Below are 84,897 nucleotides of genomic sequence, written 5' to 3'. Positions count from 1 at the left end.
CCGAAGCCGCCCGACATGATCATCATGCCGTCTTTCAGAACGCCCTCGAGAGCCGACTTGGCGTCGGGATAGACCTTCTTCATGCAAATAACCTTCGAGTGAACCTTCGGCTTGCAGGCGTCGCGCCTTAGTGGCGGCGATTATTAGGCGAAATCGTCCGAAGCCGTCAATGATACGGGGTTCTCCGCTCCGCCCCTGGGTGATAGAAGCTGCCCAGGCCGTGGGCGCAACCGTTCCCGCGGCCTTGAAAGCGACAAGAAAACCCATCAAGTTGCGGCACTTAACACAATAGGTCTTGGGCGTGGGGGCGCGCAGGTTTCCCGGCCCGCCTTCTGGCTCCAGCGACCAACCCGATCAGGACATGCCATTGACCATGGCCCAAGGAATGAAGCGCCTCGGGACGCCGATCGCGGCGCTGCTCGGCGTGGCGCTGATCGCCCTGATCGCGACCTCATGGCTCATCAATCGCGACGCGCTGCGCAAGGCCGTGGAAACGCAGATCCGCGACGTCACCGGGCTCGAGGTCAATGTCGCAGGCGCGATCGACATTTCGGTGCTGCCGGCAAGCTACATCTCCTTCCATGACGTCGGCCTGAAGGGCGGCGGCACCAGCGACCCCGCGCTCCATGTCGACGTGCTCACCGCGAATCTGCGGCTGCTGCCGCTGCTGCTGCAACGGTTCGAGATCGCGGACCTGACGCTGCTGCGGCCGCGCATCCATGTCAGCCTGAAGCCGGACGGCGAGAGCAACTGGACGCCGTTCATCCAGACCATCGCGCGCACCATGAAGCCCGGCGCCGAGAATCAGGTGTCGTTCTCCGAGATCCGGATCCAGGACGGCGTGCTCAATTACGAGGACGCCGCCACGCGCGGCACCGAGAAGCTCGAGGACATCGACCTGTCGCTGGCTTGGCCCTCGATCTCGCGCTCATTCGCTGCGACCGGACAATTCGACTGGCGCGGCGAACGGGTCGACGGCTCGATCAGCTTTTCCGATTTCGTTGCCGCGCTCTCCGGCGAGCGCTCGGGGTTGAAGGCACGGATCGCGAGCGCACCGCTCAAGCTCGCCTTCGACGGCAGCGTCGCCAACCGCACCAGCCCGATGATGGAGGGCACGCTCACCATCGACAGCCCGTCCTTGCGCAACGCGCTGCGCTGGACCGGCCAGCCGCAGCCCGCCAGCGGCGGCTTCGGCCGCTTCGCGCTGAAGGCGCGGGCCAATGTCGTCGGCGCCTCGATCGCGCTCACCAATGTCAATGTCGAGCTCGACGGCAACACCGCCGAGGGCGTAATGACCTACGCCAATAACGGCCGGCAGACGCTGCAGGCGACGCTTGCAGCCGACGCGCTCGACTTCACACCTTATATCTCGACCTTCCGCCTGCTCGCGAGTGGCGCGCGCGACTGGAACAGGCAGCTGTTCGACCTCAACGCCCTCTCGACCACCGACCTCGACATGCGCCTGTCGGCCGCCAAGCTGACGGTCGGGGCGTCGAAACTCGGCCGCACCGCGATCGGCGCGAATCTGCGCAACGGCACGCTGGCGCTCTCGGTCGGCGAGGCCCAGGTCTATGGCGGCATCGCCAAGGGCTCGTTCGGCATCGCGCGCTCCGACACCGTCGCCGACATCAAGGCGCAATTCCAGTTCACCGACGTCGACCTTCAGGCCTGCGCCTCCGAGCTGTTCGGTATCAACAAGCTGTCCGGGCGCGGCAACATCAACGTCTCGCTGCTGGCGTCCGGCTCGAGCCCGTTCGGCCTCGTGCAGTCGCTCGACGGCAGCGCCACCGTGACCGGGCATGACGGCGCGATCGCGGGCTTCAATGCCGAGCAGCTCCTGAAGCGGCTCGAGCGGCGGCCGCTGTCCGGCGGCGGCAATTTCCGCAACGGCTCCACCCCTTACGACAATCTCACCATCGCGGTGAAGTTCTCCGACGGCGTCGCCACCGCCGAGGACATCCGCGTCGAAGGACCTGCGGCGAAGATCACGATGACCGGCACAGCCTCGGTGCCGACGCGCGAATACGACATGAAGGGCGTGGCCAGCCTCAACAGCGCGTCGGGGTTCGAATTGCCCTTCGTGGTGCAGGGCCCCTGGGACGACCCCCTCGTCTTTCCCGATCCGGAAAGCCTGATCCGCCGCTCGCCGGCCTCTGCGCCCCTGCTCGACATGCTGAAAGACCGCAAGCCGGGCGACGCGGTGCGCTCCGCCATCGAGCGCATCACCGGCACCGGGAAACGTCCCGCACCGGCCGAAGCGCCGACGGCGGAAAACGCCAAGGAAGGCGCGAAGTCCAATTAAGGCCGGCGATCATGCGGCACCAGCCGATCGGCGCGAATTGATCAGGGCGCATCGATGCGGCGATTGGATCGATGCGCCCATTAAGCATCTCCTCTCGCCCGACACCCCCACGACCTATGTCTGACAACAAGCCGCTAGATCGGACTACCGCCATGCGCTAGTGTTTTATACGACCGGTTAAAAACACCGGCCGTTTGAGGGAGAAAAACGTGAAATCCAAGGTTATTGGCGCAGTATCACTGGCGGTCGCTGCGGCCGGGCTGTTTGCAGCCGCTGCACCCGCATTTGCGCAGCAGAAGACGATTACGGTCTGGTGGGGCAAGGGCTTCTACCGCTCCGAAGATGACGCGCTGCTCGACACGATCAAGAAGTTCGAAGCCAAGACCGGCATCAAGGTCGAATTGTCGCAGTACGCGATCCAGGACATGATTCCGAAGACGGTGGCCGCACTCGATTCAGGCACCGTGCCCGATGTTGCCTATTCCGACACCTACGACGTGCAGGTGCAGGGCAAGTGGGCCTACGAAGGCAAGCTCGAGGACCTCTCCGAGATCATGGAGCCGATCAAGGATCGGTTCGTGCAGAACACGCTGGATGCGTCGATCCTCTACAACGACGTCACCAAGAAGAAGGCCTATTACGGCTTCCCGCTGAAGCAGCAGAGCATGCATGTCGAGATCTGGAACGACATGTTGGAGAAGGCCGGCTTCAAGCTCGCCGACATCCCGACGGACTGGGCGGGCTACTGGACGTTCTGGTGCGACAAGGTGCAGCCGGGAATCCGCAAGGCCACGGGCCAGCGCATCTATGGCGTCGGCCAACCGATGGGCGTCGAATCCACCGACGCCTTCCAGTCGTTCTACACCTTCATGGACGCCTACCACGTCAAACTGGTCGACGACGACGGCAAGCTCACGGTCGACGATCCCAAGGTGCGCGAGAACCTGATCAGCGCGCTGAAGGACTACACCGACACCTATATCAAGGGCTGCACGCCGCCGTCCTCCACGACCTGGAAGGATCCCGACAACAACGTCGCCTTCCACAACAAGACCATCGTGATGACCCACAACTTCACGATCTCGATCGCGGCGAAATGGTTCGAGGACTCCCAGAACCAGGCGCTCACGCAGGAGCAGCGCGACGCCGGCAAGAAAGCCTATGGCGAGGACATCATCACCGCGTCCTTCCCGAAGGCTCCGGATGGTTCGACGATCCGCTACCGCTCGGACGTCAAGACCGGGCTGGTCTTCTCCGTGGCCAAGAACAAGGCCGAGGCCAAGCAGTTCATCGCCTTCCTGCTCCAGGAAGAGAACGTCCGCCCCTATATCGAGGGTGCGCTCGGCCGCTGGTTCCCGGTGACGAAGGAAAGCCAAGAGAGCCCGTTCTGGCAGGCCGACCGGCATCGCAAGGCGGTCTACGCGCAGTTCAAGGGCGGCACCGCCCCGTTCGACTTCACCAAGAACTGGAAGTTCACCATCCTGAACAACGAGAACGTCTGGGCCAAGGCGATGAACCGCGTGGTCAGCGAGAAGGTGCCGGTGGACAAGGCGGTCGACGAGCTGATCGCCCGCATCAAGGCGGTCGCGGGCTGATCCCAGACTGAAATAAGGTATATGCTAATACCGGTCGCGGCTCTCCGCGACCGGTTGCTTTCGGTGGGTATGCGATATGGCGATCACACTTTCCGGCTCAGACACAATTCCGGCCCCTCCCCTGTCGGCGCGCCTGACCACGCAGCAGGTCTGGGGCATCTTGCTGCTTGTGCCCTATCTACTCGTCTTCCTGGCCTTCGTCCTCTATCCCGTCGGCTACGGCTTGTGGCTGGCGCGCGATCCGGCGAACTATGTCGCGCTGTACAACGACCCGATCTTCGCGCGCGCCGCGGTCAACACGCTGATCTTCCTGGTCATCGGCATCAACGTGAAGATGCTGATCGCGCTGTTCCTGTCCGGCTTCTTCGCCCAGCAGCGCCCCTGGATCAAATGGCTGTCGGTGATCTTCATCCTGCCCTGGGCGGTGCCGTCGATCCCGACCATCCTGTCGGTCCGCTTCATGCTCAATCCCGAATGGGGCATGGTCAACCATTTCATCTTCTCCCTCACCGGCGATGACGGCCCGAACTGGCTGAACGATCCGACGGTCGCGCTGACCATGGCGATCGCCGTGCATATCTGGAAGTCGCTGCCGTTCTGGACGCTGATCCTGCTGACCGGGCGGCTCGCGATCGCGCAGGACCTGTACGAGGCATCCGAGGTCGACGGCGCCAGTCCGTGGCAGAAATTCCGCTTCATCACCTGGCCGTCGATGCAGATGCTCTACGTCACCTGCACGCTGCTCTCGATGATCTGGACGCTCGGCGACTTCAACAGCGTCTATCTGCTTACCGGCGGCGGGCCGGCCGACCTCACGCATGTGCTGTCGACGCTCGGCATCCGCTATCTCCGGCTCGACCAGCTCTCGCTCGCGATGGCCTCCATCGTCTGCGCGATACCGTTCGTGCTGCCGCTGATGTACTTCATGATGAAACGGTTGTCGCGATGAAGCTTCCCACCCTCCGCGAAGTTGGTACCGAAGCCAAGCTCCTGCTGATCGGCATCCCGGTCTTCATCTGGACCATGATTCCGATCTACCACATGTTCCTCTTCGCGATCTCGCCGAAGGAGGACGCGTTCTCGGGCAAGCTGTGGCCGGATCATCCAACGCTGCACAACTTCCACATCGTGTTCTACCAAGAGCACTATTTCCTGCGCGACTTCTGGATCCAGTTCTGGAACTCGACTGTGATCGCACTGGCCGCCGGCGCGCTGACCTTGTTCATCGCGACCGCCGCCGCATTCTCGATCTCGCGGCTTAAGGTGCCGGGCGGCCGCTGGGTGATGAATCTCGCGCTGTTCACCTACTTCATCCCGGCGGCGTTCCTCGCCGTGCCGATGTACCGCACCATGGGCAATTACGGCCTGCTCAACAATCACTGGTCGCTGATCCTGGCCATGGTGACGATCGCCTCGCCTTACGCGATCTGGGTGCTGAAGCAGGCGTCCGACAAGCTGCCGGTCGAGCTCGACGAGGCCGCCGTGATGGACGGCGCGACCACGCTGCAGCTGTTCCGCCTGGTCTATGTGCCGCTGATGATGCCCTCGCTGGTCGCGATCGGTACCTATGCCGTGCTGCTGGCCTGGAACGAATATCTCTACGCGTTCCTGCTCTTGTCCAAGGACACCGACATCACGCTACCGGTCGCGCTCGGCAACTTCCTGGCCGCCGACGACTCGCCGTGGGAGCTGTTGATGACCACCGGCTTCATCTACGCGCTGCCGCCGGCCGCGGTCTATTACGCCTTCAAGCGCTACATGGTTGGCGGGCTCACGGCCGGTGCGGTGAAGTCCTGACGCAGCAGGACGGATCGGGACGCCGCAAGCACGGCGCTTGAGCAGGCCGGCGGACAATTGCAAGTTGTCCGAGCCTGCTCTAACTTGCAGCCCGCAAAGTCAGCGGGGCGCTCATGCGCAGCAACGATGCACTCCATCTCGGCCTGATGCTCGGGGCTCTCGCCGCGTCCTATCTGGTGCCGTTCGAGCTGTTGCTGCTGGCTTATGTCGTGCTCGGTCCAGCGCACTATTTCACCGAGATCTCATGGCTGCACGATCGCAGCTACTATCTGCCTCACCGCGGAATTGCTGCTGTCCTGGCGATTGTCGCCGTGGTCGCGGCCCTGATCGACAACGCATCCTGGTTCGGCTCTGCGATGTGGGGCGCGCTGGTCGTGTGTGCCATGCTGGCGGCCACCACCTCGGCAATCGAAAGCATGCTGCTGTTCATGGCGGCCATCGCGCTGTCCGCGATCATGTATTCGAGCGGGTCGTCACTCGCGGTCATCGGCATCCTGATTCCGACCCTGATCCACGTCTGCCTGTTCACGCTGATCTTCATGGTGCTCGGTGCCTACCGGTCCGGCAGCCGGATACAGGCCGCGCTGGTGGCCGTCTATCTCGTCGCGCTCGCCACGATTTTGCTGCTGCCGCCAACTGGCGAAATCCGGATCGCGAGCTTTGCGCGCGTCGGACAGGATTACTTCGGCAATGTCGGCCCGGCCCTCGGCCGGCTGTTCGGGGTGCCCGGTCTCGTGCTCGACGTCAGGCTGACCAGCCTGCTCGCCTTCGTCTACACCTATCACTATCTCAACTGGTTCATCAAAGCCGACGTGATCCGCTGGACCGCTGTGCCAAAGGCGCGGCTGGCGGCGATGGCCGGCGCCAGCGCCATCTCGACCGCGCTGTATTTCTACGATTACGCCTTCGGCTTCACCTTCCTGCTGGCGCTGAGCCTGATCCATATCCTGCTCGAATTTCCGCTCGACAGCCTTGCGCTGCGGCAGCTTGGATCCGCCGTCCACGGCGCGGTGCGCGCGCGGTACGCGGAGCCTGCCGCGGCCTCCGCGACACGATCGCGTTCTACAGGCACCAAGGCTGTGAAACGCGCATCCCGGTCGCGCTGATCATCCCATCGCGCTCTTGCGACGATACGCCATCAGCAGCGCGATCGTCGAACCGATGAAATAGCCGGCGGTCGCGCCCGAGATGGCGCGGCCGACGATGACGGCCAGCGCACGATCGCCGGCATCGATCGCCGAGATCACGCCAATCGTATACTGCGAGGCGAAGACGACGAGGTTGCGAACCAGACCAATTGGACTGCCCGGCCGGATGATCTGCCCGGTCGCGTGATCCAGTTCGAAAGGGCGCGGCGTCAGCACGCCTAGCGGCAGCAGCGCGAGTGCGGCCAGAAACCATGCGACCAGCGGCCATGCGCTGTCCTGATGCCCGAAGCCGATCCGGGATATCCCCCAGACGATGAACACGACTGGTACGATTAGCGCTCGCCAGATCGGCGTCGTGCGCGGCTGCATCGCCTGCACACCTTGCCAGACGAGATAGGCAAGCAGTGCGAAAACCCAGACCGGCGTATGCACCAGGACTTGATAGGCGAAAATCATCATCGCCTTCCTCTATCAAAGCGGCGCCGCGCTCTCGCCCTGCGAGCTCGACAGTTTCGAGGCGAGCGAGGCGATCACGATGACGACCGCGATCAAGGCGATCACCAGCGTGCAGATCGCGTTGATCTCGGGCTTCACACCGAGCCGCACCTCCGAATAGATCCGGATCGGCAGCGTCGCCGACCCCGGGCCGGTGGTGAAGCTCGCGATGACGAGATCGTCCAGCGACAACGTGAAGGCGAGCATCCAGCCCGCGACGATCGCGGGCGCGATCAGCGGCAGCGTCACGGCCACGAACGCGCGTACGGGATCGCAGCCGAGATCCATCGCGGCCTCTTCCAATGAGCGGTCGAGCGAGCCGAGGCGGGACTGCACGACGACGGCGACGAAGCACATCGTCAGCGTGGTATGGGCGATCGTCACCGTCCAGAAGCCCCGCTCGGCATTCAGCGCCACGAACAGCAGCAATAGCGATAATCCGGTAATCACCTCCGGCATCACCAGCGGCGCATAGAGCATGCCGGAGAACAGGGTGCGGCCGCGGAACCGCTCGCCGCGCGACAGCGCCAATGCGGCAAGCGTGCCGATCAGGGTCGCAATGGTCGCGGAGGAGACAGCAACGCGCAGGCTCATCCAGGCCGCCTCGATCATGGCACGGTCATTGAAGAACTCGTGATACCAGCGCAGCGACCAGCCACCCCACACCGTCACCAGCCGCGAGGCGTTGAAGGAATAGATGACGAGGATCAGGATCGGCAGGTAGAGGAAAGCCAGTCCCAGCGCGAGCGAGGCGACGTTGAAGCGGGACAGGCGGGAGATCTTGCGCATCGTCTCACCGGCCCTGTTCCAGCTGCCGCTTCTGCAGCCGTTCATACAGCAGCAGCGGCACCAGCAGCACCACCAACAGCACGATGGCCGCGGCGGAGGCGACCGGCCAGTCCTTGTTGGTGAAGAATTCGAGCCACAAGGTCTGGCCGATCATCAGAGCATTGGAGCCGGCCAGGAGATCCGGAATGACGAACTCGCCGACGATCGGGATGAAGCACAGCAGCACGCCGGCGCCGACGCCGGGCAGCGACAGCGGGAAGGTGACGAGCCAAAACACCTGCCAGCGCGGTGCGCCGAGATCGGAGGCGGCCTCCTCCAGCACCGGCTCCATCTTGGCCAGCGTGGCATAGAGCGGCAGGATCATGAACGGCAGGTAGGAATAGACGATGCCGATATACATCGCGCTGTCGGTGGAGAGCCACACCACCGGCTGGCTGACCAGATGCAGCGCCAGCAGGATCTGGTTGAGCAGGCCGTCATGCTGGAGGATGTTGATCCAGGCATAGATCCGGATCAGGAACGAGGTCCAGAACGGCACGATCACCAGCACCATCGCGACGGCCTGCCAGCGCGCCGGCAGCCGCGCCATGCCGTAGGCGATGGGATAGCCGATCAGAAGCAACAGCGCGGTCGCGGTGACGGCGACGGTGAGGCTACGCACATAGGCGAACACGTAGATGTCGTCAGAGGCGAGCAGCCTGAAATTGTCGACCGACAGCGCGGCAAAGGCGGCCTTCAGCGCCCCCCATCCCGCCATTAGGTCGAACACCGGCTCGTAAGGCGGCTGCGCGATCGCGGTCTGCGACAGGCTGATCTTCAGCACGAAGCCGAACGGCACCAGGAAGAAAAGCACCATCCAGACATAGGGCGCGATCGCGGCAAAGCGAGCCGGTCGCGCAAAGATGCGGCGCGCGCTCATGAGGGCAGCACCACGCAGTCGTCGGGCGTGAACCAGGCGACGACAGGCTGCTTCAGGCGGTAAGCGTCGACGTCAAGGCGCGCGCTATTGGCGACCGAAGCCTGCACCATCCCGCCGGCGTCGAGCTTCACCTTGTAGGTGGTGGTGCCGCCGAGATAGCAGATGTCGGCAATCACGCCGGCGAGCTGGTTGATTGCCGTTTCATGACCGGCTTCCCTCACCGGACCACGGCGCGAGAGCTTGACCTTTTCGGGGCGGATCGCAATCGATAATCTGCCCTCGCCGAACGGCTCGCGCGGCTCCGCCACCACCAGCGTGCCCGCATCGCGCGTGCCGATGACCAGACGATGACCGTCGCGCAATTTGGACTCGGCGTCGAACAGGTTGACGTCGCCGACAAACTCCGCGATCCAGCGCGAGCGTGGCGCCTCGTAGAGTTCGCGCGGGCTAGCGACCTGCGCGAGCTTGCCGTCCCTCATCACGCCGATCCGGCTCGCCATCGTCATCGCCTCTTCCTGATCGTGGGTGACGATGATGAAGGTCATGCCGAGCCGGCGCTGCAGCTCCATCAGCTCGCCCTGGGTGTTTTCGCGCAGCTTCTTGTCCAGCGCTGCGAGCGGCTCATCGAGCAGAAGGAGCTGCGGCCGCCGCGCCAGTGCACGCGCCAACGCCACGCGTTGGCGCTGCCCCCCGGAGAGCTGGTCGGGCTTGCGCTTCTCGAGCCCGTCGAGCTTCACCAGAGCAACCATCTCCGCCACACGCGTGGCAATGTCGACGCGCGCCATGCCGGCGCGCTTCAGGCCGAAGGCGATGTTGTCGCGCACCGACAGGTGCGGAAACAGCGCGTAGTTCTGGAACATCATGTTGATCGGCCGCTCATGCGGCAGCGCCTGCGCGATGTCCTGGCCGCCGAGCAGGATGCGCCCTTGATCCGGCGCTTCGAAACCGGCGAGCATGCGCAGAAGCGTGGTCTTGCCGCAGCCGCTGGGGCCGAGCAGTGCAAAGAACTCGCCGGTCTTGATGTCGAGCGACACGCCGTCGACGGCCCGGAACGTCCCGAACGTCTTGGCGACGCCCTCGATGCGCAGCAGCGGCTCGCCGGCCGCGAACTGCGTCTCTCCGACCGCAGCCGCGTCTGTTCTGGGCAACTCGTCAGTCATGGTCCCTGCCAACCCAATCCCGCCGCACGCTAGCGGCCGATCGTCCCTCACTCAACCGGTTAGAGGCCGTTCGTTCACATCGGATTCGCCATGAACGCAGCCAGCGCATCGCATTCCTGCGCTGACATCGTCAGACCCAGCTTAGAACGGCGCCACAGGATGTCCTCCGGAAAACGCGCCCATTCGTGGGTCATGAGATAACGCACCTCGGCGCCCGTCAACTCGGGACCGAAGGCGGGGCCGAGATCGTCGCGGGTCTTCGCCCCGGCAAGCACAGCCGGCAGCCGCGAGCCATAGGCCGCGACGAGGCGTTGGGCTTGCGGCTCGGACAGAAAGCGCCAGCGGTCACGCGCAAGATCGACCTCGGTATCGAAACGATCCCAGGCGAAGTCCCCGCCCGGCAGCGCCGCGCCTGCGCTCCAGGGCGGCGACATCGGATAGAACGGCGTCAACTTCGTCACCGCCCGCTCCGCCCGCAGGCGCGAGGTAGTGACGTCACCGCCGAACATCGTGATCAGCGGCGCCTTGCGCCGCCGCGCGTGGAACAGCGTGGTGCCGTCACGCCGGCGCGCGGACGCAAGCGTCAGGTTGACGCCGGAGACCGCGCGCACCACGTCGGTCGGGGCGACGCGCTCGCGGAAATAGCGGCTGGCTGCCTCACAGAGATAGCCGACGTCGGCCCCGCGCATCGCGACGATCGCGGGATCGCCGGTGAAATCGTGCGTGATTGTGCCGATCAGCGTAAAGTCGCGATCGAGGGGACTCGCGAAGATCAGCCGGCCATCGCGGTTCTGGAAGACGTAGACGTTATCGGAATCGAACAGCCGCGGGACGATGATCTGGCTCATCTGCATCGCCGCCATGGCAGGTTGCGGCTGCCGCAGCACGGTCTCGGCGACCATCGACGTCCATCCGCCGGTGGCGTTGGCCAGTGCCCGGGCCGTGATCGCGTGGCGATGGCCACGGTCGACCACCGCGAGCCGCCATGTGTCGGTTCGATCGGCACGCACACAGCGCGCTCCAGTCCGAATCACGGCGCCGCGCTCGGCCGCATCCAGTGCCGTGAGCACCACCAGTCGGGCATCGTCGACGACGCAATCCGAATATTCGAAAGCCGTGCCGAATGGTCGTTTCAGCGCGTTGCCGACCGGATGATGCGTGATGTCGAGGGTCGCCGTTGCTGGCAGGCCGTTCCGGCTGGTGAGGCTGTCGTAGAGCAGCAGGCCGATGCGAAGCAGCCATGGCGGGCGCTCGTCGGAATGCGCCGGGATCACGAAGCGCATCGGCCGAACCAGATGCGGCGCAATCCGGAGCCAGGTCCGGCGCTCGGCGAGCGCCTGGCGCACCCGTCGGAAGCCGCGCCGTTCCAGGACCGAGAGATCGCCGCGCCGCCCAGATCGCCCTGCTCCAACAGGATGACCCGCAGGCTGCGGCCGGCGGCATCGCGCGCGAGGCTGACACCGTTCAGGCCGCCGCCGATGATCGCAAGGTCGTAATCCGCCATGAAGCCGTCGAATGGGAGCGAAAGAAGCGCCCGCCATCACTAGAGCCATTTCCGTTCCGATGAAATCGGAACGGGGCTCTAGATTCTAGTTTGGCGCGTTTTCTTGACGCGAACCGGCATCCACTTCGCTCGAAAACGCACTAGCCGGTCTTGAGCGCAAGCTCCATGACTTCGGCGCGACCGACGAGGCCGGCATATTTCCCGATCGGCAGGGGCTTGCCGAGCAGATAGCCCTGCACGCCGTCGCAGCCTTCTTCGGCGAGGAAGACGAGTTGTTCCAACGTCTCGACGCCCTCGGCGACGATCGACATTTCCAGGCCATGGCCGAGATCGATCACCGCGCGCACGATCGCCGCCGATTGCGGGTTGCGGCCGAGATTGATGATGAAGGCGCGGTCAATCTTGATCTTGTCGAACGGGAACGCCTGGAGATAGCTCAGCGAGGAATAACCGCTGCCGAAATCGTCCATGGAGATGCGCACGCCGAGCGCCTTGAGCCGGCGCAGCAGCGCAAGACCGCGATCGAAGTCCTCGATCAGCACGCCCTCGGTGATCTCAAGCTCGAGTCGGCCGGGTGCGAGACCCGTCTCGAGCAGGATGGAATGGACGAGCCCGACCACGTCGCCGTGCATGAACTGCGCCGGCGACAGGTTGACCGCGACCTGAAGCGGCGTCGGCCAGGAGGCGGCCTCGCGGCAGGCCTCGCGCAGGATCCACTCGCCCATCTCGACGATCAGGCCGCTTTCCTCCGCGATCGGGATGAATTCGGCCGGGGAGACCTGGCCGCGCACCGGGTGCTGCCAGCGCGCCAGCGCCTCAAAGCCGATGATCTCGCTCTCGGCGACGCTGTGGCCCGCAGTCCCCTGCGGCTGGAAGGCGAGCGAGAGCTCGCCATTCTTGATTGCCATCGAGAGGTCCTGGTGCAGCACGCGGCGATCGCGGATCTGCTGGTCCATCTCCGGCTGGAACAGGCTGATTGTGCCGCGCGATTTCTGCTTGGCGCGGAACAGCGCCGCGCCGGCATTGGCGAGCAGCGAGGCGGCGTCGGCGCCGTTGTGCGGGAAGATCGACATGCCGGTGGTGACACCGGCGCGGACCGGGCGGCCGTCGATCTGGAATTCCGCGGCGATGGCATCGCCGATCTGCTGCGCCAGGGCGAGACCTGCCTCCGGCTGCTTGCCGTCGATGATCAGGCCGAACTCATCGCCGGACAGGCGCGCCACCACGCCGCCGCGCGCGGAATCCTGGAGCCGCTGGGCCACCTCGACCAGAAGCTTGTCGCCGTGGGCATGGCCGAAGACGTCGTTGACCTCCTTGAGGCCGTCGAGATCGACGCACAGAACCGCGAACTCCTCGCCGGTGCCCTCGCAGGCCTCGATCATCTGGGTCAACGCCTGCAGGAAAGCGGCACGGTTCGGCAAATCGGTGAGGCCGTCGTGGTAGGCCATGTGCGCCATGCGCGACTCGGTCTGCCGGCGATCGGTGACGTCCTCGTGGGTCTTGATCAGATATTGCGGCTCGCCGGTGTCGCTCAGCACGGTGGCGCGGCGGGTGAGGAACAGCCGCAGCCCGTCCTTGGTGGAGATCGGGTGCTCTTCGGTGATCATTCCACGCTTCTTGATCGCGGCTTCGTCGCGCGCGATGATCAGCTTGGCTTCCTTGGGATTGAAGATGTCGGACGCGGTCAGGCCCGTGGCTTCCTCGCGCCTGCGGTTGAGGATCGTCTCCGCGCTGCGGTTGGCGAGCAGGTAGCGGCCGTCCTTGACCTGCTCGACGATCAGGGCCACCGGGATGTTGTCGACCACGAGCTCCAGGAACTTCTTCGTGCTCTCCAGCTCCTTCGACAGCGAGCGGCGGTCGGTGATGTCCTCGAACACGAGCATCAGGAATTCGGGCTTGTTGCTCTCGTCGCGGACCACGATCCGGATCGAGGCAACCATGCGTCGCTCACCGGCGCGGTCGACCTCGAATTCGTTGCGAAACTGGCCGTCCGGCGAATTGAGCGCCGTGCGGTCGGTCGCCTCGATGCTGGCTGCCGAGATCGGCGCAAACAGCTCGCGCGCGTTCTTGCCGACGACATGGTCGCGTGAGAAGCCCCAGAAGCGCTCATAGGCGCTGTTGGCGAAGATGTAGCGGCCATCCTCGATGTTCTTGGCGGCCACGCAGGCCGGCACGTTGTCCAGCACCGTTTCCAGGAACTGCTTGGTGGAGGCGAGCTGCCGCGACAGCCTGCGCTGCTCGCTGACGTCCAGATGCGTCGTCACCGAGCCGCCGTTGGGCAGCACGAAATATTTCACCAGGATGGCTCGCCCGTCCGGCAGTTCGGTGATCAAGCCGTTGGTGCTTGCCGCCTTCTCGTAGAACTCGTCGTTGGAGGCGGCGCCGAGCACCCCGCGCTTGCGTCGCAGCTCAAGGAGTTCGTAGCCGTTCATGTTGGCCCAGAGATCCGACCGCGCCAGGCCGTAAATCTCGATATAGCGGTCGTTGCAGAAGATGATGCGCCGCTGCGCATCCGTCATGACCACGCCCTGGTTGAGATTGTTCATCGCGGAGGAGACGAAGGCATTGCGCCGCAGTTGCAGACGCCTGGTTCGGCGCAGTGAGGAATGGATCCACAGCGCGATCGCGACGAGGAACGAGCAAATCACGACGCCCGCGATCAGGGCTTCCCAGATCACGTTGGGATCAAGCTCGCCGAGATAGCTCGGAGGGGTGAAGCTGTCGGAGAGGGCAAAGGCGCGCGCAGGCGCTACCGCTGCGGCCAGGCACACGACGGCCTGCACCGCAATCGGAAGCGCGCTGCCCGCGTGCCAGTTCTTCTCAGCCATCAGCCACCCGCGATTTCAACGTCGGATTGTCTGGCCTGGCGGGTTTGGATCGGGTAAACGCCTGTACGCGCAACGGAACAATGTGGCATCAAATACGGCAATTGCCCTGACATGATAAATGCTTCCTTAACGGAAAACGCTCCCGCGCCGCCGTTCCCAGGCGCGAGGCCTTCATCGCTTCGAGCGGACGTCCTGCACAACCATGGATAGGGTCGACTGCGTCGTCATCGGAGCCGGCGTGATCGGGCTCGCGGTGGCTCGAAAGCTGGCGCAAGCCGGGCGCGAGGTGATCGTGCTCGAGCAAGCCGAGGCCATCGGCACCATCACCTCCTCGCGCAACAGCGAGGTGATCCATGCCGGCATCTACTACCGCGCCGGAAGCTGGATGGCGCGCATGTGCGTCGACGGCAAGCACGCGCTCTACCGTTACTGTTCCGAGCGCGGCATCCCGCACAGGAATTGCGGCAAGCTGATCGTCGCGACCAATCCGAAAGAGACCGAGAAGCTGCAATCGATCAAGGCGCATGCCGAGGCCAATGGCGTGCTCGACATGCAGCTCCTCGCGGGCGATGCGGCACGTGCGCTGGAGCCGGCGCTCGCCTGCGACGCCGCGCTGCTGTCGCCGTCGACAGGCATCATCGACAGCCACGCCTACATGCTCTCGCTGCGCGGCGAAGCCGAGGACGCGGGCGCGGCCTTCGCGTTCCACACCCCGCTGATCCGTGCCAAGGCGACCGCTGGCGTGATTGAGATCGAGGCGGGCGGCGAAGCGCCGATGACGCTGCAATGCAGCCTCCTCGTCAATGCCGCCGGGCTCTCGGCGACCAATGTGGCGCGCAACATCGAGGGCATGCCGCTGGAACGGATCCCGACGGCCTACCTCGCCAAGGGAAACTACTTCAGCTGCAATGCCAAGGCGCCGTTCTCGCGCCTGATCTATCCGGTGCCCGAGCCCGGTGGGCTAGGGGTGCATCTGACGCTGGACATGGCAGGGCAGGCCCGTTTCGGCCCCGACGTCGAGTGGATCGAGACGATCAATTATGAGGTCGACCCGTCACGCGCCGAGCGCTTCTACCCGGCCATCCGCAAATACTGGCCGACGCTGCCTGACGGTGCGCTCATGCCGAGCTATTCAGGCATCCGCCCGAAGATCGTGCCGCCGGCGGTGGCCACGCAGGATTTCTTGATGCAGGGCCCGCGCGATCACGGCGTCGACGGCCTGATCAATCTGTTCGGCATCGAGTCGCCCGGACTGACGTCATCGCTCGCGATCGCGGATCACGTCGCGGAGCTCGCAAACATCTAGTGGTTTAGAGCGAATTGGATTCCGGTTGCGCGTAAAGAACCGCGTCCAGACAAGAAGCTAGAGCCGCGCAATCCTTGCACGGCGCGCACCTTACAGCAGGGATGAGCGCAAAGGCTCTCATCCCTGCTTGAAGGGTGCGATCAACTCTACGCTGTTACGGGGGTTACTAGTGGAGCGTGTCGCCGTGCCTTAGACGCTCGATCTGGTCCTTGACCATCAACTTCCGGCGCTTCAACTCAACAATTTGCAGGTCGTCTGTTGAAAGGTGCACGAGAGCTTCGTGCAATTCGTTTTCGAGAGTTTTATGCTTCCGTTCCAATTCAACCAGATGTGCCTGAATTGTCATTCGAAACCTCCTCGGTAGGGGTGAACCTTGGATTCGACCGGACGACGAAGTGTACATCACCGATTCGTTCTGTCGATGGGTATCCGTCGTCGCACTGTCATTTTTGAAAATTCATATGTAACGAAGCGTGAGTAAGGGAACCACGCGGGAAAAATCCGTGATATCAATGCGCTTGCGCAACGTCGGAGCGACCGCAGAAATATCCCGCGGGAGATCGACGCGGGACAGCCCGAGATCGCTTGCGATCACGGCGCGCAAGGACGATAGTTTCCACAGGGCATCCACAGCCTTAATCTCACGCCTATCGGTTTTTCGGCCACCGCAGACATGACCAATGAAGATGCGCGCGAACTCGAATCCGAGCTCGCCCGGTTGCACCAGGAACACCGAGATCTTGATGCGGCGATCGATGCACTGCATCAATCGCCCGCCCCCGACCTGTTGCGGTTACAGCGGCTGAAGAAACGCAAGCTGTTGTTGCGTGACCGTATCGCGTTCATCGAAGACCAGATCACGCCCGATATCATCGCCTGATCCACAGGAGGACAGCTCACGGCGACCCGCCGTATGTGAATCCGCTTGACTCGAAAGGAACAAAATAAGAACATTTGGGCACCAACGCCCCCGGGAAAACCGTCCAAGGAAAACGCAGATGTCGGCAGCCGCCCTTCTCGACAACGGTCATTATGAACAAGCCTGTGATCAGGCGATCGCGATGTGCGACGGCAATCTGCGCAGCACCATCAAGGCGCTGATCATGGCCAATGAATATCTGGAGGCCGAGCTGGAGGAATTGCAGGCGGCGGTTTCCGCAGGTTGCATTCCGGAGACCTCGCGCAGCAAGAGCAGCGCCGCCTGACTGTCAGCTATCGGAGCCGACCATGTCCGATGTCACCTATTACGTTGCATTACCTTTCCTGACCGACGAGGACGGCTCGCCGGTCGCAGGTGCGGCCGAGGAATGCCAGAGCGCGGCGGCCGCGTTACGGCGCGCCGAGATCATGTCGCACGGCGCCGGCCACACCGGCGCCGTCGCGTTCAGCCGCAGCGGCGATCCCATGACCGGCGAATTCGGCGACGCCAAACTGCTCCGCAGCTTCGGCAACGTACCGAAAGACCTCGGCACACTTTAACTAGCTGCTGACGAGCCTGATGCGCGGCTCGTGCCGCCGGTGCGCCTTGCGCACATACATGGCGGCATCGGCCTCCTCCAGGGCCCGCGTGGCGTCGGACTGCACTCCAAGCAGGGCGACGCCGGCGGAAGCGCCCGCGCTCACGTGCTGGCCACGAAAGACAAAGGACAATTCGTCGACGGCCTGCTCGAAAGCCGCGGCCTTCGCCTTGGCGTCGGTCTCGCTGAGATTCCAGAGCAGCAGCGCGAACTCGTCGCCGCCAAGCCGGCCCACCACGTCCGAGGCGCGGATCTGCCGCGTCAGCGTGGTGGCAATCGCCTTCAGCACCTCGTCGCCGGCGCCATGGCCGAAGGAATCGTTGATCGGCTTCAGCCGATCGACGTCGAGCACGATCAGCGCGCCGCTGGCGCGGTAGCGCTTCATGTAGGCGACGGCGCGAGCGAGTTCGCGTTCGAAGCCGCGCCGGTTCGGAATTTCGAGCAGGAAGTCGGTGTCGGCGGCTGCCTCGAGCTCCGCGACCCGCCGCAGCGCCCCCTTCAGCTTGCTCCGGAGGTCGCGGATGGTCGCGTTGACGGCCGGCTTCATAGGCCCCTTGGCGCCGCCTGCGGCCGACGCTCCGCGCCGCGCCGGACTCTTGGCCAGACGCTTGGGAACAACTTTGGAGCGACCGGCGCTGGTTTTCGGGCCCTTTTTGGCCTTCGCAGCGCTCGCCCTTTTTGGTTTCTTCATGGGCATCCTGCTCAATGAAGGCTTGCGGGGATTCACCAAGACAGGATAGTGCATTCCCTTCTCCTTGCCACCGCCTTGCGAGCAACCGGCCGGAACCGCTAATCTGGCCTATCTTCCTGTTTTTCGAGCACAATTGACGTCATGACCGCGCCAATCGCCATCATCATGGGAAGCCAGTCGGACTGGGACACGATGCGGCATACCGCCGACACGCTCGCAGCGCTCGGCGTTGTCGCCGACACCCGCATCGTTTCGGCACACCGCACCCCCGACCGGCTGTTTGCGTTCGCCAAGGGCGCCAAGGGGGCCGGTTACAAGGTCATCATCGCCGGCGCGGGCGGCGCTGCGCACCTGCCCGGCATGGCGGCAGCGCTGACGGAACTGCCCGTGTTCGGCGTTCCCATCGAATCCAGGACGCTCAAGGGTATCGATTCGCTCTATTCGATCGTCCAGATGCCCGCGGGCATCCCGGTCGGCACCCTCGCCATCGGCAAGGCCGGCGCCGTCAATGCGGCGCTGTTGGCGGCCGCCGTGCTGGCCTTGTCCGACCCGGCCTTGTCCGATCGCCTCACTTCCTGGCGCAAGGCGCAGACCGAGGCCGTGGCCGAGCGCCCGGAGGACAAGGCGTGACTGACGCAAAGCAGGTGAAGCTGAAGCCCGGCGACACCATTGGCATTCTCGGCGGCGGACAATTAGGACGGATGCTGGCGATGGCGGCGGCACGGCTCGGCCTGCGCTGCCAGGTGTTCTCGCCCGATCCGGATTCACCGGCCTTCGACGTCGTCCTGAATGCGACCTGCGCCGAATATGCCGATGTCGAAGCACTCGAGCTGTTCGCCAACGACGTCGACGTCATCACCTACGAATTCGAGAACGTGCCGTCCGCGGCCGCGATGGTGCTGGATGCGCGCCGTCCCGTGCTGCCCAACCGCAAGATCCTTGAGACCACCCAGGACCGGCTCGCCGAGAAGGATTTCGTGACGCGGCTGGGCATCGGCACCGCAGCCTATGCCGACGTCACCTCGGTCCCGTCGTTGCGCGAGGCTATCGCCAGGATCGGCCTTCCGGCGGTGCTGAAGACCCGCCGCTTCGGCTATGACGGCAAGGGCCAGGCCATCATCCGCGAGGGCGACGACGTCGCGAAAGTGTGGACCAGTCTCGCCACCAAATCGGCCATCCTGGAAGCCTTCGTGCCGTACGAACGTGAGATTTCCGTGATCGCTGCCCGCTCCGCGACAGGCCAGGTCGAGTGTTTCGACGTCACCGAAAACGAGCACCGCGACCACATCCTGAAGATCTCCCGAGCGCCCGCCCGGATCCCGGACGTGCTCGCCGAGGAAGCACGCAGCATCGCCGGCAAGATCGCGGGCGCGCTCGATTATGTAGGCGTGCTTGCCGTCGAGATGTTCGTGCTCGCCAACGGCACCGGACCCAAGGTGCTGGTCAACGAGATCGCTCCGCGCGTGCACAATTCCGGACACTGGACGCTCGACGGTGCATCCGTCTCGCAGTTCGAGCAGCACATCCGCGCCATTGCCGGCTGGCCCCTCGGCAAGCCCGTGCGCCACGGCGAGGTCGTCACCATGACCAATCTGATCGGCGACGAGATCAACGAATATGACAAGTGGCTGAGCGTGCCGGGCGCGACCGTGCACATCTACGGCAAGGGCGCGCCGCGCCCCGGCCGCAAGATGGGGCACGTCACCGAAGTGCGACCCACGACCGGCGATTGACGGGACCGCGGCGCATGCCGCGATCCCGCTTTGCGATTACGCCGTCTTTGCGCCAGCGACGACGCCGGTGGGTTCGTCGCTGAGCCAGCGATAGATCACCCCGCCCAGCGCGCCGCCGATCAGCGGCGCGACCCAGAACAGCCAGAGCTGCGACAACGCCCAGCCGCCGACGAACAATGCAGGCCCCGTGCTGCGCGCCGGGTTCACCGAGGTGTTGGTGACGGGGATGCTGACGAGATGGATCATCACGAGCGCGAGTCCGATCGCCAGCGGCGCAAAGCCCGCGGGCGCACGGCCGTGGGTGGCGCCCATGATGATGAACAGGAACATCATGGTCATCACGACCTCCGTGAGGAAGCACACGATCATGCTGTACTGGCCGGGAGAATGGGCGTCGTAGCCGTTGGACGCGAATCCTTTGCTGACGTCGAAGCCGGAAGCTCCGCTTGCGATGACGTAGAGCAGCCACGCGGCCACGATCGCGCCGGCGACCTGTGCGATCACATAAGGCAGGATCTGTCCGGCTGGAAAACGTCCGCCGGCGGCAAGACCGACGGTGACGGCCGGATTGAGATGGCAGCCTGAGATGTGGCCGATCGCGTAGGCCATGGTGACCACGCTGAGCCCGAACGCGAGGGAGACACCGACCAGGCCGATGCCAACCTGCGGAAAGCCGGCTGCGATCACCGCGCTCCCGCAACCTGCGAATGTGAGCCAAAAGGTGCCGATAGCCTCGGCCGCGTATTTCTTCATATCCATGTGTGTCGTCCCCTGCTTTCAAAGATTCCGGACCAAAGCTCCGGAAACGGCCCCACCCTTGGCGTCAAATCTCCCAAATCAGGGCCGCACAGAGGTATTTCGCCTCATTTAATGGCTGAACTTGGCCCGAAAACCCGCTTGGCCGGTGGACATCCCAAGTTTTGTCTGATACATCCGCGCCCTCAAGGTTAAGGGCTTGTGCGTTTCGCCATCCCCTTTGACTTACCAGAATTCAAATCCGATCCACTGAAGAGGATGCCGCGTGCAGGTTCTCGTTCGCGATAACAATGTCGACCAAGCCCTCAAGGCGCTGAAGAAGAAGATGCAGCGCGAGGGTATTTTCCGCGAGATGAAGCTCCGCGGTCACTACGAAAAGCCCTCCGAGAAGAAGGCCCGCGAAAAGGCCGAAGCCGTGCGTCGCGCACGCAAGCTGGCCCGCAAGAAGCTGCAGCGCGAAGGCCTGCTGCCGATGAAGCCGAAGCCGGTGTTCGGCGCTGGCCCCGGCGGTGATCGTGGCGGTCGCGGTGGCCCCGGTGCTGGTGCAGGTGCAAGTGCTGGTCCGCGCGGACCGCGCTGATTTACCGAATTTGAGAGACTTCAGTTTTCGATAACGCGGGCCCCTGGCCCGCGTTATTGTTTTGTGAACGGTGCCTTCCTGGGATGGGGCACTACCGATGCGGCACCAGCGCGAGCGAACCGTAGATGGCCTCCCCTTTCCCCAAGCGCGGCTTGGCGCGGTTACGCCAGATCCTGCGGCAGCCGTTTGCGCTGGCCTTGATGGGGATTTCGCTGTGCGGCTGCTCCTTCGACCTGGGATCGCTGACGCCGGAGAAGGAGAAGCCGCAGGAGGCATCCAAGGCAGCCACGACCGCCGAGAACGTGGTCAGCGCCGGCAATGTCAGCGAAGCCCAGGCCCATACGGCAAAGGCCCAGGCCCTGGCAAAGTCCGGCGAGACGGCGGCCGCGCTCGATGAATTCAATCACGCGGTCGGACTCGATCCCTACAATGCGCAGGCGCTCTATGGCCGCGCCCTGATCTACCAGGGCAAGAACCAGCACGATTTCGCGATCGCCGATTTCAGCGCCGCGAGCGGCCTAAACCCGCAGAAGGTCGAGCCGCTGCTCGGCCGCGCCATCAGCTATCTCGCCCTCGGCAAGGTCAAGGAGGCCGCGGCCGACCTGGACGAGGCTTCCGAGGCCGATCCCCACAATGCCCAGGTCTGGACCATACGCGGGCAAGCCTATGAACGGCTGGGCGACAGGACCAAGGCGGCGGCGTCCTACACCAAGGCGGTCTCGCTTCGTCCACGCGACGACGTCGCCCGCAGCGGTCTCGCCCGCGTCGGCGGCTGACGATTCTGGCGCAGCGCAGGCGCCGTCTTAATCCGGGGTGACGCTCTTCGGCAGAACGGAATGGAACATGGACTTGACGCCCGACAGCATGTCGTCGGCGACATTGGTCTTCGGCCGCGGCATGGACGCGCCGGCATCGGCGCGCAGATCGAGCGGGGGCGCGATCATCGGGACCGGAATATCAGCCGGGGGCGTCAGCCGATTCGGGTTCTCGTTGCCGACAGAGGCGGTATAGGGTGGGCTCGCCTGCGACGAGCCGCCATTGCCATAAGCCTCGGCTGCGGGTGTCGAGACCGTGATCGGCGGCGGCAACGGACGCACCGATGACGTATCCACGGGAATGACACGCGGGGCCTCCGGGGTGCGGGCGGCTTCACGCACCGCAGGCTCCTGAGTCTTCTCGGGCGACTTGGTCTCGGAAGACTTGTTGTCGGAAGCCTTTGCGTCGGAAGACTTTGCGTCGGAAGCTTTGGCCTCAGCCGCTTTGCTCTCAGGCGACTTGCGCAGGCGCTCGATCGCGGCGCGCACGAGATCGTTGGCGTCGGGGGTTGCGGCCGGCGCAGCAGCAGCCGGCGCCGAATTGGCCTCCACCACCGGGGTGGCGGGAGCGGGTGCACTGACGGCCGGGCTGGACTTGGCGACTGCCTTCTCGCGTGCGGACGGCTTGCCGCGCGGCGCGGCCTCGGCCGGTGCCACGTCCGCCGTCGAGGTCTTCGACTCCGCGGCGGGCTGATCGGCAGACTTCTCGGTCGCCGGCTTGTCCGTCACCTTCTTCTCGGAAATGCCCTTGGCCTTGACGCCGGGCGCGGGGAGGTTGGCCACATCGGCGGGCTTGCCGTTCTTGCCAGCCTCGGCGGGCGCCGTCACGGCCGCGGGTGCATCCGCCGCCGGCTTGGCGTTGATGTAATGATTAACGATATATGCCCCGATGATCGTTGCGAGCACCGAGGGGAAGATGTCCATCGAGATTTTAGCGATGTATTTCAGCATTCCGGCCACTCCCCGCGCGATCTGATGCGGGAACTTTGAGGCATAGTGAGGGATCAACTGCGACAGATCAATGGCAAAGGGGTACGCCGGAATTACGGCTTCAGCTCGACCTCAAGGAACACGATCTCGGTTGCGGTTTCGTTAAGCACGTCGTGCTGGACGCCGGCCTTGCGAAAATAGGATTTCCCAGCCGCAAGCTGTGCTTTGGACCGCTCGCCATTGGGTGCCACGATGGTCATTTCCCCTGCGACCACGGGAACAATGACCTAATCCATGCCGTGGGTGTGATGCCCGGTGGCGCTGTTTGGCGCGAGCCGCCACTCGGTCACCCGAACCTGCTCATTGTCGACCTGAACCTCGGACCTGGCGGCAAGCATCGGAACTCTCCTGGGGGCAAATCCGGAAAACCGGTTCAGGGCACGAAAACCATGAACACGTAGACGGCAAATACCACCATATGGACCAGCCCGAACAGGACATTGGTCCTGCCTGTACCGAAGGTCAGCATGCTCAAAAAGAAGGTGAGGAGCAAAAGCACGATGCCCTGCTCGCTCAGGCCGAGCGTGAGCTCCTTGTCGAGTGCATAGGTGGCGACACCGACGGCCGGGATGGTCAGCCCGATGGTAGCCAGCGAGGAGCCCAAAGCGAGGTTGATACTCTTCTGGAGGTCGTTCTTGCGGGCCGCCGAGACGGCCGCGACGCCTTCCGGCAGCAGGATCAGGAGCGCCACCAGAAGTCCGGCAAAGGCAGGCGGCGCACCAATTTTGGCCCCGACGGCGTCGACGACCAGCGAGAATTTCTTGGATAGCAGCACGACCGCCAGCAACGCGATCAGCAGCAGCACGATGCTGAGCACCATAGTCCGGCCCGACAGATGCGCCTCGCCGCTGCCGCCGCCCGCCCGGTCGTGAACGAAGTAATCCTTGTGCAGTACGGTCTGGGTGTAGAGAAACACCCCGTACAGCGCGAGCGTGACAACGTCGACGAAGCCGAGTTGAACCGCCGAATAGACCGGGCCCGGCGTGGTCGTGGTGTAGTTCGGCATGATCAGGGTGATGGTCGCGAGCGCGAACAGCACGCTGAGATAAACGTTGGCGCCGGAGAGCTGAAAGCCCTGCTCGCGATAGCGCAGGCCGCCGATGAAGATGCAGAGCCCGACGAGGCCATTGCAGACGATCATGACCACGGCGAACACGGTGTCGCGCGCCAGTTCCGGGGCCGGCTTGTCGCCCAGCATGATCGTGGTGATCAGCGCCACCTCGATGATGGTCACCGCGAGCGTCAGCACCAGCGTGCCGTAGGGTTCGCCGACCCGCTCGGCGATCACTTCGGCATGATGGACCGCGGCAAACACCGTGCCGAACAGGATGACGAGGAGCACGAGGGCGAAGACGAGCCCGCCGAACGACAGCGTGAACACGTACCCCGTCGCGCTGACGGCCGCGAACAACAGCACGGCCAGCGCCGGAAAGATCCAGGCCGACCGAGGCATCGGATTGTGTGCGCTCATCCATCGGCTCCAATTGCTTCGCGCAAATTCATCGCATCTTGGGCGAGCAGTAGCAAATCGGCCGGCAGATTCAATGCCAGCGCAGGATCGGAGCGAACGGCAGCAGCGTCAGCAGCACGAATAGCGGGATCAGCACCGCGCTGGCGCGCACGAAATAACCGAAGAAGCTCGGCATCTCGATGCCGTTCTCGCGAGCGATGCTGCTCACCATGAAATTCGGCGCGTTACCGATATAGGTGAGCGCGCCCATGTAGACGGCGCCCATGGAGATGGAGGCGAGCGTACCCGAGAGCTCGTGCATCATCACCTGCGGGTCGCCACCGGCCAACTCGAAGAACAACAGGTAGGTCGGCGCATTGTCGAGGAACGCCGACATCAGACCGGTAAACCAGAAATAGGCAACCTCGCGCGGCGTGCCGTCCGGCGTCGTCACGGCCGACAGCAGCCAGGCGAACGCGCCGTGATGGCCGGCATTGAGCATGGCGATGACCGGGATGATCGCGATAAAAATGCCGGCGAACAGCTTTGCGACTTCGCGGATCGGCTCCCAGGTGAAGCCGTTGGCCTGCCTGTGCTCGTCCGGCGTCAACCACACCGACAGGCCCGCTATGGCCAGCAGCGCCGCGTTGCGGGCGATATCTTCCAGCTCCAGCCTGGTTCCGAGAATGTCGAAGGCGATGCCGGGCTTCCACATCGCCGAGGCCAGCAGGCTCGCGACGATGGCTGCGATCAGCACCAGGTTGACGAGGCCGCGGATGCGGACCGGCTTCGCGGCGCCGGCAGCGCCAAGCAAGGGTTCGCGACGGAAGCGCCAGACGTCGATGACGACGAAGATCGCGAGCAGCAGTCCGGCAACGATCGCCGTCTGCAGCCAGATGGTCCGCGTGGTCCAGAAGAAGTCGACGCCATGCAGGAAGCCGACGAACAGCGGGGGATCGCCGAGCGGGCTCAGCGCGCCGCCGACATTGGCGACCAGGATGATGAAGAAGATGACGACATGAGCGTTGTAGCGCCGCGGCCGGTTGGCGCGGATCAGAGGGCGGATCAGGATCATGGCCGCCCCCGTGGTGCCGACGACGCTCGCCATCACCGTACCGAGCGCGAGGATGCCGGCGTTGGCCGCCGGCGTCGCCCTGATGTCGCCCGTCACGAGAATGCCCCCCGCCACGACATAGAGCGAGAACAGCAGCACGATGAAGCCGAGATATTCGGCGAGCATGGCGTGAACGAGCGCCGCCAGCGTCGCCATGCTCCCGGCAAGGATGACCAGCGAGGCGAGTGCCAGCAGCGACCAGGCTGCGGCGATCTTGCCGTAATGATGGTGCCAGAATCGTGCAAACAGCAGCGGGCCGAGCGCGATCGACAGCAGGAGGCCGGCAAACGGCAGCGCATAGGGCCAGCCCATCGCCGCACCGTCGAGCCCGGTCGCAGCCCATGCGTGCTGTGGCAACAAAATCACGAGGATCGCGGCAATGAACCCGCTCGCGCGCCGAACGAAAAGCCGTCTAGAAAGCAATGAAGCGCCTCGCCGTTTCAATCGCACCGAATGCATCGAGATTATCGTGTCCACCGCCTGGAAAGCGAACGAACTGCTTCGGTTCGTGCGCAAGCGCGAACAGACGCTCTCCGAACACGATCGAAATGGCAAGGTCATCGGTGCCATGCATCACCAATAGCGGCACAGTGACGCGCGGGATACGCTCGTCGGAATGAAATGGATCGCGCATCAGCAGGCGCACCGGAACGTACCAGAACGATGAAGCTGCAATGTCGGCCGTCGATGTATAGGGCGCTTCCAGGATGAGTTTTCCAACACGATGCTCCGAGGCGATCGCGACAGCGACGCCGGTCCCGAGCGAAAAGCCCCAGGCGGCGATTCGTTCCGCCGCGTAGCGCGCGGTGGTGAAGGCGTAGGCTGCCGCGGCATCGCGCAGCAGGCCCGCCTCGCTCGGCGCGCCGCTCGAGCCGGCATAGCCGCGATAGGACAGCGCGACGAGGCCTGTGCCGTCCGCCGTCATGGCCTTGAAACGGCTGATGCGACCGGCGAGATAATCGCCATTGCCCGGAAAATACAGGATCACGGGACGACCGGGCTTCGCCGGCACGTGCCAGACGATAACCTTCTCGCCATCGGTGGTGGTCAGGACATGCTCTTCGGCCTCAGGGAGGCCTGCGGCGTCCGGCGCGGTGCGACCGGCGGGCGGGATCGGAAACAGCATCTCGCGCTGCCTGACATACAGCACGAGGAGACCGGCGCAATAGACGGTCACGAGCAGGATGGCGATCCACTTGACGATGGTCATGATGACGCGGCTTGGCCCCGGTTCAGGGCTTGCACCGGCTCCGCAGCAATTTCATGACATCGCCGGAGGCGCACCGGCCGCATGCCGCCCAATGAGCGGTCTGCCATGCGACGCGCTGCTCGCGCGTCGCTTTGGCAATGGCCCGTTTGCCTGCGCGCTACATCGCCTTGACGATGTTCTCGGTGACCTTCTTGGCGTCGCCGAGCAGCATCATGGTGTTGTCGCGATAGAACAGCGGATTGTCGATGCCGGCATAGCCCGAAGCGAGCGAGCGCTTGATGAACATCACGGTGCCGGCCTTCCAGACCTGGAGCACCGGCATGCCGTAGATCGGCGAGGTCTTGTCCTCTTCGGCGGCCGGATTGGTGACGTCGTTGGCGCCAATCACGAAAGCAATGTCGGCCTGCGCGAATTCAGAGTTGATGTCCTCGAGCTCGAACACCTCGTCATAGGGCACGTTGGCTTCGGCCAGCAGCACGTTCATGTGGCCGGGCATGCGGCCCGCGACCGGGTGAATGGCGTATTTCACCTCGACGCCTTCCTTCTTCAGGATGTCGCCCATTTCGCGCAGCGCATGCTGGGCCTGCGCCACCGCCATGCCGTAGCCGGGCACGATGATGACTTTCTGCGCATTCTTCATGATGAAGGCCGCATCGTCGGCCGAGCCGAGCTTGGCCGGCTTCTGCTCGCCGCCGCCACCGCCGGCCGCCGCGGTCTCGCCGCCGAAGCCGCCGAGGATGACCGAGATAAAGGAGCGGTTCATCGCGTGGCACATGATGTAGGACAGGATCGCGCCGCTTGATCCCACCAGCGCGCCGGTGATGATCAGCGCGGAATTGCCGAGAGTGAAGCCGATGCCGGCCGCGGCCCAGCCCGAGTACGAGTTCAGCATCGAAATCACGACCGGCATGTCGGCGCCGCCGATCGGGATGATCATGAGCACGCCGAGCGCCAGCGCGATGATGACGATCAGCCAGAAGTCGAGCGCGCTGCCCGACATCACCAGCCCGACGATGAAGACGACGAGGGCGACCGCGAGCGCGATGTTGATGATGTGGCGGAACGGCAGGATGATCGGCGCACCGCTCATCCGCGCGGACAGCTTCAGGAACGCGATCACCGAGCCGGTGAAGGTCAGCGCGCCGATGGCGACGCCGAGCGACATCTCGACGAGGCTCTGCGGATGGATGTTGCCGGGGCTGCCGATGTCGAAGGCCTCCGGCGCGTAGAACGCACCGGCGGCGACCAGCACCGCGGCCATGCCGACCAACGAATGGAACGCGGCGACCAGTTCCGGCATCGAGGTCATCGGCACGCGGCGCGCGATCACCGCGCCGACGCTGCCGCCGATCGCGATGCCAAGGATCACGAGGATCCAGGCGAGGCCGTCCGCCGGCGGATGGCTGGCCAGCGTGGTGGCGACCGCAATCGCCATGCCGATCATGCCGAAGAAATTGCCCTGCCGCGATGAGGCGGGGCTGGACAGCCCGCGCAGTGACAGGATGAACAGCACACCCGCCACGAGATACAGAACTGCAGCCAGATTGGCGTTCATCTCAGGTCCCCTTTGTCTTTGTCACCCCGAGGTGCACGCCGCTCACTTCACCTTCTTCTTGTACATCGCCAGCATGCGCTGGGTGACAAGGAAGCCGCCGAAGATATTCACGCAGGCAAAAATGAGCGCGATGAAGCCGAAGCCGCGCGCCCAGCCTGAGCCGCTCGAAATCATGCCGACGCCGACCGCGAGCAGCGCGCCGACCACGATCACCGAGGAGATCGCATTGGTCACGCTCATCAGCGGTGTATGCAACGCCGGGGTCACCGACCACACCACGAAATAGCCGACGAAGACGGCAAGAACGAAGATCGACAGCCGGAAGACGAAGGGATCGACGACCTGTGCAATATGCTCCATGACGGCTCTCCTTACGCTTTCGGCTGGAAATTCGGGTGGATGACGGCGCCGTCCCTGGTGAGCGCGGTCGCCTTGACGAGCTCGTCGTCCCAGTTCACGGCCAGCGCCTTGCTGGTCTTGTCGACCATCGTTTCGATGAAGTTGAACAAATTGCGCGCGTAGAGGCTGGAGGCCGACGCCGCGACGCGGCCGGCGACGTTGGTGTAGCCGACGATCTTGATGCCACCGACCTCGGCGACCTCGCCCGCCTTGACGCCTTCGACATTGCCGCCGCGCTCAACGGCGAGATCGACCAGCACCGACCCCGGCTTCATCGACTTGACCATGTCGGCCGTGACGAGCCTCGGCGCAGGCCGGCCCGGAATCAGCGCGGTGGTAATCACGATGTCCTGCTTCTTGATGTGCTCGGCGGTGAGCGCGGACTGCTTGGCCTGGTACTCCTTGGACATTTCCTTGGCGTAGCCGCCGGCGGTCTGCGCGTTCTTGAATTCCTCGTCCTCGACGGCGAGGAATTTCGCGCCGAGCGATTCGACCTGCTCCTTGGTGGCGGGCCGGACGTCGGTCGCGGTGACGACGGCGCCGAGACGGCGCGCGGTCGCGATCGCCTGGAGGCCGGCGACGCCGACGCCCATCACGAACACTTTGGCGGCGGGCACCGTGCCGGCCGCGGTCATCATCATCGGGAAGGCGCGTCCGAAGGCTTCCGCGCCCTCGATCACGGCGCGGTAGCCGGCAAGGTTGGCCTGCGAGGACAGCACGTCCATCACCTGCGCGCGCGTGATGCGCGGCATCAATTCCATCGCGAAGGCGGAGACGCCGGCATCGGCGATCGTCTTCAGCGCGGCCTCGTTGCCGTAGGGGTCCATGATGGCGATGACGAGCGCGCCGCGCTTGTACTGCGCCAACTCGGAGGCTTCGGGGCGCTTCACCTTGATGATGATGTCGGCGTCCTTCAGCGCGTCGGCGCTGACGGTGGCACCCACGGCGGTGAATTCGGAGTCCGGCAGACCCGACTTGAGGCCGGCGCCCGGCTCGATGGCGATCTCGGCGCCTAACGCCTTGAACTTCTTCACCGTATCCGGCGAAGCGGCGACCCGCGGCTCCGACGGATCGATTTCCTTGGCAACGGCGATCTTCATAGGCCCTCCGGCGACGCGGGAAGAAGCGCGCACGCGAACTTAGCGTTACTCCCGCAACGTTGGATACCGGTTTTCAATCCGGCTTGATTGCAAATTTTATGGGCACCGACGACGCTGGCGGTGCTGCAGGCGGTGGATCAGGTCAGGAAGATCGCCATCAGGATCACGATAAGCGCGACCGAGACCGTGCCGTACTTCACCAGCTTGATGAAGCCCTCGTAGGTCTGCTCGTGGGCAACGTAGTCGTTGCCGTCGGCGGTGCTGTACGCCACTTCGCTATGGTCAGCCATGAATTGTCCCCAGTCGAAAGTCGAATTTCACGGCTGGGATACCGCAAACTTCCGGGTAGGGCAACGGCGCGGAGGCGCGGTTTCCCGGCAAATCGGGTCATTTGGAATTCCAATTGGCGGGAAAGCTCGGCGCGAGAGCCGCTCAGCCTTGATCGATCATGGTGCCCGTGGCGGTCGCGGCCTGTCGCGGCAACGCCGGAAGGCCGAGCGCCTCGCGGACCGCATCGACCACCGGATCTCCTCCCTTGGCGAAGTTCGCGGTCCGTCGTCCTGTTCCCGAGCCGACGGACACCGGAAGCTCGCCATTGAGGAAACCATGGGTCATGTGGAAACCGAGCGCGCGGTAGACCTCGAACTGTTCCTCCGAGAAGAACTGATCGCCCGTCGCTTCATGCGGGAAGGTGTCGTTGCGTCGGGCAAAGTCGCAGATGTAGTCGTTCTCGTCGCCGGTGAGCGAGGATTTGATGTAGATGAGATAGCCGTTCTGCTCGGCGCCGTAATCGATGACGCCGATGGCGACGTGGACGTGATCCTGCGAAGCGTCGTCCGCCTTGTCCTGCGCCGTCAACTCGGTCTTCCGGTCGGCATTGCGCGCCATCAGCGCGCGCGTGCGATCGCGAATAGGTTGCCATGGCAGGTTGATCCGGACGCCGAGATCGATGCGGGCGTAACGCTGTAATGTCATCAGGGAGCCGAAATTCATCGGCGCATCGGCTTCCGCATCGACCGCGATGATCACCTTGCAGCGCCGGCGCAACAATTCGTAGACACCGAGATTCTCGATATGCCCCCCGTCGGTCAGGTAGACCGCGTCCGCATTCTCGTAGAGCCGGCCCGAGATTTCCGACCATAGATAGAGCGTCGAGCGATGCTGCGGCCGCTCCCGATCATCGACATATTGTGGATTCTTCAGCCAATAGCCGAGCCGTACATTCAAGAGCGCGAGCGTCGGCGTCAGCGGCCTGATCGAGTTCGATCCCATATTGGACGAGGCGGCGGCTCCTGAAATGGCCATCGCGGTCGCAAGATCGAGTCCGCTTTCTTTCTGCTCGAGCTTGGCGGTGTCGCAATAGCCGGTCGCCTCGCTGCCGGACCATACCGGCGAGAACAGAAAGAAATCCGCATTACGGCCGCGCCGGTTGGCATAATCCGAGCCCTGGATGTTGAGCGCGGCATTGATCAGATGGTAGGGCGCCGCCAGCTGATAGGTCCTTGTCCCGTCCTGTGCGGTCTCTCTCGGGCACAAATCGCTCAGCTTGAGGTCGAGTTCGGGGAAATCGCGCCCCTGATCGAGGCTCGGGACGTCCTTGGCCATACGCCGCTTGGACATATCGGGGCGGAAAAGAAAGGCCTTGCTCAGCCGGTCTCGATACAGCCTGTGCAACGAATTGGCATTCGGCCGCATGATGAGCGATACGATCAATAAGACGAGCGCGACGGTAAAATACAATACCCCCATCGGCAGGTTGATGTTGTTGGAAATCCTGTAATAGCCGAGCAGCGTCATCGACCAATGGTCGGGATTGGGATCGCCGAACGGCTTCGCTGCGGCCAGCAGCCAATGCGGGATGTGCGAGGCCACGTCGACCTTCGCCGGAGCCGCAACGATTGCGCCGTCCTTGCCGGCAATCTCGGCTGACAATGTCTTGGCTTGCGAGTTGAACTGAACCTTGCCGGACAGGCTGGCAGGCGCGGCTTCGACCGGCGCGGTCATGGGATCCGCGCTCCATCCGCTGACATCGCACTGCCGGCTATTGGCGCCAACCGCCTTGTCGTTCGCGATGCCCCAGAAGCAAAGATAGAGATAGCCGATCCAGATCAGCAGCGGCAGCGCCAACCCTGCGATCCAGACTGCCGCCTTGGCGACATAGGCAAGGATGCGGGAGGTGAGATCCGACGCACCCGCGCCCTTCAAAAGACCGCCCAGTTGCTGCCGGAACACCGTCACGAGAGCTGCAATCGGCGTGGTGACCGCTGCAAGTGACTTGACCCACCCAACCACAACACCGGCAACCAGTCCCGCCGCCTGATCGGTCCCGCTCCCCTCGGCCACTCCAAACATCTGCGCAATCATGAAGGGCTGGAATTCGAAGAAGGCGATCGCACCGACCAGCACCAGATAAGTCGCACCCATGGTCGGCAGATGGCCACGGAACTCCTGGAGACGATCGTCCGGCAGGAACGAGCGCCGCAGCGCCCACAGCAGGAACAGCAAGAGGCCCAACAGCGTCGCGGAAAGCGTGAGCGCAAAATGCGCGATCGGAAAGTAGTGCGCGGCGTTGCAGATCAGGCCCATGACGAGCGAGATGCCGACGAGATAAGTAAAGAACTCGCGGCGATTGACCGGCCAAATCATGCGATGAATCACACCGACGAACAGAAAGACAACTGCGAGAAAGGCACCGGCCAGAGAGAATCCGAACGTCTTTATGACCGGATAATTGCCGATGAAGGAAAAGACCTGTCCGTCAAGAACGTTGACGCCGAACAGATTGGGCGCATAGAGGCACGACCTTGCCGGATTCGAGATGATTGTCAGCGCGACGAGCAGAAGAACCACCGGCAGCACGAAGCCAACATTAGCGACAAGCCCGCGGACGACGATGGCAATGCCGGTCAGCAGGTCGCGCGCACCGGCCGGAATCAGATAGTTGGAATAGTTCCTGATATGGCCCACGGCCTGCGTGTCGCTGATTTCGCTTGCACGGTCAGTCGAGCCGGGGAGCGGCTGCTCGCCAAAGACGAACCTGTTCGCCGCGGTCATCGTCGCGCTGAGCGAGCTGCCGATATAGCCGCCGCCAGAGACCGTCGACAGATAGTCGATGCGCTTGATCAGTTCGTAATGATTGAGGGCCTGCAATACGCCAAGACATATGGCGGACGAACGGATGCCGCCGCCGGACAGCGCGAGCCCGACGACGTCGTTGACGTCGCGCTTTGCCGGGATGACGGGAAGGAAAGGTTTCCCGGAATCGGGCGAAGAACCCTCGCGAGGGCCTGCGTCGAGCCCCTTGATGCGGTCGGCTTCCAACGCCGCGCGCCGGCTGTTGATGGCCGCGAATTCGGTCTCGATGATCCGGCTGAACTGGGTGGACCACCCCGTTTCATCGTTTGCCGCCGTCAAGTTCGGCTCAAAGACTTCCGTCTGCCGATGATCGCTTTCGCTGGCCACGTCCGCCTCCCCAGCGCCTCGCACAATCAATTAAAAATTGCATACGAAGGAACTAGTACGCAGAAGATTAGTCTACGGACGCAGGCGAACGTTCAACTTCCTCCCGAAGCATTCGAGGCCACCAGCCTGCATGCTGCGGCTGCGAGATGGCCGAATGAGCCGCTACAGTTCCGTCGGAGACCCGCTTCCGTTGACGGACCCTTCGCGAGGTCCCATCCACACCGCTCCGACGTAGGATCGACAGCGCCGCCTTCAGCCCATCGCTTCCAGCTCGTCGATCATGCCGGCGATGACGCTCAGGCCGCCGTCCCAGAACTTTGGATCCTTTGCATCGAGCCCGAACGGGCGCAGCAGTTCGGAATAATGCTTGGTGCCACCGGCGGCGAGCATGTCGAGATAACGCTCGGCAAAGCCTTCGGCCGCGTTCTCGTAGACGGCGTAGAGCGAGTTCACGAGACAATCGCCGAACGCATAAGCGTAGACGTAGAACGGCGAATGGATGAAGTGCGGGATGTACATCCAGTAGTTCTCGTAGCCCGCTTTGATCTCGATTGCCGGCCCGAGGCTCTCGCCCTGAACAGAGAGCCAGATCTCGCCGAGCCGCGTCGCGGTGAGCTCGCCGTTCTTGCGTTCGGTGTGGACCGCGCGCTCGAAGGAATAGAACGCGATCTGCCGCACCACGGTGTTGATCATGTCCTCGACCTTGCCGGCGAGCAGCGCCTGGCGCTGCTTTGCGCTCCTGGTCTGCGCCAGCAGCCGCCGGAAGGTCAGCATCTCGCCGAACACGCTCGCGGTCTCCGCCAGCGTCAGCGGCGTCGGCGCCATCAACGCGCCGTTCCTGGCCGCAAGCACCTGATGCACGCCGTGGCCGAGCTCATGGGCGAGCGTCATCACGTCGCGCGGCTTGCCCTGGTAGTTCATCAGCACGTAGGGGTGCGCGGACGGCGTGGTCGGATGCGAGAAGGCACCCGGCGCCTTGCCCGGGCGCACCGGCGCATCGATCCAGCGGTCGGTGAAGAAGCGCTCGGCGATGTCAGCCATCCTTGGCGAGAAGCCGCGATAGGCGGTGAGCACCATGTTTCGCGCGTCGCCCCAGCCGATCACGTCGGTGGCCGCAAAAGGCAGCGGCGCGTTGCGGTCCCAATAGGCCAGGCGCTTCCTGCCGAACCAGCGTGCCTTCAGCGCGTAGTAGCGATGCGACAATTTTGGATAGGCCGCGCGGACCGAGGCGACCAGCGCATCCACCACCTCGCGCTCGACGCGGTTGTTCAGATGCCGGGAATCCGCGACGTCCTTGAAGCCGCGCCAGCTGTCGGAGATGTCCTTGTCCTTGGCCAGGGTATTCGTGATCAGCGCAAAGGTGCGCTCATTGGCCTTGAAGGTCTTTGCGAGCGCCTCTGCCGCAGCCTTGCGCTTGGCGCCTTCGCGGTCCTGCAACAGATTGAGCGTCGGCTCGATCGCGAGCTCCTTGGGCCCGACCTTGAAGCGCAAGCCCGAGATGGTCTGGTCGAACAGCCGGTTGAAGGCGGAATATCCGGTCTGCGCCTTCTCCAGGAAGAGCTGCTCGAGCTTGTCGTCGAGCTGGTACGGCTTCTCCTTGCGCAGATCCTCGATCCAGGGACGGTAGTGCGCGAGCTCGGTGGCCTGCATCGCGCGGTTCAAAATATCGTCATCGACGCGATTGAGCTCGAGCGCGAAGAACAGCAGATGCGTCGATGCCGCCGTCAGGCGCTCGGAAACGTCGCCGTAAAACTTTGAAATCTTGGGGTCCACGCTGTCGCCGGCATGGACGAGACCGGCATAGGAGCCGAGACGGCCGGCGAGGTCGTCGATCGCCTCATAGCGTCGCACGGCTTCAGCGAGCCATTTTCCGCCATCTTCCTTTGCTGTTCCTGTTGCGAGCTTGCCCTTGTAGTCCGTCTCGAACGCGACGCAATCGGCATCCATCTTTGCGAGATCGCGCGCCACTTCCGGCGCATCGATCCCGGAATAGAGGTCGGCGAGGTTCCACTCCGGAAGCTTGCCGGTCTTGCTCGCAGGCTTTGCGGGTGAAGGCTTGGCAAGCGAAGGCTTGGCGGGTGCACGCTTGGAGGGTTTTGCCTTGGCTGCGGATGTCTTGGTGTTCGGCTTGCGGAGAGCGGGCTTGCTGATGGCGGACTTCTTAACTGCAGGCTTGGAGCGCGAATTCATTGTGTGGGAAACCTGTGTTCAACAATCGCGACGGCGGGCGGGGGCATCAGGATTTAACAGTGCGTTAATCGGCTTCGGCCAGAGTGCCCCGATTCGAGACAGATAGTAGTAGCGTGCGGGGAACACCATGGCTGCCAGTATTTTGATCGCCGACGACGACGCTGTAGCCCGCCGGCTGGTCGAAAACATGGTGCAGAAATGCGGCTATGAGACGATCGTGGTGGACTCCGGCGACGCGGCGATTGCCGCCCTCACCGCCCCTGACGCGGCCATCGACGGCGTCATCCTCGATCTCGTGATGCCCGGCCTCGACGGCATGGGCGTGCTGGCGAAAATCCGCGAAGCGGGTCTCAGCATCCCGGTCATCGTGCAGACGGCCCATGGCGGCATCGACAATGTGATCTCGGCGATGCGCGCGGGCGCGGCCGATTTCGTGGTCAAGCCGGTCGGCCTCGAGCGGCTCCAGGTCTCTCTTCGCAACGCGCTCAATTCGTCCGCGCTCAAGGGTGAATTGCAGCGCATCCGTCACAGCCGCGAGGGCCGGCTGACCTTCTCCGACATCATCACCCGCGCCGAGGCGATGACGGGCGTGATGCGCGCGGCGCAGAAAGCAACAAACTCATCGATCCCGGTGCTGATCGAGGGCGAGTCCGGGGTCGGCAAGGAGATGTTCGCGCGCGCCATCCATGGCAGCGGCGAGCGCAAGGCAAAGCCGTTCGTCGCGGTCAATTGCGGCGCGATCCCCGACAACCTCGTCGAGTCCATCCTGTTCGGTCACGAGAAGGGTGCCTTCACCGGCGCCACCGAACGCCACACCGGCAAGTTCGTCGAAGCCCATGGCGGCACGCTGTTCCTGGACGAGGTCAGCGAGCTGCCGCTGAGCGCGCAGGTCAAGCTGCTTCGCGCGCTCCAGGAAGGTGCGGTCGAAGCGGTCGGCGGCCGCAGACCCGTGAAGGTCGACGTCCGCATCATCTCGGCGACCAACCGCAGGCTGCTTGAGCGGGTCAAGCAGGGCCACTTCCGGGAAGACTTGTTCTATCGCCTGCATGTGCTGCCGCTCACGATCCCATCGCTGCGCGCCCGGCGCGAGGACATTCCGCATCTGCTCAGGCATTTCCTGGCCCGCTTTGCCGCCGAGGAGAACCGCCCCATCACCGGCATCAGCGGCGAGGCCGTTGCGCATCTCGCCCAGCTCGATTGGCCCGGCAACATCCGCCAGCTCGAAAACGCGGTCTACCGGGCCGTGGTGATGAGCGATGGCGACCAGCTTGGCCTCGACGACTTCCCCCTGATCGCCTCGCAGCCGCATCCGGGAACAGACATTCCGACCGCGCCGCTAATGCTGGAGCCAATCGCGGCCCCCTCCGTCGTGTCGGGTAATGACATACCGATCGCACCGCTGCCGCAAGCGGGTGCTCTCTCCATGCTGACCGCGACCGGCGACGTCCGGCCGCTGGAGGACATCGAGAACGAGATCATCCGTTTCGCGATCTCGCATTACCGCGGACAGATGTCCGAGGTCGCCCGCCGCCTCAAAATCGGCCGGTCCACCCTCTACCGCAAACTCGATGAGGCCGGGGTTCCCGGCCATGGCGGCAAAAGCGGTGAGGAGACGCACTGAGCCTGACGCGAACGGAGGTTCGTCCGGGCGGAGCGATACGACTGTAAGCCGTTCGTACGACGACGGAATTCGACTGCGATTTGAACCGTGACTTGGAAGTGACAGACACAGGGAAAAGCGCGTGGCAGAAGCGCACAATCCGTTGCCAAGAGGCTTGCTTGAAGTCAGTTTGTCGTGAGTTGTCCCGGGTAGCGCTGGCTGCGAAATCGGGGCCTGTATATCGTCTGCGTAGGATTCGTTGCGTGCAGGCGTGCAACTTTCGAGAGGCCGGCGCGGTTTAGCCGAAGCTCAATAGGCGATAACGAAGCTGTTCCACGGGGGACAGTTCACCCGAGGGGTGCGACACAATGCGTGACTGTTTGAACCACCGTGCAGGCTTTGACCGTGTCTTGATGACGGTCGCGGCGACCTTCCTCACGGTATCGGCCAGCTCGGCCCTGGCGCAGGATCAGGCACGCAGCAGCGCTGCCGAGCTCGCGATCGAAGCCGCGATCCCGCGCCCCGAACCCGCAAACGTCCCGCCCCCGACCGCATCCGACATCAAGCTCGACACCACCGCCACGGTTCAGGACTCGGCCAAGGAGCCGGTCAAGGAGCCCGTGAAGGCCGAAGCCGCGCCCGCGCCCGACAAGGTCGAGACCAAGCCTTCCGACGTCGCCACCACGCCGGCGACCGAGGCGCCGAAGAGCGAGACGGCGAAGACGGAACCTGCCAAGATCGAACCTGCCAAGGCCGACACGGCGACAACGCCGGCCGCGCCCGCCACCGCTGCGGCTCCGTCCTCGGAGCCGGTGAAGGCCGCGAGCAACGTTCCCGCGGCCGACCAGCCGGTCGCCGACAAGCTCAAGGACATCATCGGCGCCAAGACTTCGCGCTATTTCGACCGCAAGAACGAGCGCGCGGCGATCGAGAAGTTTTACGGTGCACGCGACTTCGCGCCGGTCTGGACCCAGGCCGGCAGCCTGACCGCTGCGGCCAAGGGCGTGATCGCACGGCTGAAGGACGCGGCGTCCGACGGTCTCAATCCCGCCGATTACCCGCTGCCGGACTTCGCAGCAGCCACGACACCCGATACGCTCGCCGATGCCGAGCTCAAGCTCACTGCCAGCATGTTCGACTATGCGCGCCAAGCTCAGAGCGGCCGCATGCACTGGTCGCAGGTCAGCGGCGACATCCTCTATCCCGAGCATCCGGTTGATCCGAACGAGGTGCTCGCCAAGGTCACGACGGCGGCGGACGCCTCCGCGGCGCTCGACAGCTACAATCCGCCGCAGAAGCTCTACAAGGAGCTGAAGGCGAAGCTCGCGGAGCTCCGCGGCCAGGGCAACGGCCCGGTGATCGAGATCGCCGATGGTCCAACGCTGAAATACACCCCGGCCGGCAAGAAGCAGGCTGAAATCGTCGTTGAGGATCCGCGCGTGCCGCAGCTGCGCGCCAAGCTTGGCATCGCGGAGAACGCCAACGATACCCGCTATGACGCGGCGGTCGCAGAAGCCGTGCGCAAGTTCCAGAACAGCGCCGAACTCAAGGCGACCGGCATCCTCGACGACAAGACGGTCAAGGCGATCAACACCCCGAAGCGCGACAAGCAGATCGACGTGGTGCTGGTGAACATGGAGCGCTGGCGCTGGCTGCCGCGCGACCTGGGCGTGCCCTCGCTCGGCGATGCCTACGTCATCCTCAACATTCCCGACTACACGCTGAAGGTGATGCAGCGCGGCCAGCAGGTCTGGACCACCCGCGTCGTCACCGGCAAGCCCGGCACGCACGCGACCCCGCTGCTCACCGAGACGATGAAGTACATCACGGTCAATCCCACGTGGAACGTGCCGCCGTCGATCGTCTACAACGAATATCTGCCGGCGCTCCAGCAGGACCCGACCGTGCTCCAGCGCATGGGCCTCAAGCTCGAGCAGAACCGCGACGGCTCCGTGCACATTTCGCAGCCGCCCGGTGAGGCCAACGCGCTCGGCCGCATCCGCTTCAATTTCCCGAACAAGTTCCTGGTCTATCAGCACGACACGCCGGACAAGAACCTGTTCGCCCGGGACGAACGCGCGTTCAGCCACGGCTGCATGCGCGTGCAGAACCCGGATCAGTACGCGTCGGTCCTGCTCAACATCGCGATGCCGAACGAGAAGTACACGCCGGAGCGCGTGCGCAGCATGTACGGCAAGAGTGAGATCGACCTGAAATTCCCGACCCCGATCCCGGTCAACATCACCTATCAGACCGCATTCGTGGACGATGGCGGCAAGCTGCAATTCCGCAAGGACGTCTATGGCCGCGACGCGACCATGATCAACATCCTGAAGAACGGTCGCGGCAAGGATCTCGAGAACGTCGTGGCGCACTCCCAGCCGAGCTATTCACGCCCGGCAACGACGCTGCCGAACGGCGTCCTGGCGGCCAATGGCGGCTCGTCCGGCCCGAACTTCTTCGAGCGGCTGTTCGGCGCGCCGACCCCGCCGCCGGCCCCGGTCGGTCGCCGGCCGCAGCAGCAGCGGGTGTTCACCCGCTGAGCCAGGCCCGCCCCGGGGTCTGATTTCCTGAATTCCGCAGTAAAATCAGCGACCTCATCCTCTGGATGGGGTCGCTTAACGTTAACCATTCTCCACCTGCCCCCGGGCAGCGGGCGTTTTTTTGCCACACTCACCCGGTTAGGTTCGCGATCTGACTTGGTTTGGGGGCGGGAAGGTCAACCTCGAATTAACCTTCTCGCTTTAACAAAGCGTTCATCCTCTTTCGCGCGCTAACGGGGTTAGCGGGAGAGTCCATTTTGAACGCTCGTCGACTGGGTGGGCTCTAACGTGCTGACTGGTATCGCACGCCAATTTGCTGTGCTGTCGTTGTCCCATGCGGGAGTGAAGGCCGGATCACGGATCGGCCTCGCTGCCGTATTGCTGCTTGCTGCCGCGGGTTCAGTTCATGACGCCGCCGCGCTCAACGAGACCAAGACGCTCTCGTTCCACCACACCCATTCCGGCGAAGACCTCACCGTCACCTTCAAGCGCGACGGGCGCTATGACGAGGCCGCGCTGAAGCAGCTCAACCACTTCCTGCGCGACTGGCGCAGCCAGGACGAGACGGTCATGGACCGTCACCTCTTCGACATCCTCTGGGAAGTCTATCGCGACGTCGACGGCAAGCAGCCGATCCAGATCATCTCCGCCTACCGCTCGCCCGCCACCAACTCCATGCTCCGCCGCCGCTCCTCCGGCGTGGCGCGCTTCAGCCAGCACATGCTGGGGCATGCGATGGACTTCTACATCCCGAACGTGCCGCTGGAGCAGATCCGCTTCGCCGGCCTGCGCCTCCAGCGCGGCGGCGTCGGCTTCTACCCGACCTCCGGCTCGCCGTTCGTGCATCTGGACACCGGCAGCATCCGGCATTGGCCGCGCATGACGCATGACCAGCTTGCCCGGGTCTTCCCGGACGGACGCACCGTCCATGTCCCGACCGACGGCACGCCGTTGAAGGGCTATGAGCTCGCCAAGGCCGAGATCGAGCGCCGCGGCAGCGGCGAGGATTCCGGCAGCAAGTCGAATTTCTTTGCCGCCCTGTTCAAGGGCAAGCCGGCTCCGGCCGCCGCGAGCAACGACGAGGATGACGAGGGCGCGCCCGCTCCGGCCGCGAAACCTGTAGCGCCGACCGTGGTCGCCGCCGCGACCAAGCCGGCCGAGCCGGTGCCGACGCCACGCGCCAAGCCGTCAGTCGCCGCGACGATCCAGCTCGCCTCGGCCGATGCGCAGGTCGTCGCGCTGCCCAAGTCGAAGCCGGCGCCCGTGGCTGACAAGCCGGCCGCCGGCAAATCTGCTGACGCCAAGCCCGAGACGCCCGCCGACATCATCAATGCCCGCGGCTTCTGGGACGCGCCGGCTACGCCGCAGCAGGCGACGCCAGCTCAAGTGGCTGCGCTGAAGGCACGGCAGGCGCTTGCGGCCGCCACCGATCCGCAGCCGACCGCGAGCGTGTCCAGCGCCGCCTATCAGGCCTTGGCCTACGCGCCGGCGTCCGCCTCCCCGGTCGACCGCGCCAATGTCGTCGCCGCCTCCGCGCCGATCCCGCGCTCCGCCCGTCCCACCGCCGCGTCGCGCAACCTTGCGCCCGCGACCGAGATCAACACGGTGGTCGGCAAGCGCGTCGATGGCTTGGTCGCAACCGCGACCCGGCTCTCCGCAGCCAAGGGCGAAAGCATCTGGCTCAAGATCGTGATGCTGTCGCCGAGCGCCAGCCGCGCGATGTCGGTCACGCTGATGGGCGAGCTCGACACGGCCGCAATGCGCGCCTACTTCGTCAAGCCGCAGTCTGTGATCGCCATGGGTTTTGCCGACGATCCGATGCAGGGCCTGTCCTGCGACAGTTTCTCGGGCACCGCCACCGCCAAGCTCGAGACGACGTCCTTCGTCATGCGGACCGCCGCGTTGCGCTGAGGTCTTCGCGCGCCGCTAACGCTTCTTCCTTCGTCGATCCAGATGATACGTCAACGCCAGCGACAGGCAGACCGATAGGTCCTGCTTCGGCAGCTTGCCCGACACCGGCAACAGCAGCGCCCTGGTCTGCCGATATTCGAACTGATCGGGAAAGCGTTCGCGAAAGGTATCGACCAGCGTCGTCTTGCAGTTGAACAGAATCGCTGCGTGCGCGGAGTCCTTCAGGCGGCCGAGCCGGATCGTGCTGCCACTGCCGGTCTCTTCGGTGAGATAAGCGGGCTCGCCCCATTTCAATGTTTCGGTGAGACGGCCGATGCCTTCATGCGCCGCGGCGATCGCGAAGATCAGCTCGCGCACCCAAAGCAGGCGCTTGCCGATCGACGCCGGAAAAGCGTCGTAGGCACGGCTTACCTCGCGCGGCAGCGGCGGCGCAGTCACCGCGGTCTCCTTCGATCGACATGGTGTCGCCCTGGCAAAAGCCAGGACGACACCGATAGCTCAGATCATCCCCAGTGCCTGCATGTAGGTCTCGAGGATCGTCTCGGCCTCGGCGCGCTCGTTCGGGTCCTGCTTGCGCATGCGCACGATGGTGCGCAGCGCCTTGACGTCGTAGCCGTTGCCCTTGGCCTCGGCGAAGACGTCGCGGATGTCGTCGGAGATCGCCTTCTTCTCTTCCTCCAGCCGCTCGATGCGCTCGATGATGGACTTGAGCTGGTCCTTGGCAAATTTCGTCGCGGGCTCGTCGTCGCGGACGGCGGCGGAGGTGGCCATCTTGGTACTCCCAATGGAACTGGCAAAACGAGGTGACGCCGGCATCCTCACCGCGCGTGCTGGTTAGACCCTTAGGGTTCGGGCCTCTCGGGTTCAAGGCAGCATCGCGCTCGTCCACAGCGCGCCCACACCTTCCTACGGCGCGTCGAAGAAAGCTGTTGTGTGATGCGACTCAAGGGTACCGCACATCAGGCTGCCGACGAGGCCGTTCAGTGCCCGGGATGAACCTTCTTCATGGCATCGAGCTGCTCAGGCGTGGCCGCGCCCTGGTATTTCGACTTCCACGCCTCGTAAGGCATGCCATAGACGGCTTCCCGGCTCTCGTCCTTGCTCAAGGCGACGCCTTGGGCGTCGGCGGCGTCCTTGAGCCAGTTGGACAGGCAGTTGCGGCAGAAGCCTGCGAGATTCATCAGGTCGATGTTCTGGACGTCCGTCCGCGTCTTCAAATGATCGACCAGGCGCCGGAAAGCGGCAGCCTCGAGTTCCGTTCTGGTTTTGTCGTCGATTGCCATGGCTGGATCCCTCGGCTTTGCGAAATTGGCTGGACCTGGATGGGTCACCCTTACGAGATCAGGTGGGGCCTGTCACAGATTTTGCCATATCGCGGCGCAAACGGGCGCGAAGCCGGCTTGGGGCAGTTCCCGGGCCCTACGCCAAATCGTCAATGATCTGATATAGCTTCCGCGACAATGATCGCCGAATCTCCCCGCTCCCCCCTTCGCTTGCTCGCCCGGTTGGTCCCGGTGCTGGTGGTTGGCTTGCTATGCTTTTGGGCCAGCCCAGCCTCGGCCGATTTCCGGCTCTGCAACAACACATCGAGTCGGGTCGGCATCGCGCTCGGCTACAAGGATGCCGAGGGCTGGACCACCGAGGGCTGGTGGAACATCTCCTCCCGCTCCTGCGAGACCCTGCTGCGGGGAACGTTGGTGGCCCGCTTCTATTACATCTACGCCATCGACTATGACCGCGGCGGCGAATGGTCGGGCCAGGCCTTCATGTGCTCGCGCGACAAGGAGTTCACCATCCGCGGCACCGAGGATTGCCTCGCGCGCGGCTATGACCGGACCGGCTATTTCGAGGTCGATACCGGCGAGCAGCGGGCCTGGACCGTGCAGCTCACCGATGCCAACGAGCAGCCGTCAAAACAGCAGCGCGTGCCCGGTCTTCCCGGCCCGGTTGGCCCGGGGGTTCCGGGTTTGCCCAATGGCCCGCCCGGTGGTACGCCCCCCGCCGCGCCTGGCCTCCCGCCAGCTCCCTCGCCCCCGTCTGGAAATAAGCCATGAGGCGTCTTCGCCGTATCAAGATTCTCGCGACCCTGGGACCCGCCTCTTCGGACCTCGCGATGATCCGCCGCCTGTTCGAGGCCGGCGCCGACCTGTTCCGCATCAACATGAGCCACACCCCGCACGACAAGATGCGCGAGCTGGTGGCGACGATCCGCAACGTCGAGAGCAGCTATGGCAGGCCGATCGGCATTCTGGTCGATCTCCAGGGGCCAAAGCTCCGGCTCGGTGCCTTCGCCGAAGGCGCGGTCCAGCTCCAGAACGGGCAGACCTTCACGCTGGATTCCGACAAGGCGCCGGGTGACACCACTCGCGTCCAGCTTCCGCATCCGGAGATCCTGGCCGCGCTGCGGCCGGGTCATTCGCTGCTGCTCGACGACGGCAAGGTGAGGCTGATCGCCGAGGAGACCTCGAAAGATCACGCGGTGACGCGCGTCGTGGTCGGCGGCCGGATGTCCGATCGCAAGGGCGTCAGCCTGCCCGACACCGACTTGCCGGTCTCGGCGATGACGCCGAAGGACCGCGCCGACCTCGAGGCGGCGCTGGTCACCGGCGTCGACTGGATCGCGCTGTCCTTCGTGCAGCGCGCCGACGACGTGCTCGAGGCCAAGAAGATGATCCGCGGCCGTGCGGCGGTGATGGCCAAGATCGAGAAGCCGCAGGCGATCGATCGCCTCGCCGACATCATCGACGCCTCCGACGCCCTGATGGTGGCGCGCGGCGACCTCGGCGTCGAGCTGCCGCTGGAACGCGTGCCGAGCCTGCAGAAGCAGATGACGCGCATGGCGCGGCGCGCCGGCAAGCCGGTGGTGATCGCGACCCAGATGCTGGAATCGATGATCCAGTCGCCGGTGCCGACCCGCGCCGAAGTCTCCGACGTCGCCACAGCCGTCTACGAAGGTGCCGACGCCATCATGCTGTCGGCGGAATCGGCGGCCGGCAAATTCCCGGTCGAGGCCGTCTCGACCATGAATCGCATCGGCGAGGAGGTCGAGCGCGACCCGATCTATCGCTCCGTCATCACCGCACAGCGCCCCGCCCCGGAAGCCACCGCCGGCGATGCCATCGCGGACGCCGCGCGGCAGATCGCCGAGACGCTCGACCTGCCGGCCCTGATCTGCTGGACCAGCTCGGGATCGACCGCCGTGCGCGTGGCGCGCGAGCGGCCGAAGCCGCCGATCGTGGCGATCACGCCGAACGTCGCGGCGGGACGCCGGCTGTCGGTCGTCTGGGGCATACATTGCGTGGTGGCGGAAGATGCGCGCGACCAGGACGACATGGTGAGCCGCGCCGGCCAGATCGCGTTCCGCGACGGCTTCGTCCGGGCCGGCCAGCGCGTGATCATCGTCGCCGGCGTGCCGCTCGGCATCCCCGGCACCACCAACATGGTGCGCATCGCCTCGGTCGGCCCCGAGGGCGAAGCGAATATCTAGGCCCGCCAACACGCGGCAAACAAAAAATGTCGAAAACAACCCCATGCACAGTAGCCGGCGGGTCCGGCGAATGTGCTGAGGTTTTTCCCAAAGGCGAGCTCTGGCAATGGCCTGGGCGCGATCAGGTCCGCCGGCCGATCAGACTGACGTTTTAGGCCCCAACCAGCGCTTTCGCCGCCGGCAGCAGCGTCTGCTGCACGACGAGACCCCTGGCGCGGGCGTCCATGACGCCGACCGCGCGGAGTGCCAGCAGCGTCACGGTCTGCACGGCATCGCGCATCCTGGCGGGATCGTCGAGATTGTCCGGCGCGAGCGGTCCGACCAAGGCCTCGTGCAAGGCGCCGAGCAGCGCGGTGGCGGCGAGTGCGGTGTCCTGCGCCGGCAGGTGGCCGGCGCGCACGGCGGCGTCGATCCGCGAGGCCATCTCGCCCGCGATCTCGCGCCGGCTGGCGAGGCGTGAAGCGCTGACATCGACATCGACCGGCTCGGCCAGGATGCCCCAAGCGAGCCTGCGCTGTGACAGGGTATGCACCGCCACGGTGGTCACCGCCGCCGCCAGCGCCGAAGACGGCCCCGGCGCGGCATCGGCGGCTCGCCGGATCGCCGTGAGCTCGTCGCGGGAGACTTCGGCGATCAATTCGGAGATCAAATCGGCCTTGGATGGGAAGTAGCGGTAGACCGTACCCGCAGCGACGCTGGCACGAAGCGCGACCGGCGCAATCTGCACCGCCGCCATCCCGCCTTCCGCCGCCGCCTCCCGCGCCGCCGCCAGTATCGCACTGCGCCGGGCCGCAAGGCGCTTCACCACTTGATGCGTCCGCCGATAGACCATGGCGCGCTTCCTGTCCCCAGCATCCGGTCCGGCGCAAAGCTCGACCGCATGCTTTTTCGCTAATCTTCGCCCAAATCGCCCTCAAGAACTGAACAACTATTCAGGGCGGAATACAAGACGCAAATGAGCATATGCGCGCGACGCAAACTTCGACGCGAGGAGAGCAGGTAAACGCATTCTTGCTTGGCGCGGCCGCGGTATGACGATCCGGTTTACCTCAACTTAAAAGCGATCATGCTCAGGTTGCCGATGCTTGCGCGCTGCTGCGTGCTGTCGTTTCAGCCCCGAGAGTCCGATGTCGATTTCCATGACAAGCAGCGTGCCCGTCCGCGGTGTTGCGCGCTGGCTTCTGCCGTTCTGCATCGCCGCCGGCGTCTACCTGTTCTTCCTGGGCATCGGCGACATCATGCTGCGGGATACCGATACGCTGTGGCAGATCAAGATCGGGCAGTGGATTCTCGAACACCGCGCCCTGCCCTACACCGACATCTATTCCTTCACGCGAGCCGGCGAGCCCTGGATCTCGAGCTCCTGGCTGTCGCAAGTCCTGTTCGCGCTGGCTTACGAGCCGTCGAACTGGTCGGGGGCAGTTATCCTGACGTCGCTCGCGATCGGAGCGACCGCGGCGATTTTCGTCTACCTGCTTGAGCCGTATCTGGAGCCTGTGCGCGCCTTTCTGCTCGTCACCCCGCTCCTCTTCATGTCGATGGGCCACTTTCTCGCCCGCCCGCACATGCTGGCACTGCCTGTCATGCTGGCCTTTGTCGGCGGGCTGCTGGCGGCCGCCGATCGGCGCACCGCGCCGTCGTGGCTGTTGCTTCCCTTGATGGCACTATGGGCCAATCTTCACGGCGGCTTCGTCATGGGGCTGGCGCTGATTGGGCCCATCGGCCTCGATGCGATCGCGTCCACCGATCGCAAGGACCGCTTTGCACTGGCGTCGCGCTGGGCCTTGTTCGGGCTCGCTGCGCTTGCCGCAAGCTGCTGCACGCCCTATGGCTGGAATACGCCGCTCGCATCGGCGAAAATCCTCAGCCTCGGCAAGTTGCTCTCGCAGATCTCGGAGTGGATGCCCGCCGATTTCAGCTCGTTCGACTTGTTTGGTGCCAGCCTGCTCGGATTGATCGCCCTCGGCTACCACAAAGGATTGGTGCTGCCGTGGACCCGCATTCTTCTGCTGCTCGGCCTGGTCTGGGCGGCACTCAACCACGTCAGAAACATCGAGGTCTTTGCGTTGCTGACCCCGCTCGTGCTGGCGAAACCGTTGAGCGAACAATTGGGCGCGGCCAGAGCGGTCGTGCTCGCACGGGCTGAAGCACGGCCGTCCTTTGTAGTGACCGCGATCGCCGCGCTCGTGATCGTTGCGACCAGCTGGGCTATCACGCGGTCCTATGCCACGCCGACGCGGTATGCCTTTATCGGCAATCCGACCCCTCGCGCTGCAGTCGACCTGCTCGAGCGAAGGCACGCGCAGCGTATCTTCAGCACCGCGCCGATCGGGAGCTATCTGATCTCCCGCAATATCAAGACCTTCATTGATGGCCGTGCCGAGCTGTATGGAGAGCAATTCGTGCTTGACTATTTCGACGCCATCGAGGGCAAGAACGCGGAGACTCTGCTGCATCTGCTCGATAGCTACCAGATCGACGCCACACTGCTGAACGGATCGACTCCCGCCGCAAGGATCATGGACCATGTGCCGGGCTGGAAGCGGCTCTACGCGGATGACCTTGCCGTCATTCACGTCCGCGACGACGCACCGGCGAAACCACCCTCAGCACCGTGAACCACGGATCAGGCGTTTAACCGTCGCGGACTCGCATGGACGCGACGGCTTCGGCGAAGAAAGGACTTCGCTAGAACAAGACTTCGCTGGAACAAGTCTTGGCCGGAACAAGACTTGGCACGAAAGGCTTGGCACAAAAGGCTTGGCACAAAAGAAAAGAGCCTTGTCCGGGACAAGGCTCTTTCTACTCTTGGTCCGTTCAGTCTTACTTGAGGCTGGACGAGATCGAGTTGAACTTGGCGTTCAACGTGGAGCCCAGGTTATTGACGACAGTGATGATCGCCAGCGCGATACCGGCGGCGATCAGACCGTATTCAATGGCGGTGGCGCCGGATTCATCTTTCGCGAAATTCGCAACGAGGTTCTTCATAAAGAGCTCCAAATGAGTACACGAGGCTACAACTGATCTGGTCTGTTTGGGCTTCCCAGCGCCGCTCGACCATGAAACCGAACGTAGTGGCAAAGAATTGCGCCGCAGTTAATTCGGCTGCGGAAACACAGAGCGGTTTGCGTGTATTCGCCGATGGTAAACCGAAATCTAAAACGATCCGTTAAATTGTCGAGACATCCGGCCGGCCCGGCGTCCCCGGTTTACCCGGAATTATGACCGACGTGGTCCAATGTCGATCGCTCGGCACCCCGACAAAAACAACAGGACGACGAGGCGGCATGTCCCTTTCCTTTGCCAACAGCATCACGGTGCAGGGTCGTGCGCGAGCCCTGGTGCCGCTGTGCGTCGGTGCGGGCGCCTATCTCTTTTTCATGTATGTCGGCGACACGCTGCTTCAGGACTCCGACTCGTTCTGGCAGATCAAGATCGGACAATGGATTCTCGATCACGGCGCTATGCCGTACACCGACATCTATTCCTTCACGCGGACGGGCGCGTTGTGGATCTCGACGTCGTGGCTGTCGCAGGTGCTGTTCGCTCTCGCTCATGCACAATTGGGCTGGGCAGGTCCCGTCATCCTCACCGCGACGGGAGTCGCGCTCACGGCCGCGATCTTCGTCTATCTGCTCGACGCGCAGATCGAGGCACCGCGCGCAGTGCTGTTTGCGATGCTGGCCCTGCTGCTGTCGCTGCATCACGTCCTGGCGCGTCCGCACATCCTGGCGCTGCCTGTCATGGTGGCATGGGTCGGCCTATTGATGGCGGCTGCCGACCGCAGGAGCGCGCCGTCCTGGTACTGGCTGCCGCTGATGGCGCTGTGGGCGAACTTGCATGGCGGATTCGTGCTCGGTCTGGCGCTGATCGGTCCGATCTCGCTTGAGGCCGTCGAGCACGCCGAGAAGGGGCGTCGGCTTCAGCTGTTCCTGCGCTGGGTGCTGTTCGGCATCGGTGCACTGGTCGCGAGCTGCTGTACGCCGTACGGCTGGAGAACGCTGCTGGGCGCCACCAACATCTTGAGCCTTGGCGAGTTGCTCTCGCTGATCTTCGAATGGATGCCGGCGAACTTTGCCACCTTCTCCTCGTTCGAGGGTGCCCTGCTCGGTCTGATCGCGTTCGGCTATTATCGCGGCCTCGTGCTCTCGGCGCCCAGGATCTTCCTGATCCTGTTCCTGACCTGGAGCGCGCTGACCCACGTCAGGAGCATCGAGGCGTTCGCGTTCCTGGTGCCGCTGGTGCTGGCAAAACCGCTGGGCCAGCTGGCCTCGCGCCCGCAGCCGGACGCAACCGGCGCCGACCGCTGGCCGGCCCGCTATGTCACCGCGCTTGGCGCGCTGATGATCGTCGCCGCGAGCTGGACCTCGACCTCGCTCTACATGGGCCACCACCGCTTCACCTTCACGATGACGCAAACGCCGGTCGCGGCAGTCGACTTTCTCGAGCAACGCAAGGTCCAGCGCGTCTTCAACGCCTATCAGTTCGGCGGCTATCTGATCTCGCGCGACATCCCCGTTTACGTCGACGGCCGCGCCGAGCTCTACGGTGAGAAATTCGTCATGGACTTCTTCAAGTCGACCGAGGGAAAGAAGCCCGAGCTGCTTCCGCGCCTGCTCGACGAATACAAGATCGACGCAACGCTATTGGCCGCCGATGCGCCCGGACCGCAGATCCTGGACATGCTCAAGGGCTGGAAGCGGATCTATACAGACGATATCGCAGTAATCCACGTTCGGGACGATGCGGCTGCGACGCCGCCGAAGTGAAAACGTAGCTCCCGGGCGTGTCCTGTGAATGCGACGTCCGCTTTAAAGCGTGAAGCAGACTTGAACAGGCGCTCGGGCCACTTCGCCGTCTGCTCCTTAGCCGACTTCGTCAGAAAGTGGACCGATCCAGCAAATTTCGCGAACGACGATCGCAAGCCCGGCAGATCGGTAGTAAGCGGCTCTCGCGAGATAGCTTCCTGGTCGTAACGACAGAACCTGATGTTTACTGCGCAAATCGTCTCCTCTATCCGATGCATCTAGCAACCACATTGCACCGGACGCACCTGTGCCGAATTCCAGGCGTTCAGCATTTGAACTTTTCAGAAGGTTCCGTAGTTGTGGACTCTGCAACGCAGGTTCGATGAGTCTTTCGTCATCAACCCCAAGCCATTGAACGAGAAAGCCCCTGTCACGGTGACCACTGGAGCACCACGCGATGTCGCCGGCATCGCCAGATAGCACAACAGCGCTGCCTTGGTAGCAGGCAATTGATCCCAGCCAAGTTCTCACTCTACATGCACGGGCATAGTCGCTTTGGTCGGCCGGATCTTCATGATCGCGCCATCCTTCGATACCCCGCCAATGCGGGAGTTGTTCGTCAGCAATCAGCAGGTGAGGACCGCCGGTTGTCGTGATCCAATTGTGCGTTCGCAACATACGTCGAACGATAGCAGATATTTCCGGTGTTGGCCCGTAGTCGACGCGCCAAGGTGAGTTGCCCCTCCTCGCTTCCGAGGGCGTAGCAGACATAGCAAGCGTTCGCAGGCTGATCGGGTTTTCAGTACCCGTCTCAGCGCTTTGAATTTGGCGTCCAGGAAGTCAAACCTTCCCCAATCGGGAGAGATGATCCGAGTTCCGGACTCGCGCAGTGGATCGACCAAAAAGCCGATCCCTCATCAATCATCAATTGCCCGTCTGCAGGTCGCCGAAGCGCTCCCAGCTTTTGCCGTTGAAGCGCATGAACTGCATCTGGTCGACGGGGACATGATCGGTGGTGCCGGTGTTGACCTTGATGCCGGGCAGCAGCATCGGCAATTCGAGATCGCGGATCGCAAACGCCTGCTTGAGGATGTTCTCGGTCGACAGATCATTGCCGCAGGCTTTCAGCACAGCCTCCAGCGCCATCGCGCTGTTGTAGGCGTTGACGTAGTTGGTGTCGTGCTGGTCGGCCTCCGGCAAATATCTGGTCATGAACTCGCGCCAGCCCCTGACGCCGGAATCGTCCTTCCAGGCGGGATCGTCGGGGTCTTTCACGTAAGCGGTGGAGAGGATGCCGGTGCCGGCTTCCAGTCCCGCCGGCTCCATCACCGTCGAAACCCACACCGCAACGTTGGACAGGAACGTCATGGGACGCCAGCCGATCTCGAAGGATTTGCGGATCGCTTGTGCCGCGAATTTCGGGGTCGCCGCGATCACGAATACATCGGCGCCCGACGCCTTGAGCTTCACGACCTGGGAATCGATGGTCGGGTCCTGGATCTCGTATGTCGCGCCGGTGACGACGGTATCGTATTTCTCGCCGAGCACGTCCTTCAGCCCGGCGAGATAATCGCGGCCGTAATCGTCGTTCTGCGAGATAACGGCGAACTTCGCGTTCGGATTCTTCGCCAGCGCGTAACGCGCATAGAGCCGCGCTTCGTAGCGGAACGGCGCCTGCACGCCCATCGTCGCCTGCGGATATTGCGCGACGTCGGCGAACTTCGAGGCGCCGGAGCCGATGAAGAGCTGCGGCACGTTCCTGGACTGGAGGTATTTCGCGATCGCCGTGTTGTGGGCGGTACCGATCGAGGAGAAGATCAGCGCCACCTCGTCGCTCTCCACCAGCCTGCGGGTCTGCTCGACCGATTTCGGCGGCGCATAGCTGTCGTCGAGCGAGATCAGATTGACCTTGCGGCCGTTGATGCCGCCCTTCTCGTTCAGCATCTTGAAATAGCCGACCTCGCCCTTGCCGAGCGCACCGAAAGCCGACACCGGCCCGCTATAGGGCATGGTCTGGCCGATCTTGATCTCGGTCGCGGTGACGCCGCGCATTTCGGCGGCGGATGGAGCGGACAGGGAAGAGAATGTCACGAACGATACGGCGCCAAGCGCGCCCCATGCCCTCGCAAAGCGCATCGGCTTGCCCTCCCCTTTGTCTGCGCGGTCGAGCCGCACCTTCATTGAGGGGAGCATGCCACGACATCACCGCAGACTCCAATCGCTATGAGTCGCGGGGATCGGAGAGCGAGCAAAGGTAAGGGTGCCAGCACGGCGGCTGCCCCCATAGATGGTCGGCACTGCGCAAGGGCGGCTTTGCGCACCTACCTGTTCGTCGCGAGATGCTCAGTTGCCCACGTTCGAAAAGCACCATCCAACAAAAAAAACGCGGCGTTTCCGCCGCGTTTTTCAATTCCATCTGCCGTTCGCGATTACGCCTGCGGCTGCGGCTCCAGGCCGGGATCCGGATCGGGCCGCGGGCGCGACTTACCGGCCGGAGGCACCGCGGATGCGCGCGGCGTGGTCGGCTCGAGCACGGACTCGCGGTTCGGCTTCTTGCCCTTGAGCAGGTCGATGATCTCGTCGCCGGAGAGCGTCTCGAATTCGAGCAGGCCCTTGGCGAGAGCTTCGAGATCGGCGCGCTTCTCGGTGAGAATACGCGTCGCTTCGTTGTAGCCTTCTTCGACGAAGCGCCGGATCTCGGTGTCGATCTTCTGAACCGTCGCCTCCGATGCGTTCTGGGTGCGCGACACCGACATGCCCAGGAAAACCTCGTCCTGGTTCTCGCCATAGGACACGGTGCCGAGCGCCTCGGACAGGCCCCAGCGCGTCACCATCATGCGCGCCAGACGCGTCGCCTGCTCGATGTCGGACGACGCACCCGAAGTCACCTTCTCGCGGCCGAAGATCAGCTCTTCGGCGACGCGGCCGCCCATCATGATGGCAAGGCGTGAGGTCATCTGCTCCAAGGACATCGACAGCTTGTCGCGTTCGGGCAGCTGCATCACCATGCCGAGCGCGCGTCCGCGCGGAATGATCGTCGCCTTGTGGATCGGATCGGTCGCGACGACGTTGAGGCCGACGATGGCGTGACCGCCCTCGTGATAGGCCGTCAGCAACTTCTCTTCCTCGGTCATGACGAGCGACTTGCGCTCGGCGCCCATCATCACCTTGTCTTTGGCTTCCTCGAACTCGGCCTGCGTCACCATCCGCTTGTTGCGGCGGGCGGCGGTGAGCGCGGCTTCGTTGACGAGGTTCATCAGGTCGGCGCCGGAGAAGCCCGGGGTGCCGCGCGCGATGGTCTTGAGGTTGATATCGGGCGCCAGCGGCACCTTGCGGACGTGGACCTTGAGGATCTGCTCGCGGCCGACGACGTCAGGGTTCGGCACCACGACCTGACGGTCGAAGCGGCCGGGACGCAGCAGCGCGGGATCGAGCACGTCGGGACGGTTGGTCGCGGCGATCAGGATCACGCCCTCATTGGCCTCGAAGCCGTCCATCTCGACCAGCAACTGGTTCAGCGTCTGCTCGCGCTCGTCATTGCCGCCGCCGAGGCCGGCGCCACGGTGACGACCGACTGCATCGATTTCGTCGATGAAGATGATGCAGGGCGCGTTCTTCTTGGCCTGCTCGAACATGTCGCGGACGCGGGAAGCGCCGACGCCGACGAACATCTCGACGAAGTCAGAACCCGAAATGGTGAAGAACGGCACGTTGGCTTCGCCCGCGACCGCACGCGCGATCAGGGTCTTGCCGGTGCCGGGAGGGCCGACCAGCAGCACGCCGCGCGGAATGCGGCCGCCGAGGCGCTGGAATTTGCCGGGGTCGCGCAGGAATTCGACGATCTCCTGCAGGTCCTGCTTGGCCTCGTCGACGCCCGCGACGTCCTCGAAGGTGACGCGGCCATGCGCTTCAGTCAGCATTTTTGCGCGCGACTTGCCGAAGCCCATCGCCTTGCCGGCGCCGCCCTGCATCTGCCGCGACAGGAAGATCCACACGCCGATCAGCGCGATGAAGGGCAGCCAGGAGACCAAGAGCGAGACGAACCACGGCACGTTGTCGCCGGGCGGCTTCGCGGTGATCTGCACCTTGCTGTCATAGAGGCGCTTCACGAGCGTCGGATCGCTCGGCGCATAGGTCTGGAAGCTCGAGCCGTTGGTGAAGGTGCCGTGAATGTCCGGCCCCTGGATCACGACGTCGCGCACATTGCCGCGGTCAACCTCGCTTAGGAGCTGGGAGAAGGCGATGTCCTGCGAGGAGGCGCGCTGACCCGGATTCTGGAAGAGCGTGAACAACGCCAACAGCAGCAGGACAATGATGACCCAGAGGGCGAAATTGCGCAGATTGGCGTTCATCGATCTTCCTTCGTGGTCGCGCGGATCGCGGCCTGAGCCTTGGGCAGTTATTTGGGCAGCGCGAGGAAATCCCCAAGGAATCCTCTCGGTTAGACGGATACAATCTAGGTGTCGCTCCGGTCGCTGCCAAGGGAACGAGATGGGACTATTTAGCCCATCTTAGTCCGATTCCCGCTGAAATAATGGCACCCGGATCCCGCTTTTTCCTGCCTGGTTAAGGTGTCCTCACGGCGCGGTCTCGAAACGGCCGGTGCCATGATCCGCCCCTATCCACCCTCGATCAACCCTTGCGCCGGGCCGGCGCCGGCTCGATGCGGATACGTCCCCCGGCAAGGCTGATCAAGGCTCCCGCAAGCGTCTGCTTCAGGGCCGGCCGGCCATTTGCGGGTGCGCGGGGACTTGCGGCAATGGCCTGATCGAGCACGGCCAGGAGGGATTCGACCTTGCCGAGTTCCGCCGGTCCCTCATGCCCGAACGCGTCAATGGCCCGCAGCAGGATCCGCAGCCGGACCTCCTCCGGCAGGGCGGCAAACACGGGGGCCTCGAAGCTTCGAACGCCGGCCTGCGGCGCATCGCCGCGATCCCGCAAACGGAGGAAGCGCTCGGCTCCATCGGTCAGCACTTCGACGGCCGCATTGGCGCGCGCCAGCCTTGCCGCGAGCCGGGCCAGGCTGCGGGCATCACCGCCCTCCGCCGCGAGCTGCGGCAGCAGCGCACGCAGCCGCGGCCGGGTAAAGGCAGCGTCGTGGTTGGTGGGATCGTCGGCAAAGCCAATCTTCGCCCGCTTCAAGGTCGCGATCAGCTGCGACTTCGGAACATCGAGCAGCGGACGCGCAAGAACGATGCCGTCGCGCTCGGTGAGACGGGCCATCGCCGACAGCCCGGCCAATCCGCTGCCGCGGACAAGACGCATCAACAGGGTCTCGGCCTGGTCGTCGCGGGTGTGGGCGGTCAGCACGTGGGTCGCACCGGCGACGCGCGCGGCCTGCGCAAGCAGGCGGTAGCGGGCATCGCGCGCGGCGGCAGGCAGTCCCGTTTTCGGCTTGGCGCCGCGCCAGCGCAGGGTCCGATGCGGCAAGCCAAGCCCGGTCGCCAGACGCTTGACCTCGCGCGCCTCGCGCGCCGCCTCCGGCCGCAAGCCGTGGTCGATGGTGACGACGGTGAGACGCGGGCCGCGCGCGAGGCTGCGGTGCCAGCGCGCCGCAAGCCACATCAGCGCCACCGAGTCGGGCCCGCCGGAGACCGCGAGCAACAGTCCCTGCGCGCCTTTCAGGCCTGCGAAGAGGCGCTTGGCCTCACGCGCCGTGATCGGGGAATTGTCCTCTGACATGACGCTGCAATCGTCCGCGGATGGACCGACTGTTTAGCGCAGCGCCATCAATCTTGTCAGGATCAATCGCCGCGGCTCAGCACTTCACCCGCTTCTGCTCGCGGTCGACCGCGGCTTTGACGCCGGCGGAAGCGCGCGGATATTTGCGGCCGACTTCGCCGAAGGCGGCGCACGCGGCCTCCTTCTCCTTCAGCGCCGCCAGCGACTGGCCGAGCCGCAGCAGGGCGTCCGGCGCCTTGGCGGATTTGTCGTATTTGGTGGTGACGGCGAGGAAGGCTTCCGCGGAGTCGCGATATTGCTGGCGCTGGAAATAGCTCTCGCCGAGCCAGTATTGCGCGTCGCCGAGCAGCGGGTCGCTCGGATATTTCTGCGAGAAATTCTTCATGGTCTGCTCGGCCAGCGCATAGTCCTTGCGCTGCATGTAGCCGATGCCGAGGTCGAATTCGTCGCGCGGCGTTGCCGAGGGCGGCAGCGTCGTCAGCGCCGGGGCGCCTGCCGGCGCGGGAGAGCCGGTTGGGGCCGGCAGATAGCCGGGCTGCGCAGCTTGGGGTGCGGTCGCCTGCGGATAGCGAGCGCCGCTGTTGCCGAGATCAAGCGGTTCGCCGGCGCCACGGCCGCCGGGCGCGCCGCTCGGGGCACCTGCAGGCATCGGTTGCTGCCCGCCGCCGAGCGCGCGCGGCGCACCCGGCGCATTCGGGCTCTGGTTCGGGTCGAAGGCATCGCCGCGGCGGCGCATGCCCGGGGCGCCGGGCGCAGGCTGCTCCTGAACGATCGGCGCCGGAGAGGCGATCTGCGGCTGCTCGTAATTCGGCTGGGCCGCTTGCTGGTGCGGCGGCTGGCGATAGGCCGGCGCGGCTTGTGCGGGCGGCATGGCCGCGACATTGGGCTGGACCGGCGTCTGGCCGGGCGCAGCTTGCGCGCCGCCCTCGAGCGCCCGCAGCCGCTCTTCGAGCTGGCGGTTGCGATATTGCAGCTCTTCGTTCTGGCCGGTGAGCTGGCGCAACTGGTTCTCCAGCCGCTCGATCCGCATCTCGGGATCTGCATCGTCCGACTGTGCGAGGGCGGGCGAGCACAACGCGAGCAGCGCGGCGATCGCCACGGTGCCGGTGAAGACCTTAAATCTGGATGACATCTTGCCCTGACGACGAAAGCGAAATGGCCTGCGACCGAACATTCGACGCGCCACACATTGAAGGGGAGTACGCCAAAACTGTGACTGAAACAAAGGGGTTTCCGTCACAGATCGCTGAAACGAAACCGGCGCCCGAGAGGGCGCCGGCATAATAGGTTTCTGAAGATGAACGGCGCCTGAGTGTCAGGAGCTCGCGTTCAGCACGGTGACGGCGCGCCGGTTCTGCGACCAGCAGGAGATGTCGTTGCAAACGGCCACCGGCCGCTCCTTGCCGTAGGAGATCGTGCGCATGCGGTTCGGATCGATGCCGCGCGAGGCGAGGAACGAACGCACCGATTGGGCGCGGCGGGCACCGAGCGCGATGTTGTATTCGCGGGTGCCGCGTTCGTCGGCATGACCTTCGACGGTGAAGCTGTAGCGCGGATAGCTCTGGAGCCACTGCGCCTGCTTCTCCAGCGTCACGATCGCCTGCGGGGTCAGATCGGTCTGGTCGCTTTCGAAGAACACGCGGTCGCCGACATTGACGACGAAGTCTTGCTGACTGCCCGGCGTCGCCGCGTTGGCCATCGCATCCGTGGCAGCATTCTTGTTGGCGCAGGCACCCATCGACAACGCGACGGCAAGCACCGCGGCCAGCTTCAATCCCTGGAGGATGCGCATAGGATGTTTCATTCCGGAGCCTCCACGCTCACGTTTCGTCCACTGCTGTCCGGTCTACAGGGGGTTGGTTAAGCGAACGTTCCGTCAACCTTGATGGAACCTTGCCACAGCCGGTCAAATGCCCCCAACCAGCGAAAAGCAACCGTCATGGTTAATGGGTTGTAAATGTGGCGCGATGGTGAAGGCAAGCCGCGCCGAGCGGCAAAAACCGCGGCCTTTGCTGGAATTTTAGGCTCTCACGTGGAGACGCTGGGGCCAGACCTTGGGGCCTAGCGGGCAGAACCCGTCGCCGAGGCGGCTACGTCCGGGGTCCGCTGGGTGGCCAGCGACACCGGCCGCGGAGCTGCCAGACGCGGGCTGCTGCGTTGAAACAACATGCGCCGCTCAAAAGCGCTGGAGCGCATGATCGGAAAACGCGTCAGGACCTTTTCCCGCAGGTTCCGGAAATCGGACGCCATCAGCACGGCCTTCTTGGTGGGCCAGCCCGGAAACCCGCGGGGCTCCGGTGAAATGGTCTCGTGCAGGAAGACGCGACGATAAAACGCCTGATGGTCGGTCCGGATCATGGCCAGCCCGGTGTCGGCGTTGAAATGATCGCAAGCCACAAAAGCCAGCCGCACCGTCAGATAGGGCAGCTCCGGAAAACGCTGGTGCTTTTCGGGATCAGCAACAAACCGGCATGGATCGATGAGAACTTCGCCGCGGTCGAGGCGGGGATGCAGGACGTCGCCAAACACTTCGGTCGTGTAGGACATTCGCCAGTCGGACGTCAGGACGTGAATGCGAACGGAGCTGCAGAGCTCTCCATCGACATAGACCCCGAAATTCCAGGTGTTGGGCGCATCGTCGAAGCGATCGGTCACGCGCCGCGACTCCGACGGCTCGATCAGTCCGGCATGCAGATAGGCCCGGTACCGCATCAGATAGAGGTTGTCTCGGTCCTCGGGAGTTTCGATCAGGCGGTAATCGATGCGGTCAAACAGAGCGGCTCCCCGCGGAAGGAGCACCGTTTGCGGTTCAGCTCCAGACGTCATCCAGTACCCCTACACTCCAAAGCAACTTCTGCGAGTGTGACGAGATTAATGGTTCATTAACGGAATTGCAAAGGCTTAGAAACGTTAGGGTTAACCTTTGCAGCCGCAAAAACACGGGGCGCGCACAAGAGCCAAGACGTTGAAGGAGCAGGCAGTGAAAGATCAGGCGATCGATCGCGAGGACACCATGACGATCTGGTCCTCAGCCCCGCGACGGCCATGCGAGGCATTGAGCAATTGGCGAATCCGGACTGCCGGCACCGGCCGGCTGAACAGATAGCCCTGCCCTTCGGTCACGGTGCCGTCGGCGCTGATCAGCTCGAGCTGATCATTGGTCTCGATGCCCTCGACCACGACCGCCATGCCGAGATCGGCCGACAGCCGCGCCACGCCGCGCAGCAGCGTCAGCGGCCGGTCGGCATCGATGCCTTCGAGGAAAGAGCGGTCGATCTTCACCTTCTGCATCGGGAAATTATGCAGGTAGCTGAGGCTCGAATAGCCGGTGCCGAAATCATCCAGCGAAATGCGCACGCCGATCGCATGCAATTGCGACAGGATGTCGTGCGTGAGCTGGGTATTGCGCAACAGCGAGGATTCGGTGATCTCGATCTCCAGCCGATGCGCCGGGAGCCCCGAAACCTCGAGTGCGTAGCGGATTTCGCTCAAGACGTCGCGCTGGTGGAATTGCTGCGGCGAGAAGTTGACGGCGACGTTGACGCCCTCCGGCCATTTCATGCATTCCATGCAGGCGCGGCGCAGGATCCAGCGGCCGAGATCGACGATCAGCCCCATGTCCTCGGCGACCGGGATGATGTCGACCGGCGAGACCGTGCCGCGCACCGGATGATTCCAGCGCAGCAGCGCCTCGCACGTCGTGATCTTGCCGGACTTCAGATTGACCAGCGGTTGGTAGAACAGCTCGAATTCCTCGTTGGCGAGCGCCTTGCGCAGGTCGAGCTCGAGGATGCGGCGCGCCTCGACGGTCGCCGCCATCTCGTCGCGGAAGAAGCAGAAGGTGCCGCGGCCGTCGGCCTTGGCCCGGTACAGCGCCATGTCGGCGTTCTTGAGCAGCGTGTCCGCGCTGACACCCTCCGGCGAGGTCAACGCGATGCCGACGCTGGCGCCGATCTCGACCAGATGATTGTCGATGCGGTAGCGCTCGCTCAGCCGTTCGACGATCCGGCGCGCCAGCGCGGCGGCGTCCTCCGGCGAGGAGATGTTCTCCTGGAACACGACGAATTCGTCACCGCCGAAGCGGGCGACGAAATCCTCGGGGCGCAGCATCTCGCGCAGACGGTTGGCGACCGCGCACAGCAGCTGGTCGCCGCAGGGATGGCCGAGCGTGTCGTTGACCTGCTTGAACTGGTCGAGATCGACGAACAGCAGCGCGGACAGGCGCTCGGCGTCGTGCGAGATCGCCAGCAGCCTTTCGATCTCATCGCGGAAATGAACGCGGTTGGGGAGCGCGGTGAGGTCGTCGTAGCGCGCCAGATGCGTAATCTTGGCTTCGGCGCTGCGACGGTCGGTAATGTCCTCGAGCAGCACCACTGCGCCGCCGTCAGCCATTGGCTGGACAGTCCAGGACAACGACCGGTTTCGCTGCGTGTCGGGATCGGCGGTGATGATCTCCTTGGCTTGCGAACTCTCGATGTCCGCGACGATCCGCTCGCCGCTGCCAGCCGAGATCGATCCGGCGCTGACGCACGCCGCGACGATGTCACGCGCGTTGATGCCGCGTTGCGCGAGACCTTCCGGCAGGTTCATCATTGCGCCGAAGCGGTGGTTCATGACCGCCAGCTGTCCGTCGACGCGGAACATGCAGAGGCCGTGCGGCATGTTGTTCAACGCCGTATCGAACTGGCCGGCGAGCGCGGCTTCACGTTCCCGAGCCACGACCGCACCCATGAAGATTCGGTGCAGATTCACCGAGAGCTGCATGATCGCCATCAGGAACGCGCCGCTGACCAGCGCCATCGCGATGTAGTAGGGCGTTCCACGCAGCGCCAAGGCAAGCACGGCCGGACCGAAAATCAGCACGGCCTGGAGGTGGAAGATCGCAGGCCGGCCATATGCCCTGCCCGCGCCGCCCGCCGCGATTCCGGTGGTGACCGACAAGGCGATCATGTGGGCCACGGCGTCGTCCGTGGCTAACAGGGCGGTAGCGCACCAGATGCCTATCGCAGCCGCCTGGATCTTTGCCCCGATCTGATAGCGCTTCTGCCAGCGTGCGGCCGCCTCGACGGTCATGACCGCCTGACGTGCCTGATAGAGGCGCAGGTCGATCGCGCGCGCGGACCCGGCCAGCACAAGAAGTGCGACGCACGCCCAGATCAGCGGCTCTCCCGTCCTCAGGGCGGTGAGGGCCGCACCGATCGACACGAAAATGAGTCCGGCCAGCAAGGGGCCCGGCGCTTCGAACAGCGAATCGATTTGCGCCGCCGAAGTTTTCGGCGGCCGCTGTTCCGGCTCTCCGCTCTGACTTGCAAACTGCATCTGGTGTTTACGCGCGTCCTGTCTGGAGCGCAGTTTTACCGATCCGGTATGAAGTCTTTCTGAGGGAACATCGTTAAAGTCGAGTTGTTTTGAGTGACCAATAGTCGAAATACATCAATAGAAACAAACCCATGGGAAAAGTTTGCCGAGTGCAACCTTAAAGAACAATTATCGCGGGGAAACATCTGGCAAAGTTTTCGGAAAAGGCGCGCGGTCAAATCATCGCGCGCCGCGGGCAGCGGCTAGCCCGATGTCGAGGACAATAGCGGCGACCATGCCGGGTCGGAAGCGAAGCCCGGCGTCGGCACCTTCAGCTCGTTGCGCCCAGAGATGTCGACGGAGAACAGCGACGGCCCGCCGCTGCCGCCGGGATCGCGGAAGAACATCAGCACGCGGCCGTTCGGCGAGAAGGTCGGACCTTCGTTGTGGTAGCCGGAGGTGAGGAGCCGCTCGCCGGAGCCGTCCGGCTTCATCACGCCGATCGAGAACTGCCCGCCGCCTTGCCTGGTGAAGGCGATGTAATCGCCGCGCGGCGACCACACCGGCGTCGAATAGGTGGCGTTGTTGTCGTCCTTGGAGAAGGAGATGCGCTGCGCCGCTCCGCCGCCCGCGGCCATGACATAGATCTGCGATCTGCCGCCGCGATCGGACTCGAAGCAGATGCGGGCGCCGTCCGGGGAGTAGGACGGAGAGGTGTCGATCGCGGGCGTGTCGGTGAGGCGCGTCGTCGAGCGCGAGCGCAGATCCATCACGAACAGGTTGGAATTGCCGCCCTGCTGCAGGCTCATGATGACGCGCTGGCCGTCCGGCGAGAACCTCGGGGCAAAGGTCATGCCCGGGAAGTTGCCGACGATCTCGCGCTGGCCGGTCTCGATGTTGAACAGGTAGACCTTCGGATCGCCCTGGCCAAACTCCATATAGGTGATCTCTTGCGAGTTCGGCGAGAAGCGCGGCGTCAGCACGAGGTCGGAGCCGCGGGTCAGATAGCGCACATTGGCGCCGTCCTGGTCCATCATCGCGAGCCGCTTGACGCGGCGCTCCTTCGGCCCGGTCTCGTCGACGAACACCACGCGGCTGTCGAAATAGCCCTTCTCGCCGGTCAGCTTCTCATAGATCTGGTCGGAGATGATGTGGGCGATGCGGCGCCAATATTCCGGCGAGGTGAAATATTGCTGGCCGGCGAGCTGCTGGCCGGTGACCACGTCCCACAAGCGGAATTCGGCCTTGAGGCGTCCGTCCGGCTGCCGCGTCATGCGCCCGGTGACGAGGGCCTGCGCGTTGAGGGTCTTCCAGTTCTCGAATTGCGGCGCGACGTCGATGTTGCTGATGCGCTCGATGAAGGCGGCCTGGTCGACCGGCGCGAACAGGCCCGAGCGCTTCAGATTGTTGGTGATGACCTGGGTGACGCCGTTGCCAACGTCGCCGTCGGCCGGCGAGCCCGGCACAAAATTGGTGATCGCGATCGGAATCGGCCGAAACTCGGTGGGATCGATGCGGAGCCGTCCCTGCGGCTGCTGGGCGAAGACTTGTCCGCCCCCCAGCATCGCGAGTGTCGATCCGGTCAGGGTCATGAAGCGGCGGCGGTTCATCGAGCGAACGTCATTCATCGCAAAATTCTTTTGTTCGGATGTCACAACATGTCTTTCAGGCCGAAAGTCATCGGAATGAGCTTCCAGCTCTCGTATTGCTGCTTCGGCATGAACGAATAGACCTGGCACTGCACGATGGCGCGTCTGGCACTCTCCGCCACCGCCTGTGCGATCGACCGCGACGGCCCCCTCACCGCGACGACGATCGGCTCGGACGCGAGCGATCCGTCGATCTTCATGGGAATGTCGATGTCGGCTTCGTATTGATCGGCATCCTGCCCGTTATAGGTCGGCGTGAAGCAGCGCTTCACCGCCCCCTGGAACGCCCCCCGCCAGGTCGCAATGTTGTTGGCGGCCGTTCCGCTCGTCGATCCCAGCGAGGCCGACGCATTCAGCGTCGAGCCGGCGAGTTCGTGCCGGGTCGCCGCGCGCTTGTCGAGGTCACGGGCAATCTGCGCGGGATCGAACGTGCGCTCCTTGGGCTTCGGCTGCTGCTGTGGCTGCACCGCCGCGACCTTTTGCTCCGGCGGCTTGGGCGGCGGCTTCTTGGTTTCGAGCTTTTTCTGCAGCTCGGCGATCGGATCTTCCTTGGCCGGGTCAGGCTTTTTTTCCGGCGGCTTCGGTTCTTCTTTGGGCTTCGCCTCGGCGACGGGCTTGGGCGGCTCGGGCTTCTTCTCGACCGGCTTCTCGACCGGTTTTGGCGGCGGTTCGGGCGTCGAGTTGGTCTTGATCAGCTCTTTCTTCTCGGTGACCTTGCCGACGGCGTCTTCCTCGGGCTTGGCTTCCGCAATCTTCTCGACCTTCGGCTTCGGCTCTTTCTTGTCGCCGGTCTTCTGCCCCGACATCATCTGCGCGAGCTGGTCGGTGGAGATGATGTCGATCGGCAGCGACTCTTCAGCCGGAACGAAAGCCCTGCTGCTGAAGGTGACGAGCCCCCATCCCAGCACGAGGACGTGGAGGGCAATCGACGCAACGAGTGTCTTGTCGACCTTCACCTTCACCGCTTACCCCTGATCCGCTTCCGTGACGAGGGCCAGCTTCTTGAAGCCTGCGCCGGACAACTGGCCCATCACCTTGGCCACCGTCCCGTAATCCGCCTTCTTGTCGGCACGCAGATAGATCCGTTCCTCGAGCCCGCCGCGCGCGTCCGTGATCGCCTTCAGCTTCGGGATCAGTTCGTTGATCGCGATCTCGGCGTCGTTGATGAACACCTTGCCCTTGATGTCCACCGACATCTGGATCGGCTTCTGGTCATTGTTTTCGAGGCTCTTGGCCTGGGTCTGCGGCAGGTCGAGCGGCACGCCGACCGTCAGCATCGGCGCCGACACCATGAAGATGATGAGCAGCACCAGCATCACGTCGACCATCGGCGTGACGTTGATTTCGGCTACGACCGGCTTGCGCCGGCCACGGCGCCCACCGCCTCCGGACGAACTCGCAACGTTCATGCCCATGGTCTGGTGCCCAAATTGCCCTTCACACTATACATGCCGTCCGTCAGCCCCGCTCGTCGATCTGGCGCGACAGGATGGCTGAAAATTCATCGGCGAAGCCTTCGAGCCGCTGGGCCTGCCGGTTCACCTCGGAGGTGAACTTATTGTAGAAAATAGTGGCAGGAATGGCGGCGATAAGGCCGACGGCGGTCGCAAACAGCGCCTCCGCGATACCGGGGGCCACCACCGCCAGAGAGGTATTTTTCGACGCCGCGATCGACTGGAAGCTCGACATGATGCCCCAGACGGTGCCGAACAGGCCGACGAAGGGGCCTGCGGAGCCGACGGTGGCGAGCACCAGCAGCCGGCGTTCCAGCCGCTCGACCTCGCGGGCGATCGAGACATTCATGACCTTGTCGATGCGCATTTGAAGGCCTGCGACCGAGCGAGCCTGGCTTTCGAACGAACGCTTCCACTCGCGCATAGCGGCGACGAAGCAGGCCGCCATGGAATGCGTCGGCTTGGCCGAGAGCGTGCGGTAGAGGTCTTCGATCGACTCGCCGGACCAGAAAGCTTGCTCGAAACGGTCCATCGAGCGGCGGGTGCGGGCAAACAGGAAGATCTTGTCGATAGCGATCGCCCAGACCCAGACCGAGCAGGCGAGAAGCCCCAGCATCACGGCTTTCACGATCCAGTGAGCCTGCCAGAACAGCGCGATCAGCGACACGTCCGCGGAAGCGGCAACCGGAAGGGCTGACTGAGCCACGTCGGCCGGATTCATAAGCAGTATCCTCTCAAGGCGATCGTTACCTGATGTCCCGACCTAATGTCCCGGCCAGCAAATGGCCGCCGGTTCCCCAATAGCCGCGCTAGAACCGGCGCGGCCGGCAAGCCCGCTCAAAGCCTTGTCTTTCTGGGGTGCAGGGCTCGTCCAAAGCCAGCCGCCTGCATTCCCTGCCAAGATGTCAAAACTATGGGCCCGACCCCAAGGCTCAGACTTCGGGCTCTGGGCGCGATTGTCCGCAAATACCAGAGCCCGGCGATGGTTAATGCTGGGTTACCGCGGGCGGATTTGGCTGCCGGAAAGCGAGCGCGCGCAGGCGGTTGGCAAGCTGCCGGCCCCGGCTGTTGCTGACATCACGTTGGAGGAACCAGCCCTCGCCCGAAAAATTGTCCCGAAAATCACTCCTCGCGAGGTTTTGCCATGAGTATCAACCCCAAATCGACCGCCGCCATCGGCGATCATCCGCTCCACCCCATGATCATCCCGTTTCCCGTCGCCTTCCTAGTCGGCGCGCCCATCGCCGATCTCGCCTTCATCGGAACCGGCGACGGCTTCTGGGCCAGAGCCGCCATATGGCTGATCGGCGCCGGCATCGTTATGGCGCTCGTTGCCGCCGTGGCCGGCTTCACCGACTTCTTCAGCGACGCCCGTATCCGCAGCCTCAACGATGCCTGGTATCACATGGTCGGCAATCTCGTGGCGGTCGTGCTGGCCCTGATCAATTTCTACCTCCGCTACGCGCAAGGCGCAGAGGCTGCGGTCAAGCCGTGGGGCGTGGCGCTCTCGCTGATCGTGGTCGGCATCCTCCTGTTCACGGGATGGAAGGGCTGGGAAATGGTCTACCGGCATCATGTCGCGGTGCTGGATGCGCCGGGCCAGACCAGTTCGGAGCCGGTCACGCCGCATCATGGCGGCGAGCGCCACCGCCGCGCCGCCTGACGAGGAGCACGTCGCCCTAATGACGTAAGGGCGAGTCAGGCCGCAGAAGCGGGTTCGGGGCAATTGGTCAGCCGCGCCGGATTGCCGACTGCGGTGCAGCCCGGGGGCACATCGCTCGTCACGACGGTGTCGGCTCCGATCTTTGCAAAATCGCCGATGCTGACGTTGCCGAGAATCGTCGCGCCGGAGCCGATGAACACGCCGCGACCAATGCGAGGCGAGCGCGCCGGCAGTTCCGTGCCGCGACCGATGCTGACGTTCTGAAGGATGGTGGCCTCGTCGCCGATCGCCACGTCGGCACCGATCACGATGCCGGTGGCATGGTCGAGATACACCGACGATCCCAAGCTCGCCGCCGGATGAATGCTGACCTGCAGGACGTTCGACGCCTCGTTCTGAAACAGCAGCGCCGCGTCGCGATGGTCGTGATGCCAAAGCCAGTTCGAGACGCGCCAGGCCTGCAAGGCGACGTAGCCCTTGAAATGCAGCAGCGGCGCCAACAGTCCGGTGATGGCGGGATCGCGGAGCACGATGGCCTGCAAGTCGCGGCCGGCCGCCTCGATCAGATTCGGCTGGCCATTGAAGGCACTGCGGGAAAATGTCGTGAAGCGCGCGCGTTCGGCCGCGCTGTCGCCAAGCCGCCGTCCGATCAGGTCGGACAATGCGGCGGTAAAATTGTCATGGGCGAAGATGAGACCGCCGAGAGTCCGGCCGAATATGGGGTCGGCTGCCGCTGCGCGCTGCGCCTCGTCTCGGATCTTTTGCCAGAGGGTCTCGCTCGGCGTGATCGCAGCTTCCGTCATCATTGCCCCCTGCGATGTTTTGACGCTTCCTTTTCGCTGTCGGATATAGAGCGTCGGCAGCGCGCGCGCCACGCTCCCCGTGAGGCTACGAGCTTGCATGCCAGGCGGCCGGGATCATATATATGGAGGAAGTCGAGTTCCCGGCCGAAGCTATGGTCTCAGGATCGTGCTGCCGCGCTGGCCCGGGTTGTTCAGGCAAAGTATCTCGTTCGAAGCCCCGCAGCGGTCCGCCACCCCCGGGTTTGTCGTACACAGCGGCCCTCAGTGCTGCCAAAGCGACTCCGGATCCCCGTCATCCAAGGTCACGCCAATCCATGTCGCCCAACGCCTCCGCCGACGACCAACACGACGACATCATGTATCCCTCCGCCCTGCCGTTCCTGCTGGTCCATCTCGGCTGCGTTGCAGCCATCTGGACCGGCGTGACCTGGCAGGCCATCGCGATCTGCGCCTCGCTGTATGTCGTCCGCATGTTTGCAATCGGAGCGGGCTACCACCGCTATTTCTCCCATCGGGCTTTTGCGACCGGCCGGGTATTTCAGTTCATCCTGGCCTGGCTTGCGCAAAGCACCGCGCAGAAAAGCGTTTTGTGGTGGGCGGCCAAGCATCGACATCATCATCTGCATTCCGATACCGAAGACGACGTGCATTCACCGCGTCATCGAGGCTTCCTCTATAGCCATCTCGGCTGGATTTTTTACCGGGAGCACGATGGCACCGACCTCGTGAAGGTCGGCGATTTCGCGGCCTATCCGGAGTTGATGTGGCTGCATCGCCTGGAACTGCTGCCGGCCGTTACGCTGGCTGCGCTCTGCTTCCTGGTTGGCGGGTGGTCCGGCCTCGTCGTCGGCTTTCTGTGGAGCACCGTGCTGGTCTATCACGCGACCTTCTGCATCAACTCCCTCGCCCACGTGCATGGACGCAAGCGGTACGTGACCGGCGATGATTCTCGCAACAATTGGCTGCTGGCCTTGTTCACCCTCGGTGAAGGCTGGCACAACAATCACCACGCCTACCAAAGCAGCGTGCGGCAAGGTTTTCGCTGGTGGGAAATCGACATCACCTATTACATCCTGAAGGTGCTGTCCTGGTTCGGCATCGTCTGGAACATGAAGTCGCCGCCCGAGCAGGTGCTGCGCAACGAGCAGCCGCTTGGCGCACGCGTCATCAACCGGGCGGCCCGTGAGCTTGCCGGACGGTTCGATGCGCAGACACTGGCGCATGCGATCTCGTCGGCGCTCCGCCGAGCCGATTTGGCCCAGCTGCAACTGCCGACGCTGCATGACATCCTCAGTCGCGCGCACGAAGGCGTCGATGCACTGACGCATCTGCATTTGCCGAAAATTCCGACCCGCGAGGAGTTTCTCGCCGAGGCTAAGGCGATGTTCGCGCGAACGCGATCACTCAACGAGATCGTGGACTACGCCTACGAACACTTCCTGGAGTCGGTTCGCGCGCAGCTCGCCACGGCGCGCTGACCAAGTCTCTCTCTGGACCAGACTTCCAGACCAAGACTTTTCCGAACCAAAGCAAATCCGGACGGTCGCGGCAGCCTGACGCGCATTCCCAAAACCAAACCGCCCGCCTGCGGGTTGCGCAGGCGGGCGGCTCGGGGCCATCAGGACTTTGGGGGCATGCGCCTGACGGCTTTGAGAGGCGTCAGTCCCGAGATCAACCTTGAGATCAACCTTGCTGCTGGTCGGTCGGCGGCGGGGTCGGGCGCGTCTTGTGTTGCGCCATGAACTGGTCGAACTCTTCCTTGTCCTTGGCGTGACGCAGACGGTCGAGGAAGTTCTTGAACTCGACCTGCTCTTCCTCCAGCCGCTGCAATGTCTCGGTGCGGTACTCGTCGAAGGCGCGGTTGCCGCTCGAGGGCGGGCCGAAGCCAAAGCCGAAACCGTGGCGCTCCATGCGGCCGCGCATACGGTCCATCTTGTACTGCATCCGCTCCATCTTGTTCTGCCAGCGATCCTGGTTGCTCCAGCACGACATTCTTCTGCTCCCGAGTGTGAAAAAGAGAAGGGCAAGTCCGATCGGCCACCAGATGATGAAGCCGAGGATGGTCACGGCGATCCAGCCGGGATGCCAGGGCGTATTGAGCATGTGGGGGCGCTCGTAGTGTTGGTCCGAAGGGCCGCGCCATCGATTGACATCAGCGGTGTAGGCCATTTCCCTCTCCATGACGGCATCGGCGCCGTTGTGAATGTAAATAACATTTACATAGGTAGATCATCCCGCGATTTTGTCAAGCCGACCGCCTGACAGGGCGGGGGAATATTTGGGTAACTTTATTTCGGCTTGCCCCAGGGACCACCGGGGGGCACGCCCGAACCGGAGGATGCCTCCGGTGGCACCGGCGGCGGCTCGACGCTTTTCGCCGGGGGACGGCGATCGGTCGGGAAGCCGAGACCGCGCAGATAGATCAGCACCTCGGCTTCGAGCAGCTCGTCCGGCGACATCGGCAGCTTTCGACGCGCAGCATCGCCGCGGGAGAACAGCGAGGCCACGCCATGCGCCATCGACCAGATGTGCAGCGCCATCATCATCGCCGGAGGCCGCGGCGTGCCCGGCGGCGCCAGCGCGGCAAGCCGCTCCGCCGCGGCACGAATGATGTTGAAAGCACGCTCGCTGGCGGCCTGGAGCGCCGGATTGGAATCCACCGGCACGCCCGATTCGAACATCGCGTTGTAGAACGCGGGCTCGTCGCGGGCGAAGGCCAGATAGGCCCTGCCGACACGCTCGAACGCCGTGACGGTGTCGGGCCGTCCGTCGTCCCAGGCCGCGGTCAGGCGCGCTTCGAACTGCTCGAAGCCACGCTGCGCGATCGAGGACAGCAGTTCTTCACGGTCGCGAAAATGCCGGTACGGTGCCGCGGCGCTGACGCCGGCCATGCGCGCGGCATCGGCAAAGGTGAAGCCGGCCGCGCCCTTCTCGGCGATCAATCCAAGGGCGGCCTGCAACAGGGCTTCCTTCAGATTGCCGTGGTGATAGCCGCGCTCGGCGCGGCGCGTCTCCTTGCGCCAGCTCATGTGAACGACCTTTACATGAGCTGGGGATGAAGGTCACTAGCGGCGACGGGTTTGATCGGCCGTATTCTTCCGGGTCCGGCGCGGCCGAAGTCCTAGCTACCCGGGATTGGCAGCACCGGCATGATCTCGACGCGTTCGCCGGGGAAGATCGCGAAGTGCGGGTGGTTCTCGAACATCTTCGCCGCGGCTTCATGGGACGCCGCGCGCACCACGGTGAAGGCGCCCATCTCGTTGGCGATGTCGGCGAGGCCCTTGCCGTCGACCTTCTTGGTCTTGCCGAGCGGCCCGCCCATGGCCTGGATCGCGCCCTGGTGCTTTTCAACCCAGCCCTTCCAGGCCGCCATGCCCTCCTGCTCCTTCGCCTTGCGCTCGGCCTCGGGCATCGCATCCCATGCGGCCCATTTGGAGCTGGTCTTGCTGCCGAGGAAAACGGCGAGATAGGTATCAGTGCTCATCGGTTCTCTCCCTTGATGATGGATGGACGAAGCTGCGGCTATTTCTTGAGGTCGCCGAAACCGGCGGCGGCCTCCTGCACGTCAGGCGGAAAGTCGCTCATCTCCTGCACCTGACGGATCTCGATGATTTCGTTCGGTGCGGCCGGACACCGCTTGGCCCAGGCGATCGCCTCGGCACGCGAGGCAACCTCGATCATCCAGTAGCCGCCCAGGACCTCCTTGGCCTCGGCGAACGGACCATCGGTCACGATGGGCTTGCCGGCCGCAAACGAGACGCGCGCGCCCATCGAGGGCGGGTGCAGGCCGTCGAGCGTGATCAGCACGCCGGCGTCCTTCAGCGCCTCGTTGTAGCGCATCATCGCAGCGACCCGCTCGGGATCGAGTTGAACGTCGGGCGCCGCGGTCTCGTAGCCGAGCGGGATCATCAGCATCATGAATCGCATGAGCATTCCTTGCGTGCTTTTGTCGTTCGGGTTGCGCGGCGAGGCGCCACTCCGGTTGGACGGGAGCGACGGCCCGGGCCGCCCGCCCTCACCTCCAAGACGAAGGAACCTTGACGAAACCGACAGGTGACGAAAATTATTCTGGAGATTAATTGGCTGGCGCTAGCGCGCCTGCGGCAGGAACCGCCCGTCCTGCCGGGCAGCGCCGAAATAGACGTCGATGCGGCGGACCTTGCCGCCGGCAAAGGTGAAGAACTCGGTATTGCGAAAGCTCCTGCCATCTGTCGCCAAGCAGAGATAGGTGACGAAGGCCTCGTCGCCTTGGACGAAAATCCGCTCGATGTCGTGCCGCGCAATCCAGCCGGTGTCCCTCCAGCAACGCTCGAAATAGGCCGCCTTGTCGAGGTCATCGTCGAACGGGCTGGTGAAGCGGAAATCGTCGGCTAACGCGTCGGCGACCCGTTGCCGGTCGTTGGCGAGATATGCGGCGAAAAGGTCTCGAATCCGGCGCTCGTGATCGTTGGACATTCCGGGTCTCCCTGGCAATGATCCCCTGGAAGACGATCCATCGAGGACCGTCCCGACATCGTGCCTTCGAGTTAAGACCTTCCTCGTCGGAACGAAAGCGAAGTAAAAGAGGCTCGCGCTCGCGCGACCAATCTTTCATAAGGACGATCAGCCAATGCCCCCTACCCCGCACCGCGTTGCCCTCGTCACCGGAGCCGCGCGTGGCATCGGGCTTGCGACCGCGAAGAAGTTTTTGACCGAGGGCTGGCGGGTGGCATTGCTCGACATCGAGGGCGAGCTGCTCGGCCGCGCGGTCGCCGAGATCGGCCGGGACGAGGCCACGCTGGCGTTGACCTGCGACGTCTCGGACGCTGCCGCGGTTGCCGCCGCGATGACGACGGTCGAACAGCGGTTTGGCCGGCTCGACGCGCTCGTCAATAATGCCGGCATTGCCGTGTTCGCGCCGCTGATGGAGACGTCGGAGACCGATTGGCGACGCGTGCTCGAGGTCAACCTCACCGGCCCGTTCCTCTGCACCAAGGCGGCGGTGCCGCTGATGCGCGACGGCAATGGCGGCGCCATCGTCAACATCACCTCGATCTCGGCGGTGCGCGCCTCGACGCTGCGCTCGGCCTACGGCACCAGCAAGGCCGGCCTCGCGCACCTTACCAAGCAGCTCGCGGTCGAGCTCGCGTCCCTCAACATCCGCGTCAACGCGGTCGCGCCGGGGCCGGTCGATACCGCGATGGCGAAGCAGGTGCACACCAGGGAGATCCGCGCCGACTATCACGACGCCATCCCGCTCAATCGCTACGGCCTGGAAGAGGAACTCGCCGAAGCCATCTACTTCCTGTGCTCGGAACGATCGAGCTACATCACCGGCCAAATTTTGGCCGTCGATGGCGGCTTCGATGCGGCGGGCATAGGCCTGCCGACGCTGCGCGGCGAACGGCGGAACGGATAGACACGGCGTAGGTTGGCCTAGCGAAGCGTTACCTACCTCTTCTCGTCGGCCTATCCTACGGACTCGAATTCGCGGAGGCTTCATGCGACGCGTCACCTTCCTCAAGGCCTTGATGCTCGCATCCGCGCTGCTCGCCGCCACGCCTGCCGTGGCCGAAATCCGCATCATCCAGTCGCCCGGTGGACAGGTCGGGCCGTTCCTGGATTTGTTCGAGAAGGTGCGCGAGAGCGGCGAGCGCGTGGTGATCGACGGTCCCTGCCTGTCCGCCTGCACGCTGGTGCTGAGCATCGTGCCGGGCGAGCGGATTTGTGTGACCAAGCGTGCCGTGCTCGGCTTTCATGCGGCGCGATCGGTCGATCGGCGCGGACGCTTCTACGCCGAGCCGGAAGCATCCGACGCGGTGCTTGCGGCCTATCCCGGCCCGGTGCGCGACTGGATCAGCCGCCGCGGCGGTCTCTCGTCGCGGTTGCTTCTGCTGAAGGGACGCGACCTCGCCGCGATCTATCCGCGCTGCCGGTAATGATCAGCGGACGCAAGCGCCCGCCAAATCGCGCCGGTCACCTGCTTCGTGAGGTCTAGTAAAAACTCTGGATCAGCTGGGTCAATTCCATGCTCGCGCAGATGAGCATACCCCAAAGTGCAAAGTTGATCTGCAGCGCCGCCGCCATCGGTCGCTCCCCTTCCAAGTACGCCCGCCCCAGTTTTTAAAATTTTATGACGAAATAAATAACGATTCTGTCCCGGAGTTCACAGCCTAATATTGCGCCAGTTGTTGTGCGATGCGGTCCGCATCATTTCACGAAGCGGCCTCACTGCTCTCGCAATGTGGTGCGACACCAAAATTCATATTCGGCCGTGTCGGCCAGGCGTTTCCCTTAGGTTCCATTTGAGCGGTGCGACGCAGGCTTCGGCAAGCGGACTTGGCGCGTCGCATACAACACCCAAGGGTCCGGCATGATGCGACACGGCTTTGTCTTGCTCACTTTTTGCGCAACGCTCATGGGATGCGCGGTCGCGCCTGCGCAGGAACGCCGTCCGATCGCATGGGACGGCCTCGGTCAGGATCCGAACCGTCCCTCCGTCATCAAGCGTCGCGTGGCGACCCAAGCTCCCGCGGCGAGCGATCCGAATCAGGAGCGGGAGAGAGTCCTCGGCACCTTGCGCCCGTACTCCGCGGCGTGGTGGGCAATCCACGACGAAATCGAAGCGGAGAATGACAGGCAGCTCGGGACCAAGCTCGTGATCTGTCCGCGCTGCGTTCCCTCCTCCCAACCACCGAGCAATGACGTGACCGGATCGATCCGCTGAGAGCGGCGCACAGTTGATCGGCACATGACGCAACGTCTCATGCGCGCCCCTCTCCGCATCGTCGGGGAGAGGGGATCGCCGCCTGGCGCGTCAAACGATCGCGCCTGTCACATTCCCTCGGCCGGGCAGTTCACCATCCAGGGAATGCCGAACTTGTCGACGCACATGCCAAAACCCTTGGCCCAGAACGTCTTGCTGAAGGGCATGGTGACGGCACCGCCATCGGCGAGCGCGTTGAACTTGCGCTCGCCCTCCGCGGGGTCCGCGACCGTCAGCGAGATCGAGAAGCCCTGCGGCTTGTGAAAATGCTCGCCCGGTACATCGGACCCCATCAGCACGGTGCCGTCGGGCAGCGACATCCGCGCATGCATGATCGTCTTCTCGCGGCCGGCCGCCGCCGCCATGTCCGGCGGTGCGTCCGACGAACGCATCATGGCGTCGATCTTGCCACCGAGCACCTTGGCGTAATAATTGAATGCCGCTTCGCAGGTGTCCTGATAGAACAGATAGGGATTGAGCATCGTTTCTCTCCTTTGCTTTCATTCGGGGTGACGGCGCTACTTCTCGGTGAGCTTCTTCAGGCTGGCCAAGCCGGCCTCGAAATCGTTGCCGATCATGGTGTCCATGTTGATGAACACCTGCATGATCTTGGACAGGAACGGGGCCGGACCGGACATCGCCCACGTGACCAGTGTGGCATCGCCTTGCGGCACAAAGGTGAACTCGGCGGTGTTGTGGCCTTCGAAAGGCCGCTCGAAATCGAGCTTGATGCGGAGTTTTGACGGCGCACTCGCCTCGAGGATCTCCATATGGCCGGCGCCGACATTGTTGTTGCCGTCCCAGGCATAGGTCGCGCCCCTTCCTTCCGTAGTTCCGCCGAAGCTGCGCTTCATGGCGGGATCGCGGCCCTCGTAGGGGACCAGGCCGTCCAGCGATGGAAATCGGCGACCAAGGGATAGACCGCATTGGCCGGCGCTTTGACGGCGAGGCTGCGTTCGACGCGGAATGTGTCGGGCTTCGTCAGGGCGAAGACGAGCACCCCCACGATTCCGACTGCGAACAGGAGGACGATGACGGCAATGGCTCTCAGCATGAATGGCTCCCTGGATACGCTCCTAGGACGAAGGGAGGGGGCCGGGTCCGACAAGCGAAGCGGAAATTTTGCTCTGCCCGAAGCAGGCGCTCCCTACGTCACCTTGGCGCCTTGACCTTGGCGTCTTGCCTGGCGCCGCCATTTGCGCCCTTGGGCTGGCTGTCCCTGATCAGGCGATCGAGATGCATGCGGATGTGGGCGGCTTCTGCGGACGTGTTGGCGAGGGCGATGGCGCGGTCGAAAGCGATGCGGGCTTCGTCGTTGTGGCCGAGCTGCATCAGGAAGGCGCCGCGCACGCCGTAGAAGTGGAAGTAGTTGGCAAGCTTTGGCGCCAGCGGCTCGATCAGGTCGAGCGCGGCTTGCGGTCCGCGCACCTTGGAAACCGCGACCGCGCGGTTGAGCGTCACCACCGGCGAGGGCTGCACCACCTCCAGCGCACCATAGAGCAGGTCGATCTGCGCCCAGTCGGTCTCCTCAGGCGTCGACGCGCGGGCATGCAGCGCGGCGATCGCGGCCTGGATCTGGTAGGGCCCGCTGCGGCGATGACGTATCGCCTTGTCGATCAGTGCGAGGCCTTCCGCGATCATGGTGCCGTTCCACAGCGAACGATCCTGGTCGTCCAGCAGGATCAGCGAGCCATCCGCGGCGAAGCGCGAGGCGCTGCGCGCATGCTGCAATAAGATGAGCGCCGTGAGCCCCATGATCTCCGGCTCGCTCTGGAACAGCCGCAGCAGCAGCCGCGCCAGCCGGATCGCTTCCTCGCACAGCGGCTTTCTGATTTCGGCGGTGTCGCCGCTCGCCGAATAGCCCTCGTTGAAGATCAAATAGATCATCGCGGCGACACCGGCGAGCCGCTCCGAGCGCTCGACCGCGCCCGGCGTTTCGAACGGCGTCCCGGCCTCCGCGACCTTGGCCTTGGCGCGCGTGATGCGCTGCTCCATCGCCGCGTCCGACACCAGGAAGGCGCGCGCGATCTGCTTCACCGTCAGGCCGCAGACGATGCGGAGCGCCAGCGCGATCTGCTGCGTCGCCGGCAGCCCTGGATGGCAGCAGATGAACATCAGCCGCAAAATGTCGTCGCGATAGTGCGAGCCGTCGAGCCGCTCGGCGAGCGCGCCCTCGGCGTCGTCGAGATCGGAGATCGCCTGGTCGTCCTCCGGCAGCGGCTGCTGCTTGCGGGTGCGGCGCACCTCGTCGATGGCAACGTTGCGACCGACCATGATCAGCCAGGCCGCGGGATCGCGCGGCGGCCCGTTCTGCGGCCAGGTTTTCAGCGCGCGCAAGCAGGCGTTCTGAAAAGCCTCCTCGGCGGTGTCGAGATCGCGGAAATAGCGCAGCAGCGCGCCGACCGCCTGGGGGCGCGCCGAGGTCAGCGCGGTCTCGATCCAGGCGGTATCGGCCTCGCTCATTTCAGATTCCCTCCGGGCCTGAACACGCCCACGGGCCGCACTTCATAGGCGCCGCCGGGATTGGCCGATCCGAGGTCGCGCGCAACGTCGAGCGCCTCGTCGAGGTTCTTGCAATCGACGATATAGAAGCCGAGTAACTGCTCCTTGGTCTCCGCGTAAGGGCCGTCGAGCACCAGCGGCGGGTCCTCCTTGCGCAGCGTCGCTGCCGCAGTGGTCGGCAGCAGCCGCGCCACGGGGCCGAGCCTGCCCTGCTTCGCGAGACCTTCCTGCACCACGGCGAGCTTCTTCATCACGGCCTCATCCTGGTCCTTGCTCCAGGAGCCGACGAAGTCCTCGTCGTGATAGCAAAGGATCGCATAAAGCATGGGCAGTACCTTCTCTGAGCGCTTGTTTTGAAGACGATCCAGTATGCCTTGCCCCGACACGGCTGCGGAAAAAAATTGCAAGAAAAATCCGGCAGATCGTGCCAAGGAGGGCCTTCAAAAGCGGAACCTCAAGAGGCACTTCGAATGACCGTGGGCACACTGGCCGTCCTGATCAACAGCACGCAGCAGAACTGGCTGCCGGAGCGCTGGAAGGCCCGGTTCGACGCGGTCAGCGGCGGCCGCCGCGTGGTGCTGCTGCCCGATGCCGGGCTCGATCCGGCCGAGGTGCACTATGCCGCGGTGTGGAAGCCGGTGCCGGGCGACCTCGGCTCTTTCCCCAATCTGCGTGCGATCTTCAATCTGGGCGCCGGCGTCGATGCGCTGATGGCGGACAAGAGCCTTCCGAACGTGCCGCTGGTGCGTGTCGCCGTGCCCGATCTGACCGGCCGCATGACCGAATACGTCGTGCAGCACGTGCTGATGCACCACCGCCAGGAGCTTTATCTGCGCCAGTCGCAGCGCGAAAAGCGCTGGGAGCCGACATATCAATGGCCGGCGAGCGCCGTCACTGTCGGTGTCATGGGACTGGGCACGCTCGGCGCTGATGCGGCCGATGTGCTGCGGCGGCTTGGTTTCCGCGTCGCCGGCTGGAGCCGCAGCCCGCGCAACATCGCGGGTGTCGAATGCTTCCGCGGCGCCGCGCAGATCGACGCATTCCTGCGCACGACCGATATTCTCGTCAGCCTGTTACCGCTGACGCCTGATACGCATGGCATCCTCAACCGCGACGTCTTCACCAAGCTCAACCGCAAAAGCCCACTCGGTGCGCCCGTGCTGATCAACGCCGGCCGCGGCGGCCTGCAGAACGAAGCCGACATCCTTTCTTGCCTCGACGACGGCACGCTGGGCGCCGCCTCGCTCGACGTCTTCGTGCAGGAACCGCAGCCGGCGGATAGCCGGTTCTGGACCCATCCCAAGGTGTTGCTGACGCCCCACAACGCCGCCGACACCGACGCCGATGCGATCTCGGCCTATGTCGCCGAGCAGATCGCGCGGTTCGAGGCGGGTGGTGTGCTGGAGAACGTGGTGGACCGGACGCGGGGGTATTGAGACCTCACGGGCCACCCGGGCCCGTAAAACCACTGATCACCGGCCGGTATCCCGTTCACCCTCTCTTAGCGAGAAGTTGATAGGCGTTATTAATCAACGCTCAACGAACGAGTCGGACATGCGCTTCACGCTCGGCCTCAGGATGCGGATCACGGTTGCGCTGGCGGTGACGGCAGCCGCGACCGCGCTGTTTGCGGTGCTCGGGGCGATGTGGATCATCGCGGGGATCATCGACCGCGCCGACCAGCGCGAGCTGCGCAGCCATTACGATGCCCTGCAATCGCGCATCGCCGAGGAGTCCCGCCGCGCCGCCGCCATGAGCGCCGTCGTCGCCGCAATACCAGCGACGCAGGACGCGATGGCCAAACAGGATCGCAACGTCCTGGTCGGCCTGTTCGGGCCGGTGTTTGCCGCGACCAAATCGGAGTACGGCGTCGAACAGTTCCAGTTCCACGTGGCACCCGCGACCTCGTTCCTGCGCGTGCACCAGCCTGCTAAATTTGGCGACGACCTCTCAGGCTTCCGCAAAACCGTGATCATCGCCAACCAGGAGCACAAGGTCGTGGTCGGGCTCGAGGGCGGATTGGCCGGGCTCGGCATCCGCGGCGTGGTGCCGATCGCGCAAGGCGGCAAGCATCTCGGCTCAGTCGAGTTTGGCCTGACCTTCGGCCAGTCCTTTCTGGACGACTTCAAGAGCAACCGCCATGTCGACATCGCCTTCCATCTCGCGGACGGCGGCGGCTTCAAGCTGTTCGGCGGCACGCTGAAGGGCAAGAGTTTCTTCGACGCGGCCGATTACGGCCGCGCCGCCGGCGGCGACTTCACGATGCGGCAGGCCAAGCTCGACACCACGCCGGTGGCCGCGCTGCTCGGACCGATCAGGGATTTTTCCGGCAAGTCCCTCGGCGCGGTCGAACTGGTGATGGACAATGCCGACTATGTGGCCTCTGCCGACCGTGCCTGGCTGCTGGCATTCGGCATCGCCGCGCTCGGGCTCGTGCTCGCCGCCATCGTCGGCTATCTCATCGCCCGCAGCATCTCGCGTCCGATCATCTCCATCACCACCGTGATGCGCGAGCTGGCAGACGGACACCTCGATGTCACCGTCCCCGTCAGCAAGGCGAACGACGAGGTCGGCGCGATGGTCAAGGCTGTCGCGGTGTTCCGCGACAACGCCCTCAACTTCAACCGGCTCCAGACCGAACAGGCCGACACCAAGGCGCAATCCGAAGCGGAGAAACGGCGCGCGTTCGCCGCGCTCGCCGACAATTTCGAAGCCAGCATCCGCGACGTCGTCACCACGGTGTCCTCGGCCGCGGTCGAGATGGAGAACACGGCGCGCTCGATGTCCGATATCGTCGAGCGGTCGCGCCAGCAGACCGGCACGGTGTCGTCGGCCTCGGCGCTCGCCTCCGAGAATGTGCAGACGGTTGCTGCCGCCGCGGAAGAGCTGTCGTCGTCTATGACCGAGATCAGCCGGCGCCTTGCGCACGCGACCTCGGTGGTCGGCAAAGCTGCGAGCGACGGACGACGGTCGAATGAGCGTGTGCAGAGTCTGGCCGACGCCGCGCAGAAAATCGGCGACGTCGTCTCCTTCATCAGCGGCATTGCCCAGCAAACCAATCTGCTGGCACTCAATGCGACGATCGAGGCGGCGCGCGCGGGGGAAGCCGGCCGCGGCTTTGCTGTGGTCGCCTCCGAGGTGAAGGCGCTGGCAACCCAGACCGCCAAGGCGACCGAGGAGATCGGCGCGCAGGTGACGGCGGTACAAGGCGAGACTACCGGCGCAGTAGACGGCATCCAATCAATCTGCGCCACGATCCAGGAAGTCGACGAGATCTCCGCCGCGATTGCCGCCGCCGTCGGCCAGCAAGGCACCGCGACGCAGGAGATTGCGCAGAACGTCCAGCAGGCAGCCGCCCGCACCGGCGAGGTCTCGCAAAACATCGCGGGCGTCACCGCCGGCATCGCCGCGACGGGAACTGCGGCCGAGGAAGTCCTGGGCTCGGCGATCGAGCTGTCGAAACAATCGCAGCGGCTGCGCGACGAGGTGGACCGTTTTCTGGCGCATATTCGCGCAGCGTAGCGGGCTACAAATTCAGTGTCGTCCTGGCGAAAGCCAGGCCCCGTACCAGGGAGGAGCTGCGTCGCGACGGCGGCAACTCCGAATCTTCGCCAAACCAAATTCGGTGGCTATGGGTCCTGGCTTTCGCCAGGACGACGTTTGGGAGATAGCTCGCGCCACGCAACCGCCTAGCTCTTTCCTCCCACCATCAGGTCGATCGCCCCCTTCACAATCGCCTCGAGCTCCTTCCGCGACACACGCGCGCGGGAGCGGATGGCAATTGAGTGCACGGTTGCGGATGCGAGCTGCGCCAGCACAGCGGGATCGGCGCTGTCGGGCAACTCGCCTTTCTCCTTGGCGCGGCGGAAGCAACTTGCAAATGCCTTGTCGAGCTCGTTGAGGCCATCGAGCACCATGGCCCGGATGTCGGGATCGCCGACCGCTTCGGAGGCCGCCGTGACCACGGTGAAGCAGCCGCGCGGACCGGTCTCGCCGGAGAGATAGATGTTCAGCGCGGAGGCGAAGATGCGCTCCAGCCGCCGGCGCACGGGCATCTCCTGGCGAAAGATCTCCACCATCGATGCGCGCGCTTCCTCGCGGTAGCGCTGATAGCTCTTGATATAGAGCTCGCGCTTGTCGCCGAAGGCGCCATAGAGGCTCGGGCGATTCATGCCCGTGGCTTCGCTGAGATCGTCGAGCGAGGTCGCGGCAAAACCCTGCGTGCGGAACAGGTCGAGCGCCTTGCCGAGCGCGACATCGGGCTCATAGGCGCGCGGACGGCCCCGGCGTTTGGGCTCCGTGGCAGCAGTTGGCGGCTTCGATTTTTGTACCATTTCGCAATTTAATCCTTGACCGCCTCTATAATATGCAAGACAGTACAAAAATCAATCTGGCCGGGTTGAGCGACACTCCAAAGTCACATCGAAGAATTGCCCAAGGAGGCTCAAGATGGATCTTTATTTCTCGCCCCTCGCCTGTTCGATGGCGAGCCGCGTCGCGCTGTATGAAGCGGGCGCCGAAGCGAATTATCTCGAAGTCGATCCGCCGACCAAGACAGTGCTGAGCGACGGCACTGATTTTCGGACCGTGAATCCGATCGGCCTGGTGCCGACGCTGCGCACCGACGAGGGCGTGGTGCTGACCGAGAACGCCGCGATCCTGCAATATATCGCCGACCGCTTCCCGCAATCGGGCCTCGGCGCCGCAGCGGGCATCGATCGCACGCGGCTGCATCAATGGCTCTGCTTCATCGGCACCGAACTGCACAAGGGCCTGTTCATCCCGGTGCTCGACCGCAAGGCGCCGCAGGAGACGAAAGCCTATGCGCTGGAGAAGAACCTGTCGCGGCTGGCCTATCTCGACAATTACCTGAAGGGGCGCGACTTCCTGCTCGACCATTTCAGCGTCGCGGACGCCTACCTCGTCACGGTCATCAACTGGACCATGGCGACGCCGCCGATCGAGCTCGCCAAATGGCCGAACGTGAAGGCCTATTACGAACGCCTGCGTCAACGCCCGTCGGTCGCACGCGCGATCGCGGAAGAGTTCGAGCTGTACAAGGCCGAGCAGGCGCGGAAGAAGGCCGCGGCGTAAGCGACATTCGAAATAACCCGTCGTTCCGGACAATTCGGCCGGCGCGACGGGTTAAACAGCGCGACTGACGCGCCCGGAACAATTGGCTATTTTGGCATCTGCACTACGACCCCGTAGCGGCCGTATATTCGATCGATCGTGCCGTCGTTTCGCAGCCGTTCAACCGCTCCATCGATGGTGTCGCGCAATGCATCATCCGGACGGACCATGCCGACCGCGACATTCCAGTTGAGATCGGCTACGGACTCGTCGCGATCCAGGATACGAAATGCCTTGTCCGGATGCGTCAGATTGAAATAACTCGCCGCAGTGGGTGTGACCGCAGCGGCATCGATCTCATGGTTTGACAAGGCATCGAGGCTGTCGCTCTCGAAGCCGAAAGTCGACGTCGGGACGTGCCTTTGACTGATGATCATGGCAGCGACGGATCCGACCTGCACGCCGACCTTGGTATGCTCGTTGAGGCTCTGGAACGAGGCGAGCGCGCTGGATGAGGGGACGGCGAGCGCGACGCCCGTGCGATAATACGGTTTTGAGATTCTCAGGCGGGTTTCACCCTGCGCTTCGCGGTCGGCGATGACATCCAGAACGATGTCGCATCCGGCGCTCCGCATCTGGTACTGGGTGATGATCCAGTCGAGCCGCAGCGACACCCCGAGCTCGTGTGCCAGCGCCTGGCCCAATTCAATCTGAAAGCCGGGAGGATCGGCGGCCTTGCTTGCGAACGGAAGCGAGTTCGGATGGGCGCATAATCCGAGCACTCCGGACGCGCGGATCGCGTCCAGGGTCCGCCCCTGCGCAGGATTCAGCAATCCGATCACGGCGCCGACCACAAGCGGGAGAACTGTCTTCATTCCGCGTTCTCGTATCGACATCGGCTGGTCCATTCAGCCCTCGCGCGGCTTCAGGGCGCGGATGTATTTGACGATCTGGTCGATCTGCGCGTCGGTGAAGGCCCCGCCGAATGCCGGCATCGCACCAGACTTGCCGTTTTTGATACGGCTGTGCAGATAGTCGTCGTCGCGCGGCGAATTCATCAGCTGCGGTCCTTTGCCGGCAGCCCGGCCGCCAGCGGAGTGACAAAAGCCGCAAGTCCCTGCGAATAACTGCTCGACGTCGAACGTCCCGTTGTCGGGTACGGGAGCGGCAGACTGCGCCTGAACCGGTGCGGCATACAGCGACGAGGCACCCAGCACCGCCGATAGCAGCACGGTGATCTTCTTCAAATGCAAGTTCAAGGTGTCCAGCTCCATATCCTGAAGCACGATGTCCTGAAGCACGCCCGGAAATTCCAATGCGCGGGAAGCAAGCTTACGCCTGCTCCCCGGCAATCTGCGATGATCTATTTCAAGCTGAAGACGACGAGCGCCCCGTCATCACGCGGCATGCTCTTGTAGACGCCGCCGAAGTTTGGCGCGTATTCGTCTGCCAGCATGCCGCCAAAGCCAGCGGCCACGGCAATGTACTGCTTGCCATTGACGGAATAGCTGACGATGCCGCCCTGGTGGCCGGTGCCGTTGTTGTGACTCCACAGCTCGGCCCCGGTTTCGGCATCGTAGGCATGAAGGATCCCGCGGGAGTCGGGCACGAATACGAGATTGCCCGCAGTCGACAGCACACTTCCGAGCGGCGGCTCGGGATAGCGAACCTCCCACTTCTTGGCGCCGGTGATGGGGTCGCGCGCGTCGAGATGTCCATAAATCTCTCCGCCCGGAGGGGGTACCATCTTGAAATCGGCGCCGATGTTGAGCTGGACCTGGGGCGCTGTAACCGGCGTCGTCTTCTGGACGTCGAGCGTCATGCACCATTCCTGGCCGATCTTGTAGTACAGGCCGGTCTTCGGGTTGTAGGAGCCGGCGTTCCAGCTGACGCCGCCGCCAATGAAGGGGCACAGCGGCGGTTCGGTGACCTTCCCGGCGCTGAAGTCGCGACGGCCGATCAAGGCACCGGTCTTGGGATCGATATCCTTGACGAAATTGATGTTCTCAACGAGCCGCCAGACATTCTTCACGGCGAGATTGCGGTCATAGACAAAGACGAAACCGCCTTTGTTCGGGTGAACCACGAACTTCTGACCGTCGCGTTCGAGCATCACAAACTCGCCGACCGCGCTGTCGAAGTCCCAGGCATCGTGCGGCAATTCCTGATGATGGAATTTCAGCCTGCCGGTATCGACGTCGAGACCGATCACCGAACTCGTGTACAGATTGTCGCCGGGACGCGCGCCTTGCGTCTTGTAATCGGCGCCCGACCAATCGTAGAGCGGCGCCGGGTTTGCGGTGCCCCACAGGATCGTGTTGGTCTCGGAATCGTAAGTGCCCGGCATCCAGCCACCGCCACCGCCCGTGCGCCAGGAATCGTTTCCCCACGTCTTCATGGCCTCGTCGGTGCCGGCGACGGTCAAGAACTCCCACTTCTTCTTTCCGGTGGTGGCATCCAGGCCGAAGATCGGGCCGCGGCCCGGCCATTCACCGCCTTGCGCTCCGATGATCACCGTACCCTTCGCGTAAAGCGGTGCACCGGTGAAACCGACCGTGAGCTTCTGGGAGTCGATCAGCCTCGTTTCCCAGAGGACCTTCCCCGACTTCATATCCAGGCCAAGAACCCTGCCGTCCATGGTGCCGACGAAAACCTTGCCCTCGCCGAGCGCTACGCCGCGATTGTAGGGGGAATGGGTCTGACGGGAGATCAGGGCTTCGTCCAGCTCCGGAAAATGGGACCAGATCACCTCGCCTGTCGCGCCGTTGAGCGCAAAAACCCGGCTGTAAGAACCCGAGTAATAGAGCACGCCATCCGCCGCGAGGGGCATCGATTGCAGGCCGCGGGTCGAGCGTCCTGGAATATGGGTCCAGGCAACGTTCAGATTGCCGATATTATTTGCATTGATCTGCGCCAGCGGGCTGTAGTGATAGGACTTGTATGAACCGTGATAGGTCAGCCAATCGTTCTGACCGCCATTCTCGATCCGCGCAGTATCCACAGATTGGGCCAAGGCCGACGACACCATCAGCGTCGCGCCGGCAATAAGAGGTAGACCAGACTTACACCAACGCTTCTTCATCCGTTCCTCCCGCTTTATGTTTGTTTAACTTGCGTCTCACAGACGCCGCCGCGAGGGATGTTGCGGTCCACTATCTGTCGGTTCTTCTCCATCGCATACGAGCCGCCAACGGCTCTCGATCTCTCTCGGCGGACATCGCCAAAAGGTGCTACGTCTTTGGACTGGTTGCAGTTGTGCTTATCCTCGCTCCGGCAGCGTACGCCGGATGACGAGGAGCGCAAAGATGGAACACGCGCACGGCGCGAATTTGACGCGCGGCGCGGATCACAAACGTCAGTTGCGCTGTCCGGTTCGTTTGGCCTCGCAGTCTCAGACTGCTGCGGGCGGACGCGATAGCGCCAAGGCCGGAGGAAGAATTTACCCGTACAGCACGCGCGGGAGGATCGTGACGATGCCGGGCCAGAGCGTCAGCAGCAGCACGAAGCCGACCATGATGAGGAGATAGGGCATCGTGACGCGCGCGATGTAGCCGAGGCCGTCGTCGGTCAAGCCCTGGATCACGAACAGGTTGAAGCCAACCGGCGGCGTGATCTGGGCCATCTCGACGGCGAGCACGAGGAAGATGCCGAACCAGATCTCGTCGAAGCCCGCACCCTTCACGATCGGCAGCACGATCGGCAGCGTCATCACGATCATCGAGAAGCCGTCGAGGAAGCAGCCGAGGATCAGGTAGAAGATAATCAGCACCACGATCAGCATGAAGGGCGATAGCCCCAAGCCCTTCACGAAGGCGGCGACGGCCTGCGGGATGCCGAGGAAGGCCGCGGCGTTGCCGAGGATCGAGGCGCCGAGCACGATCAGCGCGATCATCGAGCAGGTCACGATCGAGCCGATCAGCACGTCGCGCATCACCTGCTGCGACATCGAGCCCTGCGCCCAAGCGACCAGCGCGGCGCCGAACACGCCGACCGCGGCGGCTTCCGACGGCGTCGCCAGCCCGCCATACATCGAGCCGAGCACGCAGGCGATCAGGAACAGCGCCGGCGCGAGGTCCTTCAGCGCCGCAAAACGTTCGCGCCACGGCACCCGCGAGAGCTTTGCCTCGGACTCCGGCACCAGCGTGCGGTTGAACGTCGTGTGCAGCATCACCCATCCCATGAAGGTGGCCGCCAGCAGAAGGCCAGGCAGCACGCCGGCGGTAAAGAGCTTGAGAATAGAGACGTCGCCCAGCACGCCATAGATGATCATGATGTTGGATGGCGGGATCAAAAAGCCGAGCGTGCCGGCGCCGGCGAGCGAGCCGATCGCGATG

General features: G+C 64.0%; 77 protein-coding genes and 4 pseudogenes (1 of these 81 running past the window's edge). 28 read left to right on the top strand and 53 right to left on the bottom strand.

Annotation, left to right across the window (positions count from 1 at the left end):
* A pseudogene (locus AC0L3U_RS28095) lies at positions 1-83 on the bottom strand (succinyl-CoA--3-ketoacid-CoA transferase); the annotation flags it as partial.
* 290 nt (positions 84-373) lie between these two features.
* On the opposite strand from AC0L3U_RS28095, the gene AC0L3U_RS28090 reads away from it, so the two are divergent.
* From AC0L3U_RS28090 to AC0L3U_RS28070, 5 genes are all read left to right on the top strand, one after another.
* A complete protein-coding gene (locus tag AC0L3U_RS28090) occupies positions 374-2,302 on the top strand; it encodes an AsmA family protein (RefSeq protein WP_473364000.1) in 1,929 nt (642 codons plus the stop codon).
* A 209-nt stretch (positions 2,303-2,511) separates the two neighbouring features.
* On the top strand, positions 2,512-3,897 hold the full coding sequence (locus tag AC0L3U_RS28085) for an ABC transporter substrate-binding protein (protein ID WP_456768055.1): 1,386 nt from the start codon (positions 2,512-2,514) through the stop codon (positions 3,895-3,897).
* 76 nt (positions 3,898-3,973) lie between these two features.
* On the top strand, positions 3,974-4,846 hold the full coding sequence (locus tag AC0L3U_RS28080) for a carbohydrate ABC transporter permease (protein ID WP_473264861.1): 873 nt from the start codon (positions 3,974-3,976) through the stop codon (positions 4,844-4,846).
* On the top strand, positions 4,843-5,694 hold the full coding sequence (locus AC0L3U_RS28075) for a carbohydrate ABC transporter permease (RefSeq protein WP_106942006.1): 852 nt from the start codon (positions 4,843-4,845) through the stop codon (positions 5,692-5,694). The genes AC0L3U_RS28080 and AC0L3U_RS28075 overlap by 4 nt, the downstream gene beginning before the upstream one ends.
* 113 nt (positions 5,695-5,807) lie before the next feature.
* A complete protein-coding gene (locus tag AC0L3U_RS28070) occupies positions 5,808-6,800 on the top strand; it encodes a hypothetical protein (protein ID WP_473363994.1) in 993 nt (330 codons plus the stop codon).
* On the opposite strand, the gene AC0L3U_RS28065 is transcribed toward AC0L3U_RS28070, so the two are convergent.
* The 6 genes and pseudogenes from AC0L3U_RS28065 to AC0L3U_RS28040 form a co-directional block, all read right to left on the bottom strand.
* Positions 6,801-7,298, bottom strand: a complete 498-nt coding sequence (locus tag AC0L3U_RS28065) for a DUF6622 family protein (protein WP_473363999.1) — start codon at positions 7,296-7,298, stop codon at positions 6,801-6,803. It lies immediately after the preceding gene.
* A 15-nt stretch (positions 7,299-7,313) separates the two neighbouring features.
* Positions 7,314-8,126, bottom strand: a complete 813-nt coding sequence (locus AC0L3U_RS28060; RefSeq protein WP_473363993.1) for an ABC transporter permease — start codon at positions 8,124-8,126, stop codon at positions 7,314-7,316.
* 4 nt (positions 8,127-8,130) lie between these two features.
* On the bottom strand, positions 8,131-9,045 hold the full coding sequence (locus AC0L3U_RS28055; protein WP_473363992.1) for an ABC transporter permease: 915 nt from the start codon (positions 9,043-9,045) through the stop codon (positions 8,131-8,133).
* Entirely contained in the window at positions 9,042-10,205 is a 1,164-nt protein-coding gene (locus tag AC0L3U_RS28050) for an ABC transporter ATP-binding protein (RefSeq protein ID WP_473363991.1), read from the bottom strand. Before AC0L3U_RS28050 ends, AC0L3U_RS28055 begins: the two co-directional genes overlap by 4 nt.
* Positions 10,206-10,279: 74 nt before the next feature.
* Positions 10,280-11,709, bottom strand: a pseudogene (locus tag AC0L3U_RS28045) (glycerol-3-phosphate dehydrogenase).
* A gap of 140 nt (positions 11,710-11,849) precedes the next feature.
* Positions 11,850-14,537 carry a sensor domain-containing protein gene (locus AC0L3U_RS28040; protein WP_473363990.1) on the bottom strand — a complete coding sequence of 896 codons (2,688 nt, stop codon included), beginning with the start codon at positions 14,535-14,537 and terminating at the stop codon, positions 11,850-11,852.
* A gap of 202 nt (positions 14,538-14,739) precedes the next feature.
* On the opposite strand from AC0L3U_RS28040, the gene AC0L3U_RS28035 reads away from it, so the two are divergent.
* On the top strand, positions 14,740-15,843 hold the full coding sequence (locus AC0L3U_RS28035; RefSeq protein ID WP_473363989.1) for an NAD(P)/FAD-dependent oxidoreductase: 1,104 nt from the start codon (positions 14,740-14,742) through the stop codon (positions 15,841-15,843).
* 166 nt (positions 15,844-16,009) lie between these two features.
* Here the strand turns inward: AC0L3U_RS28035 and AC0L3U_RS28030 are convergent, their stop codons facing one another.
* Complete coding sequence (locus AC0L3U_RS28030) at positions 16,010-16,189, bottom strand: YdcH family protein (protein WP_007596254.1); 180 nt, start codon at positions 16,187-16,189, stop codon at positions 16,010-16,012.
* 327 nt (positions 16,190-16,516) lie between these two features.
* Between AC0L3U_RS28030 and AC0L3U_RS28025 the strand changes: the two genes are divergently transcribed.
* From AC0L3U_RS28025 to AC0L3U_RS28015, 3 genes are all read left to right on the top strand, one after another.
* Positions 16,517-16,723 carry a YdcH family protein gene (locus tag AC0L3U_RS28025; RefSeq protein ID WP_027519980.1) on the top strand — a complete coding sequence of 69 codons (207 nt, stop codon included), beginning with the start codon at positions 16,517-16,519 and terminating at the stop codon, positions 16,721-16,723.
* A gap of 118 nt (positions 16,724-16,841) precedes the next feature.
* Positions 16,842-17,048, top strand: coding sequence for a hypothetical protein (locus AC0L3U_RS28020; protein ID WP_027519981.1), 207 nt, complete (start codon positions 16,842-16,844; stop codon positions 17,046-17,048).
* A 22-nt stretch (positions 17,049-17,070) separates the two neighbouring features.
* The gene (locus AC0L3U_RS28015; protein WP_027570367.1) at positions 17,071-17,322 is read left to right on the top strand and encodes a hypothetical protein; all 252 of its coding nucleotides are present in this window, start codon (positions 17,071-17,073) and stop codon (positions 17,320-17,322) included.
* Here the strand turns inward: AC0L3U_RS28015 and AC0L3U_RS28010 are convergent, their stop codons facing one another.
* A complete protein-coding gene (locus AC0L3U_RS28010; protein ID WP_473363988.1) occupies positions 17,323-18,051 on the bottom strand; it encodes a GGDEF domain-containing protein in 729 nt (242 codons plus the stop codon).
* Between the two features lie 141 nt (positions 18,052-18,192).
* Here AC0L3U_RS28010 and purE point away from each other — a divergent pair, with 141 nt between their 5' ends.
* Entirely contained in the window at positions 18,193-18,681 is a 489-nt protein-coding gene (purE, locus tag AC0L3U_RS28005; protein WP_473363987.1) for a 5-(carboxyamino)imidazole ribonucleotide mutase, read from the top strand.
* Positions 18,678-19,784, top strand: coding sequence for a 5-(carboxyamino)imidazole ribonucleotide synthase (locus AC0L3U_RS28000; protein WP_027570364.1), 1,107 nt, complete (start codon positions 18,678-18,680; stop codon positions 19,782-19,784). The genes purE and AC0L3U_RS28000 overlap by 4 nt, the downstream gene beginning before the upstream one ends.
* Positions 19,785-19,820: 36 nt before the next feature.
* Here the strand turns inward: AC0L3U_RS28000 and aqpZ are convergent, their stop codons facing one another.
* Positions 19,821-20,543, bottom strand: a complete 723-nt coding sequence (gene aqpZ, locus AC0L3U_RS27995; RefSeq protein ID WP_473363986.1) for an aquaporin Z — start codon at positions 20,541-20,543, stop codon at positions 19,821-19,823.
* A gap of 262 nt (positions 20,544-20,805) precedes the next feature.
* Here aqpZ and rpsU point away from each other — a divergent pair, with 262 nt between their 5' ends.
* Both rpsU and AC0L3U_RS27985 read left to right on the top strand, forming a co-directional pair.
* Positions 20,806-21,120: a 30S ribosomal protein S21 gene (gene rpsU, locus AC0L3U_RS27990; protein WP_007614218.1), complete on the top strand. Its 315-nt coding sequence runs from the start codon at positions 20,806-20,808 to the stop codon at positions 21,118-21,120.
* Positions 21,121-21,245: 125 nt separating this feature from the next.
* A complete protein-coding gene (locus AC0L3U_RS27985) occupies positions 21,246-21,896 on the top strand; it encodes a tetratricopeptide repeat protein (RefSeq protein ID WP_473363985.1) in 651 nt (216 codons plus the stop codon).
* Between the two features lie 27 nt (positions 21,897-21,923).
* On the opposite strand, the gene AC0L3U_RS27980 is transcribed toward AC0L3U_RS27985, so the two are convergent.
* From AC0L3U_RS27980 to AC0L3U_RS27930, 11 genes and pseudogenes are all read right to left on the bottom strand, one after another.
* Positions 21,924-22,886: a hypothetical protein gene (locus tag AC0L3U_RS27980; protein WP_473363984.1), complete on the bottom strand. Its 963-nt coding sequence runs from the start codon at positions 22,884-22,886 to the stop codon at positions 21,924-21,926.
* Between the two features lie 92 nt (positions 22,887-22,978).
* Positions 22,979-23,263 (bottom strand): annotated as a pseudogene (locus AC0L3U_RS27975) (cupin domain-containing protein).
* Positions 23,264-23,298: 35 nt separating this feature from the next.
* On the bottom strand, positions 23,299-24,396 hold the full coding sequence (locus AC0L3U_RS27970; protein WP_456768040.1) for a calcium:cation antiporter: 1,098 nt from the start codon (positions 24,394-24,396) through the stop codon (positions 23,299-23,301).
* A gap of 70 nt (positions 24,397-24,466) precedes the next feature.
* Positions 24,467-25,948, bottom strand: a complete 1,482-nt coding sequence (locus tag AC0L3U_RS27965; RefSeq protein WP_473363983.1) for a sodium:proton antiporter — start codon at positions 25,946-25,948, stop codon at positions 24,467-24,469.
* On the bottom strand, positions 25,902-26,699 hold the full coding sequence (locus AC0L3U_RS27960; RefSeq protein WP_473363982.1) for an alpha/beta hydrolase: 798 nt from the start codon (positions 26,697-26,699) through the stop codon (positions 25,902-25,904). The genes AC0L3U_RS27965 and AC0L3U_RS27960 overlap by 47 nt, the downstream gene beginning before the upstream one ends.
* Positions 26,700-26,856: 157 nt before the next feature.
* Entirely contained in the window at positions 26,857-28,254 is a 1,398-nt protein-coding gene (locus tag AC0L3U_RS27955; RefSeq protein WP_473363981.1) for an NAD(P)(+) transhydrogenase (Re/Si-specific) subunit beta, read from the bottom strand.
* 42 nt (positions 28,255-28,296) lie between these two features.
* Positions 28,297-28,614 carry a proton-translocating transhydrogenase family protein gene (locus AC0L3U_RS27950; RefSeq protein WP_007596278.1) on the bottom strand — a complete coding sequence of 106 codons (318 nt, stop codon included), beginning with the start codon at positions 28,612-28,614 and terminating at the stop codon, positions 28,297-28,299.
* An 11-nt stretch (positions 28,615-28,625) separates the two neighbouring features.
* A complete protein-coding gene (locus tag AC0L3U_RS27945; RefSeq protein ID WP_473363980.1) occupies positions 28,626-29,753 on the bottom strand; it encodes a Re/Si-specific NAD(P)(+) transhydrogenase subunit alpha in 1,128 nt (375 codons plus the stop codon).
* A 137-nt stretch (positions 29,754-29,890) separates the two neighbouring features.
* Entirely contained in the window at positions 29,891-30,043 is a 153-nt protein-coding gene (locus AC0L3U_RS27940) for an aa3-type cytochrome c oxidase subunit IV (protein ID WP_007596280.1), read from the bottom strand.
* A gap of 142 nt (positions 30,044-30,185) precedes the next feature.
* Positions 30,186-33,215: a patatin-like phospholipase family protein gene (locus AC0L3U_RS27935; RefSeq protein ID WP_473363979.1), complete on the bottom strand. Its 3,030-nt coding sequence runs from the start codon at positions 33,213-33,215 to the stop codon at positions 30,186-30,188.
* A gap of 252 nt (positions 33,216-33,467) precedes the next feature.
* Positions 33,468-35,405, bottom strand: coding sequence for a M3 family oligoendopeptidase (locus AC0L3U_RS27930; RefSeq protein ID WP_473363978.1), 1,938 nt, complete (start codon positions 35,403-35,405; stop codon positions 33,468-33,470).
* Between the two features lie 127 nt (positions 35,406-35,532).
* Between AC0L3U_RS27930 and AC0L3U_RS27925 the strand changes: the two genes are divergently transcribed.
* The 3 genes from AC0L3U_RS27925 to AC0L3U_RS27915 all read left to right on the top strand — a co-directional run bounded on the left by AC0L3U_RS27925 (position 35,533) and on the right by AC0L3U_RS27915 (position 41,459).
* Positions 35,533-37,026, top strand: coding sequence for a sigma-54-dependent transcriptional regulator (locus AC0L3U_RS27925; RefSeq protein WP_473363977.1), 1,494 nt, complete (start codon positions 35,533-35,535; stop codon positions 37,024-37,026).
* Between the two features lie 347 nt (positions 37,027-37,373).
* Positions 37,374-39,548, top strand: a complete 2,175-nt coding sequence (locus tag AC0L3U_RS27920; protein ID WP_473363976.1) for a L,D-transpeptidase family protein — start codon at positions 37,374-37,376, stop codon at positions 39,546-39,548.
* A 288-nt stretch (positions 39,549-39,836) separates the two neighbouring features.
* On the top strand, positions 39,837-41,459 hold the full coding sequence (locus AC0L3U_RS27915; protein ID WP_473363975.1) for a peptidoglycan L,D-endopeptidase MepK: 1,623 nt from the start codon (positions 39,837-39,839) through the stop codon (positions 41,457-41,459).
* A 15-nt stretch (positions 41,460-41,474) separates the two neighbouring features.
* On the opposite strand, the gene AC0L3U_RS27910 is transcribed toward AC0L3U_RS27915, so the two are convergent.
* The 3 genes from AC0L3U_RS27910 to AC0L3U_RS27900 all read right to left on the bottom strand — a co-directional run bounded on the left by AC0L3U_RS27910 (position 41,475) and on the right by AC0L3U_RS27900 (position 42,742).
* Positions 41,475-41,897 carry a DUF1801 domain-containing protein gene (locus AC0L3U_RS27910; RefSeq protein WP_473363974.1) on the bottom strand — a complete coding sequence of 141 codons (423 nt, stop codon included), beginning with the start codon at positions 41,895-41,897 and terminating at the stop codon, positions 41,475-41,477.
* A gap of 60 nt (positions 41,898-41,957) precedes the next feature.
* Positions 41,958-42,230, bottom strand: coding sequence for a DUF2312 domain-containing protein (locus tag AC0L3U_RS27905; RefSeq protein WP_007596286.1), 273 nt, complete (start codon positions 42,228-42,230; stop codon positions 41,958-41,960).
* 209 nt (positions 42,231-42,439) lie between these two features.
* A complete protein-coding gene (locus AC0L3U_RS27900; protein WP_007596287.1) occupies positions 42,440-42,742 on the bottom strand; it encodes a DUF1244 domain-containing protein in 303 nt (100 codons plus the stop codon).
* A 177-nt stretch (positions 42,743-42,919) separates the two neighbouring features.
* Between AC0L3U_RS27900 and AC0L3U_RS27895 the strand changes: the two genes are divergently transcribed.
* Together AC0L3U_RS27895 and pyk are read left to right on the top strand one after the other, a co-directional pair.
* Complete coding sequence (locus AC0L3U_RS27895; RefSeq protein ID WP_027570349.1) at positions 42,920-43,513, top strand: DUF1036 domain-containing protein; 594 nt, start codon at positions 42,920-42,922, stop codon at positions 43,511-43,513.
* Positions 43,510-44,946: a pyruvate kinase gene (gene pyk / locus AC0L3U_RS27890; RefSeq protein ID WP_473363973.1), complete on the top strand. Its 1,437-nt coding sequence runs from the start codon at positions 43,510-43,512 to the stop codon at positions 44,944-44,946. Before AC0L3U_RS27895 ends, pyk begins: the two co-directional genes overlap by 4 nt.
* A gap of 151 nt (positions 44,947-45,097) precedes the next feature.
* Here pyk and AC0L3U_RS27885 read toward each other — a convergent pair whose 3' ends face one another.
* Positions 45,098-45,778 (bottom strand): TetR/AcrR family transcriptional regulator, encoded by a 681-nt coding sequence (locus AC0L3U_RS27885; RefSeq protein ID WP_027520003.1) that lies wholly within the window; start codon positions 45,776-45,778, stop codon positions 45,098-45,100.
* A 295-nt stretch (positions 45,779-46,073) separates the two neighbouring features.
* On the opposite strand from AC0L3U_RS27885, the gene AC0L3U_RS27880 reads away from it, so the two are divergent.
* Positions 46,074-47,564: a hypothetical protein gene (locus AC0L3U_RS27880; RefSeq protein ID WP_473363972.1), complete on the top strand. Its 1,491-nt coding sequence runs from the start codon at positions 46,074-46,076 to the stop codon at positions 47,562-47,564.
* 205 nt (positions 47,565-47,769) lie between these two features.
* Here the strand turns inward: AC0L3U_RS27880 and AC0L3U_RS27875 are convergent, their stop codons facing one another.
* Entirely contained in the window at positions 47,770-47,934 is a 165-nt protein-coding gene (locus AC0L3U_RS27875; protein ID WP_456768028.1) for a Flp family type IVb pilin, read from the bottom strand.
* A gap of 299 nt (positions 47,935-48,233) precedes the next feature.
* Here AC0L3U_RS27875 and AC0L3U_RS27870 point away from each other — a divergent pair, with 299 nt between their 5' ends.
* Complete coding sequence (locus AC0L3U_RS27870; protein WP_473363971.1) at positions 48,234-49,715, top strand: hypothetical protein; 1,482 nt, start codon at positions 48,234-48,236, stop codon at positions 49,713-49,715.
* 96 nt (positions 49,716-49,811) lie between these two features.
* Here AC0L3U_RS27870 and AC0L3U_RS27865 read toward each other — a convergent pair whose 3' ends face one another.
* The 12 genes from AC0L3U_RS27865 to tolQ form a co-directional block, all read right to left on the bottom strand.
* Positions 49,812-50,372: an Imm21 family immunity protein gene (locus AC0L3U_RS27865; RefSeq protein WP_473363970.1), complete on the bottom strand. Its 561-nt coding sequence runs from the start codon at positions 50,370-50,372 to the stop codon at positions 49,812-49,814.
* 246 nt (positions 50,373-50,618) lie between these two features.
* Positions 50,619-51,830, bottom strand: coding sequence for an ABC transporter substrate-binding protein (locus AC0L3U_RS27860; protein WP_473363998.1), 1,212 nt, complete (start codon positions 51,828-51,830; stop codon positions 50,619-50,621).
* A gap of 293 nt (positions 51,831-52,123) precedes the next feature.
* Positions 52,124-54,046, bottom strand: coding sequence for an ATP-dependent zinc metalloprotease FtsH (gene ftsH, locus AC0L3U_RS27855; protein WP_007596301.1), 1,923 nt, complete (start codon positions 54,044-54,046; stop codon positions 52,124-52,126).
* 280 nt (positions 54,047-54,326) lie between these two features.
* Positions 54,327-55,376 (bottom strand): tRNA lysidine(34) synthetase TilS, encoded by a 1,050-nt coding sequence (gene tilS, locus AC0L3U_RS27850; RefSeq protein ID WP_473363969.1) that lies wholly within the window; start codon positions 55,374-55,376, stop codon positions 54,327-54,329.
* A gap of 76 nt (positions 55,377-55,452) precedes the next feature.
* Positions 55,453-56,508: a tol-pal system protein YbgF gene (ybgF, locus tag AC0L3U_RS27845; protein WP_473363968.1), complete on the bottom strand. Its 1,056-nt coding sequence runs from the start codon at positions 56,506-56,508 to the stop codon at positions 55,453-55,455.
* Positions 56,509-56,691: 183 nt separating this feature from the next.
* A complete protein-coding gene (pal, locus tag AC0L3U_RS27840; protein ID WP_007596304.1) occupies positions 56,692-57,180 on the bottom strand; it encodes a peptidoglycan-associated lipoprotein Pal in 489 nt (162 codons plus the stop codon).
* Between the two features lie 257 nt (positions 57,181-57,437).
* Positions 57,438-58,202 (bottom strand): N-acyl amino acid synthase FeeM domain-containing protein, encoded by a 765-nt coding sequence (locus AC0L3U_RS27835; RefSeq protein WP_473363967.1) that lies wholly within the window; start codon positions 58,200-58,202, stop codon positions 57,438-57,440.
* Positions 58,203-58,364: 162 nt separating this feature from the next.
* The gene (locus tag AC0L3U_RS27830) at positions 58,365-60,695 is read right to left on the bottom strand and encodes a putative bifunctional diguanylate cyclase/phosphodiesterase (protein ID WP_456768023.1); all 2,331 of its coding nucleotides are present in this window, start codon (positions 60,693-60,695) and stop codon (positions 58,365-58,367) included.
* A 242-nt stretch (positions 60,696-60,937) separates the two neighbouring features.
* On the bottom strand, positions 60,938-62,284 hold the full coding sequence (gene tolB / locus AC0L3U_RS27825; protein WP_473363997.1) for a Tol-Pal system beta propeller repeat protein TolB: 1,347 nt from the start codon (positions 62,282-62,284) through the stop codon (positions 60,938-60,940).
* A 41-nt stretch (positions 62,285-62,325) separates the two neighbouring features.
* A complete protein-coding gene (locus tag AC0L3U_RS27820) occupies positions 62,326-63,285 on the bottom strand; it encodes a protein TolA (protein WP_473363966.1) in 960 nt (319 codons plus the stop codon).
* Between the two features lie 3 nt (positions 63,286-63,288).
* The gene (tolR, locus tag AC0L3U_RS27815; protein ID WP_018453789.1) at positions 63,289-63,738 is read right to left on the bottom strand and encodes a protein TolR; all 450 of its coding nucleotides are present in this window, start codon (positions 63,736-63,738) and stop codon (positions 63,289-63,291) included.
* A gap of 43 nt (positions 63,739-63,781) precedes the next feature.
* Entirely contained in the window at positions 63,782-64,498 is a 717-nt protein-coding gene (gene tolQ / locus AC0L3U_RS27810) for a protein TolQ (protein ID WP_007596319.1), read from the bottom strand.
* 423 nt (positions 64,499-64,921) lie between these two features.
* Between tolQ and AC0L3U_RS27805 the strand changes: the two genes are divergently transcribed.
* On the top strand, positions 64,922-65,440 hold the full coding sequence (locus tag AC0L3U_RS27805; RefSeq protein ID WP_473363965.1) for a DUF2231 domain-containing protein: 519 nt from the start codon (positions 64,922-64,924) through the stop codon (positions 65,438-65,440).
* A gap of 35 nt (positions 65,441-65,475) precedes the next feature.
* Here AC0L3U_RS27805 and AC0L3U_RS27800 read toward each other — a convergent pair whose 3' ends face one another.
* Positions 65,476-66,243, bottom strand: a complete 768-nt coding sequence (locus AC0L3U_RS27800) for a serine acetyltransferase domain-containing protein (RefSeq protein ID WP_473363996.1) — start codon at positions 66,241-66,243, stop codon at positions 65,476-65,478.
* A gap of 314 nt (positions 66,244-66,557) precedes the next feature.
* Here AC0L3U_RS27800 and AC0L3U_RS27795 point away from each other — a divergent pair, with 314 nt between their 5' ends.
* Positions 66,558-67,721 (top strand): acyl-CoA desaturase, encoded by a 1,164-nt coding sequence (locus AC0L3U_RS27795; protein ID WP_027570336.1) that lies wholly within the window; start codon positions 66,558-66,560, stop codon positions 67,719-67,721.
* Positions 67,722-67,926: 205 nt separating this feature from the next.
* On the opposite strand, the gene AC0L3U_RS27790 is transcribed toward AC0L3U_RS27795, so the two are convergent.
* The 5 genes from AC0L3U_RS27790 to AC0L3U_RS27770 form a co-directional block, all read right to left on the bottom strand.
* The gene (locus AC0L3U_RS27790) at positions 67,927-68,412 is read right to left on the bottom strand and encodes a DUF2852 domain-containing protein (protein ID WP_007596323.1); all 486 of its coding nucleotides are present in this window, start codon (positions 68,410-68,412) and stop codon (positions 67,927-67,929) included.
* A gap of 119 nt (positions 68,413-68,531) precedes the next feature.
* Positions 68,532-69,272 (bottom strand): TetR/AcrR family transcriptional regulator, encoded by a 741-nt coding sequence (locus tag AC0L3U_RS27785; RefSeq protein WP_473363964.1) that lies wholly within the window; start codon positions 69,270-69,272, stop codon positions 68,532-68,534.
* A 92-nt stretch (positions 69,273-69,364) separates the two neighbouring features.
* Entirely contained in the window at positions 69,365-69,727 is a 363-nt protein-coding gene (locus tag AC0L3U_RS27780) for a hypothetical protein (RefSeq protein ID WP_473363963.1), read from the bottom strand.
* 38 nt (positions 69,728-69,765) lie between these two features.
* Positions 69,766-70,170 carry a YciI family protein gene (locus AC0L3U_RS27775; RefSeq protein ID WP_027570332.1) on the bottom strand — a complete coding sequence of 135 codons (405 nt, stop codon included), beginning with the start codon at positions 70,168-70,170 and terminating at the stop codon, positions 69,766-69,768.
* 162 nt (positions 70,171-70,332) lie between these two features.
* Positions 70,333-70,698, bottom strand: a complete 366-nt coding sequence (locus AC0L3U_RS27770; protein WP_473293837.1) for a nuclear transport factor 2 family protein — start codon at positions 70,696-70,698, stop codon at positions 70,333-70,335.
* Between the two features lie 154 nt (positions 70,699-70,852).
* Between AC0L3U_RS27770 and AC0L3U_RS27765 the strand changes: the two genes are divergently transcribed.
* The 3 genes from AC0L3U_RS27765 (at position 70,853) to AC0L3U_RS27755 (ending at position 72,949) form a co-directional block, all read left to right on the top strand.
* Positions 70,853-71,641: an SDR family NAD(P)-dependent oxidoreductase gene (locus tag AC0L3U_RS27765; RefSeq protein ID WP_456768015.1), complete on the top strand. Its 789-nt coding sequence runs from the start codon at positions 70,853-70,855 to the stop codon at positions 71,639-71,641.
* Positions 71,642-71,723: 82 nt separating this feature from the next.
* On the top strand, positions 71,724-72,161 hold the full coding sequence (locus AC0L3U_RS27760; protein WP_473363962.1) for a hypothetical protein: 438 nt from the start codon (positions 71,724-71,726) through the stop codon (positions 72,159-72,161).
* 434 nt (positions 72,162-72,595) lie between these two features.
* Positions 72,596-72,949: a hypothetical protein gene (locus AC0L3U_RS27755; protein WP_473363961.1), complete on the top strand. Its 354-nt coding sequence runs from the start codon at positions 72,596-72,598 to the stop codon at positions 72,947-72,949.
* A 107-nt stretch (positions 72,950-73,056) separates the two neighbouring features.
* On the opposite strand, the gene AC0L3U_RS27750 is transcribed toward AC0L3U_RS27755, so the two are convergent.
* From AC0L3U_RS27750 to AC0L3U_RS27735, 4 genes and pseudogenes are all read right to left on the bottom strand, one after another.
* A complete protein-coding gene (locus tag AC0L3U_RS27750; RefSeq protein ID WP_473363960.1) occupies positions 73,057-73,470 on the bottom strand; it encodes a VOC family protein in 414 nt (137 codons plus the stop codon).
* A gap of 36 nt (positions 73,471-73,506) precedes the next feature.
* A pseudogene (locus AC0L3U_RS27745) lies at positions 73,507-74,042 on the bottom strand (SRPBCC family protein).
* A 98-nt stretch (positions 74,043-74,140) separates the two neighbouring features.
* Entirely contained in the window at positions 74,141-75,451 is a 1,311-nt protein-coding gene (locus AC0L3U_RS27740; protein ID WP_473363959.1) for an RNA polymerase sigma factor, read from the bottom strand.
* A complete protein-coding gene (locus AC0L3U_RS27735) occupies positions 75,448-75,816 on the bottom strand; it encodes a YciI family protein (RefSeq protein WP_027520026.1) in 369 nt (122 codons plus the stop codon). Before AC0L3U_RS27735 ends, AC0L3U_RS27740 begins: the two co-directional genes overlap by 4 nt.
* A 144-nt stretch (positions 75,817-75,960) precedes the next feature.
* Between AC0L3U_RS27735 and AC0L3U_RS27730 the strand changes: the two genes are divergently transcribed.
* On the top strand, positions 75,961-76,926 hold the full coding sequence (locus tag AC0L3U_RS27730) for a 2-hydroxyacid dehydrogenase (RefSeq protein WP_473363958.1): 966 nt from the start codon (positions 75,961-75,963) through the stop codon (positions 76,924-76,926).
* Positions 76,927-77,044: 118 nt separating this feature from the next.
* Complete coding sequence (locus AC0L3U_RS27725) at positions 77,045-79,012, top strand: methyl-accepting chemotaxis protein (RefSeq protein WP_473363957.1); 1,968 nt, start codon at positions 77,045-77,047, stop codon at positions 79,010-79,012.
* A gap of 167 nt (positions 79,013-79,179) precedes the next feature.
* Here AC0L3U_RS27725 and AC0L3U_RS27720 read toward each other — a convergent pair whose 3' ends face one another.
* Complete coding sequence (locus AC0L3U_RS27720) at positions 79,180-79,824, bottom strand: TetR/AcrR family transcriptional regulator (protein WP_473363956.1); 645 nt, start codon at positions 79,822-79,824, stop codon at positions 79,180-79,182.
* A 115-nt stretch (positions 79,825-79,939) separates the two neighbouring features.
* Between AC0L3U_RS27720 and AC0L3U_RS27715 the strand changes: the two genes are divergently transcribed.
* The gene (locus AC0L3U_RS27715) at positions 79,940-80,584 is read left to right on the top strand and encodes a glutathione binding-like protein (protein WP_473363955.1); all 645 of its coding nucleotides are present in this window, start codon (positions 79,940-79,942) and stop codon (positions 80,582-80,584) included.
* 86 nt (positions 80,585-80,670) lie between these two features.
* On the opposite strand, the gene AC0L3U_RS27710 is transcribed toward AC0L3U_RS27715, so the two are convergent.
* From AC0L3U_RS27710 to AC0L3U_RS27695, 4 genes are all read right to left on the bottom strand, one after another.
* Positions 80,671-81,438, bottom strand: coding sequence for a substrate-binding periplasmic protein (locus tag AC0L3U_RS27710; RefSeq protein WP_473363954.1), 768 nt, complete (start codon positions 81,436-81,438; stop codon positions 80,671-80,673).
* Positions 81,439-81,471: 33 nt separating this feature from the next.
* The gene (locus tag AC0L3U_RS27705) at positions 81,472-81,864 is read right to left on the bottom strand and encodes a c-type cytochrome (RefSeq protein ID WP_473363953.1); all 393 of its coding nucleotides are present in this window, start codon (positions 81,862-81,864) and stop codon (positions 81,472-81,474) included.
* 62 nt (positions 81,865-81,926) lie between these two features.
* The gene (locus AC0L3U_RS27700) at positions 81,927-83,645 is read right to left on the bottom strand and encodes an outer membrane protein assembly factor BamB family protein (RefSeq protein ID WP_473363952.1); all 1,719 of its coding nucleotides are present in this window, start codon (positions 83,643-83,645) and stop codon (positions 81,927-81,929) included.
* 357 nt (positions 83,646-84,002) lie between these two features.
* Positions 84,003-84,897, bottom strand: partial view of a TRAP transporter large permease gene (locus AC0L3U_RS27695; protein WP_473363951.1) — the 3' portion only. It continues 410 nt past the right edge of the window; 895 of the gene's 1,305 nt are visible here — the last part of the coding sequence; its start codon lies beyond the right edge, outside the window; its stop codon occupies positions 84,003-84,005.

The sequence above is a fragment of the Bradyrhizobium sp. Kon69 genome (assembly GCF_055807515.1).
This window is presented reverse-complemented; position numbering and strand designations above follow the sequence as displayed.

Bases quoted from the DNA above. Each gene is read 5' to 3' on its own strand.
- AC0L3U_RS28090 (WP_473364000.1), top strand. From the start codon at position 374: ATGGCCCAAGGAATGAAGCGCCTCGGGACGCCGATCGCGGCGCTGCTC.
- AC0L3U_RS28080 (WP_473264861.1), top strand. From the start codon at position 3,974: ATGGCGATCACACTTTCCGGCTCAGACACAATTCCGGCCCCTCCCCTG.
- AC0L3U_RS28075 (WP_106942006.1), top strand. From the start codon at position 4,843: ATGAAGCTTCCCACCCTCCGCGAAGTTGGTACCGAAGCCAAGCTCCTG.
- AC0L3U_RS28070 (WP_473363994.1), top strand. From the start codon at position 5,808: ATGCGCAGCAACGATGCACTCCATCTCGGCCTGATGCTCGGGGCTCTC.
- AC0L3U_RS28065 (WP_473363999.1), bottom strand. From the start codon at position 7,298: ATGATTTTCGCCTATCAAGTCCTGGTGCATACGCCGGTCTGGGTTTTC.
- AC0L3U_RS28060 (WP_473363993.1), bottom strand. From the start codon at position 8,126: ATGCGCAAGATCTCCCGCCTGTCCCGCTTCAACGTCGCCTCGCTCGCG.
- AC0L3U_RS28055 (WP_473363992.1), bottom strand. From the start codon at position 9,045: ATGAGCGCGCGCCGCATCTTTGCGCGACCGGCTCGCTTTGCCGCGATC.
- AC0L3U_RS28050 (WP_473363991.1), bottom strand. From the start codon at position 10,205: ATGACTGACGAGTTGCCCAGAACAGACGCGGCTGCGGTCGGAGAGACG.
- AC0L3U_RS28040 (WP_473363990.1), bottom strand. From the start codon at position 14,537: ATGGCTGAGAAGAACTGGCACGCGGGCAGCGCGCTTCCGATTGCGGTG.
- AC0L3U_RS28035 (WP_473363989.1), top strand. From the start codon at position 14,740: ATGGATAGGGTCGACTGCGTCGTCATCGGAGCCGGCGTGATCGGGCTC.
- AC0L3U_RS28030 (WP_007596254.1), bottom strand. From the start codon at position 16,189: ATGACAATTCAGGCACATCTGGTTGAATTGGAACGGAAGCATAAAACT.
- AC0L3U_RS28025 (WP_027519980.1), top strand. From the start codon at position 16,517: ATGACCAATGAAGATGCGCGCGAACTCGAATCCGAGCTCGCCCGGTTG.
- AC0L3U_RS28020 (WP_027519981.1), top strand. From the start codon at position 16,842: ATGTCGGCAGCCGCCCTTCTCGACAACGGTCATTATGAACAAGCCTGT.
- AC0L3U_RS28015 (WP_027570367.1), top strand. From the start codon at position 17,071: ATGTCCGATGTCACCTATTACGTTGCATTACCTTTCCTGACCGACGAG.
- AC0L3U_RS28010 (WP_473363988.1), bottom strand. From the start codon at position 18,051: ATGAAGAAACCAAAAAGGGCGAGCGCTGCGAAGGCCAAAAAGGGCCCG.
- purE (WP_473363987.1), top strand. From the start codon at position 18,193: ATGACCGCGCCAATCGCCATCATCATGGGAAGCCAGTCGGACTGGGAC.
- aqpZ (WP_473363986.1), bottom strand. From the start codon at position 20,543: ATGGATATGAAGAAATACGCGGCCGAGGCTATCGGCACCTTTTGGCTC.
- AC0L3U_RS27985 (WP_473363985.1), top strand. From the start codon at position 21,246: ATGGCCTCCCCTTTCCCCAAGCGCGGCTTGGCGCGGTTACGCCAGATC.
- AC0L3U_RS27980 (WP_473363984.1), bottom strand. From the start codon at position 22,886: ATGCTGAAATACATCGCTAAAATCTCGATGGACATCTTCCCCTCGGTG.
- AC0L3U_RS27970 (WP_456768040.1), bottom strand. From the start codon at position 24,396: ATGAGCGCACACAATCCGATGCCTCGGTCGGCCTGGATCTTTCCGGCG.
- AC0L3U_RS27965 (WP_473363983.1), bottom strand. From the start codon at position 25,948: ATGCATTCGGTGCGATTGAAACGGCGAGGCGCTTCATTGCTTTCTAGA.
- AC0L3U_RS27960 (WP_473363982.1), bottom strand. From the start codon at position 26,699: ATGACCATCGTCAAGTGGATCGCCATCCTGCTCGTGACCGTCTATTGC.
- AC0L3U_RS27955 (WP_473363981.1), bottom strand. From the start codon at position 28,254: ATGAACGCCAATCTGGCTGCAGTTCTGTATCTCGTGGCGGGTGTGCTG.
- AC0L3U_RS27950 (WP_007596278.1), bottom strand. From the start codon at position 28,614: ATGGAGCATATTGCACAGGTCGTCGATCCCTTCGTCTTCCGGCTGTCG.
- AC0L3U_RS27945 (WP_473363980.1), bottom strand. From the start codon at position 29,753: ATGAAGATCGCCGTTGCCAAGGAAATCGATCCGTCGGAGCCGCGGGTC.
- AC0L3U_RS27940 (WP_007596280.1), bottom strand. From the start codon at position 30,043: ATGGCTGACCATAGCGAAGTGGCGTACAGCACCGCCGACGGCAACGAC.
- AC0L3U_RS27930 (WP_473363978.1), bottom strand. From the start codon at position 35,405: ATGAATTCGCGCTCCAAGCCTGCAGTTAAGAAGTCCGCCATCAGCAAG.
- AC0L3U_RS27925 (WP_473363977.1), top strand. From the start codon at position 35,533: ATGGCTGCCAGTATTTTGATCGCCGACGACGACGCTGTAGCCCGCCGG.
- AC0L3U_RS27920 (WP_473363976.1), top strand. From the start codon at position 37,374: ATGCGTGACTGTTTGAACCACCGTGCAGGCTTTGACCGTGTCTTGATG.
- AC0L3U_RS27905 (WP_007596286.1), bottom strand. From the start codon at position 42,230: ATGGCCACCTCCGCCGCCGTCCGCGACGACGAGCCCGCGACGAAATTT.
- AC0L3U_RS27900 (WP_007596287.1), bottom strand. From the start codon at position 42,742: ATGGCAATCGACGACAAAACCAGAACGGAACTCGAGGCTGCCGCTTTC.
- AC0L3U_RS27895 (WP_027570349.1), top strand. From the start codon at position 42,920: ATGATCGCCGAATCTCCCCGCTCCCCCCTTCGCTTGCTCGCCCGGTTG.
- pyk (WP_473363973.1), top strand. From the start codon at position 43,510: ATGAGGCGTCTTCGCCGTATCAAGATTCTCGCGACCCTGGGACCCGCC.
- AC0L3U_RS27885 (WP_027520003.1), bottom strand. From the start codon at position 45,778: ATGGTCTATCGGCGGACGCATCAAGTGGTGAAGCGCCTTGCGGCCCGG.
- AC0L3U_RS27880 (WP_473363972.1), top strand. From the start codon at position 46,074: ATGTCGATTTCCATGACAAGCAGCGTGCCCGTCCGCGGTGTTGCGCGC.
- AC0L3U_RS27875 (WP_456768028.1), bottom strand. From the start codon at position 47,934: ATGAAGAACCTCGTTGCGAATTTCGCGAAAGATGAATCCGGCGCCACC.
- AC0L3U_RS27870 (WP_473363971.1), top strand. From the start codon at position 48,234: ATGTCCCTTTCCTTTGCCAACAGCATCACGGTGCAGGGTCGTGCGCGA.
- AC0L3U_RS27865 (WP_473363970.1), bottom strand. From the start codon at position 50,372: ATGTTGCGAACGCACAATTGGATCACGACAACCGGCGGTCCTCACCTG.
- AC0L3U_RS27860 (WP_473363998.1), bottom strand. From the start codon at position 51,830: ATGCGCTTTGCGAGGGCATGGGGCGCGCTTGGCGCCGTATCGTTCGTG.
- ftsH (WP_007596301.1), bottom strand. From the start codon at position 54,046: ATGAACGCCAATCTGCGCAATTTCGCCCTCTGGGTCATCATTGTCCTG.
- tilS (WP_473363969.1), bottom strand. From the start codon at position 55,376: ATGTCAGAGGACAATTCCCCGATCACGGCGCGTGAGGCCAAGCGCCTC.
- ybgF (WP_473363968.1), bottom strand. From the start codon at position 56,508: ATGTCATCCAGATTTAAGGTCTTCACCGGCACCGTGGCGATCGCCGCG.
- pal (WP_007596304.1), bottom strand. From the start codon at position 57,180: ATGAAACATCCTATGCGCATCCTCCAGGGATTGAAGCTGGCCGCGGTG.
- AC0L3U_RS27835 (WP_473363967.1), bottom strand. From the start codon at position 58,202: ATGACGTCTGGAGCTGAACCGCAAACGGTGCTCCTTCCGCGGGGAGCC.
- AC0L3U_RS27830 (WP_456768023.1), bottom strand. From the start codon at position 60,695: ATGCAGTTTGCAAGTCAGAGCGGAGAGCCGGAACAGCGGCCGCCGAAA.
- tolB (WP_473363997.1), bottom strand. From the start codon at position 62,284: ATGAACCGCCGCCGCTTCATGACCCTGACCGGATCGACACTCGCGATG.
- tolR (WP_018453789.1), bottom strand. From the start codon at position 63,738: ATGGGCATGAACGTTGCGAGTTCGTCCGGAGGCGGTGGGCGCCGTGGC.
- tolQ (WP_007596319.1), bottom strand. From the start codon at position 64,498: ATGAATCCGGCCGACGTGGCTCAGTCAGCCCTTCCGGTTGCCGCTTCC.
- AC0L3U_RS27805 (WP_473363965.1), top strand. From the start codon at position 64,922: ATGAGTATCAACCCCAAATCGACCGCCGCCATCGGCGATCATCCGCTC.
- AC0L3U_RS27800 (WP_473363996.1), bottom strand. From the start codon at position 66,243: ATGACGGAAGCTGCGATCACGCCGAGCGAGACCCTCTGGCAAAAGATC.
- AC0L3U_RS27795 (WP_027570336.1), top strand. From the start codon at position 66,558: ATGTCGCCCAACGCCTCCGCCGACGACCAACACGACGACATCATGTAT.
- AC0L3U_RS27790 (WP_007596323.1), bottom strand. From the start codon at position 68,412: ATGGCCTACACCGCTGATGTCAATCGATGGCGCGGCCCTTCGGACCAA.
- AC0L3U_RS27785 (WP_473363964.1), bottom strand. From the start codon at position 69,272: ATGAGCTGGCGCAAGGAGACGCGCCGCGCCGAGCGCGGCTATCACCAC.
- AC0L3U_RS27780 (WP_473363963.1), bottom strand. From the start codon at position 69,727: ATGAGCACTGATACCTATCTCGCCGTTTTCCTCGGCAGCAAGACCAGC.
- AC0L3U_RS27775 (WP_027570332.1), bottom strand. From the start codon at position 70,170: ATGCGATTCATGATGCTGATGATCCCGCTCGGCTACGAGACCGCGGCG.
- AC0L3U_RS27770 (WP_473293837.1), bottom strand. From the start codon at position 70,698: ATGTCCAACGATCACGAGCGCCGGATTCGAGACCTTTTCGCCGCATAT.
- AC0L3U_RS27765 (WP_456768015.1), top strand. From the start codon at position 70,853: ATGCCCCCTACCCCGCACCGCGTTGCCCTCGTCACCGGAGCCGCGCGT.
- AC0L3U_RS27760 (WP_473363962.1), top strand. From the start codon at position 71,724: ATGCGACGCGTCACCTTCCTCAAGGCCTTGATGCTCGCATCCGCGCTG.
- AC0L3U_RS27755 (WP_473363961.1), top strand. From the start codon at position 72,596: ATGATGCGACACGGCTTTGTCTTGCTCACTTTTTGCGCAACGCTCATG.
- AC0L3U_RS27750 (WP_473363960.1), bottom strand. From the start codon at position 73,470: ATGCTCAATCCCTATCTGTTCTATCAGGACACCTGCGAAGCGGCATTC.
- AC0L3U_RS27740 (WP_473363959.1), bottom strand. From the start codon at position 75,451: ATGAGCGAGGCCGATACCGCCTGGATCGAGACCGCGCTGACCTCGGCG.
- AC0L3U_RS27735 (WP_027520026.1), bottom strand. From the start codon at position 75,816: ATGCTTTATGCGATCCTTTGCTATCACGACGAGGACTTCGTCGGCTCC.
- AC0L3U_RS27730 (WP_473363958.1), top strand. From the start codon at position 75,961: ATGACCGTGGGCACACTGGCCGTCCTGATCAACAGCACGCAGCAGAAC.
- AC0L3U_RS27725 (WP_473363957.1), top strand. From the start codon at position 77,045: ATGCGCTTCACGCTCGGCCTCAGGATGCGGATCACGGTTGCGCTGGCG.
- AC0L3U_RS27720 (WP_473363956.1), bottom strand. From the start codon at position 79,824: ATGGTACAAAAATCGAAGCCGCCAACTGCTGCCACGGAGCCCAAACGC.
- AC0L3U_RS27715 (WP_473363955.1), top strand. From the start codon at position 79,940: ATGGATCTTTATTTCTCGCCCCTCGCCTGTTCGATGGCGAGCCGCGTC.
- AC0L3U_RS27710 (WP_473363954.1), bottom strand. From the start codon at position 81,438: ATGAAGACAGTTCTCCCGCTTGTGGTCGGCGCCGTGATCGGATTGCTG.
- AC0L3U_RS27700 (WP_473363952.1), bottom strand. From the start codon at position 83,645: ATGAAGAAGCGTTGGTGTAAGTCTGGTCTACCTCTTATTGCCGGCGCG.